Origin of the sequence: Edaphobacter sp. (assembly GCF_035763405.1) — a bacterium.
Classification (GTDB): domain Bacteria; phylum Acidobacteriota; class Terriglobia; order Terriglobales; family Acidobacteriaceae; genus Edaphobacter.
This window is the reverse complement of the sequence record NZ_DASUBE010000083.1, coordinates 1-89309: the sequence shown is the minus strand read 5'-3', so window position 1 is coordinate 89309 and position 89309 is coordinate 1. Positions and strand designations below refer to the sequence as shown.

General features: G+C 61.2%; 81 protein-coding genes and 1 tRNA gene. 40 read left to right on the top strand and 42 right to left on the bottom strand.

Features of this window, described 5'->3' with window-relative positions; translation table 11 throughout:
• Positions 1–29 precede the first annotated feature (29 nt).
• The 3 genes from VFU66_RS08550 to serS all read right to left on the bottom strand — a co-directional run bounded on the left by VFU66_RS08550 (position 30) and on the right by serS (position 2769).
• The gene (locus VFU66_RS08550) at positions 30–719 is read right to left on the bottom strand and encodes a LolA family protein (protein WP_326445820.1); all 690 of its coding nucleotides are present in this window, start codon (positions 717–719) and stop codon (positions 30–32) included.
• Positions 720–1053: 334 nt separating this feature from the next.
• Entirely contained in the window at positions 1054–1434 is a 381-nt protein-coding gene (locus tag VFU66_RS08545) for a hypothetical protein (RefSeq protein ID WP_326445819.1), read from the bottom strand.
• A 6-nt stretch (positions 1435–1440) separates the two neighbouring features.
• Positions 1441–2769 carry a serine--tRNA ligase gene (serS, locus tag VFU66_RS08540; protein ID WP_326445818.1) on the bottom strand — a complete coding sequence of 443 codons (1329 nt, stop codon included), beginning with the start codon at positions 2767–2769 and terminating at the stop codon, positions 1441–1443.
• 307 nt (positions 2770–3076) lie between these two features.
• Between serS and VFU66_RS08535 the strand changes: the two genes are divergently transcribed.
• From VFU66_RS08535 to VFU66_RS08515, 5 genes are all read left to right on the top strand, one after another.
• A complete protein-coding gene (locus tag VFU66_RS08535; RefSeq protein ID WP_326445822.1) occupies positions 3077–3988 on the top strand; it encodes a dihydroorotate dehydrogenase in 912 nt (303 codons plus the stop codon).
• Positions 3989–4151: 163 nt separating this feature from the next.
• Entirely contained in the window at positions 4152–5765 is a 1614-nt protein-coding gene (purH, locus tag VFU66_RS08530) for a bifunctional phosphoribosylaminoimidazolecarboxamide formyltransferase/IMP cyclohydrolase (RefSeq protein WP_326445817.1), read from the top strand.
• Between the two features lie 144 nt (positions 5766–5909).
• Positions 5910–7988 (top strand): tetratricopeptide repeat protein, encoded by a 2079-nt coding sequence (locus VFU66_RS08525; RefSeq protein ID WP_326445816.1) that lies wholly within the window; start codon positions 5910–5912, stop codon positions 7986–7988.
• 37 nt (positions 7989–8025) lie between these two features.
• A complete protein-coding gene (locus VFU66_RS08520; RefSeq protein ID WP_326445815.1) occupies positions 8026–9168 on the top strand; it encodes a dGTP triphosphohydrolase in 1143 nt (380 codons plus the stop codon).
• Positions 9169–9227: 59 nt separating this feature from the next.
• Positions 9228–9857 carry a DUF4126 domain-containing protein gene (locus VFU66_RS08515; protein WP_326445814.1) on the top strand — a complete coding sequence of 210 codons (630 nt, stop codon included), beginning with the start codon at positions 9228–9230 and terminating at the stop codon, positions 9855–9857.
• 70 nt (positions 9858–9927) lie between these two features.
• Here VFU66_RS08515 and VFU66_RS08510 read toward each other — a convergent pair whose 3' ends face one another.
• Entirely contained in the window at positions 9928–11196 is a 1269-nt protein-coding gene (locus VFU66_RS08510; protein WP_326445813.1) for an HD-GYP domain-containing protein, read from the bottom strand.
• A gap of 227 nt (positions 11197–11423) precedes the next feature.
• Between VFU66_RS08510 and VFU66_RS08505 the strand changes: the two genes are divergently transcribed.
• Complete coding sequence (locus VFU66_RS08505; RefSeq protein WP_326445812.1) at positions 11424–11885, top strand: hypothetical protein; 462 nt, start codon at positions 11424–11426, stop codon at positions 11883–11885.
• A 77-nt stretch (positions 11886–11962) separates the two neighbouring features.
• Here VFU66_RS08505 and VFU66_RS08500 read toward each other — a convergent pair whose 3' ends face one another.
• Positions 11963–12979 (bottom strand): M23 family metallopeptidase, encoded by a 1017-nt coding sequence (locus VFU66_RS08500; protein WP_326445811.1) that lies wholly within the window; start codon positions 12977–12979, stop codon positions 11963–11965.
• Positions 12980–13236: 257 nt separating this feature from the next.
• Between VFU66_RS08500 and thiL the strand changes: the two genes are divergently transcribed.
• The 3 genes from thiL to VFU66_RS08485 are packed head-to-tail and all read left to right on the top strand — an operon-like array spanning position 13237 to position 16037.
• A complete protein-coding gene (gene thiL, locus VFU66_RS08495) occupies positions 13237–14286 on the top strand; it encodes a thiamine-phosphate kinase (protein ID WP_326445810.1) in 1050 nt (349 codons plus the stop codon).
• 39 nt (positions 14287–14325) lie between these two features.
• Positions 14326–15447: a cystathionine gamma-lyase gene (locus VFU66_RS08490; protein ID WP_326445809.1), complete on the top strand. Its 1122-nt coding sequence runs from the start codon at positions 14326–14328 to the stop codon at positions 15445–15447.
• A complete protein-coding gene (locus tag VFU66_RS08485; protein WP_326445808.1) occupies positions 15444–16037 on the top strand; it encodes a hypothetical protein in 594 nt (197 codons plus the stop codon). Before VFU66_RS08490 ends, VFU66_RS08485 begins: the two co-directional genes overlap by 4 nt.
• Before the next feature lie 19 nt (positions 16038–16056).
• Here VFU66_RS08485 and VFU66_RS08480 read toward each other — a convergent pair whose 3' ends face one another.
• From VFU66_RS08480 to VFU66_RS08460, 5 genes are all read right to left on the bottom strand, one after another.
• Positions 16057–19248 (bottom strand): TonB-dependent receptor, encoded by a 3192-nt coding sequence (locus VFU66_RS08480; RefSeq protein ID WP_326445807.1) that lies wholly within the window; start codon positions 19246–19248, stop codon positions 16057–16059.
• Between the two features lie 254 nt (positions 19249–19502).
• Positions 19503–20594 carry a YeiH family protein gene (locus tag VFU66_RS08475; protein ID WP_326445806.1) on the bottom strand — a complete coding sequence of 364 codons (1092 nt, stop codon included), beginning with the start codon at positions 20592–20594 and terminating at the stop codon, positions 19503–19505.
• An 18-nt stretch (positions 20595–20612) separates the two neighbouring features.
• Positions 20613–20744 (bottom strand): hypothetical protein, encoded by a 132-nt coding sequence (locus VFU66_RS08470; RefSeq protein ID WP_326445805.1) that lies wholly within the window; start codon positions 20742–20744, stop codon positions 20613–20615.
• Between the two features lie 481 nt (positions 20745–21225).
• Positions 21226–21594 carry a hypothetical protein gene (locus VFU66_RS08465; RefSeq protein ID WP_326445804.1) on the bottom strand — a complete coding sequence of 123 codons (369 nt, stop codon included), beginning with the start codon at positions 21592–21594 and terminating at the stop codon, positions 21226–21228.
• A 75-nt stretch (positions 21595–21669) separates the two neighbouring features.
• Positions 21670–23493 carry a phosphoenolpyruvate carboxykinase (GTP) gene (locus VFU66_RS08460; protein WP_326445803.1) on the bottom strand — a complete coding sequence of 608 codons (1824 nt, stop codon included), beginning with the start codon at positions 23491–23493 and terminating at the stop codon, positions 21670–21672.
• Between the two features lie 130 nt (positions 23494–23623).
• Here VFU66_RS08460 and VFU66_RS08455 point away from each other — a divergent pair, with 130 nt between their 5' ends.
• Complete coding sequence (locus VFU66_RS08455; protein ID WP_326445802.1) at positions 23624–25114, top strand: rhamnogalacturonan acetylesterase; 1491 nt, start codon at positions 23624–23626, stop codon at positions 25112–25114.
• A 6-nt stretch (positions 25115–25120) separates the two neighbouring features.
• Here the strand turns inward: VFU66_RS08455 and VFU66_RS08450 are convergent, their stop codons facing one another.
• From VFU66_RS08450 to VFU66_RS08440, 3 genes are all read right to left on the bottom strand, one after another.
• Complete coding sequence (locus VFU66_RS08450) at positions 25121–26485, bottom strand: glycoside hydrolase family 28 protein (RefSeq protein ID WP_326445801.1); 1365 nt, start codon at positions 26483–26485, stop codon at positions 25121–25123.
• A gap of 38 nt (positions 26486–26523) precedes the next feature.
• On the bottom strand, positions 26524–27600 hold the full coding sequence (locus VFU66_RS08445) for a glycoside hydrolase family 130 protein (protein WP_326445800.1): 1077 nt from the start codon (positions 27598–27600) through the stop codon (positions 26524–26526).
• Positions 27601–27834: 234 nt separating this feature from the next.
• Complete coding sequence (locus VFU66_RS08440) at positions 27835–28908, bottom strand: AI-2E family transporter (protein ID WP_326445799.1); 1074 nt, start codon at positions 28906–28908, stop codon at positions 27835–27837.
• A 177-nt stretch (positions 28909–29085) separates the two neighbouring features.
• Here VFU66_RS08440 and VFU66_RS08435 point away from each other — a divergent pair, with 177 nt between their 5' ends.
• The 3 genes from VFU66_RS08435 to VFU66_RS08425 are packed head-to-tail and all read left to right on the top strand — an operon-like array spanning position 29086 to position 31321.
• Positions 29086–29262: a type II toxin-antitoxin system Phd/YefM family antitoxin gene (locus tag VFU66_RS08435; protein WP_326445798.1), complete on the top strand. Its 177-nt coding sequence runs from the start codon at positions 29086–29088 to the stop codon at positions 29260–29262.
• An 8-nt stretch (positions 29263–29270) separates the two neighbouring features.
• A complete protein-coding gene (locus tag VFU66_RS08430; RefSeq protein ID WP_326445797.1) occupies positions 29271–30329 on the top strand; it encodes a DNA cytosine methyltransferase in 1059 nt (352 codons plus the stop codon).
• An 8-nt stretch (positions 30330–30337) separates the two neighbouring features.
• Positions 30338–31321, top strand: coding sequence for a BsuBI/PstI family type II restriction endonuclease (locus VFU66_RS08425; protein WP_326445796.1), 984 nt, complete (start codon positions 30338–30340; stop codon positions 31319–31321).
• Between the two features lie 491 nt (positions 31322–31812).
• On the opposite strand, the gene VFU66_RS08420 is transcribed toward VFU66_RS08425, so the two are convergent.
• The 7 genes from VFU66_RS08420 to tilS all read right to left on the bottom strand — a co-directional run bounded on the left by VFU66_RS08420 (position 31813) and on the right by tilS (position 39612).
• Entirely contained in the window at positions 31813–32286 is a 474-nt protein-coding gene (locus VFU66_RS08420) for a DUF4142 domain-containing protein (RefSeq protein ID WP_326445795.1), read from the bottom strand.
• 295 nt (positions 32287–32581) lie between these two features.
• Positions 32582–33049, bottom strand: coding sequence for a hypothetical protein (locus VFU66_RS08415; RefSeq protein ID WP_326445794.1), 468 nt, complete (start codon positions 33047–33049; stop codon positions 32582–32584).
• A 3-nt stretch (positions 33050–33052) separates the two neighbouring features.
• Positions 33053–34117 (bottom strand): GmrSD restriction endonuclease domain-containing protein, encoded by a 1065-nt coding sequence (locus tag VFU66_RS08410; RefSeq protein ID WP_326445793.1) that lies wholly within the window; start codon positions 34115–34117, stop codon positions 33053–33055.
• 38 nt (positions 34118–34155) lie between these two features.
• Complete coding sequence (gene holA / locus VFU66_RS08405; RefSeq protein ID WP_326445792.1) at positions 34156–35529, bottom strand: DNA polymerase III subunit delta; 1374 nt, start codon at positions 35527–35529, stop codon at positions 34156–34158.
• Positions 35529–36044, bottom strand: a complete 516-nt coding sequence (gene lptE, locus VFU66_RS08400; protein ID WP_326445791.1) for an LPS assembly lipoprotein LptE — start codon at positions 36042–36044, stop codon at positions 35529–35531. The genes holA and lptE overlap by 1 nt, the downstream gene beginning before the upstream one ends.
• Positions 36045–36321: 277 nt before the next feature.
• Complete coding sequence (ftsH, locus tag VFU66_RS08395; RefSeq protein WP_326445790.1) at positions 36322–38229, bottom strand: ATP-dependent zinc metalloprotease FtsH; 1908 nt, start codon at positions 38227–38229, stop codon at positions 36322–36324.
• Between the two features lie 264 nt (positions 38230–38493).
• Entirely contained in the window at positions 38494–39612 is a 1119-nt protein-coding gene (tilS, locus tag VFU66_RS08390) for a tRNA lysidine(34) synthetase TilS (protein WP_326445789.1), read from the bottom strand.
• Between tilS and VFU66_RS08385 the strand changes: the two genes are divergently transcribed.
• Positions 39611–39823 carry a hypothetical protein gene (locus VFU66_RS08385; RefSeq protein WP_326445788.1) on the top strand — a complete coding sequence of 71 codons (213 nt, stop codon included), beginning with the start codon at positions 39611–39613 and terminating at the stop codon, positions 39821–39823. The two genes, tilS and VFU66_RS08385, sit on opposite strands and share 2 nt — an antisense overlap.
• A gap of 139 nt (positions 39824–39962) precedes the next feature.
• Here the strand turns inward: VFU66_RS08385 and VFU66_RS08380 are convergent, their stop codons facing one another.
• The gene (locus VFU66_RS08380) at positions 39963–41780 is read right to left on the bottom strand and encodes a MutS-related protein (protein WP_326445787.1); all 1818 of its coding nucleotides are present in this window, start codon (positions 41778–41780) and stop codon (positions 39963–39965) included.
• A 68-nt stretch (positions 41781–41848) separates the two neighbouring features.
• Here VFU66_RS08380 and ispD point away from each other — a divergent pair, with 68 nt between their 5' ends.
• From ispD to ispF, 3 genes are read left to right on the top strand one after another with little or no spacing between them, the layout of a single operon-like run.
• A complete protein-coding gene (ispD, locus tag VFU66_RS08375) occupies positions 41849–42577 on the top strand; it encodes a 2-C-methyl-D-erythritol 4-phosphate cytidylyltransferase (protein WP_326445786.1) in 729 nt (242 codons plus the stop codon).
• Positions 42578–42596: 19 nt separating this feature from the next.
• On the top strand, positions 42597–43061 hold the full coding sequence (locus VFU66_RS08370; protein ID WP_326445785.1) for a GxxExxY protein: 465 nt from the start codon (positions 42597–42599) through the stop codon (positions 43059–43061).
• Complete coding sequence (gene ispF / locus VFU66_RS08365; RefSeq protein ID WP_326445784.1) at positions 43052–43669, top strand: 2-C-methyl-D-erythritol 2,4-cyclodiphosphate synthase; 618 nt, start codon at positions 43052–43054, stop codon at positions 43667–43669. The genes VFU66_RS08370 and ispF overlap by 10 nt, the downstream gene beginning before the upstream one ends.
• Here ispF and VFU66_RS08360 read toward each other — a convergent pair.
• On the bottom strand, positions 43666–44340 hold the full coding sequence (locus tag VFU66_RS08360; protein ID WP_326445783.1) for an O-methyltransferase: 675 nt from the start codon (positions 44338–44340) through the stop codon (positions 43666–43668). The genes ispF and VFU66_RS08360 overlap by 4 nt on opposite strands.
• Positions 44341–44406: 66 nt before the next feature.
• Positions 44407–46464, bottom strand: coding sequence for a M13 family metallopeptidase (locus VFU66_RS08355; RefSeq protein WP_326445782.1), 2058 nt, complete (start codon positions 46462–46464; stop codon positions 44407–44409).
• Positions 46465–46603: 139 nt separating this feature from the next.
• Between VFU66_RS08355 and VFU66_RS08350 the strand changes: the two genes are divergently transcribed.
• Positions 46604–46915: a hypothetical protein gene (locus tag VFU66_RS08350; RefSeq protein ID WP_326445781.1), complete on the top strand. Its 312-nt coding sequence runs from the start codon at positions 46604–46606 to the stop codon at positions 46913–46915.
• A 55-nt stretch (positions 46916–46970) separates the two neighbouring features.
• Positions 46971–47046, top strand: a tRNA-Ala gene (locus VFU66_RS08345).
• 224 nt (positions 47047–47270) lie between these two features.
• Here the strand turns inward: VFU66_RS08345 and VFU66_RS08340 are convergent.
• Complete coding sequence (locus tag VFU66_RS08340) at positions 47271–48302, bottom strand: LacI family DNA-binding transcriptional regulator (protein ID WP_326445780.1); 1032 nt, start codon at positions 48300–48302, stop codon at positions 47271–47273.
• A 362-nt stretch (positions 48303–48664) separates the two neighbouring features.
• Positions 48665–50326, bottom strand: coding sequence for a GH39 family glycosyl hydrolase (locus tag VFU66_RS08335; protein WP_326445779.1), 1662 nt, complete (start codon positions 50324–50326; stop codon positions 48665–48667).
• Between the two features lie 103 nt (positions 50327–50429).
• Between VFU66_RS08335 and VFU66_RS08330 the strand changes: the two genes are divergently transcribed.
• Positions 50430–51866 (top strand): arabinose isomerase, encoded by a 1437-nt coding sequence (locus VFU66_RS08330; protein ID WP_326445778.1) that lies wholly within the window; start codon positions 50430–50432, stop codon positions 51864–51866.
• 17 nt (positions 51867–51883) lie between these two features.
• Here VFU66_RS08330 and VFU66_RS08325 read toward each other — a convergent pair whose 3' ends face one another.
• The 5 genes from VFU66_RS08325 to VFU66_RS08305 all read right to left on the bottom strand — a co-directional run bounded on the left by VFU66_RS08325 (position 51884) and on the right by VFU66_RS08305 (position 58398).
• Positions 51884–54130, bottom strand: a complete 2247-nt coding sequence (locus VFU66_RS08325; RefSeq protein WP_326445777.1) for a beta-glucosidase family protein — start codon at positions 54128–54130, stop codon at positions 51884–51886.
• 191 nt (positions 54131–54321) lie between these two features.
• Positions 54322–54741 (bottom strand): VOC family protein, encoded by a 420-nt coding sequence (locus tag VFU66_RS08320; protein WP_326445776.1) that lies wholly within the window; start codon positions 54739–54741, stop codon positions 54322–54324.
• A gap of 89 nt (positions 54742–54830) precedes the next feature.
• Positions 54831–55166 carry a hypothetical protein gene (locus tag VFU66_RS08315; protein ID WP_326445775.1) on the bottom strand — a complete coding sequence of 112 codons (336 nt, stop codon included), beginning with the start codon at positions 55164–55166 and terminating at the stop codon, positions 54831–54833.
• A gap of 101 nt (positions 55167–55267) precedes the next feature.
• Positions 55268–56728, bottom strand: coding sequence for an ATP-binding protein (locus VFU66_RS08310; protein ID WP_326445774.1), 1461 nt, complete (start codon positions 56726–56728; stop codon positions 55268–55270).
• A gap of 23 nt (positions 56729–56751) precedes the next feature.
• Complete coding sequence (locus tag VFU66_RS08305) at positions 56752–58398, bottom strand: FAD-dependent oxidoreductase (protein WP_326445821.1); 1647 nt, start codon at positions 58396–58398, stop codon at positions 56752–56754.
• Between the two features lie 243 nt (positions 58399–58641).
• On the opposite strand from VFU66_RS08305, the gene VFU66_RS08300 reads away from it, so the two are divergent.
• Positions 58642–59298, top strand: a complete 657-nt coding sequence (locus VFU66_RS08300; RefSeq protein ID WP_326445773.1) for a response regulator transcription factor — start codon at positions 58642–58644, stop codon at positions 59296–59298.
• A 56-nt stretch (positions 59299–59354) separates the two neighbouring features.
• Here the strand turns inward: VFU66_RS08300 and pruA are convergent, their stop codons facing one another.
• Together pruA and VFU66_RS08290 are read right to left on the bottom strand one after the other, a co-directional pair.
• A complete protein-coding gene (gene pruA / locus VFU66_RS08295) occupies positions 59355–60950 on the bottom strand; it encodes an L-glutamate gamma-semialdehyde dehydrogenase (protein ID WP_326445772.1) in 1596 nt (531 codons plus the stop codon).
• Positions 60951–61012: 62 nt separating this feature from the next.
• Positions 61013–64549, bottom strand: a complete 3537-nt coding sequence (locus VFU66_RS08290) for a trifunctional glycoside hydrolase family 18/polysaccharide deacetylase/glycosyltransferase family 2 protein (protein ID WP_326445771.1) — start codon at positions 64547–64549, stop codon at positions 61013–61015.
• Positions 64550–64779: 230 nt separating this feature from the next.
• On the opposite strand from VFU66_RS08290, the gene VFU66_RS08285 reads away from it, so the two are divergent.
• Complete coding sequence (locus VFU66_RS08285) at positions 64780–66177, top strand: glycosyltransferase family 39 protein (protein WP_326445770.1); 1398 nt, start codon at positions 64780–64782, stop codon at positions 66175–66177.
• Here the strand turns inward: VFU66_RS08285 and VFU66_RS08280 are convergent.
• The 4 genes from VFU66_RS08280 to relB all read right to left on the bottom strand — a co-directional run bounded on the left by VFU66_RS08280 (position 66145) and on the right by relB (position 69684).
• Positions 66145–67008 carry a phosphatidate cytidylyltransferase gene (locus VFU66_RS08280; protein WP_326445769.1) on the bottom strand — a complete coding sequence of 288 codons (864 nt, stop codon included), beginning with the start codon at positions 67006–67008 and terminating at the stop codon, positions 66145–66147. The genes VFU66_RS08285 and VFU66_RS08280 overlap by 33 nt on opposite strands.
• Positions 67009–67180: 172 nt before the next feature.
• Entirely contained in the window at positions 67181–67885 is a 705-nt protein-coding gene (locus tag VFU66_RS08275; RefSeq protein WP_326445768.1) for a DUF4136 domain-containing protein, read from the bottom strand.
• A gap of 138 nt (positions 67886–68023) precedes the next feature.
• Positions 68024–68983, bottom strand: a complete 960-nt coding sequence (uppS, locus tag VFU66_RS08270) for an undecaprenyl pyrophosphate synthase (protein ID WP_326445767.1) — start codon at positions 68981–68983, stop codon at positions 68024–68026.
• A 167-nt stretch (positions 68984–69150) separates the two neighbouring features.
• Positions 69151–69684, bottom strand: a complete 534-nt coding sequence (gene relB / locus VFU66_RS08265) for a type II toxin-antitoxin system RelB family anti-toxin (protein ID WP_326445766.1) — start codon at positions 69682–69684, stop codon at positions 69151–69153.
• Between the two features lie 221 nt (positions 69685–69905).
• On the opposite strand from relB, the gene VFU66_RS08260 reads away from it, so the two are divergent.
• From VFU66_RS08260 to VFU66_RS08230, 7 genes are all read left to right on the top strand, one after another.
• Positions 69906–70517 (top strand): HD domain-containing protein, encoded by a 612-nt coding sequence (locus VFU66_RS08260; RefSeq protein ID WP_326445765.1) that lies wholly within the window; start codon positions 69906–69908, stop codon positions 70515–70517.
• A 99-nt stretch (positions 70518–70616) separates the two neighbouring features.
• On the top strand, positions 70617–71333 hold the full coding sequence (locus tag VFU66_RS08255; protein WP_326445764.1) for an N-acetylmuramoyl-L-alanine amidase family protein: 717 nt from the start codon (positions 70617–70619) through the stop codon (positions 71331–71333).
• On the top strand, positions 71330–71956 hold the full coding sequence (locus VFU66_RS08250) for a GerMN domain-containing protein (RefSeq protein WP_326445763.1): 627 nt from the start codon (positions 71330–71332) through the stop codon (positions 71954–71956). Before VFU66_RS08255 ends, VFU66_RS08250 begins: the two co-directional genes overlap by 4 nt.
• Before the next feature lie 279 nt (positions 71957–72235).
• Positions 72236–73126: a glutamate racemase gene (locus VFU66_RS08245; protein WP_326445762.1), complete on the top strand. Its 891-nt coding sequence runs from the start codon at positions 72236–72238 to the stop codon at positions 73124–73126.
• 408 nt (positions 73127–73534) lie between these two features.
• Positions 73535–73912: an EVE domain-containing protein gene (locus VFU66_RS08240; RefSeq protein WP_326445761.1), complete on the top strand. Its 378-nt coding sequence runs from the start codon at positions 73535–73537 to the stop codon at positions 73910–73912.
• Between the two features lie 156 nt (positions 73913–74068).
• Positions 74069–74836, top strand: a complete 768-nt coding sequence (locus VFU66_RS08235; protein ID WP_326445760.1) for an enoyl-ACP reductase FabI — start codon at positions 74069–74071, stop codon at positions 74834–74836.
• 119 nt (positions 74837–74955) lie between these two features.
• Positions 74956–75468: a DinB family protein gene (locus VFU66_RS08230; RefSeq protein ID WP_326445759.1), complete on the top strand. Its 513-nt coding sequence runs from the start codon at positions 74956–74958 to the stop codon at positions 75466–75468.
• Between the two features lie 7 nt (positions 75469–75475).
• On the opposite strand, the gene VFU66_RS08225 is transcribed toward VFU66_RS08230, so the two are convergent.
• Complete coding sequence (locus VFU66_RS08225; RefSeq protein WP_326445758.1) at positions 75476–75784, bottom strand: hypothetical protein; 309 nt, start codon at positions 75782–75784, stop codon at positions 75476–75478.
• A gap of 29 nt (positions 75785–75813) precedes the next feature.
• Positions 75814–77439: a bacillithiol biosynthesis cysteine-adding enzyme BshC gene (bshC, locus tag VFU66_RS08220; protein WP_326445757.1), complete on the bottom strand. Its 1626-nt coding sequence runs from the start codon at positions 77437–77439 to the stop codon at positions 75814–75816.
• A gap of 108 nt (positions 77440–77547) precedes the next feature.
• Between bshC and VFU66_RS08215 the strand changes: the two genes are divergently transcribed.
• The 11 genes from VFU66_RS08215 to VFU66_RS08165 all read left to right on the top strand — a co-directional run bounded on the left by VFU66_RS08215 (position 77548) and on the right by VFU66_RS08165 (position 86740).
• Entirely contained in the window at positions 77548–78171 is a 624-nt protein-coding gene (locus VFU66_RS08215) for an NUDIX hydrolase (protein ID WP_326445756.1), read from the top strand.
• A gap of 346 nt (positions 78172–78517) precedes the next feature.
• The gene (locus tag VFU66_RS08210) at positions 78518–78739 is read left to right on the top strand and encodes a cold-shock protein (RefSeq protein WP_326445755.1); all 222 of its coding nucleotides are present in this window, start codon (positions 78518–78520) and stop codon (positions 78737–78739) included.
• A 133-nt stretch (positions 78740–78872) separates the two neighbouring features.
• Positions 78873–80630, top strand: coding sequence for a DNA polymerase/3'-5' exonuclease PolX (polX, locus tag VFU66_RS08205; RefSeq protein ID WP_326445754.1), 1758 nt, complete (start codon positions 78873–78875; stop codon positions 80628–80630).
• 51 nt (positions 80631–80681) lie between these two features.
• Positions 80682–81650, top strand: coding sequence for a heme o synthase (gene cyoE / locus VFU66_RS08200; protein ID WP_326445753.1), 969 nt, complete (start codon positions 80682–80684; stop codon positions 81648–81650).
• The gene (locus tag VFU66_RS08195) at positions 81650–82207 is read left to right on the top strand and encodes a DUF420 domain-containing protein (RefSeq protein WP_326445752.1); all 558 of its coding nucleotides are present in this window, start codon (positions 81650–81652) and stop codon (positions 82205–82207) included. The genes cyoE and VFU66_RS08195 overlap by 1 nt, the downstream gene beginning before the upstream one ends.
• A 1-nt stretch (position 82208) precedes the next feature.
• The gene (locus VFU66_RS08190) at positions 82209–82433 is read left to right on the top strand and encodes a hypothetical protein (protein ID WP_326445751.1); all 225 of its coding nucleotides are present in this window, start codon (positions 82209–82211) and stop codon (positions 82431–82433) included.
• 63 nt (positions 82434–82496) lie between these two features.
• The gene (locus VFU66_RS08185) at positions 82497–82949 is read left to right on the top strand and encodes a single-stranded DNA-binding protein (RefSeq protein WP_326445750.1); all 453 of its coding nucleotides are present in this window, start codon (positions 82497–82499) and stop codon (positions 82947–82949) included.
• A 191-nt stretch (positions 82950–83140) separates the two neighbouring features.
• Positions 83141–84895, top strand: coding sequence for a TIGR03118 family protein (locus VFU66_RS08180; RefSeq protein ID WP_326445749.1), 1755 nt, complete (start codon positions 83141–83143; stop codon positions 84893–84895).
• Between the two features lie 113 nt (positions 84896–85008).
• Entirely contained in the window at positions 85009–85347 is a 339-nt protein-coding gene (cyaY, locus tag VFU66_RS08175; protein WP_326445748.1) for an iron donor protein CyaY, read from the top strand.
• Positions 85348–85507: 160 nt separating this feature from the next.
• Entirely contained in the window at positions 85508–86296 is a 789-nt protein-coding gene (locus tag VFU66_RS08170) for a glycosyltransferase family 2 protein (RefSeq protein ID WP_326445747.1), read from the top strand.
• Positions 86297–86320: 24 nt separating this feature from the next.
• Positions 86321–86740, top strand: a complete 420-nt coding sequence (locus VFU66_RS08165) for a cobalamin B12-binding domain-containing protein (RefSeq protein WP_326445746.1) — start codon at positions 86321–86323, stop codon at positions 86738–86740.
• A gap of 9 nt (positions 86741–86749) precedes the next feature.
• Here the strand turns inward: VFU66_RS08165 and VFU66_RS08160 are convergent, their stop codons facing one another.
• The 4 genes from VFU66_RS08160 to VFU66_RS08145 form a co-directional block, all read right to left on the bottom strand.
• Positions 86750–87487, bottom strand: coding sequence for an SDR family oxidoreductase (locus tag VFU66_RS08160; protein WP_326445745.1), 738 nt, complete (start codon positions 87485–87487; stop codon positions 86750–86752).
• A gap of 31 nt (positions 87488–87518) precedes the next feature.
• The gene (locus tag VFU66_RS08155) at positions 87519–87941 is read right to left on the bottom strand and encodes an acyl-CoA thioesterase (RefSeq protein ID WP_326445744.1); all 423 of its coding nucleotides are present in this window, start codon (positions 87939–87941) and stop codon (positions 87519–87521) included.
• Between the two features lie 133 nt (positions 87942–88074).
• Positions 88075–88854 (bottom strand): enoyl-CoA hydratase/isomerase family protein, encoded by a 780-nt coding sequence (locus VFU66_RS08150; RefSeq protein ID WP_326445743.1) that lies wholly within the window; start codon positions 88852–88854, stop codon positions 88075–88077.
• A gap of 125 nt (positions 88855–88979) precedes the next feature.
• Positions 88980–89309: hydroxymethylglutaryl-CoA lyase-like TIM-barrel protein (locus VFU66_RS08145; protein ID WP_524536963.1), on the bottom strand; the 330-nt coding region annotated here is incomplete at its 5' end.

Sequence of the window (89309 nt, the reverse complement as noted above, 5' to 3'; positions counted from 1 at the left end):
GGCAAAAGCAACAGCAGGGTGAAGTGCTGCTAGCGGTTGTCGATGGTGGTCTTCTTGTTGGTCTTGATGGCGTAGGGGCCGGTGTTGACCTTCTGGTTGTAGCGGATGTGGGTGTAGGTGGCGGTCTTCTGGTCTTCGGAGGGGAGGAAGAACTGCTGCTTGAGCGAGACGCCGCGTTTGAGGTCGACCCAGATGGTGATGTGCGTGACGTTTTCGAGGACCTTCGGGTCTTTGGGGACGAGGTCGAGCTTGACGGTGTCGACGGGGCCGGAGCCGTCGTTGAGCGTCTCTTTGCCCTGGAGGGTGATGTTCCAGGACTTCGCCAGCGCGGTGCCGGAGCCGCCGAAGCCGAGCGTGAGGAAGCTCTCGTACTGCTGCTGGTTGGCTCCGGCGTGGAGGATGGTGAGGTGGTCGGCGCCGGGATCGAAGAGGCGGAGCGTGCCGTTTTTGTATTCGAGGAACTTGGCGTAGGGCGGGTTGATCTTTGCGCCCATCTGGGTGGCCGCGCCGGTCTTCTCGAAGTAGATGCTACCGTTCTGCGTGGTGGTCTGGCGGACGACGCGCTCGTAGAGGTCCCAGCGGAAGTCGGCCTCGGCGGTGTGGAAGCGCGTGCTGGCGGCGTCCATCTGGTGGAGGACTTCGGGGAGGGTCTGCGCGTGTGCGGGGATGGTGAGCGCGAGGGCTGCTGCGAGGACGGCTGCGAGACGGGTTGGGGTCATCGTGATGGTGGCTCCGTGTCGATTAGATGCGAGCTAGGGGAAGAATACAAACCCCAGGGCTGAAGCCTTGGCATACCTGGAAGCAGGACCAAAAGCAGGTTCTCCCGCTACGCGGAAGGGTGACAACTTCTGTTGGCTGGGAGAGTTCCTGCTTTCCCAGCCATCGAGTGAAGCCGCGATGGATGGGGCACCCGGGGTTCTGGTGGCTGGTTGAAGGAAAAGCGGATTCCTCCGCTTCGCTGCGAAATGGAAATGCAAGAACAGGCAACGGCAGCTGCAAAGACAACTGCGGGGTTCTTCGTTGCGCTCAGAATGGCGGGTGGATGGCATCGATTCAGCGGAGGACCCAGGCATTGTAGGCGATGATTTTGCCGTGCGAGTCGAGGACGGGCTCGTAGCGTTCGAGCACGACCGTGCCGGAGATGGGTTCGATGACGCGAAGGATGGCGGCGCGGAGCTGGTCGTCGGTGTTGGCTCCCTTGATGTCGTCGATGCGGATCTGGTAGACGAAGCGGTTGCTGTCGCCTTCGCGGCCCGCCTCGTTGACGAGGACCTGGCTGGCGCGGATGGCGACGGTTTCGACGGGCTTGTCGTGGAAGTCGATGAAGTGCGGGCCGAGGAACATGAAGACGAGGATGAGCGTGACCATGACGTCGTACTGCACGCTGCCTCGCTCGTAAGCCCAGAAGATGTAGCTGCCGATGGTTTTGAACATGCTGGTCTACTTTCCTGCCTGATGCTTGCCGATGATACGCTCGCCGTTCATGTAGGGGACGAGGACTTCGGGGATTTGGATGGTGCCGTCGGGCTGCTGGTAGTTTTCGAGGATGGCGAGATAGGGGCGCCCGACGGCAAGGCCGCTGCCGTTGAGGGTGTGGAGGTACTCGCTCTTCTTCGCGCCTGATGGGCGATAGCGGATGTTGGCGCGGCGGGCCTGGAAGGCCTCGAAGTTCGAGCAGGAGGAGATCTCGCGGTAGAGGTTCTGGCCGGGGAGCCAGACTTCGAGGTCGTAGGTTTTGGCCGAGGCGAAGCCCATGTCTCCGGTGCAGAGCAGGACGCGGCGGTAGGGCAGGCCGAGCTTTTCGAGGACCGTTTCGGCGTGGCGTGTGAGGGTTTCGTGCTCCTCGTTGGATTTTTCCGGCGTGGTGAACTTGACCAGCTCGACCTTCTGGAACTGGTGCTGGCGGATCATGCCGCGCACATCTTTGCCGTAGCTGCCTGCCTCGCTGCGGAAGCACGGAGTGTAGGCGCAGAAGCTGGTGGTGAGCTGCGATTCGTCGAGGGTCTCGTCGCGGAAGAGGTTGGTGACGGGGACTTCGGCGGTGGGGATGAGCCAGTGGTCGGAGTCCTGGTAGTCGCCTGCGGTGTAGGGGCCTTTGTCGTCGCAGTGGAAGGAGTCTTCGGCGAACTTGGGAAGCTGGCCGGTGCCGAAGAGGGACTTCGAGTTGACCATGTAGGGAGGCAGGACTTCGGTGTATCCGTGCTCGCGGGTGTGGAGGTCGAGCATGAAGTTGGCGAGGGCGCGTTCGAGGCGGGCGCCCTGGCCGTAGTGGACGACGAAGCGCGAGCCGGAGATCTTGGCGGCGCGGTTGAAGTCGAGGATGCCGAGGGCTTCGCCCAGTTCCCAGTGAGGCTTGGGGGTGAAGGCGAACTTCGGCGGGTCGCCCCAGTGCTTTTCGACGCGGTTGTCGTGCTCAGATTTGCCGATGGGGACGCTGGGTTGAGGGAGGTTGGGGACGGATTCGAGGATGGAGGTCATGCGAAGGTCGGCTGCGGCGGCCGTGGCTTCGAGGGCTTCGACTTGGGTTCTGAGGGCGCGAGTCTCGTCGGTCTGCGCGGAGGCGTCGGCGCCGGACTTGCGGAGGCGGGCAATCTCTTCGGTGAGCTTGTTGCGCTGGGCTTTGAGATTTTCGACCTGGGTGATGGCTTCGCGGCGCTCGCGGTCGATGGTGGTGAAGTCGCCGAGAACGGCGGCGGGGTCCATGCCACGGGCGCGGAGTCTTTCCTCTACAAGGGCGAGGTTCGCCCGGACGAAGGCTGTATCGATCATTTGGTTCTATTTTAGCGGGTTGCGGATGGAAGGCAGCGTGGGCGGCATTGAAATGCATACCTCGGGGGCTGAAGAGGGTGCTGAAAAAGTGTCTCGCCGGGAAGAAAGCGTACCTCAGCGGCTAAAGCCGCGTTGATTTTGCAGCGTTAGCGGCACGGCTGAAGCCGTGCCCTTAAGCAAAACACACTGCCGGATTCAGGGCTGAAATGATGGCTTTGCGGTGACTGGTGAGTAATGCGGTTAGTCTAGATGAGGTTGACTTTTGATGGAGGTAACGGTGTCGGCTGGGCGCGATAGAGGGCCGGATATGCGGGTGACGGTTGCAGGGGTGGAACTGTGTTCGCCGGTGATTGCCGCGAGTGGGACGTTCGGCTACGGGGTCGAGTTCGAGGAGATCGTTGCGCTGAATAAGATTGGCGCGATTGTAACGAAGGGCTTGTCGCGCGAGCCGATGGCGGGCAATGCCGCACCGCGCATGATCGAGACCGCTGCGGGGATGATGAACGCGATTGGGTTGCAGAATGTGGGGGTGCGGGCGTTCCTCGACGAGAAGCTGCCGAAGCTGCGGAAGACCGGCGCGGTGGTGATTGCGAATGTCTTCGGGTTTGCCATTGAGGACTATGTTGCGGTGATCGAGGCGCTGAATGAGGCCGAGGGCATTGCGATGTATGAGGTGAATGCGAGCTGTCCGAATACGTCGCATGGCGGGATGAGCTTTGGGGTCGATCCGGATGCGCTGTACTGGCTTTCGCGGCGGTGCAGGGAGACGGCTGACAGGGCTGGGCGGCCGGTGATGGTGAAGCTCTCGCCGAATGTGACCGACATCCGGCTGATGGCGAAGGTGGCGGCGGATGCGGGCGTCGCGGCGCTCTCGCTGGTGAATACGTTTGTGGCGCTGGCGATTGATGTGGAGACGAGGCGGCCTCGGATTGCGAATGTGACCGGGGGTTTGTCCGGGCCGGCGATTAAGCCGATTGCGGTGCGCATGGTGCATGAGTCGGCCAAAGAGGTGTCGATTCCGATTGTGGGGATGGGCGGGATTACGAAGGCCGAGGATGCGGTGGAGTTTATGCTTGCGGGCGCGACGGCGGTGCAGGTGGGGACGGCAAGCTTTGCCGATCCTCGGGCGGTGGAGAATATTGCGAATGGGTTGCGGAAGTGGTGCGCGGGGCATCAGGTGGGCGAGGTGCGGTCGCTGACGGGTGGGTTGCGGGTGTAGGAGCGGCTCCCTGATGGCTTTGCGGTGGCCGGGGTGAACCGCCGATTGCTCCGCTGCGCTATGGATGGAAACGCAGATTCTCTTCGGGAATGACAAACAAAAGGGAATGGGAATGCAGGCTGCACTACGGAATGGAAATGCAAAAAGGATAAAATAGGAGTTAATGACCCTACACAATGCTGCTGTAAGTGCTCCTGTCGTCGATCTGCGCCCGGTGCGGCGCGCGTTGCTTTCTGTTACTGACAAGACTGGCCTTGTTGAGTTCGCCAAGACGTTGGCTTCGCATGGCGTGGACCTGGTTTCGACTGGAGGGACGGCGAAGGCTCTGCGCGATGCGGGGCTGGCTGTGCGTGACATCAGCGATTTGACCGGGTTTCCGGAGATGCTCGATGGGCGCGTGAAGACGCTGCATCCGAAGGTACATGGCGGCATTCTGCATGTGCGCGGGAATGCTGAACATGAGGCTTCGGTGGGGGAACATGCGATTGAGCCGATCGACATGGTGGTGGTGAATCTGTATGCGTTCGAGAAGACTTCGCAGAAGCCCGGGGTGGCGTTTGCGGAGGTGATTGAGAATATCGACATCGGTGGGCCGTCGATGGTGCGGTCGGCGGCGAAGAATTTTTCGGATGTGGCGATTGTGACTTCGGTTGCCGATTATGCGGCGTTGACTGAGGAGTTAGCCACGAACAAGGGCGCCCTGACGCGGGCGACGCGGTGGCGGCTGGCAAAGGCTGCGTTTGCTGTGACGGCGGCTTATGACGCGGGGATTGCTTCGGCGCTGGAGTCGATTGAGGCGCCGGAGGGTAAGGCTGTGTTCAAGACGGATGAGCTGCCCCAGACGGTGCGGGTGATTGATCCGCTGGCCCAGACGCTGCGGTATGGCGAGAATCCGCACCAGAAGGCGGCGCTGTATGTGGACGGCAGCGGCAAGGGTGTGGCGGCGGCGGAGCAGTTGCAGGGCAAAGAACTGAGCTACAACAATCTCGTTGATCTGGATGCGTGCTGGGAGCTGGCGAGCGAGTTCGACGAGCCGGCGGTGGCAATTATCAAGCACACGAATCCGTGCGGAGCTTCGACAGGCGCGACTGTGGTGGAGGCTTATCAGCGCGCGCTGGAGGCTGATCCGGTGTCGGCGTTTGGCGGCGTGATTGGCGTGAACCGCGAGGTGGATGGAGCGGCTGCGGAGGAGATTGCCAAGTTGTTTGTGGAGGCGATTGTCGCGCCTTCGTTTACGGCGGATGCGCTGGCGCGGTTTGGGGCGAAGAAGAACCTGCGGCTGGTGAAGATTCATCCGGCGGACACGAAGCGGGTGTTGAAGCAGGTCTCGGGCGGGCTGCTGGTGCAGGATGCCGACCGTCTGAAGATCACCGAGGCCGACCTGAAGGTTGCGACGGAACGCACGCCGACGGCTGAAGAGATGCGGGCATTGCTGTTTGCCTGGCGCGTGTGTAAGCACGTTAAGTCGAATGCGATTGTGTATGCGCGGTTTGCCGATGGTCATGGCCAGACGGTGGGTGTGGGGGCTGGGCAGATGAGCCGTGTAGATGCTGCGAAATTTGGCGCAATGAAGGCCATTCTTCCGTTGGCTGGAACGGTGGCGGCTTCGGATGCGTTTTTCCCCTTCCCGGACGGGCTGGAAGCGATTGCGACGGCGGGCGCGACGGCGGTGATTCAGCCGGGCGGGAGCGTGAATGACGCGAAGGTTGTAGAGGCCGCCAACAGGCTTGGCGTTGCTATGGTTTTCACGGGTGTGAGGCATTTCCGGCACGGATAAGGCTAGGGTTTCGGAGTGGCGGCGACTATAATCGGCGCAATGCCCGGTCTTTGCCGACAGCATCCAATCGGCGGGCGCCATCGTCTAACGACTGTTCAGGCAGTTCGCTGCAGCGACTTTCGGTGGCACAGGATACGACAACAAATGGCCCTGCTTTTGCGCGCTTCGTCTCTTCGCCGGCTCGGGATGGTTCCCCTGGCGGCGCTCCTGCTGGTTTCTCCCGCCGCGTTTGCGGCTGCCCCCGCGCCTTCGGCGAAGACGCCCGATCATGCGGCGTCGTACTACCACTATGCACTGGCGCATTTATATGAAGACATGGCGATCAACGCAGGCCGGTCGGATTACGCGACGCAGGCGGTGGAGCAGTACAAACTGGCGCTTGATGCAGACCCCGACTCGCAACTACTGCAGGATGGATTGGCCGATCTCTACTTCAAGATTGGGCGCATTCGCGATGCAGTGACAACCGCGCAGGCGCAGATTGCGAAAAACCCGAATGACGTTGAGGCACACAGTCTGTTGGGGAAGATTTATCTGCGCTCGCTGGGCGATATGACGAGTTCGCAGTCGAACCAGATGCTACAGCTTGCGATTGGTGAGTACGAAAAGCTGGCGCAGTTGAAGCCGAACGATGTGGAGACGCACCTGCTGTTGGGACAGCTTTACGGCGCGGACCACGATTCGGCCAAGGCGGAGGAGCAGTTCAAGGCGGCGCAGAAGATCGACGCGGACTCGGAAGATGTGGTGCTGAATCTGGCGCGGCTCTACAGCGATGAGGGCGACACGGAACGCGCCGTGCAGGTGCTGAACGGTGTTCCGCAGGACGACCGGACATCGCGGATTGAGTTGGCGCTGGGAGCGAGCTACGACCAGTTGAAGAAGTCCAAGGACGCGATTGCGGCGTACCAGCGCGCGTTGGATCTGGATCCGGACAATCTGGATACGGAGCGGAGTCTGGCGAATGCTCTGCTGAACGATGGGCAACTGAACGAGTCGCTGAAGATATTCAACCAGGTTGTGAGCACGGAGCCGCAGGATGCGCAGTCGCAGATTCACATCTCGGAGATTGAGCGGCAGCAGGGACACTACGATCAGGCGCTGGCCACGGTGGAGAAGGCCAAATCGCTGGTGCGCGATTCGCTGGAGCTGAGCTATAACGAGGCGCTCGTTTACGATGCGCTGGGCCGCTACGACGATGCGATTGCGGTGCTGACGAAGCTGGTGGATAGCTCGACACACGCGGACGGGCAGTACTCGGACCAGGAGAAGTCGAATCGATCGCTGTTTCTGGAGCGACTGGGTATCGTCTACCGCGAGCAGAACAAGACTACCGAGGCGGTGGGCGCGTACCAGAAAGAGGTCGAACTGGGCGGGGATTATGCGCGCAATGCCTATCAGGGCATGGTGGATTCGTACCGCGACGCGCACCAGTGGAAGGACGCGACGAACGCTGCCGCCGAAGCAGCGAAGGCGATGCCGAACGACCATGGTGTGCAGTTGATGTATGCCGGGCAGCTTGTGGACATGGGGCATGTGGATGAAGGCATCACGCTGGCGAAGGCGCAGTTCTCTGACAAGTCGAGTGCGTCGGAGAAACGTGACGGGCACCTCGCGCTGGCGCAGATGTATACGCGGCTGAAGAGGTTCCCGGAGGCTGCCACGGAGTTGGATGCTGCGTCCGTGCTATCGGTCAAGCCGGACCAGACCCTGTATGTGGACTTTCTGCGCGGTGCGCTGGCGGACAGGCAAAAGCAGTATGACGAGGCCGAGTCGCAGTTCAAGAAGGCGCTTGCGATTGACCCGCAGAACCCGACCATTCTGAATTACTACGGCTATATGCTGGCCGACCGCGGAGTGCAGTTGCCCGAGGCGCAGAAGATGATCCAGAAGGCGGTGGATCTGGACCCTCAGAACGGGGCGTATCTGGATTCGCTGGGATGGGTGTATTTCAAGTCGGGGCAGTACGACCTTGCGGAGCAGTATCTACAGAAGGCGATTGCACGGATGAGCAACGATCCGACGGTGCGCGACCATCTGGGCGAGGTTTACGAGAAGACAGGCAGGCTGAAGCTGGCAGTGGCGCAGTGGGAGCTTTCGATGAGCGACTATGCGCACTCGCTCTCTGCCGATGCGGACCCGGCTGATGTGGCCAAGGTCCAGCACAAGCTGGAAAACGCGCGGGTGAAGCTGGCCCGCGTGTCGACGGGGACCGCGGCGAAGTAGGCGGGCGGCTGCGCGGTTCCGTTACACTGAAGCCATCATGGCTAACAATCTGCATCGTTTGGCGGTCTCCGGTGGATTGGACGATCCGCTGACGGCCCGGGCATTTCCGGCGCCGCCGCACCCCTCGCGCACACCCTTCCAGCGCGACCGGGAGCGCATTGTGCAGGCGCGTGCGTTTCGCCGGCTGGCAGGCAAGACGCAGGTGTTTACCAGCCGTGCTTCGGACCACTTTCGCAGCAGGCTGACTCATACGATGGAAGTGGCGCAGATTGCGCGCGCTGTCGCGGCGGAGCTTGGGTTGAACGAAGACCTCGCTGAGACGCTGGCGCTGGTGCACGACATCGGACATCCTCCGTTTGGCCACGCAGGCGAGCGCGCGCTGGACCAGTGCCTGAGGCGACATGGGCGCAGCTTTGACCACAATCTGCATGCGCTGCGGATTGTCGATCACTTCGAGCAGCGATATGCGGCGCATCGCGGGCTGAACCTGACGCTGGGCGTGCGCGAGGGAATCATCAAACACTCGCGTGACTACAAGGAGGAGGAGCACCCCGAGCTTGTTGAATTTTTTCTGGATCAGCAGCCGCCGCTTGAGGCTCAACTCATCGACCTGGCGGACGAGATTGCCTACCTGACTGCGGACCTGGACGATGGTGTGGAGTCGGGCCTGCTGGAGATCGGCCATATTGTGGAGCACGTCGAAGTCTTTGCCCGGTGCTACAGCAGAGTGCGGAAGGAGCACGCGGGCGTGGAAGAGAAGTATCTGTTTTACGAGTCGCTGCAACTGATGCAGAACGTCCTGACGGACGACCTGATTGCGTCGATCATGCAGAACGCGCGCGCGATTGGTGCGGAGTCGCTCAAGGACATTCGCAGGCATCCGGCCCGACTGGCGCTGTTTTCGCCCGAGGTGGAGGCGGAGCGGCTACAGGAGAAGCGTTATCTTTACCAGACGCTGTATACCTGCCCGCCGCTGGAGCGCGAACACGACAAGGCAGAAGAGGTGGTGACGGCGCTGTTCGAGCATTGGATCAACGATCCGGAGGAACTGCCGCCGAGTCACTTTGAAGAGGTCGAAAGGGAAGGGCTAGCGCGGGTGGTGGCGGACTACATCGCAGGCATGACCGACAGCTTCATTCTGCTGCAGTATGCGGAGATCAAGCGGGCCGTTCGCCGGTAGTGAATTTTCCCGTCATCGGCGGCGCGTCCGGCGAATAAAGGCGTAGAATTTCGAGCGATATGAGCTTTACGGCTGCCAATATCGTCGCACTGGTGATTGCAGCCAGCTTTGCCGCCGGACTGAATATCTACGCCACGGTGCTGACGCTGGGGATACTGGCACGCACACATTGGGTGGTACTACCGCCGGGGCTGGACTCGCTGGGCCACACGTGGGTGCTGGTGGTGTGCGGCGTCATGTTTGCGATTGAGTTTGTTGCGGACAAGATTCCCGGCTTCGACATGATCTGGAACGGGCTGCATACGGCGGTGCGGGCACCGGTGGCTGCGCTGGTGGCCTATCATGCAAGCGCGCAGTTGAGCCCGCAGATGCAGGTGCTGGCGACGGCGCTGGCCGCGGCGATTGCGCTGGCGGCGCACAGTTCGAAGACGGCCATACGGGCTGCGGTGACGCCAAGCCCTGAACCGGTCTCGAACATTGCGCTGAGCAGCAGCGAAGACGTGGTGGCCATCGGATTGACGTGGTTTGCGACGCATCATCCGTTTGTTGCGGCAGGCATAGCGGTGGCGCTGATGGTGGCGGCGGTGCTGTCGGCCTGGGCGCTGCTGCGTGCGGTGAGGAAGCCGTTGAAGAAGCTGTTCGGCGGCGGGGCAGCGCAGGGAGATGCGGCACCGAAGACCTCGACGTGAGCGAGGATTCCCTCGGGGAATGACAACCAATCAGGAATAGTCGCAAGGACTATATCTTCAGGGAAAATTCCTAAACCACCGCGTAGAGCATGGACGACGCCATTGCGGGAGTGTAGACCGGTTTGTGATGGTTGGTGACGATCTCGACCAGCGCCTCGACGCAGCCGCCGTCGAGTTTGAGCGGTGCGAGGTCGCGCATGATGGGTACGATTTGGTCGAACTCCAGGCCCAGACGGTAGGGTCGGTCTTCTGAGAGTGCGCCGTAGATGTCGGCCACGGCGACGATCCGAGCTTCCAGCGAGAGGTCTCGCGCCGTGAGCTGGTTCGGGTAGCCGGAGCCGTCGAGTTTTTCGTGGTGCTGTCCGGCGATGACGGCCAGTTCGCGGAACGGCGCGATGCGCTCGAGGATTCTTCGCGTATAACCGGGATGCTGCCTGACCATTCGCCACTCACGTGCGTTCAGCGAGCCTACCTTGTCGAGGATCGTATTGGATACACTCAGCTTGCCAATGTCGTGCAACAGGGCAGCACGCCGCACCAGTTGCAGGCGGTCGGGGGCCAGCCCCATGCGTCGTGCGATGCCTTCGGCGGCGTCGGCCACGCCCATGGAGTGGCTGAAGGTGTAGTGCGATTTGGCATCGACGACGTCGGCGAATGCTTCGCAGACGCGGTCGATTTCGGCCGCTTCGAGATGTTCGCGGCGGCCGGGGTCGAGGCCGAGCACAGCCCATCGGGTCTCCGGTTGGTCGTCGCCCCACTGGCAGTGGACCCACAGGATGCCGCGAGCATCGAGCGCCCGCGCGGTTTTGACGAGGCTGGGGTCGAACCATGTTCCACTGCGCTCGAGCACGGTGTCCATGGCTCCGTGCACGCCGCGTATGGAGGCGAAGATGTCCAGGTGCCGCGCCACGGAGCAGATGCGCGCCAGCAGGGGAATCCCTTCTCCCTTCAGGCGGTCGGGAATGCCTCCGCCATCCCAGCGTTCGTCCACGCAGCGGACGGCCTCGGCGGCCAGTTCGCCCATGCCCAGCTTGCGCATGATGTTGGCGGCGCGAGCCGAGCGGCGGGAGGCGTCGATTAAGTCGAGTTCGCTGGCGAAGTTGGTGCCAGCCACGTCTTTCAGCAGCAGCGCATAGTAGAGGGCGCCCATCTGCTCGGGTGCGAGCCCAATCTCCTGGCCGATTCGCATTCCAACCAGACAACTGCGCAGCGCGTGTCCGCGTACGGATCCTTCTGTAAGATCCAGCGCGTAGGAGAGCGCGGAGATGACTTCAGACAGCGAGATGGACTCTTCGGCCCTATGCTGACTCTGTCGAAACGAGGATGGTGTTTCGATCATGTGTATTTGTTCCTCAAAGTCGAACCAGCGAGAGCAGAGATGCACGCGCCGTCCTAAAGCTCCATCCACGACTATAGAAATTGCTGGCGGTCTTTTATATTCCCCAAAAGAGGCACGATGCGATCAACAAAACAAAGGGTTTGGCCCTTTAAAAGCCCTCATTCAGCCATCTTTAAGACCATTTTGCGACCTTCAGTGGAGCGCATCCTGCGCTCAGGAGACCTGCAATGGTTCTGTCCCGAAAACTGCTTGTCGCTTCCACGCTCGCACTCACGCTGACGGCCTTTGGCCAGGAGAAGAAGATTGACCGGAGCGCCCTGCCTGCCGCCGTCGAAAAGACCGTCCAGGCCCAGTCCGAGGGGGCTGTCATCAAGGGCTTCACGACCGAACGCGAGCATGGAACGCGCGTCTATGAAGCAGAGATGATGGTCAGCGGCCACTCCAAAGACATCGAAATTGCCAGCGACGGCACGTTGAATGAGATTGAAGAAGGAGTGGTGTTTGATTCGCTGCCTGCCTCGGTCCGGGCTGCGCTGACGAAGAAAGCTGCCGGAGCAAAAATTACCAGAGTTGAGTCGCTGACGAAGCACGGGAAGCTGGTGGCGTATGAGGCTGGAATACTGAAAGGTACCCGGCATGGAGAGATTCAGGTCGGCCCCGAAGGCCAGACCATGGCTCACGAAGAGTAGCCGTGGCAAACGAAAACGGCAGCGGAGTGGTCCGCTGCCGTTTCTCGTTGTCTTCTCTGGCATCATGCCCGCCGCCTTCAGCCTTTCGGTGTCGTATCGCCGAGGCCCGCCAGAGTCACCCGTAGATACTTGTGCGGATTGACCGGCGTGTTGTGGATTCTGACTTCGTAGTGCAGATGTGATCCGGTGGCGCGGCCGCTGTGGCCGACGTATCCGATGATCTGCCCGCGGACGACCGATTCACCGGCGATGCAGGCGAATCCCGACATGTGTCCGTAGACGGTCTCGATGCCATGCCCGTGGTCGATGACGACCTCGCGGCCATAGCCGCTGCCCAGCGAGGCCTTGATGACGATGCCGTCGCCGGTGGCGCGGATGGGAACGCCATTGGGCGCGCCAATGTCGATGCCGGTATGGAACTCGCCTTCACCGTTGCCGAGAACCGGGTCCTCGCGCTCGCCAAAGCTGCTGGTAATCGGTCCGGTGATGGGCCACAGCGTCGGGATATACGAAGCGAGATCCTGGCCGATGGTCGGCATATCGAAGAGGCTGCCTGTGTTCCGGCCTCCCAGCGTGGCTGCGGCGCGGGTCGCCAGGCCGTTCATAGCCGAGTTACGCAGCGCATAGAACGCATCGACCGACTTGTAGTACGAAGCGTCCGTCAACCCGTTATTGGGGTCGGTGATCGTGGTGGAGGCGATGGCCTCTTCCACGTCCTCGTGTTTGCCGTGGCGGCGCGAGGTCAGCTTTTCAACCGGCATGGAGAGCTTGTTGGCGGTCAGTCCGTAGAGCGCGGAGACTTCGCCGGCGAGCGAGCCCAGGGATGCGGCCTCGACGTCTTTCTCGTGCGCGGCCTTCTCCAGGTGGGCGTAATCCTTTTGCAGAGAGTTGTGGTCGGCGCGGAGCTGGTTGAATCTCGCTGTCTTGATCAACATGCGCGAATACGAGCCGGCCAGGCCGGTGATCGTGAACATGCCGATGGCTGCCGCCGCGACGAAGATGTACGCATAGTGCAGGGGCACGGGAACCTTGTTCACTGTGCCGTCTTCGTCACGGCTGACGAAAATGATGTAGTACCGTTTCTTGAGACTCAATCCGCAACCCTGGCCCAGATTTTGACCGCCAGACGACAACGGTTCGGAGAGATTGCAACCGGAATAGAACTATCCCGGGGAATCATCGGTGCCAAATGCGTTTCGGCAATTCCGATTTGCGATTGCAATTCTCTCTTGAGCTTCCTCTCAGGGTACCAAACAGGTAACACCCCTGCAACTTACTTTAGTCCTGTATTCCACAGGCGGTATCCCACTTCCGGGGGATGCCGCACTGCCATGTATGCTTGGCTTCAGAGATGAAACGGCCGCCTAAACCGATGAGCGAGCTTGCGTTGATCGAGCAGATACGCCGCGAGTTTGCGACTGCGCGTGGCAGGCACGTTGCGCTCGGTATCGGTGACGACTGCGCCATCCTGCGGCCTCCTGCCGGGTCGGAGATTGTCGTGACGACGGACTTCACGCTGGAGGGTCGGCATTTTTTGCGCGGCATCCATCCGGCTGAGTCGGTCGGGCATCGTGCGTTGGCGCGTGGACTCAGCGACCTGGCCGCCATGGGAGCCGAACCACTGGCTGCATTTCTTTCGCTGGCGCTACCTGCTGAGCTGGTGGCGAAGACCGAAGGCCGCCGCTGGATTGCGCGATTTTTTGCCGGCTTGCGGACGCTGGCTGAACGCTCGAACGTGCCGCTGGCCGGAGGCGATACGTCCGAGTCGCCGCGCGAGACTGCGGCTTCAGGCGGTCTTATCCTTGCTGACATTGTGCTGGTGGGCGCGACTCCCAAGGGCAGGGCGCTGCGGCGCTCGGGTGCGAAGCCGGGCGACCTGCTCTACGTGACCGGGCAGCTTGGCGGGGCGGCTGCCGAACTGGCCCGGATGCTGAAACACAAACGACCTGTGAAGGCCGGGCCTGCGGAAGGGCATCCGCACCTGTTTCCTGAGCCTCGCCTCGCCGCGGGTCGCGCCCTGCTGAAGCGCGGGCTGGCCAGCGCATGCATCGACCTGAGCGACGGGCTTTCGACTGATCTCGCGCATCTGTGCCGGGCTTCGGGTGTTCATGCCGAAGTCGAGCAATCGCTGCTTTCGATTCACTCTCTGGCAGGCAGGCTCCCGGCTGAGGCGGCGCTCCACGCGGCCCTGCATGGAGGCGAGGACTACGAGCTGCTCTTTGCCGCTCCGGCTGGAGTTCGCGTGCCGAAGTCGATTGCCGGAGTCTCGGTTGCGCGCATTGGTCGCGTGATGCCGAAACGCGAGGGGCGTCCGCTCATGGTGCTTGTGAAGCCTGATAACAGGCGCGTGGCGCTCGAACCGGCGGGATGGGAGCACTTCTCCCCAGTGAGCAAGAACTAAACGCTAGAGGCTGGAAGCGAAAAGCTATAACCTCAATCCATGCGCGAAACCACGCGAATCATCCGCTCGACCCTGACCGAGGCGAAGCCCGGCGAGCCGCTTCATGCGGGTCCGGTCTTTGCCGCTCCGTATCATGCGCCCGGCGATCCGGCGGGCATTCCCTACACGTATGCGCGCTCGCATAATCCTACGTGGACGGAGCTCGAGAAGGTCATTGGCCAGATGGAATCGGGCGAAGGCTCGAGCGCCAGCGCGATTGTGTTCAGCAGCGGCATGGCGGCGTGTGCTGCTGTGTTTGGCGCTGTGCTGCGTCCGGGAGATGTGGCTGTGCTTCCGGCAAATGCTTACTACGCGGCCCGCGTGTTGATGCAGGATTACTTCGTGAAGATGGGCATCACGCTGCGTACTGCGCCTACGGCCAACAATGCGCAGGTCGCGCAGCTTGAAGGGGCGAAGCTGTTATGGATCGAGTCGCCCAGCAATCCGACGATGGAGGTTGCCGACATCGCGCTGCTTGCTGAGGCCGCGCATCGGGAAGGCGCGCTGGTCGCCGTCGATAACACGACGCCCACGCCGATGGGCCAGCGGCCGCTTGCTCTGGGGGCGGACTTTTCTGTCGCCTCCGACACCAAGGCCATGACTGGCCACAGCGATTTGCTGCTCGGCCATGTGGCTGTGCGTGACCCGGAGCTGCGAGCGAAACTTGACCAGTGGAGAACGCTGACTGGAGCGGTGCTCGGCCCGATGGAGGCGTGGCTCGCGCTGCGCTCGATTGCGACGTTGCCGCTGCGGCTTGAACGTGCGTGCCAGAACGCGCAGCGCATCGCCGAGTTTCTCTCGACGCGGCGCGAGGTTTCTGCTGTTCTTTATCCCGGCTTACCGCAGCACCCCGGCCACGCCGTCGCAAAGAAGCAGATGCGCTACTTCGGCCCGGTCGTCAGCTTCATTCTCCGAGACAAGGCCGCTGCGGAAACATTCCTCAGCAAAGCGCAGCTCATTACGGACGCGACGAGCTTCGGCGGCATCACGACTACGGCAGAGCGTCGCGCGCGATGGGGAGGCGACGCCATCCCTGAAGGATTCATACGGCTGAGCGCAGGATGCGAGGACATCGCCGATCTGCTTGAAGACATCGCGCAGGCGCTTGAGGCCGCGCAATGAGCGAGACCGCCGCCTTCGCGCAGAACTGGCGCGCAGAGAAGCTTAGGCAGCCTCCTCTGATCGCACCCGCTCGCCAATTCACGTACCCACGGCAGATTGCGGGCGAAGAAGATGCCCTTGCGCGAGGGGCGTTGCAACTACTCGTACAGCCTGCGAGCGGAGGCACGTTTCTTGCTACCTGCGCGCTTGGCTTTACGGATCCGCGTATGCCGAGCGATGTCTATGCTTGTCCTGATCCGCAGGAGCTTTGCGCTGTTGCCGGGGGCTATGCCTACATCATCGACACCGCGCAGCCGGAGCGTAGCACGCACATCGACCAGAAGCCGGTCGTCGATGTGCGCGCGTTGCCTGCACAGGGCTTGCTGCTCTTCACTGGATTTCACTCCATCACAGCATGGGGCGAACACGGGCTGGCGTGGCAGTCCGCGCGTCTGAGTTGGGAAGGCGTGCGCATCACTGGCGTTGAGAACAACGCGCTCCTTGGCTTCGGCTGGAATATGTTGACCGACAAAGAAGTTGCTTTTACGCTCGACCTTCAGACCGGGCGCCACGAAGGCGGTGGGTACACCCCGCCTTCGCAGCGACGCTGATCTGCGGCTCCTCTTACCCTTAGAAGAGGAGCTTGAGGCCGACCTGCACCTGGCGCGAGTTGGTTGCCGTTGCCGTGATGACTCCAGCGGTGGGGCTGGCAACAGCGACGGCGTTCTGGTTAGCCGCCGTGCCCTGTGTCGGGCCGGAGGTGAAGACGACAGGGTTGGGCGTCGAGAAGTTGGTGCGGTTGAGGACGTTGAAGAACTCGGCGCGGAACTGCGCGTGAAGCCGCTCGGAGAGCTGCGCGGATTTGTGCAGCGCAAGGTCGAGATTGCTAAGGCCGGGGCCGGTGAGCGTATCGCGGCCCAGGTTGCCGACCGTGCCGTAGGCTGGCGCGGAGAAGGCTGCGGGGTTGAAGAACTGTCGCGGCGTTCGCAGATAGAGGTTGCCGCGGAAGTTGGGGTTGATGTCCGGACGGACGGGGTTGCGCGTGTCGCCCGAGCCGGTGGGGTTGTAGCCAAGCTGCGGCGAAAACGGGAAGCCGGACTGGAGTGCGGCGATGGCGCTGATGGTCCATCCGCTGACGGCGCGGTTGAGCGTTGGGTTGAGATTCGCGCCGATGGCGTGGTTGTGGCCAAACGGAAGGTCGTAGGTTCCATTAATCGAGACCAGGTGGCGGATGTCGGTCGCGGCCGGGCCGTAGTCGAGGCTGAGGTTCGCAGGATAGGAGACGTAGGCGGGCGTGTTGGCGCTGACGCTGGTGTTCCACGCCGAGCCGTTGTCGAGGTTCTTCGAGAACGTATAGTTTGCGCGCAACTGCAGGCCGTTCGCGTAGCTGCGGCGCAGGTCGAGGGTGAGCGCGTTGTAGTTGCTGACGCCTGCCGAGATCCACGATGTGGTGTTGGCGACAAGCGGGTTGGCTTTCACCGTTGTGGGATAAAAGACGCGGCCGTTGACGATGGTGGCGGCGGGCTCGTTCAAGTCTGCCGAGAGGATTTGATGGTAGCCGTGCGAGCCGGAGTAGCCCACGGTGAGTGACGTGTTCGGCGTGATCTCCTGCTCGACGTGGAGCGTCCAGCTCAGGACGGATGGCGTTTCGATGTCCGGCTGTACGCTGGACGGCGAGACGAGCGAGTTGGCTGAAGGTTTGGTGGACGCGGTGATGTGCAGGCTCGATACGGGCACGTTCGAGAGCGAGAGTGTGGTGTTGTATGGAGCAGCCTGGTCGAGGCGATAGTCGAGCGTGTCGAGCAGCGAGCGGTGCAGGCCGACGCCTGCACGGACTGCGGTTTTGCCGTTGCCGCGCACGTCCCAGGCGAGGCCGAGGCGCGGCTCGGGCAGGAACTTTGCGCGATTGGTAGTGAGTGCTGAGGCGCCGACGGTCGGGTTGGTATCGATGACGCCGTTGGTGAAGCCGTAGTTGGCGGCGCGGCCCTCGGACTCGTTCCAGCCGTTGGTGGACTCGAAGCGGAAGCCTGCGCGGAGTTCGAGGCGCGGCGTGAGGCGGACTGTGTCTTCGACGTAGCCTGCGCCCATCGTGGAGCGCCAGCCAAGTGCAGTCGGCGCGGGAACGACGGTGAAGGTCTTCACTGTTCCCTGCAGGAACGTGGCAAGCGAGGCAAACGACGCCTGCCCGTACTGGTTCTGCGCGAGGTTGTCGTTGGACTGGATGCGCTGGACCCATGCGCCTGCTTCGATCTGGTGACGGCCGCGCGTCCAGAAGATGTGGTCGTCGAAGGTGAAGAGGTTGCGCGCGGTGGTGTTGGCGGAGCCTACGTTCGCACCTGCGCCGGTAATCTGCGACGAACCGTTCGAGGCGGTCGAGCCGGCGATGACGATGGCCCCGATGGGCTTGCCTTCGACCCAGCCGGGGATGTTGGCAGCAGTGGTCCCGTCAAAGTAGAAGGCGGCACGCGAGAAGCCGAAGCGCGCGGTGTTCAGCAGGCTTGCGGAGAAGACGTGCTGCTCCTGCGCGGTGAGCACCTGTTCGCGGAGGCTTTCGTTGATGCGCGAAAAGGGATTCTGCGTGGGCGTGTCGGCGGTGGAGTCGTCGATAGTGTAGGTGGTGTAGAAGAGGTCGTTGGGGCTGATGTTGTTGTCGAAACGCAGCGTGCCGAAGTCTTCGCGGATGTGCTGCGTTGGGCTGGAGTAGGCGAGCGCGATGCCTGATCCCAGCTCGGGGCCGTTGGCTACAGGCCACAACGCGAGCAGAGGTTGCACGCTGGGCACGGCTGCCGCGCGGCTGGCGTTGTCGGGCACGAGCGTCACGTCGCTGAGGCCGAGGTTCTGGCGGTAGCCCTCATAGTTGGCGAAGGCGAAGAGTTTGTCTTTTCGTACAGGCCCGCCGAGCGACGCGCCGAAGTTGTTGCGCTGGAACTCGGGGATGCGCGCCTGGTCGAAGTAGTTGCGGGCGTCGAGCGCGGAGTTGCGCAGGAACTCGTAGGCCGAGCCGTGGAGATGATTGGTGCCGGAGGCGGTGACGATGGAGATCTGCGCGCCCTGCCGTTTGCCGTAACTGGCGGAGTAGGTGTCGGTGGCGACGTTGAACTCGCGGACGGCATCGACGCCGAGAAGTTGGCCGCTGGTGCCGCCGGGGGTGACGTTGATGAGCGATGCGCCGGTGTACTCGATGCCGTTGAGCAGGAAGAGATTGTCCTGTGGGCGGCGGCCGGAGATCGAAAACATGTTGCCGACCGAAGAGTTTGAGGTGCCGATAGAGCCCGAGCGTTGCCCGGAATAGTTGACCGTGCCGGGGTTGAGCGTGATGAGTTGGTCGTAGCTGCGGCCATTGAGCGGAAGTTGCCGGATCTGCCGCTCGTCGATGAGGCCGGAGGTCTGCTGCGTCGAGACATTGACGACGGCCGGTTTGTCTTCGACGGTTACTTGCTGCTGGACGGCATCGAGCGAAAGCATCAGGTCAATCTGCTTGGTCTCGGCGACGCTGAGAGTGATTCCCGTGCGCTTGGCGGACGCGAAGCCATCGTGCGCCGCGCTGATGGTGTAGTTGCCCGCGGGTATCGATGGTGCGGAGTAGCGGCCGTCGGAGCCGGTTACGAGAGTGCGTTCGTTACCGGTCTCGTTGTTGTGGATGAGGACGGCGACGCCTGACAGGGCTGCGCCGGTGGAGTCTGTCACTGTGCCTGAGAGCGTGCCGCCAGTGACCTGGGCCTCGGCGGCGATGGCGAGAAAAAAGGCGAGCGCGCCGATGAGCGCGAGGGCTGCGAGCGAAGTTCTTAAAACATAACGGAGCGTAAAGACAGAGTGATGCATGGAGGTCTCCTCAAGGTTGGTGCCGCGCGCCCGCGCGCAGTTCATGCGCACGGGGTCGCTATGCTTTTGTCGATTGTTTGTAGAAGGGGCTGGTTCTCGCTACGCGCGACAACGACAGCGTTGCATTCGGGCGGCGGGGCAAGTGTCTGCATCCCACCCATTGCGATGAAGCCGCGATAGATCGGGCACCCGCGAACTGCGGGGATTCTTCGCTTCGCTCAGAATGACAATTACCGATACTGAGAGCAGTTTTGTCATCGCGCGACTCCGTGGCTGTAGCTCCAGTAGACGAGCGCCAGCGTAACGAGGGCGATGAAGACTTCGCCGAGGATGCCGACGATCAGCGGACGCCAGCCCTGGCCGGTGAGGTCGCGCAGGTTGGTGCGCAGGCCGACTCCGGCAAATGCGGGCAGGAACGCCCAGTTCGCCAGATTCGACAGACTCGTAATCTGGCCGGTCGTGAAGAAGCCCGCCGTGGCCAGGACCGAGATGGCCATGAAGCCGAGGATGAACTTGGGAAACTTCTGCCAGAGGAAGATCCCTTTGTGCTGGACGCCGGGGGCGAGGCCGCGCGACGACCAGTAGATCGCATAGCCGAGCACGACGAATCCGATGAACGACGAGCGCGCCGTCTTGACGAGGATGGCCCAGCGGCCAGCGTCCTGCCCGTAGAGCGCGCCGGTGACGAGCGACTCGGCGGTATTGTCTACGGCGAGGCCGGCCCAGACGCCGTAGCCCTGCTGGCTCATGTGCAGCAGATGGCCGATGGCGGGGAACGTGACCAGCGCAATGGCGCCCAGTGTAAGGATGGCGGCGATGGCGGTGGAGGTGTCTTCTTCCTCGGGCTCGATGGCCCCCTGTGCGGCCATGATTGCAGTGACACCGCAGATGCTGCTGCCGATGGCCAACAGCGAGGTGAGTTTGGGCGGCAGTTTGAAGATGCGACCCAGCAGCGTCATCACGCTGAGCGAGAGTGCAAGCTCGACGGCGACCAGCAGCAGCGAGAGCCCGCCGATGTGCAGGACATCCTGCAATAAAAACCGCGCGCCGACCAGCACGATGCCGAGCTTGAGCCAAAGCTCGTAGGTGGCTACGCCGGGACGGAACCGCTCCGAGACGCCGAAGGTGTTGCCGATGGCGAGGCCTATCAGGATGGCGAGCAGGACGTACTCGATGCGGGGGATGAAGACGTGCGGGTAGCGCGTGTGCAGCAGCGTGAGCGCGCTCTGAAGCAGCTTCCCGGCGATCCCGATGCCGAACAGAAGCGCCACGCCGGGTAGCAGAGCGACGAGGCTCGGCGGCGTGCGCTGGGATTCGGTTGGGGTCAGGATCGCGGGAGAGGACATGCGCTTAGACGTGCGTCCTTAAAACGGGATCGAGGGGAGGATGTTGAAGCGAATCAGCGCCGCCAGAGCCAGACCCAGGGCGATAGCGACCAGGTCGATATTGATGCGGCTGCCGAGGTGGCTTGCGGTACGTTCCAGTGGTGCGGCCATGAAGTGCTCCTGCTGTAGTTCCAGTGTTCGGTCGAAGTGGGGCAAAAAGAAAAACCCACGTATCGCGGTTTGCGCTGATACGTGGGTTCCTGAAATTCACTAAGCTCTTACGGTCGAATCAAGTCGATTGGCTTAGGTGTGGGAGGCTCCAACGCAGCAGCAACAGTTGCCCATACAACAGAGGCAACAGGTACAAGCTGCGATGTGCATCAATCCCATGTGTTTAACCTAGAGGATTTGAGTGTTCACGTCAAGACGGGGATTCAGAAAGTGGGGGTTAAAAGAGGAAACCCACGCAGCGCGGTGGGGGCTGTTGCGTGGGTATTCCGGTAAAGCAACGAAGTGGGTGGACTTCGTTATGACTGACTCAACCCGAAGGGAGTCTTGCCACTCGCTTAAGGTAACGGTAAAAGCGGGCCGGAGTCAAGGGGGCTTTTAGCGGAAAGCTATCTTTTCCGGGGATTTCGGGGCATCTTCCCGCTCAGGGAATGTCCGTAATCAAGTCGCAGTTGCTGTAGGAGTTGTCCCGCAAGCCGGGTGCTCCCGCCGTGTGGATAAGCCGGTAAAAGGTCTGCGCAGCCCCCGCGTTTTGCGAGTCGTAGATATGAACGATTCGCTTCTTCATGTCGATTCCGTTGCGGTCGTAGCAATAGTATTTTTTCCCGACGTAGGTGCCTGGCAGCAGTCGTTTGGTCATGATGGCCTGCAGGCCGTAGCTGAGGTCATAGTTGTACGCCTTGTCGTGCAGGTAATCGGAGATGGGATAACCGGCGGCGTGGTCTTCGCCGTTTTTGAGTGCGAGCACCAGCGCCATATTGACTGCGCCGATCTGGTCGAATTTCACTGCCATTGCTGAGTCCTCTGCTTGAAGTGGGATGGGCTGCGGAACACAATCGTACACCCGGACAAAGGCTCGATGGAACGCTTAAAGGCGGCAGATCAACAGTTCGCGCTCGTAGACCATCTCCGGCGGCAGGTGGTCGTGGACCAGCAGGAAGAGTTCCTCGTGATCCATGACCTCGCGGCGCCACTGGGTACGGTCCACGCGCTGAAGCTCGTCGAACGCCTCGCGCGAAAAGTCCAGCCCCTTCCAGTTGATGTCCTCGTAGTGCGGCACCCAGCCGATGGGCGACTCTTTGCCGATGGCGCGTCCGCGCACGCGGTCCACAATCCACTTGAGCACGCGCATGTTTTCGCTGAAGCCCGGCCAGAGGAACTTACCGTCGGCGTCCTTGCGGAACCAGTTGACGTGGAAGATACGCGGCGTGGCCGAGAGGTTGCGCTGCATCCTGAGCCAGTGACGGAAGTAGTCGCCCATGTGGTAGCCGCAGAAGGGCAGCATGGCCATGGGGTCGCGCCGGACCTTGCCCAGAGCGCCGCCTGCGGCTGCCGTGGTCTCCGAGCCCATCGTGGCTCCCGCGTAGACGCCGCCCGACCAATTGAATGCCTGGTAGATCAGCGGCATGGTCCCGGCGCGGCGGCCGCCGAAGATGATGGCCGAGATAGGCACGCCGTCGGGGTCTTCCCACGCGGGGTCGATGGTGGGGCACTGGCTGGCTGGCGCTGTGAAGCGTCCATTCGGATGCGCGGCGGGCTTGCCGGTTTTTTTGCCGATGGCGGGCGTCCACTTTTCGCCGCGCCAGTCGATGCACTCGGCGGGCGGCTCGTCGGTCATGCCCTCCCACCACACGCCGCCTTCCGGCGTTAGCGCGACGTTGGTGAAGATGGTATTGCGCGCGAGCGTCGCCATCGCGTTCGGATTGGTCTTCGCGCTGGTGCCCGGCGCGACGCCGAAGAATCCGGCTTCCGGATTGATGGCGTGGAGTTGGCCGTCGGCGTCAGGCTTGATCCACGCAATATCGTCGCCGACCGTCCAGACCTTCCAGCCGTCGAAGCCCTTGGGCGGAATCATCATGGCGAAGTTCGTCTTGCCGCAGGCCGAAGGAAACGCAGCGGCGACATAGGTCTTCTCACGTGTGGGCGACTCGACGCCGAGGATGAGCATGTGCTCCGCCATCCAGCCTTCGTCGCGCGCGATGTTGGACGCGATGCGCAAGGCGAAGCACTTCTTGCCCAAGAGAGCGTTGCCGCCGTAGCCCGAGCCGTAGCTCCAGATCTCGCGCGACTCAGGGAAGTGGACGATGTATTTGGTCTCGTTGCAGGGCCAGGGGACGTCTTTTTCGCCCGGAGCCAGCGGCGCGCCGACCGTATGCATACATGGCACCACGCGCTTCTCGTCTTTATCGATCTCGGCAAAGACCGGCAGACCGATGCGCGCCATGATGCGCATGTTCACGACCGCGTAGGCAGAGTCAGTCAACTGCACGCCGATGCGCGACATCGGCGAACCGGTGTGGCCCATCGAGAAGGGAAGCACATACATCGTGCGCCCCTTCATGCTTCCGCGGAAGAGCTGCTTCAGGCGTCGGCGCATCACGTAGGGGTCTTCCCAGTTGTTCGTCGGCCCGGCGTTGTCCTTGGAGAGCGAGCAGATGAAAGTGCGGTCTTCCACGCGCGCCACGTCGTTGGGGCTCGAACGCGCAAGGTAGCAGTTGGGCCAGAGCTTCTGGTTCAGTCTGGTGAAGGTTCCTGCTTTGACGAGCTGGTCGCAGAGAAAGTCATACTCGGCCTCGGAGCCATCGACCCAGTGGATGTGCTCAGGCTGAGTCAGCTCTGCCATCTTTTCGACCCAGCGGATGAGGTGTTTGTTCGTCGTCGGCGGGGCAATGGTGTGGGTCGAATTCTTCATAGGCTCCTTATGGTTGGATGTCATACTTCACTCGTCGCAATACAGGTGTCAATCGTCTGTGCGTTTACCGTTCGACCATGAATAAGGATTTATCTCTCGGTCATATAAACTGCGTTCGAGGGAAATTTCGATGAATATTGGTTGGACCAAACTGGCAGTTGCAGTGTGCGCGCTGGCAGGGACGATGGCGATGGCGCAGGGCGATCCGGCGCGTGCATTCGATGCTGCGACTGCTGCAGTGCGCAAGCCGGGAACAGTGGTGCGCATCGACCTGATAGGCGATTCGACGCAGACGAACAACGCAGGCTATGGTCGAGGCTTCTGCGCGAACCTCACCGCAGTGGTCGATTGCGTGAACATGGCCAAGGGCGGCGCGAGCACGAAGACGTATCGTGCCGACGGGTTGTGGCAGCGCGCGCTTGAGACCAGGCCCGACTACATGCTGATTCAGTTCGGCCACAATGATGAGGCGTCGAAGCCGCCGCTGCCGCGCCAGACGACGATGGCCGAATATGAAGCCAATCTGCGGCGTTTCGTCGAAGAGGCGCGTGCGGCGGGCATCAAGCCGGTGCTGGTAACTCCGCTCACACGGCGCTACTTCGGTGCGGATGGCAAGATACACTCCGACCTCGCCGCGCACTCGGAGACGATGCGGCGCGTCGCTGCCGAGATGCATGTGCCGTTGATCGATTTGCAGGCGGACAGCATTGCATATCTCGACCAGGTCGGTGAAAAGGCAGGCGATGCACTGGCGATTACGAAGAAGAACGATGAGGGCAAGACAGTCTTCGACAAGACACACCTGAACTGGAAGGGTTCGTATATCTTCGGCAGAATCGTTGCGGTCGATCTGGGCAAAGCTGTTCCTGCGCTGTCGAAGTACGTTCAGCCGCAGGCTGTCGCGCTGCCGCCTGAAGGTGTGAAGGCGATGGCGATCATCAACGGCGCGCCGGTGAAGATTGTGCTTGTGGGCGACTCGACCGTGAACGCGGAAGGCGGCTGGGGCAAGGGCTTCTGCGCTATCGTGACGCCGAACGTGACCTGCATCAACGAGGCGCTTAACGGCCGCAGCTCGAAGAGCTTCATCGACGAAGGTGCATGGGCGAGAGCGTTGGCCGACAAGGGTGACTACTACCTGATCCAATTCGGACACAATGACCAGAAGCCGGACGCGAAGCGGCATACTGATCCCGATACGACGTATGCAGCGAATCTGCGCCGCTACATTGCGGACGTGCGCGCGATGGGCGGCGTGCCGGTGCTGGTCACGTCGCTCTCGCGGCGCAACTACCGCGACGGCAAACTGGTGCTCGATCTGACTGCGTATGCGGACGCCACGAAGCACGTGGGTGCGGAGGAGGACGTGACGGTCATCGACCTGAACGCAATGTCGGTGAAGCTGCTCGAAGGGATGACGCAGGCCGAGGCGGACCAGTTCGATGCAACAGGGCATCCCGATGCGAAGGCCGAGAACCACGGCTCAGTGAAGCTCGACCGGACGCACCTGAATGCGCACGGACAGGCTGTCTTCGGTCGCATGGTCGCCGATACGCTCGTGCGGACGCAGGTGGAGCTGGGGCCGGACATCGTCGGCGAACCGAAAGTTGCTGTGACGAAGTGAAGATGCCTATTCCGCAGGAAACGGCACGAACTTATCCTTGCACGATTCAGGCTTGCCGTTCGCGGGCTTGCCGGTGAGTGTCGAGTCGGTTCCGGCGGGGATGTCGAGATTGACCGGGCCGGGGCCGAGCGTGATGTCGGTGTGATTGACGGTGTAGCTGTACCTGGCCGAGGCTGCGTCTGTGAGCAGCACATCGTCGAGCCGGACACCGACGCGATGCGTGTGATCGTAGCCGTCGAAGAGAATCTTTCCTCCGCCGGAGACGCGCACGTTGTGGAGCGTGATGTCCTCGAACGTTGGGGGCGAGTTGCCTTCCACCGGGCCGTTGGCTGCGTAGGCTGCGGAGAGGTCGATGGGACGCGGTGAGTTGCGGATGCAGATGTCGTCATAGGCGACGTCATGCACGAGACCGCCGCGCGTGCCCATGGACTTGATGCGGATGCCGGAGTCTGGGCCGTCGAGCGAGAGGTCGGTGACGCGAAGCTTGCTGACGCCGCCGTTGGTCTCCGAGCCGATGGACATGCCGTGACCCCAGTAGAAGTGGTTGTGGATGACGCTCATGTTTGTCACGCCGCCGGGGCCGCCCTTGATGGCGACGTTGTCGTCGCCGGTGCGGATATAGCTGTGGGTGATGGTGATGTTCCTGGAGCCGGAGCCAGGGTCGATGCCGTCGGTGTTGCGGGCGAGGCGCTTGGGCGTGTTGATGCGGACACCCCAGACGGTGAAGCCGTTGCCGTGGTTGTAGACGACGTGGAAATTGGGCGAGTTACGAAGTGTGATGCGATAGAGGGTGAAGTTGTCGGCGTAGTTGGCGACGAGGATGCGCGGGACCTTCTGGCCTCCGATGCCGGGCTTGCGCGCCTGTTCGGCAAGGTCCCACCATGTCACGTTCTGGCCGAGGAGCTTCGAGCCGCCGCGCCCATCGATGGTGCCTTCTCCCATGATGCCTGCGCCGGAGATGTGGTCGGCGGAGATGAGCGGCTTGCAGCCTCCGCGCTCTTTGCTGACGATGCCGCAGCTTCCGGGCGAGGTTTCGTACTGCTTCGGGTCGCGCGAGGCATAGAGCGTGACGCCTTTGTCGAGGACGAGCGTGACGCCTGCGCGGAGTTCGAGCGGGCCGCTGAGGAAGGCGTCGCTGGCTCCATCAGCGGCGAGTTCTACGGCGTGGCCTTTGGCGCAGCGGTCGAGTGCCTGCTGGATGCGGGCGGTGTCGAGCTTCTGTTCGTCTGCTTCGCTGATGGTGTGCAGCTCTGCTTTCAGCGTGATGCAGGCGGGTGGGATGACGGGCTCGGTGATGGTGCGGGTGTCTTGAGCATGGAGTGGTGCAACGAGCGGTGCGGCGAGGCAGAGGAGAACGAGAAAGCGGCGCATGAGGCTCCTTGGTGGTCGTACCAATTATGCACCATGCGCTATGGAGCGGTAACGACTCCTACGTCGGAATCGGCGCAGCCGTAGTAGAGGAACCATTGGTTGTGGAAGTGGACGAGGCCTTCGGCGAAGGTGGTTCCGGCGACGTACTGGCCGGTCTTTTCCCAGGGCTCCTGGGGTTTCAGAACCGGAGCTTCAGTGCGGGCGAGCATGTGAGCAGGGTTGTGCGGGTCGAAGAGGGCTTCGCCGGCGGCGTAGGCGTTTGCTCCGAGTGCAGGGTCGCCGCGGGTGGGATCGTTTTTGCCGTTGTAGAGGACGACGATGCCGCGGCCGGTGAGGACGGGCGGCGGGCCGGTCTCGGGGAAGCCGGAGTCGAAGTGGCCGGGGCGTTTGGTCAGGATTTCGACGGGGCTGCCGTGGGCATCTTCAACGGGTGTCCAGTGGATGAGGTCGGGTGAGGTGGCGAGGTGGATGGCTCCTTCGCCCCAGTACATCCAGTACTTGCCGTTGATCTTTGCGGCTATGAGCTGGTCGCCGTCGAGCCGGGTGACGATGCCTCCGGACTTGTATTTGAGTGTGTCGTACTTGCCGTGGGCGGAGCCAAGGAAGGCTGGGCCGTGCCTGGTCCAGTGGGCGAGGTCGGGTGAGGTGGCGATGCCGATGGAGTGGGTGATGCGGTTCCACTGGGTGTAGGTCAGGACGTAGGTGTGGTCGGGCGCTTCGACGATGCGCGGGTCTTCGACTCCGCCGGGCCACTCGCGGGATTTCTGCGAGTCGTTGTCGGGGTAGAAGACGGGTTCGGGCTGGCGGGTGAAATGGATGCCGTCGTCGCTGACGGCGAGGCCGAGGCGGGAGGTGTGCTCGCCGATCTGCATCTTGCCGGTGTCGTCTTCGGCACGGTAGAGGACGTAGACTTTGCCGTCGTGGACGATGGCGGCGGGGTTGAAGGTGTGGAGCGCCTCCCAGTGGATGGGTTTTTGGGCAATGGGGTCGTGGAAGAGGCTCGCTTTGTTCGGGGTGATCACCGGGGCAGCGACGGGTCGGGCGAAGGGGCCGATCTGCCAGCCTGGTTTGGCTGCGGCGGTGAGGAGGATGGTCGCTGCGGCTACTAAAAACATCTTTCCGGCGATGTGTGGGAGGCGTTGTCTGACAGCAGGATTCGATGGTTTCGCGGCGCTGAGCAGACAATGCATGGTCTGGTCCCCCTCCCCCTACTTTAGTTCTAAAGTCCTTTGAACAAAAGACTTAAGTCCGGACTACCGGCGCACGTTGGTTGCCAAAGCGGGTGAAAGCAGAAAGCCCGGCACTCGGCCGGGCTGCTCTCTTCTCTTGATTTAAGTCTAGCAGGCGTGTCAAGAGTTTTGAGTATGTCCAACTCGATCGGCCGTCGCAGTGCGGGCGGTCCAGATGTCGAGCAGGGTGGCGGCGATGGTGAAGACGACCGGGCCGAGGATGATGCCAACGACGCCGAACAGGGCAATGCCTCCCAGGATAGCGAGCAGGATGATGGCGGTGTGGGCGCGAAGGCGCGTGCCGACCAGGATGGGGTAGAGGATGTTGTCGATGGTGCTGACGACGAGGCCTCCCCAGACGGCGAGCAGGGCGGCTTTACCCCAGTGGCCGCTAAGTCCGAGGTAGATGGCGATCGGCGCCCAGACGAGGAAGGAGCCGAAGGCCGGGATGATGGCGAGGGCGACGGTGGTGAAGCCCCAGAGCACGGGCGCGGGCACGCCGAGCGCCCAGAAGGCGAGGCCGGCGAGCAGGCCTTGAACGCAGGCGATGGCAAGGCGGCCGAGGGCGGTGGCGTAGATGGTGTCGCCAGTGCGGGTGAGCAGCTCGTCGGCTTCGTGGTTGTGGAGTGGAAGGATGGCTCGGAGGCTGGAGAGCGCGGGGTCGCGGTCGCGGAACAGAAAGAAGAGGAGGAAGAGCATGACGACGATCTGGGTGACGGCGCGGAAGGAGTTGCCGAGAACGCCGCCGAGGCGGGTGCCGATGTAGGAAGCGGCGGTCTGGGCGGCGCGGCCGGGGTCGATGGACGAGGAGACGGTCTGGATAGCGTCGGCGAGCGATGCATGGTTGGCGATGAAGCTGGCGACTTTCTGTTGGGTGGCCGGATTGCGCATGGCATCGACGGCGGAGAGGGCCTGGCGGCCAAGGCTCTGCACCGGAAAGAAGCTGGGAACAATGAGGGCGAGCACAACAAGCAGGACTGCGACCGCGGCGCAGGTGGACGGCTGCCTGATCCTGGATGCGAGCCAGTTGTACGGGCGCTGGGCGATGACGGCCAACACGATGGCTCCGATGATGGCCGTGTAGAAGGGCTGGAGCAGAAGCGCAACGACGACGAGTACACCAAGGGTGAGGAGGAAGAGGGTGATGCGCTTCCAGGGCGGCTCGGCGTGCGTGCTGGACGAGATGCTGGGCATGGTGCCTGCTCCGTGGCGCGAAGTGCTCTGGTTAGGGTATATGGATTTGGGGCTGGTGTGGTGCCCGTCGAAAGCCGGAGATTTACGAGATATAGACGCCCGCTATACTGGTTTTAAGTGGAGGTGCGCGATGGCGAGTTCCGTTGCAATGAGGGAAGCGCAGGAGCATCTGGGGAGTTGCTGGACCGTGCCGAGCGTGGGGAAGAGATTGTGATTGAGCGGAAGGGACATCCGGCGATGAAGCTGGTACCGGTTGTTGCTAAGGAGCCGACGCCAGCGAGGCGAGTCGGCGGCCAGAACCTGCTTGGGATTACTTATATTGCTCCGGATTTCGATGCGTCGATGACTCTATGAGAGGCGTTATGCACGGCACGAATCATCAACTTCTGTCTTCTAAGAGCGGTGCAGACTACCCGCAAACAGTGGACAATTTGCTTTGCCCCGCGATCTGGCGAAAGGAAACAGTCTTAGACTTGTTTGCGGGATGCGGTGGCTTTGCTCTGGGTTTCGAGGCGGCTGGATTCGACACGATTGGGTATGAGGCGAATGCTGACTGTTGCGCGACCTATCGTGCGAATCTGCATGGGAGTTGTGCGGAGCAATTCATCACAGTGGAGACGGAATTCCCCGTTGCCGACATCGTGATCGGTGGGCCGCCTTGCCAGCCATTCAGCGTTGGAGGTCATCAACTAGGCCTTGAGGACTCCAGGGATGGATTCCCTGCGTTTATTGCAGCTGTGGAACGGCTACAGCCGAAGTTATGGATGTTTGAAAATGTGCGAGGGCTTCTCTACAAGAATCGCTGGTATCTGGACCAGATCATTCAGAGGCTTGAGCGCTTTGGATACGTGGTCGACGCGAAGTTGCTGAATGCTTCTCACTATTTGGTGCCGCAGAGCCGTGAACGTCTCATCGTTGTCGGACACAAAGGAGGCTTTAAGTTCCCGGAGAAGAGTTCCGAGGTTATTACAGTGGGACGGGCCCTCGGCGGATTCTTGTTTTCCGAACCTGCCGAAGGAAAGTATCTGACACAAAGTATGGACGATTATGTGGCCAAGTATGAGAGGGCCTCCAAGTGCATCAATCCTCGGGATCTTGATCCGAATCGTCCATCGCGCACCATAACTTGCAGGAACCTCGGCGGCGCTACGGGCGACATGCAAAGAATAAAGCTGCCGAGTGGAAGGCGTAGACGCTTGACAGTCCGTGAGGGTGCGCGACTCCAGAGTTTTCCGGACTGGTTCGAATTCTGCGGTGGCGAGAGCAGCCAGTTCAATCAGGTGGGCAATGCTGTCCCGCCAATGTTTGCCTTTGCTCTAGCAAAGAGCGTCAGAGCATATCTCGACCAATCTCAATGGCTCAACGACGAATCCATACGAGAGTGCTGGTCGCCTGTTCAAGCATCGTTGGAACTTATTTAGGAGAAATTTTGACGCGAAGAAGCAGGCTGGAAACATTGGTAAGGGATGCCCTGTGTGCTTTGGCCGCGATTGGGATACCTCTGGATGGTGTGACAGAACGCCGCCGGGTCCGGATGGCAAAGGCCTTTCTCTCAGTTGCCGGAATGAAACCGGGGATGGATTGGTCCGAAGCCAGTGCTGACAATAGGCTGCGCTCGCGAGATGTAATCCGCTGGATGAATCAATATCTGGGAGAAGAGATCTCTTCCGGATCATACGACGATATCCGGAGGAAAGACCTTCTGCTTCCCGTCGAAGCGGGTATCGTCTTGAAGAGCGCCGGCAAAGTAGGAGCCGCAACGAACGATGGAACGAGACGCTACGCCCTCAGTTCGGAAGCGGCGACGTTGCTCCGGTCCTATCGATCGCCGGATTGGGACGTGCGGTTGGCTCAGTTTCTTGCGGGGAAGGAGAAGCTGGCCGACCAGTTGAAGAAGACACGACTACAGGGGCTCATTCCTATTACTGTAGGGTCGAGCGTGTTACGGTTTGGGCCGGGCGAGCACAATGAACTGCAAAAGGCTATTATCGAGGATTTTCTTCCGCGTTTTGGATATGTGGCAGAGGTTTTGTATGTTGGCGATACAGAAGAAAAGCTTCTTTTCGTCCAGGCGAATCGGTTGATGGGACTGGGTTTCTTTGAGCTTTCTCACAACAAATTGCCGGATGTCTTAGCTTATTCCGGCAGCAAGAACTGGTTGTTCTTGATCGAGGCCGTTCATTCCGCCAACCCAATTACCGAGCTGAGAAAGAGGGTCTTGGAGCAACTCACGAAAGAATGCAGTGCTGACATTATCTATGTCAGCGCATTCCTGTCTCGTGCCGCATTTAGGAAATTTGCGCGTGAGATTGCATGGGAGACTGAGGTATGGATTGCCGAATCTCCCGATCATCTCATCCACTTTAACGGGGACAAGTTCCTGGGGCCTCATGTTTCCGGAAATACCCGATAACGATTCTTGGTAAAAGGTTACAGTTCCGTGGCGAACTGGTGGTTCATAAGCGGCGGGTTTGGGTTCGGTGGAGAGGTCGAGGATAAGAGGTTCAAGGACCAGGAGCTTGTTTGCCGAGGTAGCGTAGCGATGGCCGCACCTTCGCTGCGTCGAAAAGACTCTACAGCATCACTCAAAGTTATAGAGCGGGCTTTCAGCCTTTTCGTATTCAACTGGCTTCAAACCCCAGGGCTGCGCCCTTGGCCGGTATGGTCCGGTCCTTCGGACCTTGAAGGTTGTGCTTCTGCACCTTCGAGAGAACAGCCCTAACTTACTGCCCGTTTTGCGGGATGGCCTTCAAAGCGGATCAGCAATCGGGAGTCTGTGGCTTTGGCGAAGCGTCCGAGCGTTTGCATGGATGGACGCACTTGTCCGCTTTGAGGGCGGGCAATGAGGGGGCATCCGGTTGGTTACTTCGCTTTCTCCAGAGCCTTGGCGTCATCGAGATGCTTCTACAGGACGGGCAAAGCCTCTTCTGCATAGGATTTCAGGGCCGCGTTTTCTGCGTCTGACGCTTCCTTTTTGTAGATGGCGATTGCCTGGGTATGGCCGGCAACCATCTCATGGATATAACGGCGATCGAAGGCAGCGCCTTTCAACTTTTGAAAAGGAGCGATCATCGCTTTATTGTGCGCGGCGTCGATCGCGTCGGGCCTGTTGAGGCTGGCCTGATGTGCGACATCGTATAGCTGGTTGAAGTCTTTGGTGTGATCGGTGACCAGCGTCTGGGCATAATCCTTTACTGACTGCGAGGAGGCTGCGGATTGCGCCAACTGCCCAAGATTGGCTTCTACCATGTCAGTTTGCGCGGCGAGATCGACAAATTTCTGGTCGCTCATTGCCGGCCCTTTTGCGGTCTTCGCTTGAGCCAAGGCAGGCGTCAAGCAGAGAGTCATGCAGCAGACGGATGAAAGAATATGTTTCATTTCTGATTCCTCCGAATCAACGAGTCCTTTAACAGTTGATGCCGATATGCACCGGGTGAGATGCCATGCGGAAGGGATGAATCGGAGGCAATCCGCTTTCGCTGGATGCCAGCTGGCCGCGATGAGTCAGTGGCGGACGATTGTTTCCATGCGATCAGAGTTCCATGGCGAACTGGTGGGTGGGGTCGTAGGGGGGCGGTTTGGGTGCCTGTGGCCGTTAGAGTGGAGTCGTCCTTCGGACGATGCCCACACATCAGAATCGATGTATGGGCACCCGGCAAAGCGGTTGATTACATCAACTTAATAAAGCCACTTCGACCGCCATAAGTATTCTTTCAGCAGCACCAATTGCGTCTTGCAGTTCCCTAAGAGTTATTTGAGAACCCTGCTTATGGGCAACGTCGTGTCTGTCACCTACAGCATTGCTATACAGGCTAACGTCCTTGTCATCTAGTTGATCGTTGAAATTGTTCTTGGTCTCATCACCAAACATCGCTAGTAGCTTGGAGATGTCTGATTTACCGACACTTCTGACAATACGCACGACGCTTGCTGCTATGTATGCCTTGACTCCCTCGTCGGCGAGAGTGCTTGTACGCAAGGCGACGAGTCTATAAATCTCTTGTTGAATATCCGCACACAGAATAACCACGAGGTATTGGGTGAGGTATGCTTCGATTGGAGAGCCCTCACAGGCTGTATCGGCGAGATGTTTTTCGCAGTCTTCCAACTGAGCTTTAGATCGAATTAAAGCTGAGCCCATCTTTTACTCTGATAACCAAGAAATTGCTTTGCCTATTCGGCTCTTAATTACTTTATCGTCACTTGTATCCTGCGTGACCCAATGAAGATAATCTTCCTGCCTGATGAGCTCGGCATATCTTTCGCCGAAATTAGTGACATTTCGATCTTGTGCTAAATGTGCCGCGATTAGCGTTGAGTCCAGAGCCGCATAATTGAGCCTTCCACGTAGGTGAAAAGGCTTCTCCCCCAGTTGCGCGAGCGCAAAGTGGAGCGTTTCGGTCCACTTCGTCTGCTCAGCCCGGAGTGCCGGATCACCTTCAACTTTGAAGCGTTTGTTAGCCTTCGCTAAAAACGAACTCAAAAAACGTTTCATCGGTTTTTGGTAAGTTGACCACTCCCGACTGAGTGCGAGTACGCGAAGGAGGAGCTCACTGTCACGAATTCGCTTGTCGAGCTTCGGCTGGCCGATAAGTTTTCGCCATTCTGGCGCGGAGTTCAAAGCATCAAGAAGATCAAAAAAAACGCCACTGTACACGCACTTCCTGATTTCCATCGGGTTCAAATTAATTCCGCCAGTATTCAAACGTTCAAAGATATGAAAAATACTTGAGTCGTCCTCGGGATCGAGCTGTTGAATGACGGTGGCACGCAACACCGTGTCATCGAGTTGAAGTCGATCAGATTCGGGAAGCTCTTGATAGGTCTTGCCATTCCATTTAGGCAAGACTCCCTTAAGTCTGAATATCTTCTCGTCGAATTCGTTCGCAAAAAAACGGACGGCTGTCAAAATACGTTGTTGGCCGTCCACAACTTGCAGCTTATTGGTGTTCCGTTCCTTGTAGAGAAAGACGCCGGGTACCGGCAAGCCCAGAAGAAAAGATTCTATTAACTTGCTCGCCTTCACCTGATCCCAAACATAAGAACGTTGAAACTTAGGGATGATGAGTTGTTTGGCATTCCATTTATCTAGGTATCCTCTGAGGGTTAAATCGGCAGGATAATAGGAGATGCGGAAAGCTTGCAGATCTTGCTCGTCTTCTTCTGATTCTTCCGTCTTGTCTATGTCCCAAGTATCAATTTCTTGCATGTAGGCTCCCGTGGACAAATCTACACCCTCCAAATTGTCTACAGCTCCATGGCGAACTGGTGGGTGGGGTCGTAGGTGTTGGGTTTGGGTTCGGTGGATAGGTCGAGGATGAGGCGTTCGAGGACGAGGAGTTTGTTGGCGGGGCTGGAGCGGAGTTCGAGGTCGGCGCGGGCTACCAGGCGGATGGCGCGGGTGAGGTCGCGGCGGGATTTGTAGCGGCGGGCCTGGCGGATGAGGTCTTCGGCGGCGAAGGGGGGCATCCGGAAGCCTTGCCATAAGGCCTGCCAGATGGCGCGTGAGTCGCGGACGTTTTTCTCCTGGATGATGAGCATCTGGCGGAAGGTTCGGGCCAGCATGTACAGGTGGCCGATGGCCGCGTCTTCTCCTCCGTCGGAGGCATTGAGCAGGCCATGCAGGAGCTGGAGCGCGCGGGGACGGTCTTTTGCGCTGATGGCGTCGGTGAGTTCGTAGAGGCTGCGCTGCTTGGCCGCGAGGACCATGGTTTCGACGTCGCCGAGGGTGACTCGGTTGCGGGCTAATGCGGGAGGGGCGGGCTTTGTCTCATCCCACCCCTCGCGGTGAGACTGCGAAGGATGGGGCACCCGGGATTGGGTGGCTGGCGCGGAGGAAGACAACCGCAGGTCCTTCGACTCCGGGCTGCGCTCTTCGCTCAGGATGACACCTTCATTTTGGATTTGTGGCGCTTCGATCCCAGGTCCCAAAGGCGGGACCTGGGGCACCCGGTCTAGTGGCGGGGCGGAGACGTAGAGGAGGAGTTTTTCGAACTCGGAGGCGATGAGCATCATGTCGGCGCCGAGGGCGTCGACCAGCTCGCGGGCGGCGTCGGGGTCGAAGCGGATGTTGCGAGATTCGGCAGTCGTCGTCACCCATTTGACGGCGTCGTTTTCGTCGACGCGGGCGAGTTCAACGAGGCCGCACCAGTCGCCGAGGGTCTCGCGGATTTTTTCGTAACGTTCCTTGTCCTGGTAGTCCATCTTGCGCAAGTCGGTGGGGATGCGGAGGTGGTCCGCGACGAAGAGGATGACGGCTTGCGGGTTGGGCGAGCGGAAGTAGCTGTCGATGGCGGCGAATTCTTCCTTCTTGCTGCCGCGTGTGTAGAGCTGCTTGAGGTTGCGGACGAAGAGGACCTGGAATGGAGCCATCAGCGATGGGGTCTGGGCGCGGTCGAGGATCTCGAAGATGCTGGTCTCGGCGAGGTCGAGGTCGTGGAGCGAGAAGTCGCGGGCGTCTTCGGGGACGAGTGTGCTGAGGATCGCTTTTCGGCAGCGGTCGTAGAGGAAGATTTCGTCGCCGAGGAGGACGTAGCCGGGACGGATCGCCGGGGTGGCGGGCGAACTGATCTCCGCGATGAATCGGTCGGTGGAGGCGAAGGATTTGAGGGACGTGGTCATCAGAACGACTCCAGCATATCGCTGACGACGGTCTGGGCGAAGTCTTTTGCGACACGGTTGACGGCGGCGTTATCTTCCTGGATGAAGCCGTTGAGGTCCTGGGTGGACTGGTACTGCTCGCGGTAGAGGATGCGGTCGTTGCGGTAGAGGACGCGGCCATCGTGCGCAGTGAGGACGACTTTGGCGGTGATGCTGAGCAGGTAGCTGGAGGACTGGCCGGTGGCGGCGTCGTAAGTGAGCGGGGCGACGGTCTGGGAGAGGATGGTGCCGGTGAGGGTGGCGTCGGCATTGGGGGTGTCGGAGTTGAGGATGCGGTAGCGGGTGCGGGTGTTCAGTTCGCGGATGACGGCCTGGGTGAAGGCCATCTCGGTGTGGAAGGCCTGGGCGTGCGTGGTGAAGATGGGCACGGCGAGCGTGCGAACGTTCGCGGGAATGTGCGTCGCGGAGCCGGCCTGGTGGTAGCCGCAGCCGGTGAGGGGCATGAGAAGGAGGAGGATGAGCGAGAGGTACTTCATGCGTCGTGCTTTTATTGTCGCATTGAGGGTGGACAGTGGTCGTTGTTCAAAGACGAAAGCAGGTCCTCCCGCTTCCCACCCCAGCCAGCAAGCTGGCCGGGGACGCCGTTCGCGGAAGGATGACAATTTTATTTTGTTGTTTTGGGTGGCATGACGGGAGGCAACCGCAGGTCCTTCGACTCGGCTTCGCCTTCGCTCAGGATGACAATCTTATGTGATGCGAAGAATGACGAAGGCGGCCATGATGGCCGCCTCGCTGTCGATGGTTGGTTGAATTTTATGCCGGGGAGGTCTGGCTGTCGCCGAAGCCGGGTTTGCGGCCTTCGGGCTTGAGGACCTTTTGCGGCTCGTTGGGATCGGCGAAGGCGAGCGGCGACTTGAACGGCGGCAGTTCCTTGCCGGCGATGAGCAGGTCGATCTCGTTTTTGTCGAGGGTCTCGCGCTCGAGCAGGGCAGTGGCCATGCGGTGCATGACGTCGGCGTTCTGTTCGAGGATCTCGTAGGCCGACTTGTAGGCCGTGTCCACGAAGCCGCGCACAGCGATGTCGATCTGCTTGGCAGTGTCGTCGGAGTAGTCTCGGGGCTGGGCGAGGTCGCGGCCGAGGAAGACCTCCTGCTCCTTCTTGCCGTAGGTCAGGGGGCCGAGGTCGCTCATGCCGTACTCGCAAACCATCTTGCGGGCGAGCTCGGTGGCGCGGACGATGTCGTTGCCTGCACCGGTAGTCTTGCGGCCCATAAAGATCTCCTCGGCGCAGCGTCCTCCCATGAGGATGGCGAGCTGGGTGTCGAGGTAGTCCTTGGTGACGGTGTGCTTGTCCTCTTCGGGCAGGTGCATGGTGACGCCGAGGGCCATGCCGCGCGGGATGATGGTGACTTTGTGGAGCGGGTCGGAGTGTTTGCGCTTGGCGGCGACGAGGACGTGGCCTGCCTCGTGGTAGGCGGTGTCCTTCTTGTCGTCGTCGGAGAGCAGCATGGACTTGCGTTCCGCGCCCATCATGACTTTATCTTTGGCGACTTCAAAGTCGTACATGTGGACCGACTTGCGGTTGAAGCGGGCGGCGGTGAGAGCGGCCTCGTTGACCATGTTGGCGAGGTCGGCTCCGCTGAAGCCCGGAGTTCCGCGAGCGAGGATCGTGAGATCGACGTCTTCGGCCAGGGGGACTTTCTTCGCGTGGACGCGCAGGACCTCTTCGCGGCCCTTGATGTCGGGGCGATCGACGATGACGCGGCGGTCGAAGCGGCCGGGGCGGAGCAGGGCCGGGTCGAGCACGTCGGGGCGGTTGGTGGCGGCGATGAGGATGACGCCGTCGTTGGACTCGAAGCCGTCCATCTCGACGAGGAGCTGGTTGAGGGTCTGCTCGCGCTCGTCGTGTCCGCCGCCGAGGCCAGCGCCACGATGACGGCCGACGGCGTCGATCTCGTCGATGAAGATGATGCAGGGGGCGTTCTTTTTGCCCTGCTCGAAGAGGTCGCGGACGCGCGATGCGCCGACGCCGACGAACATCTCGACGAAGTCGGAGCCGGAGATGGAGAAGAAGGGAACGTTGGCTTCGCCTGCGACGGCGCGGGCGAGCAGGGTTTTGCCGGTGCCCGGAGGTCCGACGAGCAGGACGCCCTTGGGGATGCGTCCGCCGAGGCGCTGGAACTTCTGCGCTTCGCGGAGGAACTCGATGATCTCCTTCAGCTCTTCCTTGGCCTCGTCAACACCGGCGACGTCCTTGAACGTGATTTTCTTCTGCTGCATGGAGAGCAGGCGTGCGCGCGATTTGCCGAAGCTCATGGCCTTGTTGCCGCCGGACTGCATCTGGCGGAGGAAGAAGAACCAGAGGCCGAGGAAGAGGGCGAACGGCGCAAGCTGAAGCAGGAAAGTGAGCCAGCCGTTCGAGTTGGTGTCCTTGACCGTGATGGCGACGCCGTGGTCGCGCAGGGACTTGTAGAGGTCCGGGTAGTTGGCCGGAATGATGGTGTGGAACTGGTTCTTGGCGTCGTCGCGGTAGTGGCCCGTGACCTCTTCGCCGTTGACGGTGATGTCGCTGATCTTGCCCGCGTCGGAGTCGTTGAGCAACTGGGTGAGGCTGATGTTCTTTTCCTGCTGGCCCGTGCTCTTGACGACGAACTGCCAGAGGAACACAAGGCAGGCAATCATGAAGACCCAGATAAGAATTTGGCGAACGGTCGAGTTCAAAGCGAATTCCTCATTTTTCTGGTCTGAAGCTGCCTCGGGACATCGCATCTGGCGGCTGGTCAGACTCGGCTGCCGGATGCCAACTGGTCTCCGGAAGCCCTACTACGTTAGACGCTATCTATAGATGAAGGTTCCGGCTGCAAACTGCCGGAATCTCCTCTGGCGGCGACAGCCGCTACGTGATTTGATTCTACTCTTCGGGCGGGGGATTCAGGGGGATGAATTGGGAATCGTAATGTGACTAAAGAGTGATGGAGGATACGGTTAGGTAATGGTTGCGGGAGAGCGGAGAAGACGGAGTTCGCGGGCGGATCGCTCGGCGCGGAGGCCGTTGGCAAGGGTGAGCGAGGCTCCGGCGCGGGCGGCGACGGTGGATGCGCCGACCGGTGGATAAGGGCCGAAGCCGCAGAGGGCGAGGATGCGGGCGGTCTCGTCGAAGCTGAGCCGCGCGCCAAGCTGGCGGGCTGCGGCGCGGATGACGCGGCGGCGGAGCGCGGGGTCGAGGGATTTGAGGCGGTCGAGCTCGATGGCGACTGTGGATTGGGATTCACCGGGGGCGGTCGAGACGGCGCGGCCGCCTCCGCGAACGGGTTTGCCGGGGAGCAGGAGTTGCGGGAGGATGCGCGTGAGTTCTGCCTGCCAGCGGGACTCTTCTTCGCGGGCGAGCTCGGCGAGGTTGGCCAGCGTCTGGTCGAGGCTGGGGTTGTACTCGCGGAGCAGCGGCAGAAGCTGATGGCGGATGCGGTTGCGGGTGTAGGCGGTGTCGGTATTGGTGGAGTCTTCGCGCCAGGGCTGATTGCGCTGTTTGAGGAAGGATTCGATTTCGACGCGGCGGGTGTGGAGGAAGGGGCGGAGGATCTTTCCGGGGCGCTGGGCTGAGTTTTGCGGGGTCGAATTCACGAGGACTACCGGATGGATGGCGCTGAGGCCCTCGGTCCAGGCTCCGCGCAGGATTTTCATGAGGACGGTTTCGGCCTGGTCGTCGAGTGTGTGGGCGGTGAGGATGGAGTCGGCGTGGCCGGAGGTGATGAGAGTCGAGAAGAACTCGTAGCGGACGGCGCGGGCCGCCTCTTCGATGGTCTCGCCGGTGCGGGCGGCGCGGGCGGGGACGTCGGCGTGGTGAATGTGCAGCGGGACTTCGAGCGAGGCGCAGAGGTCGCGGACGAAGTCGAGGTCGGCGGCGGACTCTTCGGCACTGCGGATGCCGTGCTGGACGTGGACGGCGGAGAGGCCGACGCCGAGCGCGTCGTGCTTCGCGGTGTTCGCGGCGTGGAGCGTGAGCAGGAGGGCAACTGAATCGGCTCCGCCGGAGACGGCGACGCAGATGCGGTCGCCGGGGCGGATGTTGGTCCGGTCGAAGGGAAGGCTCGGAACAGGTGCCATGAGCCTCATCTTACTGCGGGTGAATTTTGGGGACTGGACAATTGCAGCTACAAGGTCAAAAAACAGATTCCTTCGCTTCGCTGCGGAATGGAAATACAAAAGATCTGCGGAATGGAAATATAAAAAAGCTGCGGAATGGAAATACAAAAAAGCTGCGGAATGGAAATGCAAAGAGGGTGATGGGTTTGGCATCGTGCTCTCCCACCCATGACGATGAAGCTGTCATGGATGGAGCACCCGAGCGGTTGTGCTGAAGTGGGAGAAATACAGGGGTCTCTCCACTGCGGCGGCAAAAGCGCCGCCTTCGGTCGAGATGACGTGGTGTGGCGGCAGCGGCACCTGACCATCGCTTAGACTTTGAGGCCGATGAGGCGCATCAGTTCGATGCCGTTGCTGTGGGTGACGACACCGTCGCGGAGGGTGTAGTCGAACTTCATGCGGCCGTCTTCGATCTCGTCCTGGAAGTGGACGTTGTGGAGGCGGTGGTCGTTGTTGCTGCCGATGTGGGTGAGGGCGAGGTCGTGGGTGCTGATGAGGCCGATGGCTCCGGCGTCGAGCAGTGCGCGGACGACGCCTGCGGCTCCGGTGAGGCGGTCTTTGGAGTTGGTGCCTTGCAGGAGTTCGTCGAGGAGGAAGAGCAGCGGCGGGGATTTTTCGGCCAGGTCCGCGATGCGGCGGAGGCGGATGATCTCGGCGTAGAAGCGCGAGCTGCCTTGCTGGAGCGAGTCGTTGATGAGGATGCTGGCGCCGACGTGGAGTGCGGTGAGCCGCAGCGACTCGGCACGGACCGGCGCGCCTGCCATGGCGAGCACGGTGTTGATGCCGATGGCGCGCAGCAGGGTGCTTTTGCCGGACATGTTGGAGCCGCTGATGAGCAGCGCCTGCGCTGCGTCTACTCCACCAATGCTTACGTTGTTGCGGATACATTTTGCTGCGGGGATGAGCGGGTGGCCGAGTTGTGTTGCGTCGAACAGAGGCTGGCCGTCTTCGATGAGGTCGGGGAAGGAGTCGGCGGGGTGTTCGTAGCTGTAGGCGCTGATGGAGAGCAGGGCTTCGGCTTCGCCGATGGCTTCGAGCCAGCGGCGGACGGCGCTGCCGTGGACCCGCCGCCAGGCCTCGGCGGCGTAGGCGGTCTGGACGGAGTAGAGCAGCGGGATGTCCAGGAAGTGGACGATGGGGTTTTCGAGCGAGTCGATGTAGCCGGCGATGGTGGCGAGACGGGCGATGGCTTTCGATGCAGGGAGTTGCTTCGAGACGAGGCTTTTGCGGATGTTTTGGAGCTGCGACGTGGTGAAGGATTCGCGCTCGATGCGGGCTACGAGCGCGGAGAGGAGCTTGAGGTCGTCGAAGGCGTGCGCGGTTGCGTGCAGGACTTCGGTGGTGCGTTTGTGCAGCAGCGCAGCGATGGCGGCTTCGATGATAAGAACGGAGAAGAATGGCGTTTTCGTGCCGGACTCGATCCAGAGGATGGCCGTTGCGATGGCGGCGAGGGCGAGCAGGCGCGCAAGCCAGCGGACATTCGGATGGACTAATTGTGCGGGTGCTTCGGCCCAGCCGATGAGGGCCTCGGGATGGACTCCGGTTTTGATGTCTTTGCGGGAGCTGCCTTCGAGAACGGCGATGTCTTCGCGGAGATCGAGACGCGGGCGCAGCTCGTCGATGGCGGCGTGGCGCTGGCGGAGTGACGCGATAGGTGATGGAGCAAGCAGCCAGTGGGCGAGTGTATCTTCGCCCATGCGCGTGCGGGCTTGTGAGAGCAGCTCGAAGAGGCTGGCCGGGCCGAAGAGGTCAAGATCGGCGGCATAGACGTGGTTGGCGGTCTCGGGCCGCTGCGTCTGTTGACCATTGCCTGTCCAGCGGTCTTCGATGCGGGCGATGCCTTTGGCATAGTGGTCTGCGGCGCGTTCGGCACGCTCGCGCTTGTAGAGGATGTGTGCGTGAAAGACGGCTATAGTTGCGAAGAGCGCGACTGGCGCAAGAAGCCACCATGTGGAGAATGTGTCGTGGTCGAGTGAGAACCACGCCATGATGGCGGCTGCGAGGAAGATGACGAGGCGCAGGTTGCCGAGGCGGATGTGCGTCTTCTCGAAGCGCGCGGCGAGCGTCTGGCGTGCCTGCTGGTGCTGGCGGTACTCTTCTGCGGGCGACGGCGTGGCGGCGATGGACACATGGCTATTATCGCCTGCGGCCCGTGAGCGGCTACGTTCGCGGACTTGTTATACTTCGCTGGGTATTTATGCAAGTATTTGTGATTCTTCCGGCAGCAGGGATTGGAACGCGGATGGCCGCGGGCGGCACGCACACGGCTGTGCCGAAGCAGTTTCTGGAGATTGATGGCGTGCCGGTGCTGATCCGGTCGGTGAAGGCGTTTCTTGCGGTGAAGCGCGTGGACGCGGTATGCATCGCGGTGCGCGGACCGGAGCGGGCGCGCGTGGAGGCGCATGTGACGGCGCATAAGCTGGGGCCGCGTGTCCACATGGTGGAGGGCGGCGACCATAGGCAGGAGTCGGTGGGCAATGCGTTGGCTGCGCTCGAGTGCCATCCCGATGATGTGGTGCTGGTGCATGATGCGGTGCGTCCGCTGATTGACCCCGCGACGATTGAGCGAACGATTGACGCGGTGGCCAAACATGGCGCGGCGATTGTGGGTCTGCCTGCGGTGGATACGATCAAGCAGGTGGAGCGCACGGCCGAAGGCGCGATTGTGACGGCGACGATTCCGCGCGAGCTGATCATTCATGCGCAGACGCCGCAGGGCGCGTTGTGCAAACTGATGCGCCGCGCCTTTGCCGAGGCTGAGGCCGACGGTTTTGCCGGGACAGACGAGGCGAGTTTGCTGGAGCGCGCGGGGATTGAAGTGGCCGTGGTGCCGGGGTCGGCGCGGAACTTCAAGATTACGCAGCCGGGAGACATTGAGTTGGCGGAGTTTTACCTGAGAAGATCGACCACGGATTCACGCGGATGAACGCGGATGAAAGACAGATATGGATTTAAAGCAAAGAACTGCTTTTAATGGATTGCATTCGGAGACTTCAGAGAAGGTAATCGGCGCATTCTTCGAGGTTTACAACGAACTTGGAGGCGGGTTTCTTGAGAGCGTGTATCAACAAGCTTTGAAGATCGCCTTGCGACAGGCCGGTCTTAACGTTGACTCGGAGGTCCCAGTTCCAGTGCATTTTCGAGGTCAGGTTATAGGGAACTTTCGAGCGGACTTGATGGTCAATGGCTGTGTGGTTGTGGAGTTGAAGGCCGTGTCGGCTTTTGATCGGTCACACGAAAGTCAGGTGTTGAACTATCTCCGTGAAACGAACCTGGAAGTTGGATTGCTCTTAAACTTCGGCCCCAGAGCTCAGTTCAAACGGTTCATACTGGAGAATGAAAAGAAAAAAATCCGTGTTCATCCGTGTGAATCCGCGGTCGATGCATTGAGGAATTGTGTATGGGAATGAGAATTGGCTACGGGTTTGATTCACATGCGTTTAAGGCCGGCGTGCCGCTGGTGATTGGCGGGCTGGCGATTCAGCATCCGGAGGGTCTGGCGGGCCACTCGGATGGCGATGTGCTGCTCCATGCGCTGACGGACGCGCTGCTGGGGGCGGTCTCGGCGGGCGACATTGGCACGTTCTTTCCGCCCAGCGATCCGCGATGGAAGGGTGTGGATTCGCGGGTGTTTCTGAAGACGGCGCTGGAAGAGGTGGCGATGGCAGGGTACAAGATCGTCAACGTCGATACGGTGCTGGTGATGACGAAGCCGAAGATTGTGCCGATTGCGGGCGAGATGCGCGAGCGCGTGGCGGAACTGCTGGGCCTGAAGCCGGGCGATGTCGGCATCAAGGCGAAGACTCCGGAGGGATTGAATCAGGACGGCGTTGCTGTGGCGCACGCGACGGTGCTGCTCGAAAGCATCAAGCTGGCCGACCCTCCGGTGCGGATGGTGGCGACGGCTGATGTTGAGGATGAGATCGACCAGGTAGTGAAAGGCCTGGTGGGCGGCGCGCATGACGTCTCGGCGCTGGGGCGGAAACGGCCGTCATTCAACCCGGATGATCTGACCTAACTTTTCTCGTTGACGATGGCGAGCGCGAAGCCGTCGTGGCCTTTGCTGCCGACGGTCTGGATTGCGGTGGCATCGAGCTGCGGATAGCTGCCCAGCTTTTCGAGAAAGAGGCGCGTTCCTGCGACGCTTGGGTCGGTATCGTTCGCGTCGATGATTGCGCCTTCGCGGATGACGTTGTCGCCGATGATGATGGTTCCGGGATGCGAGAGCTTAATCGCCCAGTCCAGATAGATGGGGTTGTTGGGCTTGTCGGCGTCGAGAAAGATGAAGTCGAACCGCGCGGTATTTTCGGCGTGAAGACGCGCGAGCGATTCGACGGCAGGGCCTACGCGCAGATCGACAAGGTGGCTGAGTCCGGCACGGTGAATGTTCGCAGCGGCGACTTCAGCGTGCTTTGGGTTGAGTTCGAGCGTGACCAGCACGCCGTCGTTGGGCAGCGCACGGGCAAGCCAGATGGTGCTATAGCCGCCAAGCGTGCCCACTTCGAGGATGCGCTTGGCCCCTGCCATGCGAGCGAGCAGATAGAGCAGTTTGCCCTGTGTGGGGCTGACGTCGATCGATGGCAGGTCCGCTATTGCGTTTGCCTTGAGGGCTTCGCGGAGCGGTGCATCTTCTGCGAGGAGTTTGTCTGCAAGGTAGCTGTCAACTTCAGTGAAGAGTTTCTGGTCCATGTAGCAAGGATAACGGCAGGCGGGCGCATCGGACAGATGCGCCCGTTGCCATGACCAGATCACGAACTACCAGATGTGGATGCGCTCCTTGGGCGTGAGGTAGAGCTTGTCGCCGGGCTTGATGCCGAAGGCGGCGTACCAGGCGTCGTTGTTGCGGACGGTTTCGGCGCGGTAACGTCCGGGTGCGTGCGGGTCGGTGAGGACCTGTTTGCGCAGGGTCGCGTCGCGGATGACTGAGCCCCAGTTCTGGGCGAAGGCAATGAAGAACTGCTGATCGCCGGTAAAGTTGTGAACTTTGGGCGCTTCTTTGCCGTGAAGCGAAGCGTGGAAACCGTCGTATGCGGCGGTGAGGCCGGCCACGTCGGCGATGTCTTCGCCGAGCGTTTGTTTGCCATTGACGGCGAGATCGGGGAAGGGCTTGTAGGTGCTGTATTGTGCGGCGAGCGCGGAGGTTGCGGCCTCGAAGTGGTCGAGGTCTTCAGGTGTCCACCAGTTGCGAACGCGGCCTTTGGAGTCGAACGCCGCGCCTTCCGAGTCGAAGGTGTGGCTGATCTCGTGGCCGATGATGGTGCCGATGGCTCCGTAGTTCGCGGCGGCCGGGGCCTTGGGGTCGAAGAAGGGCGGCTGCAGAATGGCCGCGGGGAAGTTGAGTCCGTTGTCGAGAGGCAGGTTGACGGCGTTGACGGTCTGGGGCGTCATGCACCACTCCTTGCGATCGACCGGCTGGCCGATGCGGCTGAGCGAGTAGTGATACTCGAAGAGGTTCGAGCGCCAGATGTTTTCAAAGAGGTTGTCGGGCGAGACGTTGTAGTCGGCATAGCTGCGCCAATGGTCGGGATAACCGACGCTCACCTGGAGCGTGCCGAGTTTGGCGAGCGCTTCGGCTTTGGTGGCCGGGGCCATCCACGTGACGCTTTCGAGGCGCTGATGAAAGGCGGCGAGGAGATTCGAGACGAGCGCCTGGGCCTGTGCTTTGGCCTCCGGAGAAAAATATCGCTCGGCGTAGAGTTTGCCGACGGCATCGCCCAGCACGGCGGAGACGAAGCGGACGCCGCGGATGTTGCGCGGACGCTGCGCGGGGGTGCCGTTGAGCGTCTGGCCGAAGAAGGCGAAGCTCTCGTCGGCGAGCGCCTTCGATATGCCGACGGCGTAGTCTTCGATGGTGTGATAGGCGAGCAGGTCTTTCCATGCGTCAAGAGGCTGCGAGGCGACCAGCGCGGCTTCGCCGGTGAACGCGCCTGGTTGCCAGACAATGAAGGTTTGTTGTTGGTCGAGACCGGCAGCGCGGAAGAACTCGGCCCAGTCGAGGCCCGGAGCTTTGGTCTTGAAGTCGGCGACGTTCCAGGGATTGTTAGCGTGCTCGATATTTTCGCTGTCGGCCAGCGAGGTCTGCACGTGGGCAATGGCGGTTTCGAGCGCGAGGACGCGGGCCGCGCGGGCTTCGCCGTCGGGCACTCCCGCAAGCCGGAACATGGCGGCGATGTGCGCCTGGTATTTGGCGCGAACGTCTTTCATGTGCGCTGAGTCGGAGAGGTAGTAGTCGCGGTCGGGCATTTCGAGGCCGCCCTGGAGCAGGTATGTCGCGTAGTGGTCGGGATCGTTGAAGCTGGGCGCGACCCAGAGGCCGAAGATGTTCGCAGTGTGGTAGTTGGTGTTGTTGAGCGCGTCTACGTCGGCGCGCAGCGAGAGGCCGAGAGCGTGTGCGAGTTCACGTGGCGTCTTGATGGCCGCGATGGCGTCGAGGCGCGGCTTGAGCGCGGCGAGGCCGTGCGATTCGATGGCTGTCTCGTCCATGTAGGAGTGGTAGAGGTCGGCGATCTTGCGCTGGTCGGAACCTGCAGGCGCGTTGGACTTCGCCGCGTCTTCGATGATGCCGGCGACACGTTTGGAGCTGAGGTCGTCCAGCATGGAGAAGACGCTGAGCACGGCGCGGTCCGGCGGCAACTTGGTGCGGGCCACGTAGCCGCCGTTGGCATAGAGATAGAAGTTGTCGCCGGGGTGGACGGTGGTGTCCATGTTGGCGATGGAGATGCCGTGTGTCGGGGCAGAGGTCTGCGCGGGCGAGGGAAGAGCAAGGACGGCGCACAGGAGAATGGGGAAGGCCGCACGGGTAAGGTTGGTCATGGTCAATGGCGCTCCAGCGATGTTGCGTTGGTTGGTTCGATGAACGGAGACATTATCGACTTAGAGTGTGTGTATGGGAAGTTGGATGGTTCGCAGGCCTGTCGCGGCACGTAAAATTGAGAGATGAAGCAGCACGTGTGTGTACCGGCGGTGTCGGGTGAATGAATTTCAGGCAGTGGTGGCGGACATCCGCGAAGAGTCGCGAGCCTCGGGGCGGCAGCGATGGCATGTGGCGCTGGACCGAACCGAGTTCAGCGTTGAACCGGGCAGAGATTTGGGTGTGGTGGAAGCGGTGACGCCCAGAGGCGCACGGCTGGTGGTGCCGGTGCTTGGAGTGGTGGTGGATGCGGCGGGCGAGGTGTGGCACGTGATGGAAAAGCCTCTGGCGGCGGGCACGGCTGTGACGGGGCGCGTGGGCCGTGTCCAGTTTGAGTCGAGCGGCGCTTGCTGATACACTCGAAGATGTCGTTGGACAGCATGTGTCTTCTGCCATGCGCGTCCGGTGGGGGGCTGTAGCTCAGCTGGGAGAGCGCCTCGTTCGCAACGAGGAGGTCAGCGGTTCGATCCCGCTCAGCTCCACCAAAAAAATCAATGACATGCGGTTGGGGTATCTACGGCACCGACATTTCTGTGTCGTTGTTCGTGTAGTCACCAGCAATGCGGATGTTTCTGCATCTCGGCGGCCTCATCATGGCCTGGTGATGAGTATCTTCCTGCTGCCTACGCCCCATGTCTGGATCGCACGGGAAAGGGACGTGCTGCCTGAACCGGGAGCGGAGTTTGAAAACTAACGGAATCGGTGCGGGCTATGCCGGACCTGTTGATCCCCGGATGACGAGGGTGCTGGGCACCACGAGCAATGGGCCTTTGCTCTCGATATTCGCCTTGACGCTGTGGAGCGCTCCAAGGCATTTGCGTGACATCTCCTCGAAGGAGACGGCGATGCTGGTGAGGCCCGGAGGAAAGACCTCGCCGAGGAGACTGCCATCGCAGCCCACGATCGAGATCTCATCGGGAACGCTGATCTTTGCATCGTGCAAGGCTCGCAATGCGCCAAAGGCAGTCAGGTCGTTCACTGTCATCACTGCAGTGGGTCGCTTACGAAGGGCGAGCAGAGATTGCATTGCGGACCTTCCGCCCGTAACACGGTAGTCGCCCATGCGCGTCAGCTTCTCGTCATAGTTGAGACCGACATCTTCGAGCGCCGTCTGAAATGCTTTGAGCCGTACCTTCGACGTCACCAGTCCCTCACTGCCTCCAATGAAGCCTATTCTTCTGTGCCCCAGTTTCTTCAGGTGAATGGCGGCCTGCAAGTATCCGGTCTCGAAGTCGATTGCGACGTCGGCTGCGCCCTTTTGGGTGATGCGACGATCGATCGTAACAATGGGCACGCGGTGACTGAGAAGGGGTTCAATGGAGCGGGTGTCGAACTCGGAGGCCATTAGAACAACGCCGTCTACTCTGCGCATGAGCATCCTGCGGACCGAGCGCGCCAACTCCGGCGAGCTGACCTGGGTGGTCGCCAGCATGACCTCGTGTTCGGTCGCAACAAGCGCGCGTTCAAAATTCAGCAAGAACTCGGGATAAAAAGGGTTGGTGAGATCGGGCAGGATCAAGCCGAAGACCTTGCTGCGTCCGTAACGCAGTGTGGTGCCTGAAGGATTCGGAATGAAGCCGAGCTGCTCGATGGCCTTGCGCACACGCTCCGCCGTAGCAGGGAGTACAAGACCGGTGCCGTTGATGACCCGCGATACGGTTGCGTGTGAGACTCCGGCCAGCCGCGCAACGGTCTTCATATTCTGGGCGAACTGGTGCTGCGGCGCTTTCGTTGTGTTCATGCGGTAAGAATAATAATAAGGCAGGACGGAAGTTGACCGATTCTTGTTCACGTGTTCAGATCGTCATCCACCTGGCCCCGCATTTCCAGAGTGCTCCACAATGCGGAATCGATTGCCCCAGGAGGAGCCAGGCCCAAATTACGCCGAAAATGCTGGATATCTGGTGAAACTGGATACTTCGCGGCGTGTTGAGGCGAATGTCTTAGCAGCGGCGCGGGAAACCGTTTCCCGAATGCGATAAAACGAATGTACACGTGTTCTCATTGGTGAAATCGCTATTATTTGATGTTTGGAAGCTATTGGAACGATAAATATTCCAAGAAAGATGCATCTCAATCTGTCCCTTACGCTCGCAGCGATCCTTACCACTCCAGACGTAGCAACGATGTTGCCTGCCGAGGCAGTTCTGTCTCAAGCATCACGTTGCCGTCTTTGACGTCGAGCCATCGCGGAGAATCGAGAAGTTGAAGCTGGCCGGCTGCTTTCAGCTTCGCGTACTGCTCCGGCGTCGGCTGCTGCGGAGATCCCATCGCTTTCCATACGGTGTAGGCGTTGCTGTGATGCTCGTCGATGCGGTAGTGCTGCAACAGGACGCGATGCACATTGGCTGGGATGCCTGAGACGACGACCTGAACCTGCGTGCCGGGCGCGGGCAGGTCATCGTCGTGATAGTTCCAAAGCATCACGGCGGCATTGCGCGTCGATGTTGTGGCCAGGGCGTCGATGTCCGGCGACTGCCGCACGCCTGATTTCAGAATCGCGTCGAGCGGGATCTCGCCGCTGCTGGTTGTGCTGACGCGCTCGCCGGACATGAGCCCGGCCATGCGGAAGACATTCAGGACAGGCTTGTCGATGCCGTTGGTTGCGAGCGAGCGGAAGCCCTCGAAGTAGTCCTTGTTCTCGAACTCGAACGACCAACTGAGCATGGCGATCAGGTTCGTGTGATGGCGGTCTTTCAGTGCAAAGAGATTCTTGATTGCAGCAGCGGTATAGACCGGATAGAGCGTTCCGTTGCGATAGTTGTTCGCCGGGTTCACTTTGGCCGAGCAGGCCGCGCAGCCTTCGGGGTCAGCCTCGCTGATGATGACAGGCAGATGCTGGAGCTTCGGGTGCTTTGCGATGATGGCGAATCCCTGATCGACGTCGTTCAATTCGTTGCTCAGGCCCATCTGGACATACGTGCCGATCACCTTCGGATGGCCTTTGGCGTGGAATGAGATAAAGTCGAGCGGCACAGGGCCTCCAGTGGCTGCGCTCCTGCCGTTCTCAACGTGGTTCAGAAAGCCTTCGAGGAACTTTGCGGCCCTCGGCGATCCCGGCCCTGTGGAGGCGGGTCCGCCGACGCGCGCGCCGGGCAGAGCTTTGCGCACGCCTGCTGCGGCGTAGTCATAGAGCTTGTAGTAGTTCTCAGGAGTGGAGTGCCAGTAAGGAATGTCGGGCTCGTTCCACACTTCGAAGTACCACTGAAGCACTTCGTTGCGGCCATAGCGCGCGACCAGATGCTCGGTGACTTTGCGGACGAGTTCGCCCCACATGGCGTAGTCCTTCGGCGGATTCTGCGATCCACCGGAGATGGTGTCGTGTGGATAGTGGACTTGGTAGGGGTCGGGGTTGACGGCGAGATCGCGCGGCATAAAGCCCAGCTCGACATACGGGCGAACGCCGGCGGCCTTGTAGGCATCAAAGATGCCGTCAAGGATTTTGAAGTTGTAGACGGGTTTGCCGTTGGCGTCGAGCGAGAAGACGTTCGTGGAACTCCACTTCAGTTCCGGCACGCCGTTGCCGGAGGTCAGCAGATGGTGCGCGCGAATGTAGACGGGCACGGGGCTCAGGTCGTGCAGCTCACCGAGAAGTTGCCGTCCGTGCGGCATCGTTGTGTAGTTCGCTTCGTCATAGCCAAACCAGCGATAGATGGGCGTGTACGGTCCTTCAGGTTTGGAGAGATCGACTTTGATGGAAACAGGAGTCTGTGCCGCCATCTGCAGGGTCGCGGCGCAAAGCAGAGCTATCACGAATGAGCGCATTCCAATGCCTTTCCAGCGTGCTGTTTTCCAGACTCGTTTATTGGTGGAAATAATTTCAATCATTATCTCGCACTCTTCGGCGTCGCACCCTTACTCTGAAAGCATGAATTCAAGCTATCAACAAGTGCGCGTTGGATTGATCGGCCTTGGGCTCTCGGCATACTGGGAGCAGTTTGAAGGGCTGGAACGGCGATTGCTCGGCTATCTCACTGAGGTCGAGCAGAAGATCGCCTCGCCGGATCGTGTGACCCTGAACTTCGGTCTCGTGGATACCGCGCAGAAGGCGGTTGAGGTGGGGCATCGATGCCGTCAGAGCGACATCGACATTCTGCTGGTCTACGTGACCACGTATGCGCTCTCCGCGACGGTGCTGCCTGTGATTCAGCGCGCGAAGGTGCCGGCGCTGCTGCTGAACCTGCAGCCGGGCGATGCGATTGACTACGAAAAGTTCAATCGCATGACCGACAGAACGGCGATGACCGGAGAATGGCTGGCATGGTGCAGTGCCTGTCCCATGCCGGAGATTGCCAATGTACTCGGCCGACTTGGCGTGCCCTTTCACCAGGTGACTGGGATGCTGCGCAACGATCCGGCCTGCTGGCGAGAAGTAGACGAGTGGCTTCGTGCTGCTGAGGTAGTGCATACACTGTCGCACAGCAGGCTCGGGCTGATGGGGCACTATTACAGCGGGATGCTCGACATCGCTACCGATCTGGCGCAGGTGAGCGGCAGGTTCGGCATGCACATCGAGCAGCTTGAAGTGGATGAATTGAGCAGCTTGCGCAGGGAAGTTGGCGGCGATGCTCTTGAGAAAAAGTTAGGAGCTTTCCGCGAGTTCTTTGAGATAGGGAAGGATTGCACAGAGGCGGAGCTTGCCCGCGCGGCGCGCACCGCCGTTGCGCTGGATCGGCTGGTCGAGAAAAACGAGCTGAATCTGCTTGCTTACTACTACAAGGGGACGGGCGTTGCGGAGAACGAGGACACCATGAGCTCGATCATTCTCGGCACGTCGATGCTGACAGGGCGAGGTATTCCCGTGGCTGGCGAGTATGAGGTGAAGAATGTCATCGCGATGAAGATGATGGACCTGCTCGGCGCGGGCGGATCGTTCAGCGAGTACTACGCAATCGACTTCGCCGACGATCTGGTGTTGCTGGGGCACGATGGGCCGGGCCACATCGGCATTGCCGAAGACAGGATCAAGGTGCGGCCATTGCAGGTGTATCACGGCAAAGTGGGCAGGGGGCTTTCGGTCGAAATGCAGGTGAAGCATGGACCGGTCACGCTGCTCTCCGTCGTCGAGGACAGAGAGCGCGGATTCAAGCTGTTGGTTGCGGAGGGCGAGAGCGTTGCCGGACCGATTCTCGAGATTGGCAACACCAACAGCCGGTATCGTTTTGCGCCAGGCGCGCGCGGCTTTGTTGAGCAGTGGAACGCCCATGGCCCCGCGCATCATTGCGCTATCGGCCTGGGACACATCGCGTCGCAGTTGGCCAGGATTGCGGACCTGCTGGACCTCGGCTTCAGTCAGGTCTGCTGACGAAGCCGAGGCGGCGACTATTCCGCGACGTGCAGGGTTGCTGTGAGCGGAGTCGAGGCTGAGGATTCGCCTGCCATCACCGTATAGTCGCCGGAAAGAAGCTGCCATCCGTCTTTCGCGGTGTCGAAGACCGAGAGGTAGAGCGGGTTGAGCGTGAGCGTCACGTCCTTCGATTCGCCCGGCGCGAGCGTCACGCGCTGCCACGCAACCAGTCGCTTGTAGTTCTCGTGCGCAGATGCGGGCAGCTTCGTGTAGACCTCGGCGATCTCCGTACCTTTGCGCGTTCCTGTATTCTTCACGGTGAAGTGAACGGTGCGCGCGGCGTCGTCCACGCTCAGGCCGGAGTAGGCATAGGTGGTGTACGACAGGCCGAAGCCGAAGGGGAAAAGTGGCTGCTGGTGTGTGGCCTCAAACCACTTGTAGCCGACCTTCGCGCCTTCGGTGTAGCTCAGGTTCCAGGTCTGGATCTTGCGGCCCTTGCCATCGACATAGACTGCGCCCTTGTCTTTGCTCCGGTCCATGCCAACGATCTCCGGATGCGGCAACTGCGCGATGTCTTTCGGAAAGGTTGCGGGGAGCTTGCCGGAGGGATTCACATCGCCGAACAAAACGTTCGCCAGCGCCTGCGCCCCGCCGATGCCTGGATACCACGCTTCGACGATGCCCTTCACCTTGCCCGCCCACGGCATCGAGACCGGACCGCCGGTTTCGAGCACGACGATGGTGTTTGGATTTGCAGCAACAACGGCATCGACCAGCGCGTCCTGATTGTCGGGCAGCGAGAGCGTATGCGCATCGTGGCCTTCGCTCATCCACTGCGTGACGAAGACGACGGCTACGTTCGCCTTCTTCGCAAACGCAGCGGCCGCCGCCGGGTTCGAGCCATCGTTGTAGCTGACAGTCGCTGCAGGCGATTTTTCGCGGATGTACTTGAGCGGCGAGGAAGGGAAGTAGACCGGCACGCCCCAGCGCGAGCCGCCCGGGTGCGGATGCACGGCGTCGCCGTTCGGGGCGTCCACCTGCGCGGAGCCGCCGCCGGAGAGCACGGCGAGATCGGCGTGTCCGCCGATGAGCGCAATCGACTCTGAGGGCGCGGCTTTAAGCGGAAGGATGCCGTCTTCATTTTTGAGCAGCACGATGCTCTCTTCTTCGATGTGCCTGGCGTCGTCGCGTCCCTGGAAGGGATCGACCACGGTGTGGATGGGAGGATGGTCCACAACGCCGGCGGCGAACATGCTGCGCAGGATGCGATGCACCATGTCGTTGAGGCGCGGCATCGGCACCTTCCCGTCCTGAACGGCCTGCTTGAGCGGAGCGGCGAAGAAGCCATCGTCGCCGGGCATCTCCTGATCGAGCCCGTTCAGTGCGGCCTTGACGGTAGTGTGCGTCCCGCCCCAGTCGGAGAGCACAAAGCCCTTGAAGCCGAAGTCTTGCTTAAGCACCTGGTTGAGCAGGTAGTCGTTCTCGCAGGCGTAGTCGCCGTTGACCAGGTTGTAGGAGCACATCACCGCCGACGGTTTAGCGATGCCGATGGCGACCTCAAACGCGAGCAGGTCCGACTCGCGCATCGCCTTTTTGTCGATCTCGACGTTGACCTCGTTGCGCACCGTCTCCTGATCATTAAGCGCGTAGTGCTTGATGTCGCTCATGACGTGCTGGGCGATCACGCCTTTCTCGACGTAGCCGTCCATCGTTCCGGCAAGCACGGGGTCTTCGCCGGCGTATTCGAAGTTGCGTCCGTTGCGCGGCTCGCGCATGAGGTCCACACCGCCGCCGATGGTCATGTTGTAGCCCTCGTCCCACAACTCGCGGCCGATGACGGAGCCGTAGAGGTAGGCGGCGTCCGTGTCCCAGCTCGACGCCGCGCCCAGCGTGGAGGGCAGCAGCGTAGCGTAGCGGCCGGCATAGGCGGCCATGCGAATGCCGACGGCGGAGTCGGTGAGGTTGATGTCGGGAATACCGAGCCGGTCGATGCCATGCACGAAACCAGCGCCGAAGTTCGAGCGCGGATCAACCGGCGCACCCGGACGCAGCACACCCCATCCGTCGCCGTGGACCATCTGGATCTTCTCGTCGAGCGTCATCTGCTGGACGACCATGTCGGCGCGCTGATCGGGGCTGAGCGCCTCGTTCATCCACGGCATGGCGGAGAGGTCAGGATGTTTCTGGGCAAGCGCAGTTCCAGCCCCAAGCGTCATCGTGAGCGATAACGCCATCAGCGCAGTGACAGACTTCCATCCTCGATGTTTCTCGGGAGAGTGCATCGGTGCTCCTTCAGTCCAGACAGATTCAGAACGCAGCTTTCCGCCGTTCTGCCCGAACCGCTGAAACACCGCCTTGCTGGTTGCTTCAGAGTCTAACTCAACTAAATCGATATAGGTAAGGGTGTAAGCAAATTATTTTTCAAATACCCCGAAGACAAAGGTTTGTCTTCATGGTCAACTGGTCAGTCCAGTCATTTGGCAAAGAGCTGCCCGGGGTCGGCGAACGCCTTGAATTCAAGAGCGTTGCCTGCCGGGTCGAGGAAGAACATCGTGGCCTGTTCGCCGACTTCGCCCTTGAAGCGGATATACGGCTCGATGATGAACGCGATGCCGGCGCTGCGCAGTCTGGCCGCAAGCGCCTCCCATGCATCCATCGGGAGCACAACTCCGAAGTGCGGCACAGGGACATCGTGGCCATCGACGGGATTGTGATGTCGCTTCGTAGCGGGGCCAGGCTTGAGGTGCGCGACAATCTGGTGGCCGAAGAGGTTGAAGTCGATCCACTGCGCGGAGCTGCGGCCTTCTTCGCAGCCCAGCGTGCCGCCGTAGAAGGCGCGTGCGGCTGCGAGGTCATCGACAGGAAAGGCAATATGAAATGGGGTGAGGGTCACGATGCGCTCCTGACACTCATCTTACGGCACTCATCTTACGATGGCAGCGCGCGATTGAGTGCCAGGAGCAGCACGAACATCGTTTTGAATCACTGCTGGCGGAAGGCCGCTTCGTATCCGCTCAGGTAGGCGAGACGAAATGTATTCTGGTAATCCGCGAACGGTCCCATGCCTGGTTGGAAGCCGGGCGTGTCGCGGTACTTCCAGTTGTTGCGCGGATGGTAGCCTGAGCGGTTGTACAGGTCGCGTGCGGCATCGTCCTGTCCGGCGCGGTAGCCCTCATGCCGCGCGTGGGCGATCATGGGTGGAACTTCGTTCACCGGCGGAGGCGGAGGGGCCGAGACATAGTACGTCTGGTGAGAACAGCCTGCGGTCAACAGAATGCCCGCCGCGATGAGAGGTACGGCAAGTCGAGAGAGCTTCATGGTGTCCTCGCGCTCCAGTCGCGCAGGTGAGCTTGCGCGTTCTGAAGCTACAAACGCACATTACACAGAAATGTTGCCGCAAAGGATATGCCCTGAAGGTGCTACTGGCGCGCGGCGGGGATGCGCACGACGAACTCCGTGTTGCCCGGCACGGAGGAGAAGTGGATGCTGCCGCCGTACTGGTCCACGATGCGCTGCACGATGCCCAGCCCAATGCCTGTGCCCACGCCGACAGGCTTGGTCGTATAGAACGGGTCGAAGATCTGCGGTTGGACATCGAGCGGGATGCCGCCGCCGTCATCGGCCACCATGACGCAGATCTCCTTGCGCGAGTTGCCGTTGTTCAACTGCGCGGTCTCAGCCCATGTGCGGACGCGGATCTTTCCCTTTGCCGATACGGCGTCGATGGCGTTGTCGAGCAGGTTGGTCCATATCTGGTTCAGGCCGAAGGCTTCGCTTTCAAGCGCAGGCAGGTCCTGGGCAAAGGTTTTCTCGACGACGATCTCTTTTTCGCGCATCTTGTGGGCCAGAATCACGAGCGTTGCGCGGATGCTCTCGTTCACGTCGAGGGATTGTTTTTTGCCTTTGCCCTCGTATGCATACGATTTGACCGCGTGGACCAGATCGGTCACGCGGCCAATGCTTTCTTCGATAGTGCCTACCAGTTGCATGCTCGAAACCAGTGCGTCCAGCCAACTCAGCGCGTCGGAAAACATGTCGCCCTGGAACTCATCGCGCGCGCACATCAGTTCATGTTCGTCCATGCCGACGGAAACCAGCGTGGGGGCCAGCTTCCAGGCATTCTCCACATTGGCCGACTCGAGCCACTCGGCCAGCCTCTCCTCCGCATCGCTCTGTTCAAGCGAGTTCATCGTGTGCGGACGTTGATCGGCAAGCGCGTGGTCCTGCAGGTCAAACATGCACTTCTTCTGCTCTGAGGTCAGATCGCACTGTTTGAACTTGAGCGAGATCTGGTGCAGCCGCAGCAGGTTTTGCCGGAGTTGCGAAGCGGCACGGCGCGCAGCGGCGCCCGGGTTATTCAACTCGTGCATCAGGCCCGCGGCCAGCGTGCCCAGCGAGGCCATCTTCTCCTGCTGCACGGTGACGCTCTGCATCTTTTGCACACGGTCAGCCATGTTCGAGAGGATCGCCTTGCGTACTCCGGGGCAGGTGGTCATCAGCTTCCAGAAGCCTTCTTCGCTCAACTGCAACAGCGTGCTGTCGCTGCCGGTTCGTGCGTTGACGACGCTTGGAATGTTGGCCAGCAAAGGCAGCTCACCGAAGGCGGAGCCCTTGGACATGCAGGCGACGGAGGTCTCGCGGCCATCGGGATAGACCCAGAAGATCTCCACTTCGCCTTCCACCAGGATCCAGAAGTTGTGGACCATCTCGCTCTGGCGCACCAGTGTTGCGCCCTTGGGCAAGTGGACTTCTTCGACGCCCTCCAGGCAGCGCAGCTCGTCGTCCTTCAGCGACGACAGAATAGGCGCCGAGCGCAGCTTGCGAATCATCTCCGCGCTCATGGTTTCGTTCTTTCCGACTGCCTGGGTTTGCTCACTCATGGTCTTACGAAAACTACCGCCTTTCAAAGCGTTGCCAGATACTGGTGTACAAACTGAATTGCGATTGAGCCTTCGCCGACTGCCGAAGCGCATCGTTTTATAGAATTGAATCGCACGTCGCCCGCGACAAACACGCCGGGCATACTGGTTTCGAGCAGGTACGGCTCGCGGTCCAGCTTCCACGACTGCGGACACTTCGCCTTAAGATCCGGGCCGGAGAGCACAAAGCCACGCTTGTCGCGCAGAAGCCCCGCAGGCAGCCAGTCCGTCTTCGGCTCCGCGCCGATGAAGATGAACAGCGAGCTGGTGTGGCGGGCCTCTTCGCCGTTCGGCGTCTTGAGCGTCAGGCATTCGAGATGCTCGTTGCCCGAGGCGGAGACCACCTCGGTGCGCGTCTCGACGATGATGTTCGGCGTCGCCTCGATCTGGTCGATCAGGTACTTCGACATGCTCTTGCTCAGCGAGTCGGCACGGACGATCATGCGCACTTTGGCGGCGTAGCGCGCGAAGTGCATCGCTGCCTGGCCTGCCGAGTTGGCGCCGCCTACGATATAGACCTCTTCATTGGCACAGGACATCGCCTCCGTCAGCGCCGCCCCGTAATATATCCCGGCACCGCTGAACTTGTCTGCGCCCGGAATGTCGAGCTTGCAATACGACACGCCTGTGGCGAGCAGGCAGACGTGGCACGTCACCTCGCGCCCGTCCTTCATGCCGACGATCAGGTACTGGTTCTCCTGCCGGATACCAGTGACCTTTTGCAGCAGAAACTCCGCGCCCAGCCTTCCTGCTTGCAGAAATGCCCGTTTGGCCAATTCCTCGCCGCTTACTCCCTGCGGAAAGCCGAGATAGTTTTCGATGCGGGAGCTTGATCCAGCCTGCCCGCCCGCGGCATTCGGCTCGACGATGAGCGTCTTCAAACCCTCGGACGCGCCGTACACTCCTGCAGCGAGACCGGCAGGCCCAGCCCCAACGACGACCAGGTCGTAGAACTGCTGCTGCGCCTGCGTCGAGATGCCTACTTTGTTCGCTACTTCTATGGAAGTAGGCTGCACGAGCGCCGTGCCGTCGCCGAAGAGCACCACCGGCAGCTTCGCGTCATCGAGACCTTTTTCCTTCAGCAGATCGATGGCCTCGGGGTTCTGCTCCGGCGTCAGCCATTGATACGGAATGCGGTTGCGCGAGAGAAAGTCGCGGATCGCGTGGTCCTTAGGCGACCAGCGCGTGCCCACCACGCGGATGCCCTCGAACGGCGGCTTATATCCCTGCTTCCATGCTTCAAGCAGGTCGTCGAGCACCGGATAGAGTTTCTCTTCCGGCGGGTCCCAGGGCTTGTTCAGGTAATAGTGAATTTTTGCCGAATTGATGGCGCGGATAGCTGCTTCGGTATCCGCGTAAGCGGTCAGCAGCACGCGCTTGGCGTCGGGATAGATGGTGAGCGCCTGCTGCAGAAAATCAACTCCGGTCATGCCCGGCATCCGCTGGTCCGACAGGAACAGCGCGACGATGTCCTTGCGCTCCTGCAACTGGCGGCAGATGTCGAGCGCAGCCGCGCCCGAGGCCGCGCGGACGATGCGGTAATGCTGCCCGTAGTGGCGGCGCAGGTCCTGTACCACAGCTTCCAGCACACTGGTGTCGTCATCGATGGCGAGCAGAATTGGCTTAGGCATACTCTTGTTATACTTCGCCGGTGCCCCTGAGTTGAAGCCGGTAAACCGGCGGCGCCTCATCTTTGGATTCCCCCCGGCGCCTCCGGGGTTCAAAAACATGGGCTATTGTAAGTTCAGTCAACAAGCGCCCGTTGGTGCAGACCGCCTGATGTCCGAATTGCAGACATTTTTCCCGCTCCGCCCGCCTTCAGCCGATGGAGAGAAAGAACGGGGCATACGGCCCGGCAGGAGACGAACATACCGATGAATCGACTCATCCTCGCTGACAACCAGGCGATCTTCCGAGCCGGAGCCGCGCGTGTGCTCGCGCTTGAGGACGACATGCGCATCGTCGCCCAGTGCGAAGATGCGGCGAAACTCTTCTCCGCAATCGACAGCTTCCGTGGCTCGGTTGCGCTCGTCTCGACGAGTCTGAACCTCGACGTTGCCGCGCTTGTGTCGCACACGCAGCCGCTTGGCAGCCGCGTCATCCTCGTAACGGAAAATGCGGAGCATGTTGCCGAGGAAATCGCGCAACTCTTCGATGGCATCGTGAGCCGCAATGTCCCGGGACCCGACCTGGTGGACTGCGTGCGCCGTGTTGCGCGCGGCCAGCGCTATCTTCAGCACTCGAACGTCACCACCATGCACGCGGCAGATAACGTCGGCGCGCGCGTCCGCGATCGCCTGACGCCCAAAGAGATGCAGATTGTCTCGCTGATCGTGCAGGGCTGCAAGAACAAAGAGATTGCCCACCAGCTCGGCACCAAGGAGCAGGTCATCAAAAACTATCTGCGCAGCATTTACGACAAGACCGGCGTCTCCGACCGTCTCGAACTGGCGCTGTTCACGATTCATCATCGCGTGCTGGCCGAGGCTGCGGCAAAAGCCGGCAACCTCATCCAGATGAAGACGGCGTAAAGACAGCTATTAGCCTCTAGCTTTCAGCCTTGAGCTACAAGCCGGAAGATAGAGGCTTACTTCACTTTCTCCCCAATACTCTTTGCCTGCGTGAACAGCAGCAGATAATCGGGTCCGCCTGCCTTCGAGTCGGTGCCGCTCATGTTGAATCCGCCGAAAGGATGCGCGCCGACCATCGCGCCCGTGGATTTGCGGTTGAAGTAGAGATTGCCCACGTGGAACTCTTCTCCGGCGCGCTCCAGCTTCTCGCGCGAATTCGAGTACACCGAGCCTGTCAGGCCATATTCGGTGTTGTTGGCAATCGCCAGGGCTTCGTCGAAGCTGTGCGATTTGATGACTGCGAGCACCGGGCCGAAGATCTCCTCCTGTGCGATGCGAGCCGTGGGCGCAACATCCGCAATGACAGTGGGGGCGATGTAGTAGCCCTTTTCGGGCGTATCAATCGCCTTACCGCCATTCAGCAGTCTGCCCTCGCCCTTGCCGATCTCGATATAGTTCAAAATTTTGCGATACGCCTTCTCGCTGATGACCGGGCCGGTGTAAATATTCTTTACCGGGTCACCGGTTTGAATGGATTCGACCCGTGCGCGCAGACGGTCGCAGAAGCTGTCGTAGATCGCCGCGTCCACAATCGCGCGCGAGCAGGCCGAGCACTTCTGTCCGTTGAAGCCGAAGGCGCTGGCGACGACGCCCTCGACGGCGGCGTTGATGTCGCAATCGGCATCGACGATGATCGAGTCCTTGCCGCCCATCTCGAGGATGGTCCGCTTGATGAACTTCTGCCCAGGCAGCGTTACGGCGGCGCGCTCGTGAATATCCAGGCCCACGGCCTTCGATCCGGTAAATGCGATGAAGCGCGTCTGCGGATGCGCGACGATGGCGCTGCCGAACTCCGGTCCCTCGCCGGGGCAGAAGTTCACCACGCCGTCGGGCAGTCCGGCTTCGATCAGCAGATTCATAAAGCGTGCCGCAATGGTGGGCGCATCGACCGAAGGCTTCAGAATGACGGTATTGCCGCACACAATCGAAGCCGCCGTCATACCGGCCATAATGGCGAACGGAAAGTTCCACGGTGAGATCACCGCGCCCACGCCGAGCGGAATATAGCGCAGTCGGTTCCGCTCACCGGGATACTGGATGGGCGTCTTCACGGCATCGAGCCTGAGCGCCTCGCGTCCGTAGAATTCGAGGAAGTCGATGGTCTCGCCCACGTCGGCGTCAGCCTCGGCCCAGTTCTTGCCTGTCTCATAGACCAGCCAGGCATGGAACTCAAACTTGCGCAGGCGAATCATCTCCGCCGCGCGAAACAGCAGACCGGCTCGCTCGGCAACCGGCACGCGGCTCCAGCTCTGGAACGCGGTCTGCGCCGCGCGCATGGCGTCTTCTACATGCTCAAGCCCGGCATGCTGGTGAATGCCGACAACCTGCGCAGGCCGCGCCGGGTTCGTCGAAATGATCTTTTTCGTCGTCCGCAGCCGCTTGCCGCCGATGACCAGGTCGTACTCGCGGCCCAGTTGCGTGGCCACCTCGGCCAGCGCCGTCTCCATGGCGCGCTTGTTTTCAGCGGTGGAGAAGTCGACAAAAGGCTCATTGGCAAACGGATGCAGCGTGGTCGTGTACGCGGTCGCGGGGGAAAGGTCTACGGTAGCCATAAGGGTTAGATTCTAGCGCGAGCGAAAGAGTCTCGTCGCCCCGGCTCGTCACCGATTTTCGACTAGCGCATCTCGGTCAGCTTGTCGGTCTCCTTCGACATCTTGGCCGTGCGGTCGAGCTTGTCCCAACTGAAGGGTTTGCCGTCGATGGCACGCTTCACCGTCTTGAACAAAACCAGCGCAAAGAGCTGCCGATAGGTGAACCGCTGGATCCAGATGTGGAACAGCAGCCATGCATCGCCCTTGCTCGCCGGGTGTTTGCGTTCGAGCATGAACGCGAGCACGGACGTGATGAAGTCAATCACCAGGAAGACCATGAAGAAGGCCAGCAGCTTGTAGAAGCTGGCGGGCGACGTGGCCACCGGGTGGAAGTGTTTGTCGATGAAGTAGTGGATGATGCCCGCGACAAACATCAGGTCGATCAGCGGCGAGACCAGCGGCAGAATAATCTGGAAGATGACGATGTTGGGCAGCGCAAACAAGCCCATGGCGAGGTTGGTGGTGATGGCGCCGCGGTGCTTCCACACTGCCTGCAGGCTGCCAAACGACCACCGGAACCGCTGCCGGATGAGGCCGTCGGCGTTGATCGGGGCCTCAGTGAAGGCGAGCGCCTGGTCTTCGTAGATGGCCTTGTAGCCCTGTTCGAGCAGGTTCATGGTCAGGTCGGCATCTTCGGCCACGGTGTTGGAGTGGTAGCCTCCACCTGCCTTCACCGCTGCGGTGCGCCACGCGCCGATCGCGCCGGGCACAACCGGAACCACGTCGAATAGATCGAGCGCGCGCCGTTCGAAGTTCTGGCTGGTGATGTATTCAAGCGCCTGCCAGCGTGTCCACAGGTTCACGCGGTTGCCTACCTTGGCATTGCCCGCGACGGCTCCGACCTTCGGGTCGGCAAACAGCGCAACCAACCTGCCGATGGCGTCGTGCGCAATCACCGTGTCGGCATCAATGCCGACATAGATCTCTTCGTCGAAGTGTTCGAGAGCGTAGTTCAGCGCCTCGGCCTTGCCGGCGTTCGGCTTGGTCAGCACGGTCAGGCGTCCGGAGGCGATCTCTTTCGGATACGCGGCCTTCGCCACTTCGTAGGTGGCGTCGGTCGAGCCGTCGTCGATGACGATGATGCGCAGGTTCTTGTAGGTGGACATCATCACCGAGCGGATCGTCCGCACGATGACCTTCTCCTCGTTGTAAGCAGGAATCAGCACAGCGACGCGCGGCGCGTAGCCTGAACCCGCATAGCTGGTCCGCTTGCGGAAGCGGTCGATGACCGCGCAGATGCCGATGATAATCAGCCGCGCGGTCATCAGAATGTCGCCGACGAAGAACAGCGCCACGACGAAATTCTGGAAGAAGCCGATGAAGAAGAACGTCAGCGAATCGACGCGCGCCTGCCATCGCTGGTGTGATGTCAGAGGCGGCATCACCTGGGCGCGGGTCTTGCCCAGCAGGTCCGAGACCGGAACGATCTGGTAGCCATGCGCACGCAGGCTGGTGATCAGCAAGGGCAGCGCGGCCACAGTGGCCGAGCGGTCGCCGCCGCTGTCGTGCAGCAGGATGATCGAGCCCTTCGTCCACGGGCGGTCCTTCATGCCGGCGATCTGCGCAAAGACGCTGTCGATAATCTCCTTCGGCGTCTTGCGCGGATGCTCGTCCCAGTCGTTGGTGTCGATCTTGTTGCCCAGGATGACGTAGCCCATGCCCTGGATGCGGTCGATGGGCGCAGCCTGATCGTTGGTATCCGGCTCCTGATCGATGGAGTAGGGTGGGCGGAAGAACAGCGGCTGGACGCCCAGCTTCGCCGCGAAGAGACGCTCCGTCAGGTTGAGCTGAATGTCGACCTGCGCATTTGAAATATCGCTGACGTCCGGATGCGTGAAGGTGTGGTTGCCGATCTCGTGGCCTTCCCGATACACCCGCTGCATCATGCCCACGTTCTTTTCGGCGTTCTCGCCGATCATCAGGAACGTGGCCTTGACGTTGTACTTCTTCAGGATGTCGAGGATCTTCGGGGTCCACTCCGGATCGGGTCCATCGTCAAAGGTCAGGGCCACCTTGTTGGGGTGGTATCCGTACTGCTCGACCGTGTAGGAGAGCGGATAGGAGACCATCGACTCCTCGGTGATGGTGCGATAGCCCACGGGCACCGAGTCGTCGTCGTCCATTGTGATGGTGCGCTTGCCGTTCTGCGGACGGCGCGTGATGCGCAGGATGTCGCCGTCGCCTTCGGTATCGACGTCATAGCCCGGTGGAATCGTCGCGAGTGCCTTGACCGGGTCGGTCTTCTGCGGAGAGTCCCATATCTTCCACAGCGAATTGTCTTCCGAACCCAGTTGCCAGAGCGCGAACGTCTCAATGCCCAGCGCGCGCGCGGCCCGCATCTCGTTGAGCACCGTGACCGCATCGAGGAACCAGACCTGATGCCGCACATGCGCGTCTTCATCGTCGTAGGCGAAGTGCGGGTTCAGGGAATCGGAGTCCAGCTCCACCTCAGCTTCGGAGTCGTAGGCCTCCTGCCAGGCTTCCTGCGTGGAAAGATCGCGCGACCCAAGCACCTTCTCGGGCGCTGGCTTCTTTCTTTTGCCACGCCCTGGCGGCTCCGGCATGGTCGTGGTCCAGTCGTACCCATAGCTGCCCACCGAGCAGATGATCTTGTTCTTGGGAACGGTCTTCAGCACGGTCTTCAGGTTGTCGATGAACCAGTCCTGCGCGGCAATCGGCCCGGGTTCGCTGTCGATCTGGTGCTGGTCGTAGTTCATGATCAGCAAACCGTCGGAGTGGTTCGCCAGAAACGTCAGGTCGAAATCGTCGTCACCGACGGGCGCGTTGACGTAGAGGCGCAGGTTACGCGGATGAAAGTCGTTGTACAGTGCCTCGATCAGCGAGTTCAGTCCCGGTTGCGCATCGGTCGGGATCTCCTCGAAATCGAGCGAGATGCCGTGATAGCTGGGGTTCCCCGCCAGAAAGGCGTCGATCTGCTTAATGAAGTGCGCGCGCGACTGTTCGTTGTTGAGGAAGTCGCCGACCGACGGCTGGAAGTAGCCCTTGGTGGGGTCATAGTTGTTGACCAGCGGAAAGACTTCGGTGTTGGCGCGATTCTTCGCGATCGTATTGGCGACCTGACGCTCGCGGTCCACGCGGTGCACGCCTGCGGAATCGACCACGGCAAACGGGCTGTTGTCCTCCGAGTAGCCGGTCAGCGTGCCGTCCGGCGAGACGACATGCAGCCACTCGGGAAAGAGCAGATCAATCTGGTTGATGTGCTGCTTGAGCGACGAGTAGCTGGCCGGATCGTCCACCACATAGTAGGCCGCGCGCAGCCCTTCGCCCGAGTTCAGCTGCACCTCGGAGGGCTTCTTGTCGGTCTTGCGATGGGCCGGCCTGCGCAGCTTTTGCCCGGGCTTGAGCGCCGGTGGGTTGGCAAGCGCCCGGTAGTTGCGCTTAGGCGTCGTCAGCAGAAGCTCAGGAAGCGGCTTCATCCGTAGCAGATTAATGATGAACAGCGTGCCCAGCAGCACGCCCAGCAGGGCGAGGATGTCGAAGATTCGGCGTAGCCGCTTCCATCGCTTGCGTTGCGGATCGTAAAAGACTTGTCTGTTCATCGAATGAAGCTGGCGGCCTGCCTATGCTGGGGAAACTCGGAATCAGTATTGCCTGGAAAGCGCGTGAACCAGGTCACGCCGCTCATCTCACATCTCCACATGGGGCATGGCCCCGGCCGGTCTTCCCGGAACCTGGCAAGCCCCCCTAAGTGCAATCGTATGCAGCGAAACCTTCCGCGTCAACGCAACCCCGCGGAAGGTGTTGCGCAACCAGATATGATGCACAAAGGATGACCCGCAGCCGCCTCAATCTAGTGATCTCCGCAGCCGCCGCGCTGGTGGCCGGAGCCATCCTGCGGCTGTGGTTTATCGCCCATGCGGGCACCATCGCGGGCGACACACTGCTCTACGGCGACATTGCAAAAAGCTGGATGACCCGGGGCGTCTATGGCTTTGCCGCCTCCGGCCAGCCAACACTGATTCGCCTGCCCGGATACCCCCTCTTTCTGGCCGCGTGCTTCCGTGTATTCGGCATCGAACACTACACAGCCGTCATGTACGTGCAGTGCATGGTCGATCTTGCCACCTGCCTGCTGGTGGCTGCGCTGGCGGGAAGACTCTTCGGAAAGAGGGCCGGTCTCGCGGCGCTCTGGCTTGCGGCGCTCTGCCCGTTCACGGCAAACTACGTCGCGGCTCCGCTGACGGAAGTTCCCACACTGGCTACGATTGCGCTGGCGTTTTATGGCATGGAATGCTGGCGCGCCGCCGGAGCCGGATGGAACCGCTGGCTCTGGATCACCGCTGCCGCACTGTCTTATTCGCTTCTGTTGCGGCCCGAGCAAGGCTTGCTGGCCGCGGCCGTCGTTCCGGCTATGCTGTGGATTGCGTGGCGCGCAGGCGGCGGGGACGTCGTGCGGAAGACGCTTCCCATCGTGGCAGCAGCGATCTGCGTAGTGCTTCCGCTCATCCCTTGGGCGGCGCGCAACTGGCACACATTTCACGTCTTCGAACCGCTTGCGCCGCGCTCGGCCGCAGACCCGGGAGAGCCTGTGCCCAACGGGTTCAACCGCTGGTACAGGACCTGGGCCATCGACTTCACCTCAACCGACGCCGTCTACTGGAACTACAACGCCGCGGAGATTGCCATTGCCGACCTGCCGACGCGCGCATTCGATTCGGACCAGCAGTATGCCCGCACCGAAGCTCTGCTGACCGAGTACAACCAGACCTGCGACGCGAAGCCGGAGTACGACGTGCAGTTCGCCGCCCTCGCCCGCGAGCGGATCGAGGACAATCCCATCCGATACTACGTGGCGCTGCCGGTGGCCCGCGTGGTCAACATGGTGCTGCGGCCGCGAACTGAGCTGCTACCGATCGCACTCGACTGGTGGAAGTGGAGCAAGCATCCGCGCGAAAGCGCCTTCTCGCTCGCGTTCGCCGCGCTGAACCTCGCCTACCTGGTCGTGGGCCTGCTGGGTCTGTGGCGCTGGCGCGCGCGAGGATGGGACGGCAACGCGCCGCTCGCCTGGGCCATGATGGGCTACGTGCTGCTCCGCCTGGCACTGCTGCTGACCATGGACAACTCCGAGCCGCGCTACACGCTGGAGTTCTTCCCATGCCTCGTCGTCTGGGCAGGGGCGCTGTTCTCGCCTTCTTCAGAACCGTCCCAGACCGAAATAGTCCTTTAGCAAGAGCGCGTACCAGAGGACGGGCGCGGCAAGCAGCAGGGCGTCAATGCGGTCGAGGATGCCGCCATGTCCAGGCAGCATCGTACCGGAGTCTTTAACGCCCGCTCCGCGTTTGATGGACGATTCGAGCAGGTCGCCAACCTGCGCGGCGATATTGAGGATCGCAGCCAGCACGAGCGTCTGCCACAGCGGCTCCGAGATATGCAGCAGCATGTTGCCGCGCGCGGTCAGGGCGTTGGCGGTCTCTGCCAGCGCGAGCGCGATCAGCACACTGCCGGCGATCGACGCAATCGATCCAGCCCACGTCTTGCCCGGGCTCAGGCGCGGCGCGAGCTTCCGCTTGCCGAATGCGCGTCCCACGTAAAGCGCGGCCGTGTCGCCCACCCAGACCGAGAGCATCAGGAAGAGGACGAGCGTCGGGCCGTTCTCCTTGCTCCACAGCAGCGGAATGAGCGTGAGCGGGTACGCAATATAGATCAGTCCGAAGAGTCCCTGCGCCGTGTCGGGCAGAATCTGGATCAGCGGCGAGCGGAAGGCGTTCCACGCAAAGAGTACGAGCGTCAGGGCGCTCAGCACAGGAAGCTGATCTTCGACGGGGAAGTTGGGCAGCGTGACGACAAAGGCGGTGGCGGTCGCGGCCACCATCCACCAGAACGGAATGCGGAGCTTCGCGCCATGCGTCTCAGCCCCGACGGCGGCGAGCTGGAGGTACTCATAAACGGCCAGCTCGGCAACAATGGCGGCAAAGAGCGTGAGCATCCAGAGCTTGCCGAAGAAGACCAGCGCAAGCACGGCTGCGATGAGGACAAGAGCGGTCAGGACTCGTTTCATTCAGTTGCAAGAATACAGGGATCAGGGATCAAGGCACAGGGTCAACAAACTCCACGGCCACTGCTCATCTCACGTGAGACGGCAGTGGCCGTGATTGAGTTGTTGTCATTCCCGAAGGGAATCTGGGCTTCGCATCTGCCCGCACCAAACGACAGCTTCAATCAGACCATCCTCAGATGGGGCAGAAGGGTGTGCCGCAAGGACTCGTAGGAGGCGTCGGAAGCTTGGGCTGGCTCATGTGAGTCACCTTGTAAATGCCGAAGCCCATCATGCCCACGCCGACTCCAATGAGCGTGCCGAACAGTATTTTTTCGGAGTTTGGCGCGCGTGTGTTGTCGCGAGCCGCCTTTGTCTGCTCAGCGGTAAGCTGTTCGCCGGTCAGTTGACGGACATGATCGACGAGGACGGCCACCGACTTGTCGAAGCCCTTATCGCGCGACTTCTGCCTGCCCGCCGCCCGAACGTTGGCGGTCGTGGTCCAGAGAATCGCGTTGGTTTTAGGATCGCGGATGCGAAGGACGAGTTGAGGATCGTAGCCGCCGGGCGCGTCGTTGCCCAGGCTGGCCGTGGTCAGAGCGATGGCTTGTATCTCGAAGATGAGGTCGGCCGCCGAAGGGGACTGGATGATCCGGAAGCGGTTCCACTTTTCGAGATCGTTGAGAAGCTGAGTGTAGCCTCGGTCCGGTCCGCCGGTGAACATGTTGAAGTAGTTGCTGCCGCCGGCGTTCGAGATAAAGATCGTGTGGGCGGAGGCGATCTGCGGAGGAACCAGGGTGGACGCGGTGGACGCGGTGCTCTGCGCCAGGACGAGGGTGGTGGTATTGAGAAACGCGAGGGTGAGAGAGAAGCAAAGCAGCTTACGAATAGTAGTGTGCATGATGCACTCTCCTTAGTACTGCTGCCATGGGGACGCGGGAGAGGGCAGGAAAGATGCGATAAGTTATACGAATAAAATCGTTTAAATACCACCAGGCGCGCCGGAGAGCATCCTTGCCCGGCAGGTTAGCGGTTACGCTTAGCGGCGGGGCAGCGCGTGGTCCGCTTTCGACTCTGACCGCGATTCGGATTCGGGCAGCAGGTGGTCCTTGATCTCTTCGGCAACCTCATCGGCAGGTTCGAGCGTGCTGAGGTTTTCATCGGTCAAATTCTCGCCGAGCCCACCGAAGCGGCGCTCGCGGCGCTGATAAGCCTGGATGGCTTCGAGCAGATGGATGCCGCGGAAGTCGGGCCAGAGACGGTCGGTGATGAAGATCTCCGAGTAGGCGATCTGCCAGAGCAGAAAGTTCGAGATGCGCTGTTCACCCGAGGTGCGGATGACCAGGTCAGGGTCCGGCATCTCGCGCGTGTACAGCGCCCGGGCGATGCTGGCTTCGTCGAGCGATTCGAGCGCCCCTGCGCCGAGCAGGTCGTCGATCGAGCAGCCGCGCGTGTGCGCCTCGGTGGCCAGATTGGTGAGGATCGAACGGACCGCATCGACGATCTCGGTGCGCGCCCCGTAGTTGAGCGCAAGCGTCAGCGTGGTGCCGGTGTTCTTCGCGGTGGACTCCATCGCCCACTGCATCGTGTCCTGCACCTCCTGCGGGAGGTCGTGCGTGCGGCCAATATAAGCCATGCGCACGTTGTTGTCGTTCATCCGCTTCACGTTGCCGATCAGGTAGGACTTCAACAGCTTCATCAGAAAGCTGACCTCGGCCTTGGGGCGGCGAAGGTTGTTTTCGAGCGAAAAGGCGTAGAGCGTCAGCCAGGGAAGGTTGATGCGCGAGGCGGTCTCGACGACATACTGGACGGACTCTGCTCCCTTCTGGTGGCCGAGAAAGCGTTTGAGCGCACGTTTGCCTGCCCAGCGGCCGTTGCCATCCATAATGATGGCGATGTGCTGCGGCATCCGCGCCGAGTCAAGCTGGCGATAAACAGACTGCTCCTCGGGGGAAAGTTCGTGAATGCGGCTGGGGAAGGATGGGGGAGTAAACGCCAAAGCAACCTCGCAATCTTTGACGCTAGCACACTGGGTAGGGGTGTGCAATGAAGTCTTGTCGGCAAGGAGGTTAATGGACGCAGCAGTGTCCGATTGGAGCGGAGAGGAGAGCGCCGCGCCATCGAGGCGCTCTCCCGGGAGGTCTTGCGCAACCTGATGCCGAGCGGTTAGGCCGAGCGGCGGCGTCCCTGAGCAAGCTCACGGACGTGGTTCAGGAAGATTGACCGTTGTAGCTCGTCAAGCTGCGAAGCGTACATCGCAATCTCGGCAAGGAACGGGTCGGCCATCAGCACAGCAGTTTCGTCCTGGCGGCGGGTGTTCGAGTCGCGCAGCAAGGTCGAGATGTCCACCTGGAGCGCCCTGGCCAGCCGGTCGAGCGACGAGAGCGTCGGCATCGCCTTGCCGTTCTCGATCTTCGAGATGTAAGTGCGGGGCACGTTCATCCGCGCCGCAAGCTGACGCTGCGAGAGATTGCGCACATGGCGCAGATCGCGCACAGCATTGGCCACTTGCAGGCCGTCTGACGATGCGGGGGGTGGGGGAACGACGGCAAGCGGGGCCGACGCGGGCTCGGGGACTTCAACCTCGAGACATTGGTGGCAGCGGCGGCAAAGTGAGTTCGACGTGCGGAACTGCACCAGGCTGCAATGGTCGCAGCGCAGTACCTCACGCTGTTCAACGGGTGCCATCATGGTTGCCATAAGTTGTCTAATGCGGGCGGACCCAGAGCAAGGACCGCAGCACATGTCCGATAACGGAGCACGCGATGTGCCTAGAGTGACACCGGGTTCCTCCGGAGTCAAGAGGAAAGCCGAGAATTCAAGGTAGAATGCCTGAAAAACCCGAAGAGGGAATCAAGGTAGTAACTTGTTTTGAGGGCCGGACTGGGGTTGCTGGGTCTGGGATTGGAAAGCGAGGGACTATGGCTGATGGATTTTCGCGTGACGCGGCGCTGGCTTTGTTGCGTGAGTGGACGGCGGGTGAGTCCCTCCGGAAACATGGCATGGCGGTGTCGGCCTGTACGGAGGCGTATGGCGCAATGGAGGCCGCGCGGCTTGGGCTGGGCGGCGATGAGGCTGCAAAGTTTGTCGAGATGTACGCCTGCGCCGGTCTGGTGCACGACATGGACTACGAGAAGCATCCGACGGCGGAGGAGCATCCGTTTGTCGGCGTCGCCAGACTGCGCGAGCTTGGCTGGCCAGAGCCTGTGTTACACGCCGTGCTGGCCCACGCGGACTACTCGGGCGTCGCGCGCGAGTCGCATCTGGATAAGGCGCTGTTCGCCTCCGACGAACTGGCGGGATTTCTGACGGCCTGCGCGCTGGTGAAGCCTTCGCGGTCTATTAAGGATGTTGAAGTAGCGGGCGTGAAGAAGAAGATGAAGGACAAAGCATTCGCGCGCGCGGTAAAGCGGGAGGACATTACGGACGGGGCCGCGCTGCTGGGGCTGAGCGTGGACGAGCATGTGGGGAACTGCCTGCGCGCCATGCAGGCCCGGGCCGAGGAACTAGGGCTGGCCGGCGAAACAATTTAGGGATGCTGCCAGGGCATCCGACCGCAGCAGCGATGGCACGCATTCACCTCCAGCCTTTGTCGTCTCTCTACCTGCGGCCAATTTACAATCATCACAACCTTGCTTCCGCTCCGCCGTTCCATCGTCGCGACCCTCTTCCTGCTGGCAACTGCCGCGGCGGCGCAGCAACCCCGCGCGACCATCCTGCTTGACCCCGCGCACGGAGGCCCCGACGCCGGGGCCCACCTTGCCAACAACGTCCTTGAAAAGGACGTGACGCTCGCCTTCGCTGCCCGGCTCCGCGCTGCGCTCGGCGGAGCGAACTTCGCCGTCCTGACCACGCGCGATGCCGACCCTGCCGCCGCCATGCCTCCCGACCAGCGAGCAGGCATCGCCAACCACGCCCGGCCCGCCGCCTGTCTCGTGCTGCACGCCACCGACAGCGGCAACGGCGTCCACCTGGTCGCCTCCGCGCTCACCGCCGGCGCATCACAGCGCACCATCCCCTGGGACACCGCACAAGCCGCATCGATCCCCCAAAGCCTCGCGCTCGCCATTCAGATCGACGCCGCCTTCGTCCGCGCGCGGATTCCGGCACTGCTGCTCCGCGCGCATCTCCGGCCACTCGACAACCTGACCTGCCCTGCCATCGCGATTGAGCTTGCCCCGCTCGACAACCCCGGCGGCAGTCCCACACCAGTCACGGACCCTGCCTACCAGCAGCAGGCAGCCGAGGCCATCGCCAGGGCGCTCACCGCCTGGCGCGCCCAGCCCGCACCGCCCCCCGCGCCACAGCCCGCATCGCCAGCCACGCCATCCACCGGAGCAGCACCATGATTCCTCGCTACCAACGCATTCTCTTCTGGTCGCTCGCCGCCGCCATCGTCCTGGTTGCTGCGTTTCTCTTCCACGCGCACCGACAGACGCTGCGGCGCCTTGCCGCCCCGGCGGATGAGACGCCGATCGCTGCGCCAGGCGCGACCAGCACGCAGGACGTGACCCTCTACCTGGCCAACGACGCGGACGGCACCGTGGCTCCGTCGCAGGCTTCGCTCGCCCTGCCCGACGATCCCACCTCGCGCGCCCGCACCCTGCTTGACCACCTGCTCAGCAGCTACGCGCAGCCTGGCTCCGCGCACCCGCTCCAGAGCGGCCCAGCCGTCGAAGATGTCTTCCTCGTTCCCAACACGCCTTCGACGGACACGCACTCCACCGACAAGACCGAGACTGCCATCGTCAACCTGACCAGCACCTTCTGCGACCGGCACCCCTCAGGCATCCTGGTCGAGACGCTCACCATCCGGTCTATCGTCCAGACGCTCCACGCCGACTTCCCGCGCGTCACCGCGGTCCGCTTCCTGGTCGATGGCCAGCCCCGCGAGACCCTCGCCGGCCACGCTGATCTCACTCGCACCTACTCCGCCACGACAGAGAACCAGCAACCAACAGCCGGCAATTAGTGTCCTGTCCCTGAAGTTCGCAACATCATTCAAGTTGTCATCCTGAGGGGAGTTTGGCGGTTTTTACCCCAAACGGAGTCGAAGGACCTGCGGTTTGCGATTCCAATTTATGCTAAGAACTTTAGAGACACCACACTAGTGCAGACACATCATCGATAACATTTTTTGCATTTCCATTCCGCAGCCCCTTTGCATTTCCATTCCGTACCCTGTGCGAAGTCGAAGGGGGAGGAACTGCTGTTCCTCTTCCACTGCGGCTACATTGAGAACAGCGACCACATGCCTTCAGACCAACTCACCATCGGCGTCTTCGACTCTGGCTTCGGCGGCCTTACCGTCCTGCGCGAACTGCTCCCGTTGCTTCCGGCCTCGCGCTACATCTATCTCGGCGACACGGCCCGCCTGCCCTACGGCTCCAAGTCGCGCGAGACAATCGCCCGCTACGCAGTCTCCAGCGCGCGCTACCTGCACGAGCAGGGAGCGGACCTGCTCGTCGTCGCCTGCAACACGGCAACTGCGCTCGCGCTCGAAGACATCGAGCAGGCGCTGACCATCCCGGTCATCGGCGTCATCCAGCCGGGAGCCGAAGCCGCCCTCCATGCCAATCATAAGAATTGGGTGCCCCACCTTTGCGACGGCAGCATCGTCGCTAAGGTGGGCGAAGCGCCACAAGCCTCAACCGAAAGCCACGTCCTCGTCCTCGCCACCCACGCCACCATCCAGTCTCACGCCTACGCGCACGCCCTCCACGCGCTCGGGCTTGACGCGACCGAGAAGGCCTGTCCGCTGCTCGTGCCGCTGGTCGAAGAGGGCTGGACGAACCATCCTGTCACCGACGAGGTGCTCAAAATCTACCTGACCGAGGCACTCGCCGAGGCTCCGGCGGCGCGCACCCTGTTGCTCGGCTGCACGCACTATCCGCTGCTCGAACCAGCCCTCCGTCGTGTGCTGACCGCGCTCGGCCATCCGCTCACCATCATCGACTCCGCCCATGCAACCGCCCGCGCCACCGCCAGGGCGGTTGCCACCCACTTCCCGGACCTCAGCCCCGTCGCGGAGCCTGCGTGCACCTTCTACGCCACCGACTCCATCGAGAAGTTCCAGCGCCTCGGCTCCGCCTTCCTCGGCCGTCCGCTGGCCAAGGTGAACCTGCTCGACCTCGGCGGCTGACACCCGTCCATGCCGCACCCCCGTTGCATTTCCATTCCGCAGTTTTTGCATTTCCATTCCGTACCCTGAGCGAAGTCGAAGGGGGAGGAATCCGCTTTCCCCCTTTCCGCCGCAAAATCGCGTGTCAAGCCCCAAATCGCTTATCCAACTGAAAACAAACAGGAAGCACTTGGCGGGGAATCCCGGCGCAAATCGCTACAATAGAAATAGGGACAAAAAGACGGACTGAGTCGAACCGCCTGAACTTAAATCCTTTATTTGAAGTACTTTAGCCGTAACCCCTTTGTTTAAAGGATTTTACCGATAAGTCCTTTGTTTAAAGGAATTTGCACATTAAAGTATGGGGGGGGACCCTGTCCTCCGCGCCACCGGATGCCCTACACTACTTCCCGACCCAACGGAGCAACGATGCCCTTTCTCTTAAAGACCGAGCCCGACAAGTACTCCTACGACGATCTCCTGAAGGACGGCGAAACCACCTGGGATGGCATCACCAACAACCAGGCCCTGCTCTACCTCCGCAACATGAAGCCCGGCGAAAAGCTGGTCATCTACCACTCGATGGTCGGCAAGGCCGCCGTCGGCACCGCGAAGGTCGTCTCAGTCGATGCCGCCGACCCGAAGAACCCCAACGTCCGCATCAAGCCGGTCAAGCGCCTCAAGAAAGAGAAGTCGCTCGACGAGATCCGCCAGGCCGGAGTCTTCAAGGACTCGCTGCTCTTCCGCCAGTTCCGCCTCTCCGTCGTCCCGTTGACAGACGCGCAGTACGACTGGCTCCTCGCCTGAACGATTGTCCGTCAGAGTGAAATCGTCATCCTGAGCGAAGTCTTATCGTGGGAGCCGTAGTCGAAGGACCTGCAGTTTTGGCACGTCCCGCATGACTCATATCCCACACACTGCTATTCTTACCAACGGAAACTCGAACAGGAGCACTCACCCGCAATGATCGATCTCAAAGGCAAAGTCGCCGTCGTCTTCGGCCTCGCCAACAAGCGCAGCATCGCATGGGGCATCGCCCAGAAGCTCTCCGAAGCCGGAGCCACCCTTGCCATCTGCTATCAGAACGAGCGTCTCAAAAGGGAAGCCGACACCCTCATCCCCGAGTTGAAGGACGCCCGAGCCTACCAGTGCGACGTCAGCTCCGACGCCGAGATCGACACCCTCTTCACCCAGCTCAAGGCGAACTACGGCACCATCCACATCCTCGTCCACGCCGTCGCCTTCGCTCCCCCCGACGAGATCAAGAACGACTTCCTGCTCACCAGCCGCGAGGGCTTCCGCATCGCTCACGATGTCAGCGTCTACTCGCTGATCGCCGTCAGCCGCGCCGCCGTCCCGCTCATGACCGAAGGCGGCTCCATTCTGACCCTCACCTACTACGGCTCAATGAAGGTCTTCCCCAACTACAACGTAATGGGCGTGGCCAAGGCCGCGCTGGAAGCCACCGTGCGGTATCTGGCCGCGTCGCTCGGCAGCAAAAACATCCGCGTCAACGCCATCTCGGCCGGCCCCATCAAGACGCTGGCCGCCCGCGGCATCGGCGACTTCACCAAAATCCTCGAAGCCGTCGAGCAGCGCGCCCCGCTGCACCGCAATGTAGACCAGCTCGAAGTCGGCAACACCGCCCTGTTCCTGTCGAGCTCGATGGCCAGCGCCATCACCGGCGAAGTCACCTACGTGGACTGCGGATACAACGTCACCGGACTCTAGAAATCTCAGCCGCGAACGAGCCCTGCTGACACCATGCTGTCAGCAGGGCTCAACTATTCTTCATCCTGAAACCGCAGGAGCCCATCTCATTCGAAGGACCGCGTAACCGAAAGGATTCCATGACGATCGCTGAACTGCTTCTTCAGGACTACGACGTTGAGATCTCACACACGCGCCGCACACTCGAGCGTGTTCCCGAAGGCAAGAACGACTGGAAGTGTCACGAGAAGTCCATGGCGCTGGGCAGGCTGGCTATGCACTGCGCCACGCTGCCGCAGTTCGGCTACTACATCATCGAAGACGAGGGCATGGACCTCGCCGCTCCCAGGCGGCCGCACCTTCCGCTCGACTTCACCACGCGCGAAAATGCCCTCAAGCAGCTTGACGAGTCCGCGTCCCGCTGCCGCTCCGCGCTGGCCGCAGCCAGTGACGAACACCTTCAGAAGGTTTGGCCCTTCACCTGGGGAGAGCAAGTCATCTCCAACGGTTCGCGCACGGTTGCGTTCCGGCAGATGTTCTTCAACCACCTGGTTCACCATACAGCGCAGTTAGGTGTCTATCTGCGGCTGAACGACATCCCGGTGCCCGCGCTCTACGGCCCCTCCGCCGACGAGCAGTGGTCGCCGAAATAGGCCTCGACTAGTCGAGGTCGAAGTCCCGGAGGGGGCGCTCGCCGAGCGGCGTCTCCTTTGCCTTCTTCACCGCCTCAGCGAACTTCTTTGCCAGCACGTCGTCCTTGTTCTTCTGGGCATCGACGCTCTGCTGAAAGATGGAGTCGCGGCGGGCATCCGCCTCGCGGAGCGCCTTGGCGGCCTCGCCGAAGTCCTCGAACATCTTCTTCTTCGGAGCGGACTTGTGGGAGATGATGGCGCGCGTCACCGGGTCGATCTTCAACATCCCGCCGCAGTCCGGACACATGACCTCGAATGGCTGGTCGCTCAGTCCCATGGAACACCTCTCGGCTTCCATTTTACGGCTTACAGGCGCACGGCAACATGGCTGGGACACTGGTTCGCCGCCACCTCGACCAGCCGCTCCACCAGGCCGTCGCCGTAGCGGGCCATGAACCATACGCCGGCGATGACGCGCTCCTGCGGGTGTCCGTCGGGAAAGAGATTGAGCGTGAGCGTGTCCGCGTGCTTGCGCAGGCTGGCGTTTTTCTGAAGCTCGAAGGTCGAGGCCATGCGGCGCAGGCGGTTCATCTGGTAGAGCATCTTCGAGCCGGACGCCTCGGCGGACTGGCCGAGCGCCGTATCGACGGCCTTGAGATAGTCGGTCAGAGCGGTAAGCTCACGGTCGAAGGCGTCGCCTGCGGCTTCGATTCTGCGCTTGGCTTCGACGGGCATCGCTCGCTCGCCGAGTTGCTGCGCCAGTTCGTCGGCGGTGGTGAATGCGGCGGGAAGCGCGACTTCGTCCTTGTCCATGACGGCGGCGACAGCAGGCTCGATGAGCGTGGCGCTGAGGCGCGGAAGGATGGGGGTGACGCGGCCAAGAATTGCCTGATAAACAGCAGAACTCTGGGCGAAATAAGCCACTTCAGCAGGACCGCCGACGTAAGCCGTGGTCGGCAGGATGGTGTCCTGAAAGACGGGACGCAGCAGTGCGTTGGGGCTGATGCGCTCGGGCGCGGTGTCGAGTATCGCCAGCAGCTCGGCGGTCGAATAGGTGCGTCCGTTGGCCTTCCACGCGGCTTCGGGCGGAGCATCGGACTGACGCTTCAGGGCCTGGCGCTCGCCGGTTGCTTCGTTGATGAGGAAGAGCAGCGATGAGCCTTCTGTAACCAGCACCTGCGCGTGATAGCCCGCCAGGACAAGCTGGTCGCTGCGAGCGATGAGCACCTGCTGCAGATCCTCGGCGTGTTCAATGGCGTACCGGAGCGTCTTTGCGCCGAGGGCGTGGAATTCGCGCGTGGAGGCGTCCATGATGACCAGACCCTGCTCGCTGAAGATACGAGCCATCAGGCGGCCGAAAGCGAGCGCGAGCGTTGCCTGCTCGCCGCTGGTGGAGCGATAACACTCGCGCAGCCACTCGCTGACGGGAGCGTGGCCGAGCAGTTCGGCAGTGCGCTCAAGCACGGTGTCAAGCTCCGGCCCGGGGACGACGCCGCCGACCGGAGCGGAGTTCGATTGCAGTCCTGCGTGTAGCGTCTCGATGGAGGTCTTGGTTAAGAGTGCGACCTGATCGACTTCGGCGAGATCGTGGTCTTCGGTCGCCATCCAGAAGACCGGGACGTGCTCGACGCCGGTCGCGGTGGTCGCGGTCTTCGCGCGCGCGATGGCGGTTGCGGCTTTGAGGAGCGTCAAGAGCGGTCCGCCGAAGAGGACCACCTGCTGGCCTGTGACGACTGCCCGCGCTCCGGCGCGGAGCTTGCGGATGTTTTCAGAGGCAGCGACACCCGCGCCGAATGCGCGGTTCTGTTGCTCAAGAAGATCCGCCAGCGCATCAGAGTGATCGCGGCGAGGCGCGGGGTCCATCCAGCCCATCGAGAAGGGAGCGGCCCCGTACCAGTTGTGCAGCGGAGACTCCACACCCATGGCGAGATAGTCGCGGAACAGGGGCGATACGCCCGGCAACACCGTCATGGGGTAACACTCAATGCTCATTCGAGACTCGTCCCTTCCGGCTTCGCCGGCACTTTTAACCTTACATGGTTGCGCATTCCGTTGGATGTTCGGTGCCCAATCCGCGATGCAGGATGTTACCGTAGGCTTATGCCAGCAAAGACGAACAAAGCCCCCAGTGCCACGCCCAGGCCCGCAGCAGGTAAGAAGAAAGCCGCAGCCAGGGTGAAGCTGATCTCGTCCAAAGTCGCCTACAAGGGCAAGGTTTTCTCGGTGTACACAGACAAGGTGCAGGAGCCGGGCGGCTTTGTAAATACGCGCGACGTGATCCGGCACAACGGCTCGATTGTGATTCTGGCCGTGGACGAGTCGAAGGACGCGAGCGACCCGGAGATTATTCTGGAGCGGCAGTATCGTCACGCAGCCGGACAGATTCTACTGGAGCTTCCCGCCGGGCGCATCGAGCCGGGCGAGGCTCCGCTGGCTGCCGCCAAGCGCGAGATGATTGAAGAGACCGGCTATCGCGCCAGGCGGTGGACGCACCTGACGAAGTACTACGCCAGCCCCGGCTTTCTGGGCGAGTCGATGAACATCTATCTGGCACGCGACATCCGGCAGGGCGCGGCCGACCCCGAGGCCGATGAGCAGATTGAGGTTGTGCGGATGCGGCTCTCCGAGGTGCTTGCGATGATTGCCGCAGATAAAGTTCACGACGGTAAGACACTGATCGGCGTCCTCTTTTACGATGCTGCACGCAGGGCGGGGCGGTTCTAGACGGCGTCGGTGGAATCGTTCGTAGTGCATCTACGATTACGGATTACGCTCCGGTGCGCCGGGGCGTTTCGTGTGTCCGGCCAAAGGATCGTTTGCGGTAGATGAAAACTTTGCGTACGGGTGAAAGTTAATCTCGACACGGGTCACACAACTGCATGTTTCATCCGATATTTGTGGTGATTTTCTGAAGTGCTTCGCAGGGTACGCGTACCTTTCCATCAAAAAAAAGCTAGAACTTTGCAGAAAACCCCTCGCCCTATCTTCTGCGTCAGAGTCAGTTGAGCCGCGCTGTAGCCCTTCGGCGTTGCGTCTCGGCTCGAACCTGAAGATAAGGGAGTTCGCTCCATTGGCACAGTACAAAGGCATCGTTAAGTGGTTCAACAATGCGAAGGGATATGGCTTCCTCGGCCGCGACGGCGGGGCAGACGTGTTCGTTCACTACAGCTCGATCCTGCGCGAGGGCTATAAGAGTCTGAAGGAAGGCGACCAGGTAGAGTTCGACATCATCGAAGGTGCAAAAGGCCCGCAGGCCGACCAGGTGGCCCGACTGAAGGAAGTCGCCGGATAGACTTTGCCCTCCCTAACGCGCGCCCCCGAGAGCGCGCCCGCTTTGCTGCATTGCTCCCTGCCTTGAAACAGCTCCATGGTGCATACTGGCCAGACAGGCGCAGCAGAGGGTGCTGCGCGCTGAACAGCCTCCTATGGACAATATCGCCATCGCCCGCCTGCTCGACGAGACTGCATCGCTGCTGGAAATCGATGCAGGCGATCCGTTTCGCATCCGCTCGTACCGCCGCGCCGCCGAGGCCATCGAACAGCAGACGACGCAAGTCTCGACTCTGGTAGGCGACCTGAAACAACTGCTCGCCATTCCGGGCATCGGCAAAGGCATGGCCGCGAACATCGTCGAGATGGTCTCGACCGGCACGATGCCGCTGCGCGAAGAGCTACTCGCAAAATACAAGCCGACGATGCTGGAGTTGCTGCGCCTGCCGGGCATGGGGCCGAAGACGGTTGCGCTGGTGTGGTCGGCGCTTGGCGTCTCCGACATCGATGCATTGGAAGCGGCGGCGAAAGAGGGTAAGTTGGCCGACCTGCCGCGCATGGGGCAGAAGTTTACCGATAAGCTGCTGAAGGGGATCGAGGACTACCGGCGCAATTCGAGCCGCTTCCGCATCGACGATGCGCACGAGTATGCCGAGAAGATCTCCGCGCTCATCCGCGCGTTTCCGGGGATTGACGAGATTACTCCGGCCGGCTCGCTGCGGCGCGGGCGCGAGACGGTGGGCGATCTCGACCTGCTGGTGACGGGGCCTGCGTGCGAGCCGGGTGTGGTCGCGGCAGCCGTCGAGCATGTGGCCGGGTTGCCGCTGATCGACAAGCTGCTGGCCAAGGGGCAGAACAAGGTGAGCTTTACGCTGCGCAACAATCTCCAGGTAGACGTGCGGCTGTTGCCGCGTGCCAGCTACGGCGCGGCGTTGCAGTACTTCACCGGCTCAAAGATGCACAATGTCGCGTTGCGGCAGCGGGCCATCAAACGCGGGCTGACGTTGAACGAGTATGCGCTGGCGCGGCTGGACGACAACGCCATCGTCGCTGCACGGACAGAGGAAGATATTTACCGCGCACTCGATCTTGACTACATTCCGCCGGAGCTGCGTGAGAACTCGGGCGAGATTGAGGCTGCCGCCGCGCACACACTGCCTAAGCTCATCACGCTGGCCGACATTCGCGGCGACCTGCACATGCACACCGAGGCCACCGACGGTCGCAACACCATCCGCGAGATGGCCGAGGCGGCGATGGCGCGCGGGCTGGCCTACATCGCCATCACCGACCACAGTAAAAATCTGGCCATGACGAACGGGCTGGACGACAAGCGCGCGATGGCTCACATCAAGCGCATCCGCGAGGTGGACGCGGAGTTACAGAAGGAGCACAAGGGGAAGATGCGCGTGCTTGCGGGCATCGAGGTGGACATTCTTGCCGATGGCTCGCTGGACCTGGCCGACAAGACGCTGGCCGAGATGGACATTGTGGTGGCCAGCGTGCACTCGCATTTCAACCAGCCCATCGAGGAGATGACCGCCCGCGTGCTGCGCGCGATTGAGAACCCGTACGTGCGCATTCTGGGGCATCCTACGGGGCGCCTGGTGCTGAAGCGCGAGGCGTTTCAAATTCATCTCGATCAGGTGCTCAGGCGGGCGGCGGAACTGGGGGTTGCGATGGAGCACAATGCCGCGCCTGCCCGCTCCGATTTGAACGACCTGAACCTGCGGCTGGCGAAGGAGCTTGGCTGCAAGATCGTGGTCGATACCGATGCCCACGCGACGGGCGAACTGGACCAGATGCGCTACGGAATCACGCAGTTGCGCCGAGCGTGGCTGACTGCGGCGGACGTGTTGAATACGCGGGCGACGGCGAAGACGTTTCTGAAGGAGCTGCGACCGAGGCCGTGAGTTTCGTCCTGAGAGGCCACGCAGGGCGGACAAAAGCGGTATCCTTAGAGGGTGGCAACCTCCGCGACAACTGACCACGTGCTGGCCCCGGCAGAGGCGTGTCCCAAGCCGCGCTCGCTGCTGGCCGACTACGCCACGCTGTTCAAGGTGCGGGTCTCGGCGATGGTTATCATCACGGCGGGAGCGGGGTTCTACCTGGGCAGCCTGCGCAGTGGCATCAGCCCGTTTCACGCAGGGCTGATCGATGCGCTGGGTGGCATCGCGGTGGTCACGTGCGGCTCGGCGGCGCTCAATCAGGCGCTCGAACGGCGCACTGACTCTCTGATGCGCCGCACGTCGAACCGTCCCATGGCTGCGGGGCGCATCTCGCTGACGCATGGGCTTCTGCTGGGCTTTGCGGCTGTCTTTCTGGGCTCGCTCTATCTGGCGCTGACGACGAACCTGCTGACCGGGACGCTGACGCTGCTGACGGCCATCGGCTACGTGGCGATTTATACGCCGCTCAAGCGCGTGACAACGATCAACACGTTTATCGGCGCATTTCCCGGGGCGCTGCCGCCGCTCATCGGCTGGACCGCCGCACGCGGCGTGATCGAGTGGCCCGGCGTGGCGCTGTTTGCGATCCTCTTTGTCTGGCAGTTTCCTCACTTTATGGCGATTGGCTGGATGTACCGCGACGACTACGCGCGCGCAGGGATTCGACTGACGCCTAACCTGGCCAATACGCAGTACGCCGCGCAGAGCACCGTGATTCAGTCGCTCTTCTACGCCGTGCTGATGATTCCGGTGAGCCTGTCGCTGGTGTGGCTGCATACGACCGGCTACGTCTATGGAGCGGTGGCGCTGGGGCTGGGGCTGGGCTACCTGTGGTACACAATCCGGTTCGCGCGCATTACGCGCAACCCGGAGTCGGCGGACTCGCGGCTGGTGGCACGCGACCTGCTTCGAGCGTCGGTGCTGTATCTGCCGCTGCTGATGGCCGCCATGATGCTCGATGCCAAAGGACGCCTCTTCTTCTGATGACGACGGCACCGCCCCAAACCAGCAATTCGGTCCGCACGCCTCCGGGTGTGATTGCGGCCATCATTCTGTTCAGCCTCGCGGCCAGCGCGCTGATCTGCTACCTGGTCTACTTCCACGCGCCGACGGATGTCTCGGGCACGCATCTGCGCTCGCTGCCGCTGCTGAACGCGGTGCTGAACGGGTGCTGCACCACGGCGCTGCTGTTCGGCTATCGCTTTATCCGCACCGGCCGCATTGCGCAGCATCGGGCGGCAATGTTTACGGCGTTTGTGTTTTCGACCATCTTTCTGGTCTCGTACCTGACGAACTTCACATTGCACGGCGAGACGCGCTTCAACCGTCTGAGCGCGTGGTGGCCCTTCTACTGGAAGCTGCTGGCCTCGCACATTGTGCTGTCGGTCTTCGCGCTGCCGATGATTCTGATTACGTTCTTTCTCTCGCTGACGGGGCGCTTTCCGGCGCACAAAAAGCTGGCGCGCTACACGTTTCCCATCTGGCTCTACGTCTCCGTAACGGGAGTCATTGTTTACATCATGCAGGCGGCCATTCACTGACATGCGACCAGACACACGCACACTTCTCCGCTCGGGCATCTACATCTTCGGCACAGGCATTGTTGCCGCGTTGCTGATGTTTACGGTCTTCGGCGGAATCAGCCACCAGGGACCGCATACCAACTCCGGCTGGCTGGCCCTGATACTGGCCATAGGCTGCCTGCCGACTGGCTTTTTGACCCTGTTGCTGGCCGTCTTCAAGCTCATTGGCGACGCGCGCCGGTAGCCGCGTCCACAATCGGGAATCTGCTATCCTCAACGTTCAACACCGCACAATGGAGTTTCGATCATGGCAAAAGGCGTCAACAAAGTCCTTCTTCTCGGCAATGTAGGCAAAGACCCCGAGATCCGTTCCACGACCGGCGGCACCATTGTCGCCAGCTTTTCGCTCGCAACGGCCGACCGTCAGAAAGATCAGCAGGGCAACTGGCAGGACAAGACGGAATGGCACAATCTCGTCGCCTTCAGCCGCACTGCGGAGATCATTCGCGACTACGTCAAGAAAGGTTCGCAGCTTTATATTGAGGGCAAAATTCAGACCCGTTCCTGGGACGATAAAGAGTCTGGTCAGAAGAAGTACCGCACCGAGATCATCGTCAACGAACTGACTCTGCTCGGGAAGCCCGGCGGCGGCGAAGGCGGCTACTCCAAGTCCAACACTGCCGGTTTCGACCAGCGCACGCCAGCCAGCGAGGCACAACATGCAGACCCTGGCATCACCGACGACGATATTCCCTTCTAACTCTGCCTGAACCCGAGGCCCAACGCCGCAAATCGCTGCGTTGGGCCTTCTTCTTTTTGCGTGGGACAAGAAAAGCAATCCAATGACCGATTGCTGACAAGTCCCTGACAACTCCCATTTGCAGACTCACTAATCTCCAACTTGTCCGGACGAGTTCTTCAACCGGCAACGACAGAGAAACGTGAGGTACCATGCGGAACGAGTCAGCAACCCTCCCCAAACTGAATCCCGAACCATTCGTCCGGATCAAGACCGCCCTCAAAGCAGCGGTCGCCCTTCTTCTGGGCGCGGCGATCTCATGCGGTCTCGCAACGGCACAGACGGCCGGAGCCTACCAGGCCACCAACATCATCTCGGACGGTTCCGTCCCCGCTGCGGCCGCCGATCCCAACTTCGTCAACCCCTGGGGCATCTCCGACGCTCCCGGTCAGGTCTTCTGGATCAACACCAACGCAACCGGCTTCGACTATCTCGCCACACCGACGGGAAACATACCCTTCAAGGTCATCATTCCCACGGCGACCGGCAGCGGAACGGGAACACCGACGGGCACGGTCTTCAACCCCGTTGCGACAGACTTTGTTCTCTCCAACGGGTCGCGCGCCTCGTTCCTGTTCTGCACGCTCGATGGGCTGATTACCGGGTGGAACAGCAAACTCGGCACCAACAACAGCATCACGCAGGTCGTTGTGAACAACAGCGTCAACAACGCCTCATACACCGACATGGCGATTGTGAACAACTCCAACGGCGCTTTCATCCTCGCTGCCAACTTCGGTCAGGGATCGGACATCGAGGTCTACGACAACAAGTTCGCGCCAGCCAGATTGGCAGGCAGCTTCACGGACCCCAACCTGCCGTCCGGCTATGCGCCTTATTCCGTCCACGCCATCGGCAGCAAAGTCTTTGTGACTTATGCGCTGCGCGCCAACGCGAGCGGCGGCAGCGGTGGCGGCGGAGGTACGCCCTCCCCGTACGCCATCGACGGCGCGACTCCGTCACCCCGCGCGGTCTCCTATGCTGCGTCTCTCGGCGCAGGAAACGGCCTCGTCGATGTCTTTGACAACAACGGCAACTTTGTCGCGCGCGCCGTCACGGGCGGCAACCTGAACGCGCCCTGGGGGTTGGCCATCGCTCCACCGGCATTCGGTGTCTTCGGCGGCGACCTGCTTGTCGGCAACTTCGGCGACGGCATCATCAATGCCTACGACGCCCAAACCTTCGCCTTCCGCGGCCAGATCGCAGACGGCACAGGCAAGACGATGGTCTACCCGGCGCTCTGGGAACTCATCTTCGGCGACGGCACCTCAGGCTCAGGTGACGTGAACACGCTCTATTTTGCTGCCGGACTGAGCAACGCAGCCCACGGGCTCTTCGGCGCGATCGCCAACAATGCTTCGGCAGGCGGCGCGGCGGCGTTCGGCTTTAGCACCTCCACGCAGGTGGCCACCGTGACGGCGGGAAGCGCAACGCAGCTTGTCGTCAGCGCAGCGCCGACAAACGGCTTCAGCGGCAACGTCAGCCTGAGTTGCAGCGGGCTGCCCACCGGCGCGACCTGCTCCTTCTCGCCCAGCCAGCTTTCGGTGTCGCCCACGGCCAGTGCCACGAGCACGGTCACGATCCAGACCTCGGCGCACGCCGCGCTGACTCCGCCAGCCCATAACGGCAGGTTAAAGGCGATCATCGACTTGGCGTTCCTTCTTCCCTTCGGCTCCGTTCTGGCCCTTTTGCGGAAGCGAAAGGGGTATGGCAACTACCCTCGGCTGCTTGGTGTTCTGTTTCTTCTGATCGCCTCCACGGGAGCTGTAGTGGGGTGCTCCTCGTACATGGCGCCGTCCACGCAGAACAACCAAGGCACTCCCCCTGGCACGATGTCGCGGATCACCATCTCCGCCACGTCAGGCTCCATCACGCAGAGCACAACCGTCTCCCTCAACGTGCAATAAGTTTTTCGACGTCCTACCTCTGGCCGCCCCTCTCACTCAGGGCGGCCCCTTTTTTTGCCTTTGCAACATCGCGGCATAGTGCGCGACTAAATCCAACCGGATAAACTGGAGGCATGATTGACGAAGCCACCTTCCGCCGCGTCTCCGACGACGCCCTCGAATCGCTCAAGCAGTCGCTGATTGCCGCCGAAGACGACGGCCCCGGTTTCGAGTTTGAAGACAATAACGGCGTGATGAACATCGTCTTCGAGAACGGGTCCAGCAAATTCGTCATCACGCCCAATACGCCGATCCGGCAGATATGGATCTCCGCGCAGGCAACCAGCTACAAGCTGGAATGGAACGACGCTGCCGGCGCGTTTACTTTGCCCAAAACCGGCGAGGCGCTGAAGCCACTGACCGAGCGCCTGCTGCGCGAGCATCTTGGCGATTCCACCATTACACTGCCCTGAATTGCGGCCTCGACTGTTGTGTGTTCCAAGTTGGCACTCCCACCGAAGGGCCACTCAAAATCATCGCCTCTGTGCGCGAGTTTCCCGTAAAGTGGAGACATTGCGGTTTCAATCGGCGGCACGTCCGCAGTGAACGCCAGGGCCGAGGTCGTCAACGCTCATGCCAGTCACGCTCTCCGTAGCCATCATCACGCTCAACGAAGAGGCCAACCTCGCGCGCACGCTGGCCAGCGTGCAGTTTGCCGACGAGGTCATCGTCGTTGATTCAGGCTCGACTGATCGCACTCTCGAAATCGCAAGGTCGTTTCCGAATGTGAAGCTCTTTTCCGAACATTGGAAGGGATTTGCCGCGCAGAAGAACTCAGCCATCGACAAATGTACCGGCATATGGGTGCTCTCACTCGATGCTGACGAAGAGCTGACGCCCGAGTTGCAGAACGAGATTCGCCTGCTGTTGCCTGGCAACCCTTCAGCCGATGCCTACATGCTGCGGAGACGCAATCTTTTTCTGGGCCGATGGATCAAGCGCGGAGGCTACTACCCGGACCCCAAGCTGCGCCTCTTCCGCAACCACGCGGCCAACTTCGCTCCTGCCGCGCGTTTCACCGACCGCCCGGTGCATGAGACCATCGCCTTCGAGGGACGGCTCGAAACCCTGAACTACGACCTCATCCACCACGCCTACCCCACCATCGAAAGCTACATCGAGCACATGGACCGCTACAGCACGCTCGGCGCGCAGATACTGGTTGAAAAGGGCAAAATCAGCCGCTCGTGGCTGGCATTCTTTTTCAACATGCGCGTCATCCCGCAGCTCACGTTCATCTGGAACTTCTTTTTTCGTGGCGGCTTTCTCGATGGCCGCGAGGGCCTGCTGCTGCATGCCTACCACTCCACCTACACGAGCTGGAAGTACGCGAAGGCGTGGAACTCTGCGCGGCAAAAATAACCTTGCAGAGGGTATACTTTGCGCGTGCCAACCACGGCTCCAATCCGCGTTCTCGTCGCCAAGCCCGGGCTTGACGGCCATGACCGCGGCGCTAAGGTCATCGCACGTGCGCTGCGCGACGCAGGCATGGAGGTCATCTACACCGGCCTGCGCCAGACGCCGGAGATGATTGTCTCCGCCGCCGTTCAGGAGGACGTGGACTGCATCGGCCTGTCGATTCTCTCTGGCGCGCACAACGTCATCGTGCCCCGCATCATGGAGCTGCTCCGCGAGCAGCACGCTTCCGATATTCTTGTCATTCTCGGCGGCACCATCCCCGACGAAGACGCTGCGGGATTAAAGCAAAACGGCGTCTCAGCCATCTTTGGGCCGGGGACGCCGCTTGAAACGACGATCAACTATATCCGCGACCACATCAAGCCGCGAGGGCTGCTGATCCGCTGACCTGCTGATTTACCACGGCTGCGATTTGCCAAGGTGAAAGTAGCCGCCCGTTGGACCATCGTCGGGCAAGGTCGCCAACTGGACCGACGTTTTGCCGCCTTCCTCGATCTCCAACTGCGCACCTTCGCCGCCCATGTCAGTTTTCACCCAGCCCGGGTCGGCTGAGTTGACCTTGATCTTTGTGTCGCGCAGTTCATGCGCAAGGTGGATTGTGAACGAGTTCAATGCCGTCTTCGATGCGTCGTAGGCAAGGTGCTTCGCGTCGTAGATCGGCGACCCCTTTGTGGCGTGCAGTGTGTTCGATGCCAGGATGCTCGACAGATTCACAATCCGTCCGGCTTCGCTTTTCCGAATCAGCGGCAGCAGCGTCTGCGTGAGCGCGACGACCGCGAAGAAGTTCGTATCGAATGTCCTGCGCAGTATTTCCGCAGAGGTCGTGCTCGTCTCGTTTCCTTTACGGGCGTCAACCAGGATGCCTGCGTTGTTGACCAGAATATCCAGCCGTCCGAAGTCCTTTTCAATCAGCTTTGCCGCAGCAACGTAGTCGGCCGGAGCATTTACATCCAGCTTGATGGCACGTGCATCGATGCTGTCCTTCTTGAGCGAAGCCGCCGCCGCTTCGCCCTTTGCCAGATCGCGCGCGCCCAGCAGCACGGTGATGCCTTGTCTGCCCAACTGCCGCGCCGTCTCCAACCCTATGCCCCGGTTCGCGCCTGTAATCAAAGCAACTTTCTTCACGCTACTCATCGAATGTAGTCCTCCCGCTTGATACAAGAACTTAGATGAGCCAGTCGGCAAAACGCTTCGCATAACGTTCGGGCAGATTGCGCCGCTTCATGTCCTTGCCCACGACAACGTGGCCCGACTCGCCTTCGCACAGCAGCGTTTTGTCATTGACGCGGAGGATGCGATAGCCGAACCGCACCACCGGTCCGCGTGCAGCAAGCAGGCGCGTCTCAATCACTAACTCATCGTCGTAGCGAGCAGGTGCGCGATACCGCGCCTCCACCTGCACCACGGCAATGCCGCAGCCGTCGTCCTGCTCCATCGATTTGTAGTCCAGCCCAAGGTGGCGAATGAACTCCACCCGGCCCACCTCGAACCACACCAGATAGTTCGCGTGATACACCACGCCCATCTGATCGGTTTCGGCATAGCGCACGCGAACCCGCGTCTCGCTGACACGCTTCTTTTCGCTCATGCACTCAGTCTACCGAAGACAAAGAAGGCGACCGCGGATGGCGCGGATTTGCACGGATAAAAGCCAAGAATGCTTCGGAGGTGTTTTCGCGTTCAGAGAAGTGTTTCATCCGTGTTCTCCGTGTAATCCGCAGTCAGCCTTTCCAGATTGGCTTGCGCTTCTCCAGAAATGCCGCTACGCCTTCGCGGAAATCCGGGGTCGCGCGTGAGTCAGCGTTCGCCGCCATCGCGAGCTCAATTGCCCGGTCGAGCCACACTTTGTTCTGCGCCGCCAGCAACTGCTTCGTCGCAGCAATTGAACCTGGACTGTTTGCCTTCAACTCATCAGCGATCTCCACCACTCGCACCTGTAGGTTCTCCGGCTGAACGACCTCGTTCACCAACCCTACGCGGTGTGCCTCTTCAGCAGAGAACAGCCGTCCCGTCATCAGCAGGTCGCGTGCGCGCTTCTCGCCGATCTGTAGCGTCAGGAACGCCGAAACCAACGCCGGGACAAACCCGATCTTTACCTCGGTGTATCCGAACTTCGCCGCAGGCACGGCGAGCGTGAAGTCGCAGATCGTCGCCAGTCCCGTTCCTCCGGCGACCGCCGCGCCATGCACGGCAGCAATCGTCGGCTTCGGTAGTTCGTAGAGTGTGCGAAACAGTCGCGCCACGCGCTCCGCGTCGGCACGATGCTCGGCTTCCGGCTTGTCATTCATCTGTTGCAGCACGCTGAGATCGAGCCCTGCGCAAAACGACTCGCCTGCCCCGGCAAACACAACCACGCGGCACGCCCCAGCGGCGGCCTCTTGCATGGCAGCCAGCAACTCATCCTGCATCTCCGGAGTCATCGCATTGCGCCGTTCGGGACGGTTCAACGTAATCGTCCGAATCCCATCCGCTTCCGCAACCACAATCGTCCTGAAGCCCATACACCCTCCAACCCTGTCCAGCAGTTCAATCACCGAATCAAAATTGTCATCCTGAGCGAAGCTGTTCGCGCTTCTTGCGAACAGCGCAGTCGAAGGACCTGCGTTTTTTTCGCCGGAGCAATCCGCTACTGCACCCGCTCTCCATACTTCCGCGCAATCTCCGCACTGGCCGCGATCAATCCATCAAGCGGCCTGAGCGGCACAAGCTCCGCGCCAAGCGACTTCAACTCCGTCAGCAAAATCTCCGTCGCCACGTTGCCCACCAGCGCATCCTGCGCGAACGGACATCCGCCCAGTCCGCCAATCGCCGCATCGAACCGCCTGCACCCGGCCTCATATGCTGCGCGAATCTTCGCCGCAGCAGTATCCGGCCGCGCATGAAGATGCACACCAACTTCCAGCTCATCATGCACGGCGCGGACATCGGCCACCAGGTCGGCCACCTGCTTCGGCGT

What these genes read in the sequence shown, in the direction of transcription:
- tilS (WP_326445789.1), bottom strand. Translation starts at nt 39,612, where the DNA reads ATGGCACCTGTTCCGAGCCTTCCCTTCGACCGGACCAACATCCGCCCC.
- VFU66_RS08410 (WP_326445793.1), bottom strand. Translation starts at nt 34,117, where the DNA reads ATGCAAGAAATTGATACTTGGGACATAGACAAGACGGAAGAATCAGAA.
- polX (WP_326445754.1), top strand. Translation starts at nt 78,873, where the DNA reads ATGGACAATATCGCCATCGCCCGCCTGCTCGACGAGACTGCATCGCTG.
- VFU66_RS08150 (WP_326445743.1), bottom strand. Translation starts at nt 88,854, where the DNA reads ATGGGCTTCAGGACGATTGTGGTTGCGGAAGCGGATGGGATTCGGACG.
- VFU66_RS08550 (WP_326445820.1), bottom strand. Translation starts at nt 719, where the DNA reads ATGACCCCAACCCGTCTCGCAGCCGTCCTCGCAGCAGCCCTCGCGCTC.
- VFU66_RS08355 (WP_326445782.1), bottom strand. Translation starts at nt 46,464, where the DNA reads ATGACCAACCTTACCCGTGCGGCCTTCCCCATTCTCCTGTGCGCCGTC.
- VFU66_RS08525 (WP_326445816.1), top strand. Translation starts at nt 5,910, where the DNA reads ATGGCCCTGCTTTTGCGCGCTTCGTCTCTTCGCCGGCTCGGGATGGTT.
- VFU66_RS08480 (WP_326445807.1), bottom strand. Translation starts at nt 19,248, where the DNA reads ATGCATCACTCTGTCTTTACGCTCCGTTATGTTTTAAGAACTTCGCTC.
- VFU66_RS08420 (WP_326445795.1), bottom strand. Translation starts at nt 32,286, where the DNA reads ATGAAACATATTCTTTCATCCGTCTGCTGCATGACTCTCTGCTTGACG.
- VFU66_RS08225 (WP_326445758.1), bottom strand. Translation starts at nt 75,784, where the DNA reads ATGGGACTGAGCGACCAGCCATTCGAGGTCATGTGTCCGGACTGCGGC.
- VFU66_RS08370 (WP_326445785.1), top strand. Translation starts at nt 42,597, where the DNA reads ATGGATTTAAAGCAAAGAACTGCTTTTAATGGATTGCATTCGGAGACT.
- VFU66_RS08195 (WP_326445752.1), top strand. Translation starts at nt 81,650, where the DNA reads ATGACGACGGCACCGCCCCAAACCAGCAATTCGGTCCGCACGCCTCCG.
- VFU66_RS08545 (WP_326445819.1), bottom strand. Translation starts at nt 1,434, where the DNA reads ATGTTCAAAACCATCGGCAGCTACATCTTCTGGGCTTACGAGCGAGGC.
- VFU66_RS08280 (WP_326445769.1), bottom strand. Translation starts at nt 67,008, where the DNA reads ATGAAACGAGTCCTGACCGCTCTTGTCCTCATCGCAGCCGTGCTTGCG.
- purH (WP_326445817.1), top strand. Translation starts at nt 4,152, where the DNA reads ATGACCCTACACAATGCTGCTGTAAGTGCTCCTGTCGTCGATCTGCGC.
- bshC (WP_326445757.1), bottom strand. Translation starts at nt 77,439, where the DNA reads ATGAGCATTGAGTGTTACCCCATGACGGTGTTGCCGGGCGTATCGCCC.
- VFU66_RS08465 (WP_326445804.1), bottom strand. Translation starts at nt 21,594, where the DNA reads ATGGCAGTGAAATTCGACCAGATCGGCGCAGTCAATATGGCGCTGGTG.
- VFU66_RS08250 (WP_326445763.1), top strand. Translation starts at nt 71,330, where the DNA reads ATGATTCCTCGCTACCAACGCATTCTCTTCTGGTCGCTCGCCGCCGCC.
- VFU66_RS08490 (WP_326445809.1), top strand. Translation starts at nt 14,326, where the DNA reads ATGCGCGAAACCACGCGAATCATCCGCTCGACCCTGACCGAGGCGAAG.
- VFU66_RS08235 (WP_326445760.1), top strand. Translation starts at nt 74,069, where the DNA reads ATGATCGATCTCAAAGGCAAAGTCGCCGTCGTCTTCGGCCTCGCCAAC.
- VFU66_RS08475 (WP_326445806.1), bottom strand. Translation starts at nt 20,594, where the DNA reads ATGTCCTCTCCCGCGATCCTGACCCCAACCGAATCCCAGCGCACGCCG.
- VFU66_RS08285 (WP_326445770.1), top strand. Translation starts at nt 64,780, where the DNA reads ATGACCCGCAGCCGCCTCAATCTAGTGATCTCCGCAGCCGCCGCGCTG.
- VFU66_RS08260 (WP_326445765.1), top strand. Translation starts at nt 69,906, where the DNA reads ATGGCTGATGGATTTTCGCGTGACGCGGCGCTGGCTTTGTTGCGTGAG.
- VFU66_RS08360 (WP_326445783.1), bottom strand. Translation starts at nt 44,340, where the DNA reads ATGGACCAGAAACTCTTCACTGAAGTTGACAGCTACCTTGCAGACAAA.
- VFU66_RS08470 (WP_326445805.1), bottom strand. Translation starts at nt 20,744, where the DNA reads ATGGCCGCACCACTGGAACGTACCGCAAGCCACCTCGGCAGCCGCATC.
- VFU66_RS08515 (WP_326445814.1), top strand. Translation starts at nt 9,228, where the DNA reads ATGAGCTTTACGGCTGCCAATATCGTCGCACTGGTGATTGCAGCCAGC.
- VFU66_RS08455 (WP_326445802.1), top strand. Translation starts at nt 23,624, where the DNA reads ATGAATATTGGTTGGACCAAACTGGCAGTTGCAGTGTGCGCGCTGGCA.
- VFU66_RS08450 (WP_326445801.1), bottom strand. Translation starts at nt 26,485, where the DNA reads ATGCGCCGCTTTCTCGTTCTCCTCTGCCTCGCCGCACCGCTCGTTGCA.
- VFU66_RS08170 (WP_326445747.1), top strand. Translation starts at nt 85,508, where the DNA reads ATGCCAGTCACGCTCTCCGTAGCCATCATCACGCTCAACGAAGAGGCC.
- VFU66_RS08330 (WP_326445778.1), top strand. Translation starts at nt 50,430, where the DNA reads ATGAATTCAAGCTATCAACAAGTGCGCGTTGGATTGATCGGCCTTGGG.
- VFU66_RS08445 (WP_326445800.1), bottom strand. Translation starts at nt 27,600, where the DNA reads ATGTTTTTAGTAGCCGCAGCGACCATCCTCCTCACCGCCGCAGCCAAA.
- VFU66_RS08240 (WP_326445761.1), top strand. Translation starts at nt 73,535, where the DNA reads ATGCCCTTTCTCTTAAAGACCGAGCCCGACAAGTACTCCTACGACGAT.
- VFU66_RS08535 (WP_326445822.1), top strand. Translation starts at nt 3,077, where the DNA reads ATGCGGGTGACGGTTGCAGGGGTGGAACTGTGTTCGCCGGTGATTGCC.
- VFU66_RS08510 (WP_326445813.1), bottom strand. Translation starts at nt 11,196, where the DNA reads ATGATCGAAACACCATCCTCGTTTCGACAGAGTCAGCATAGGGCCGAA.
- VFU66_RS08160 (WP_326445745.1), bottom strand. Translation starts at nt 87,487, where the DNA reads ATGAGTAGCGTGAAGAAAGTTGCTTTGATTACAGGCGCGAACCGGGGC.
- VFU66_RS08305 (WP_326445821.1), bottom strand. Translation starts at nt 58,398, where the DNA reads ATGCCTAAGCCAATTCTGCTCGCCATCGATGACGACACCAGTGTGCTG.
- VFU66_RS08415 (WP_326445794.1), bottom strand. Translation starts at nt 33,049, where the DNA reads ATGGGCTCAGCTTTAATTCGATCTAAAGCTCAGTTGGAAGACTGCGAA.
- VFU66_RS08155 (WP_326445744.1), bottom strand. Translation starts at nt 87,941, where the DNA reads ATGAGCGAAAAGAAGCGTGTCAGCGAGACGCGGGTTCGCGTGCGCTAT.
- VFU66_RS08310 (WP_326445774.1), bottom strand. Translation starts at nt 56,728, where the DNA reads ATGAGTGAGCAAACCCAGGCAGTCGGAAAGAACGAAACCATGAGCGCG.
- relB (WP_326445766.1), bottom strand. Translation starts at nt 69,684, where the DNA reads ATGGCAACCATGATGGCACCCGTTGAACAGCGTGAGGTACTGCGCTGC.
- ispF (WP_326445784.1), top strand. Translation starts at nt 43,052, where the DNA reads ATGGGAATGAGAATTGGCTACGGGTTTGATTCACATGCGTTTAAGGCC.
- holA (WP_326445792.1), bottom strand. Translation starts at nt 35,529, where the DNA reads ATGACCACGTCCCTCAAATCCTTCGCCTCCACCGACCGATTCATCGCG.
- VFU66_RS08290 (WP_326445771.1), bottom strand. Translation starts at nt 64,549, where the DNA reads ATGAACAGACAAGTCTTTTACGATCCGCAACGCAAGCGATGGAAGCGG.
- VFU66_RS08190 (WP_326445751.1), top strand. Translation starts at nt 82,209, where the DNA reads ATGCGACCAGACACACGCACACTTCTCCGCTCGGGCATCTACATCTTC.
- VFU66_RS08180 (WP_326445749.1), top strand. Translation starts at nt 83,141, where the DNA reads ATGCGGAACGAGTCAGCAACCCTCCCCAAACTGAATCCCGAACCATTC.
- lptE (WP_326445791.1), bottom strand. Translation starts at nt 36,044, where the DNA reads ATGAAGTACCTCTCGCTCATCCTCCTCCTTCTCATGCCCCTCACCGGC.
- VFU66_RS08185 (WP_326445750.1), top strand. Translation starts at nt 82,497, where the DNA reads ATGGCAAAAGGCGTCAACAAAGTCCTTCTTCTCGGCAATGTAGGCAAA.
- VFU66_RS08335 (WP_326445779.1), bottom strand. Translation starts at nt 50,326, where the DNA reads ATGCGCTCATTCGTGATAGCTCTGCTTTGCGCCGCGACCCTGCAGATG.
- cyaY (WP_326445748.1), top strand. Translation starts at nt 85,009, where the DNA reads ATGATTGACGAAGCCACCTTCCGCCGCGTCTCCGACGACGCCCTCGAA.
- VFU66_RS08485 (WP_326445808.1), top strand. Translation starts at nt 15,444, where the DNA reads ATGAGCGAGACCGCCGCCTTCGCGCAGAACTGGCGCGCAGAGAAGCTT.
- VFU66_RS08340 (WP_326445780.1), bottom strand. Translation starts at nt 48,302, where the DNA reads ATGAACACAACGAAAGCGCCGCAGCACCAGTTCGCCCAGAATATGAAG.
- VFU66_RS08325 (WP_326445777.1), bottom strand. Translation starts at nt 54,130, where the DNA reads ATGCACTCTCCCGAGAAACATCGAGGATGGAAGTCTGTCACTGCGCTG.
- VFU66_RS08505 (WP_326445812.1), top strand. Translation starts at nt 11,424, where the DNA reads ATGGTTCTGTCCCGAAAACTGCTTGTCGCTTCCACGCTCGCACTCACG.
- VFU66_RS08440 (WP_326445799.1), bottom strand. Translation starts at nt 28,908, where the DNA reads ATGCCCAGCATCTCGTCCAGCACGCACGCCGAGCCGCCCTGGAAGCGC.
- VFU66_RS08275 (WP_326445768.1), bottom strand. Translation starts at nt 67,885, where the DNA reads ATGCACACTACTATTCGTAAGCTGCTTTGCTTCTCTCTCACCCTCGCG.
- VFU66_RS08215 (WP_326445756.1), top strand. Translation starts at nt 77,548, where the DNA reads ATGCCAGCAAAGACGAACAAAGCCCCCAGTGCCACGCCCAGGCCCGCA.
- VFU66_RS08300 (WP_326445773.1), top strand. Translation starts at nt 58,642, where the DNA reads ATGAATCGACTCATCCTCGCTGACAACCAGGCGATCTTCCGAGCCGGA.
- VFU66_RS08315 (WP_326445775.1), bottom strand. Translation starts at nt 55,166, where the DNA reads ATGAAGCTCTCTCGACTTGCCGTACCTCTCATCGCGGCGGGCATTCTG.
- VFU66_RS08520 (WP_326445815.1), top strand. Translation starts at nt 8,026, where the DNA reads ATGGCTAACAATCTGCATCGTTTGGCGGTCTCCGGTGGATTGGACGAT.
- VFU66_RS08385 (WP_326445788.1), top strand. Translation starts at nt 39,611, where the DNA reads ATGAGCCTCATCTTACTGCGGGTGAATTTTGGGGACTGGACAATTGCA.
- pruA (WP_326445772.1), bottom strand. Translation starts at nt 60,950, where the DNA reads ATGGCTACCGTAGACCTTTCCCCCGCGACCGCGTACACGACCACGCTG.
- VFU66_RS08245 (WP_326445762.1), top strand. Translation starts at nt 72,236, where the DNA reads ATGCCTTCAGACCAACTCACCATCGGCGTCTTCGACTCTGGCTTCGGC.
- serS (WP_326445818.1), bottom strand. Translation starts at nt 2,769, where the DNA reads ATGATCGATACAGCCTTCGTCCGGGCGAACCTCGCCCTTGTAGAGGAA.
- VFU66_RS08430 (WP_326445797.1), top strand. Translation starts at nt 29,271, where the DNA reads ATGCACGGCACGAATCATCAACTTCTGTCTTCTAAGAGCGGTGCAGAC.
- VFU66_RS08230 (WP_326445759.1), top strand. Translation starts at nt 74,956, where the DNA reads ATGACGATCGCTGAACTGCTTCTTCAGGACTACGACGTTGAGATCTCA.
- thiL (WP_326445810.1), top strand. Translation starts at nt 13,237, where the DNA reads ATGAAACGGCCGCCTAAACCGATGAGCGAGCTTGCGTTGATCGAGCAG.
- ispD (WP_326445786.1), top strand. Translation starts at nt 41,849, where the DNA reads ATGCAAGTATTTGTGATTCTTCCGGCAGCAGGGATTGGAACGCGGATG.
- VFU66_RS08460 (WP_326445803.1), bottom strand. Translation starts at nt 23,493, where the DNA reads ATGAAGAATTCGACCCACACCATTGCCCCGCCGACGACGAACAAACAC.